General features: G+C 73.0%; 109 protein-coding genes and 1 tRNA gene (2 of these 110 cut by a window edge). 41 read left to right on the top strand and 69 right to left on the bottom strand.

What is annotated here, in order from left to right:
- The 4 genes from ACFYM6_RS03515 to ACFYM6_RS03500 form a co-directional block, all read right to left on the bottom strand.
- On the bottom strand, positions 1–93 hold the start of the coding sequence (locus ACFYM6_RS03515; protein ID WP_387271803.1) for a ferredoxin. 156 nt of this gene lie to the left of the window's left edge; 93 of the gene's 249 nt are visible here — the first part of the coding sequence; its start codon is at positions 91–93; the stop codon falls past the left edge of the window.
- A gap of 31 nt (positions 94–124) precedes the next feature.
- Positions 125–1,159 carry a cytochrome P450 gene (locus ACFYM6_RS03510; protein ID WP_387271801.1) on the bottom strand — a complete coding sequence of 345 codons (1,035 nt, stop codon included), beginning with the start codon at positions 1,157–1,159 and terminating at the stop codon, positions 125–127.
- 150 nt (positions 1,160–1,309) lie between these two features.
- Complete coding sequence (locus tag ACFYM6_RS03505; RefSeq protein WP_387271799.1) at positions 1,310–1,492, bottom strand: antitoxin; 183 nt, start codon at positions 1,490–1,492, stop codon at positions 1,310–1,312.
- Positions 1,493–1,564: 72 nt separating this feature from the next.
- Positions 1,565–2,224, bottom strand: coding sequence for a dienelactone hydrolase family protein (locus ACFYM6_RS03500; protein ID WP_387271797.1), 660 nt, complete (start codon positions 2,222–2,224; stop codon positions 1,565–1,567).
- Between the two features lie 217 nt (positions 2,225–2,441).
- Here ACFYM6_RS03500 and ACFYM6_RS03495 point away from each other — a divergent pair, with 217 nt between their 5' ends.
- The 3 genes from ACFYM6_RS03495 (at position 2,442) to ACFYM6_RS03485 (ending at position 3,430) form a co-directional block, all read left to right on the top strand.
- On the top strand, positions 2,442–2,834 hold the full coding sequence (locus tag ACFYM6_RS03495; RefSeq protein ID WP_387271795.1) for a MerR family transcriptional regulator: 393 nt from the start codon (positions 2,442–2,444) through the stop codon (positions 2,832–2,834).
- Positions 2,804–3,166, top strand: coding sequence for a thioredoxin (gene trxA / locus ACFYM6_RS03490; protein WP_387271793.1), 363 nt, complete (start codon positions 2,804–2,806; stop codon positions 3,164–3,166). The genes ACFYM6_RS03495 and trxA overlap by 31 nt, the downstream gene beginning before the upstream one ends.
- Positions 3,167–3,253: 87 nt before the next feature.
- Positions 3,254–3,430 (top strand): hypothetical protein, encoded by a 177-nt coding sequence (locus ACFYM6_RS03485; protein WP_357442208.1) that lies wholly within the window; start codon positions 3,254–3,256, stop codon positions 3,428–3,430.
- 98 nt (positions 3,431–3,528) lie between these two features.
- Here ACFYM6_RS03485 and ACFYM6_RS03480 read toward each other — a convergent pair whose 3' ends face one another.
- The 10 genes from ACFYM6_RS03480 to ACFYM6_RS03435 all read right to left on the bottom strand — a co-directional run bounded on the left by ACFYM6_RS03480 (position 3,529) and on the right by ACFYM6_RS03435 (position 16,372).
- Entirely contained in the window at positions 3,529–5,901 is a 2,373-nt protein-coding gene (locus tag ACFYM6_RS03480) for a glycoside hydrolase family 65 protein (RefSeq protein WP_387271791.1), read from the bottom strand.
- Complete coding sequence (locus tag ACFYM6_RS03475) at positions 5,898–6,647, bottom strand: HAD family hydrolase (protein ID WP_387271789.1); 750 nt, start codon at positions 6,645–6,647, stop codon at positions 5,898–5,900. Before ACFYM6_RS03475 ends, ACFYM6_RS03480 begins: the two co-directional genes overlap by 4 nt.
- Before the next feature lie 47 nt (positions 6,648–6,694).
- Positions 6,695–7,162 carry a DUF4442 domain-containing protein gene (locus tag ACFYM6_RS03470; protein ID WP_387271787.1) on the bottom strand — a complete coding sequence of 156 codons (468 nt, stop codon included), beginning with the start codon at positions 7,160–7,162 and terminating at the stop codon, positions 6,695–6,697.
- Between the two features lie 54 nt (positions 7,163–7,216).
- Positions 7,217–7,597: a VOC family protein gene (locus tag ACFYM6_RS03465; protein WP_387271785.1), complete on the bottom strand. Its 381-nt coding sequence runs from the start codon at positions 7,595–7,597 to the stop codon at positions 7,217–7,219.
- Between the two features lie 160 nt (positions 7,598–7,757).
- Positions 7,758–9,062 carry an ABC transporter ATP-binding protein gene (locus tag ACFYM6_RS03460; protein ID WP_387271783.1) on the bottom strand — a complete coding sequence of 435 codons (1,305 nt, stop codon included), beginning with the start codon at positions 9,060–9,062 and terminating at the stop codon, positions 7,758–7,760.
- 125 nt (positions 9,063–9,187) lie between these two features.
- On the bottom strand, positions 9,188–11,377 hold the full coding sequence (locus ACFYM6_RS03455) for a CDP-glycerol glycerophosphotransferase family protein (RefSeq protein ID WP_387271781.1): 2,190 nt from the start codon (positions 11,375–11,377) through the stop codon (positions 9,188–9,190).
- Between the two features lie 16 nt (positions 11,378–11,393).
- On the bottom strand, positions 11,394–13,346 hold the full coding sequence (locus ACFYM6_RS03450) for a DUF5941 domain-containing protein (protein ID WP_387271779.1): 1,953 nt from the start codon (positions 13,344–13,346) through the stop codon (positions 11,394–11,396).
- A complete protein-coding gene (locus ACFYM6_RS03445) occupies positions 13,343–14,086 on the bottom strand; it encodes an ABC transporter ATP-binding protein (protein ID WP_073839119.1) in 744 nt (247 codons plus the stop codon). Before ACFYM6_RS03445 ends, ACFYM6_RS03450 begins: the two co-directional genes overlap by 4 nt.
- Positions 14,087–14,109: 23 nt before the next feature.
- A complete protein-coding gene (locus ACFYM6_RS03440; protein WP_387271777.1) occupies positions 14,110–14,937 on the bottom strand; it encodes an ABC transporter permease in 828 nt (275 codons plus the stop codon).
- Between the two features lie 64 nt (positions 14,938–15,001).
- Positions 15,002–16,372, bottom strand: a complete 1,371-nt coding sequence (locus ACFYM6_RS03435; protein WP_387271775.1) for an L-serine ammonia-lyase — start codon at positions 16,370–16,372, stop codon at positions 15,002–15,004.
- Positions 16,373–17,020: 648 nt separating this feature from the next.
- Here ACFYM6_RS03435 and ACFYM6_RS03430 point away from each other — a divergent pair.
- On the top strand, positions 17,021–17,230 hold the full coding sequence (locus ACFYM6_RS03430) for a PspC domain-containing protein (RefSeq protein ID WP_073839116.1): 210 nt from the start codon (positions 17,021–17,023) through the stop codon (positions 17,228–17,230).
- Positions 17,231–17,469: 239 nt separating this feature from the next.
- Here the strand turns inward: ACFYM6_RS03430 and ACFYM6_RS03425 are convergent, their stop codons facing one another.
- The 7 genes from ACFYM6_RS03425 to pdxH all read right to left on the bottom strand — a co-directional run bounded on the left by ACFYM6_RS03425 (position 17,470) and on the right by pdxH (position 23,596).
- The gene (locus ACFYM6_RS03425; protein ID WP_387271773.1) at positions 17,470–18,234 is read right to left on the bottom strand and encodes a DUF4230 domain-containing protein; all 765 of its coding nucleotides are present in this window, start codon (positions 18,232–18,234) and stop codon (positions 17,470–17,472) included.
- Positions 18,235–18,333: 99 nt separating this feature from the next.
- On the bottom strand, positions 18,334–19,494 hold the full coding sequence (locus tag ACFYM6_RS03420; protein ID WP_387271873.1) for an acyl-CoA dehydrogenase family protein: 1,161 nt from the start codon (positions 19,492–19,494) through the stop codon (positions 18,334–18,336).
- 89 nt (positions 19,495–19,583) lie between these two features.
- Positions 19,584–19,889, bottom strand: a complete 306-nt coding sequence (locus tag ACFYM6_RS03415; protein WP_073839113.1) for a type II toxin-antitoxin system VapB family antitoxin — start codon at positions 19,887–19,889, stop codon at positions 19,584–19,586.
- A 175-nt stretch (positions 19,890–20,064) separates the two neighbouring features.
- Positions 20,065–20,667, bottom strand: a complete 603-nt coding sequence (locus ACFYM6_RS03410; RefSeq protein ID WP_073839112.1) for a nitroreductase family protein — start codon at positions 20,665–20,667, stop codon at positions 20,065–20,067.
- Positions 20,668–20,669: 2 nt separating this feature from the next.
- Positions 20,670–21,599, bottom strand: a complete 930-nt coding sequence (locus ACFYM6_RS03405; RefSeq protein ID WP_387271771.1) for an aldose 1-epimerase family protein — start codon at positions 21,597–21,599, stop codon at positions 20,670–20,672.
- Positions 21,600–21,668: 69 nt separating this feature from the next.
- Positions 21,669–22,970, bottom strand: coding sequence for an MFS transporter (locus ACFYM6_RS03400; protein WP_387271769.1), 1,302 nt, complete (start codon positions 22,968–22,970; stop codon positions 21,669–21,671).
- Entirely contained in the window at positions 22,967–23,596 is a 630-nt protein-coding gene (pdxH, locus tag ACFYM6_RS03395) for a pyridoxamine 5'-phosphate oxidase (protein WP_357442308.1), read from the bottom strand. Before pdxH ends, ACFYM6_RS03400 begins: the two co-directional genes overlap by 4 nt.
- A gap of 270 nt (positions 23,597–23,866) precedes the next feature.
- Between pdxH and ACFYM6_RS03390 the strand changes: the two genes are divergently transcribed.
- The 4 genes from ACFYM6_RS03390 (at position 23,867) to ACFYM6_RS03375 (ending at position 28,670) form a co-directional block, all read left to right on the top strand.
- On the top strand, positions 23,867–24,973 hold the full coding sequence (locus ACFYM6_RS03390; RefSeq protein ID WP_387271767.1) for a citrate synthase 2: 1,107 nt from the start codon (positions 23,867–23,869) through the stop codon (positions 24,971–24,973).
- 252 nt (positions 24,974–25,225) lie between these two features.
- Complete coding sequence (gene serC, locus ACFYM6_RS03385; protein WP_387271765.1) at positions 25,226–26,353, top strand: phosphoserine transaminase; 1,128 nt, start codon at positions 25,226–25,228, stop codon at positions 26,351–26,353.
- A gap of 189 nt (positions 26,354–26,542) precedes the next feature.
- Positions 26,543–27,625, top strand: a complete 1,083-nt coding sequence (gene sepH / locus ACFYM6_RS03380; RefSeq protein ID WP_387271763.1) for a septation protein SepH — start codon at positions 26,543–26,545, stop codon at positions 27,623–27,625.
- A gap of 58 nt (positions 27,626–27,683) precedes the next feature.
- Positions 27,684–28,670: an aldo/keto reductase gene (locus ACFYM6_RS03375; protein ID WP_387271762.1), complete on the top strand. Its 987-nt coding sequence runs from the start codon at positions 27,684–27,686 to the stop codon at positions 28,668–28,670.
- Between the two features lie 51 nt (positions 28,671–28,721).
- Here the strand turns inward: ACFYM6_RS03375 and thpR are convergent, their stop codons facing one another.
- The 4 genes from thpR to ACFYM6_RS03355 form a co-directional block, all read right to left on the bottom strand.
- On the bottom strand, positions 28,722–29,300 hold the full coding sequence (gene thpR / locus ACFYM6_RS03370) for an RNA 2',3'-cyclic phosphodiesterase (RefSeq protein WP_387271760.1): 579 nt from the start codon (positions 29,298–29,300) through the stop codon (positions 28,722–28,724).
- Between the two features lie 5 nt (positions 29,301–29,305).
- The gene (locus ACFYM6_RS03365; protein ID WP_073839104.1) at positions 29,306–29,815 is read right to left on the bottom strand and encodes a hypothetical protein; all 510 of its coding nucleotides are present in this window, start codon (positions 29,813–29,815) and stop codon (positions 29,306–29,308) included.
- A 119-nt stretch (positions 29,816–29,934) separates the two neighbouring features.
- A complete protein-coding gene (locus tag ACFYM6_RS03360; RefSeq protein WP_387271759.1) occupies positions 29,935–31,221 on the bottom strand; it encodes an MFS transporter in 1,287 nt (428 codons plus the stop codon).
- Between the two features lie 72 nt (positions 31,222–31,293).
- Positions 31,294–31,743, bottom strand: a complete 450-nt coding sequence (locus ACFYM6_RS03355; protein WP_387271757.1) for a MarR family winged helix-turn-helix transcriptional regulator — start codon at positions 31,741–31,743, stop codon at positions 31,294–31,296.
- 185 nt (positions 31,744–31,928) lie between these two features.
- On the opposite strand from ACFYM6_RS03355, the gene ACFYM6_RS03350 reads away from it, so the two are divergent.
- On the top strand, positions 31,929–32,189 hold the full coding sequence (locus ACFYM6_RS03350) for a DUF2530 domain-containing protein (protein WP_387271755.1): 261 nt from the start codon (positions 31,929–31,931) through the stop codon (positions 32,187–32,189).
- A 24-nt stretch (positions 32,190–32,213) separates the two neighbouring features.
- Here the strand turns inward: ACFYM6_RS03350 and ACFYM6_RS03345 are convergent, their stop codons facing one another.
- Entirely contained in the window at positions 32,214–33,053 is an 840-nt protein-coding gene (locus ACFYM6_RS03345) for a DUF3027 domain-containing protein (RefSeq protein ID WP_387271753.1), read from the bottom strand.
- An 86-nt stretch (positions 33,054–33,139) separates the two neighbouring features.
- Here ACFYM6_RS03345 and ACFYM6_RS03340 point away from each other — a divergent pair, with 86 nt between their 5' ends.
- Positions 33,140–34,750, top strand: a complete 1,611-nt coding sequence (locus tag ACFYM6_RS03340; RefSeq protein ID WP_387271751.1) for an MFS transporter — start codon at positions 33,140–33,142, stop codon at positions 34,748–34,750.
- A gap of 76 nt (positions 34,751–34,826) precedes the next feature.
- Positions 34,827–35,477, top strand: coding sequence for a futalosine hydrolase (locus ACFYM6_RS03335; RefSeq protein ID WP_387271749.1), 651 nt, complete (start codon positions 34,827–34,829; stop codon positions 35,475–35,477).
- On the opposite strand, the gene ACFYM6_RS03330 is transcribed toward ACFYM6_RS03335, so the two are convergent.
- Entirely contained in the window at positions 35,449–36,342 is an 894-nt protein-coding gene (locus ACFYM6_RS03330; protein WP_387271747.1) for a GNAT family N-acetyltransferase, read from the bottom strand. The two genes, ACFYM6_RS03335 and ACFYM6_RS03330, sit on opposite strands and share 29 nt — an antisense overlap.
- A 438-nt stretch (positions 36,343–36,780) precedes the next feature.
- Here ACFYM6_RS03330 and ACFYM6_RS03325 point away from each other — a divergent pair, with 438 nt between their 5' ends.
- Complete coding sequence (locus ACFYM6_RS03325; RefSeq protein WP_387271745.1) at positions 36,781–37,611, top strand: 1,4-dihydroxy-6-naphthoate synthase; 831 nt, start codon at positions 36,781–36,783, stop codon at positions 37,609–37,611.
- On the opposite strand, the gene ACFYM6_RS03320 is transcribed toward ACFYM6_RS03325, so the two are convergent.
- Together ACFYM6_RS03320 and ACFYM6_RS03315 are read right to left on the bottom strand one after the other, a co-directional pair.
- A complete protein-coding gene (locus tag ACFYM6_RS03320) occupies positions 37,572–37,958 on the bottom strand; it encodes a cold-shock protein (RefSeq protein ID WP_073826071.1) in 387 nt (128 codons plus the stop codon). The two genes, ACFYM6_RS03325 and ACFYM6_RS03320, sit on opposite strands and share 40 nt — an antisense overlap.
- A gap of 28 nt (positions 37,959–37,986) precedes the next feature.
- Positions 37,987–38,610: an HAD family hydrolase gene (locus tag ACFYM6_RS03315; RefSeq protein WP_387271743.1), complete on the bottom strand. Its 624-nt coding sequence runs from the start codon at positions 38,608–38,610 to the stop codon at positions 37,987–37,989.
- Between the two features lie 82 nt (positions 38,611–38,692).
- On the opposite strand from ACFYM6_RS03315, the gene ACFYM6_RS03310 reads away from it, so the two are divergent.
- The gene (locus ACFYM6_RS03310; protein WP_387271741.1) at positions 38,693–41,167 is read left to right on the top strand and encodes a helicase-associated domain-containing protein; all 2,475 of its coding nucleotides are present in this window, start codon (positions 38,693–38,695) and stop codon (positions 41,165–41,167) included.
- Between the two features lie 27 nt (positions 41,168–41,194).
- Here the strand turns inward: ACFYM6_RS03310 and ACFYM6_RS03305 are convergent, their stop codons facing one another.
- The gene (locus tag ACFYM6_RS03305) at positions 41,195–41,431 is read right to left on the bottom strand and encodes a hypothetical protein (RefSeq protein ID WP_387271739.1); all 237 of its coding nucleotides are present in this window, start codon (positions 41,429–41,431) and stop codon (positions 41,195–41,197) included.
- A 122-nt stretch (positions 41,432–41,553) separates the two neighbouring features.
- The gene (locus tag ACFYM6_RS03300; protein ID WP_387271737.1) at positions 41,554–42,417 is read right to left on the bottom strand and encodes a L,D-transpeptidase family protein; all 864 of its coding nucleotides are present in this window, start codon (positions 42,415–42,417) and stop codon (positions 41,554–41,556) included.
- A 173-nt stretch (positions 42,418–42,590) separates the two neighbouring features.
- Between ACFYM6_RS03300 and ACFYM6_RS03295 the strand changes: the two genes are divergently transcribed.
- A complete protein-coding gene (locus ACFYM6_RS03295; protein ID WP_387271735.1) occupies positions 42,591–44,270 on the top strand; it encodes a DNA repair helicase XPB in 1,680 nt (559 codons plus the stop codon).
- Positions 44,271–44,500: 230 nt separating this feature from the next.
- On the opposite strand, the gene ACFYM6_RS03290 is transcribed toward ACFYM6_RS03295, so the two are convergent.
- The gene (locus ACFYM6_RS03290) at positions 44,501–44,686 is read right to left on the bottom strand and encodes a hypothetical protein (RefSeq protein WP_387271733.1); all 186 of its coding nucleotides are present in this window, start codon (positions 44,684–44,686) and stop codon (positions 44,501–44,503) included.
- A 230-nt stretch (positions 44,687–44,916) separates the two neighbouring features.
- Here ACFYM6_RS03290 and ACFYM6_RS03285 point away from each other — a divergent pair, with 230 nt between their 5' ends.
- Positions 44,917–46,230 carry a lysyl oxidase family protein gene (locus ACFYM6_RS03285; protein WP_387271731.1) on the top strand — a complete coding sequence of 438 codons (1,314 nt, stop codon included), beginning with the start codon at positions 44,917–44,919 and terminating at the stop codon, positions 46,228–46,230.
- A 119-nt stretch (positions 46,231–46,349) separates the two neighbouring features.
- On the opposite strand, the gene ACFYM6_RS03280 is transcribed toward ACFYM6_RS03285, so the two are convergent.
- Complete coding sequence (locus ACFYM6_RS03280) at positions 46,350–47,225, bottom strand: GNAT family N-acetyltransferase (protein WP_387271729.1); 876 nt, start codon at positions 47,223–47,225, stop codon at positions 46,350–46,352.
- Positions 47,226–47,476: 251 nt separating this feature from the next.
- Between ACFYM6_RS03280 and ACFYM6_RS03275 the strand changes: the two genes are divergently transcribed.
- Both ACFYM6_RS03275 and ACFYM6_RS03270 read left to right on the top strand, forming a co-directional pair.
- On the top strand, positions 47,477–47,704 hold the full coding sequence (locus ACFYM6_RS03275; RefSeq protein ID WP_387271727.1) for a hypothetical protein: 228 nt from the start codon (positions 47,477–47,479) through the stop codon (positions 47,702–47,704).
- Positions 47,705–47,761: 57 nt separating this feature from the next.
- Positions 47,762–48,913 carry a sigma factor-like helix-turn-helix DNA-binding protein gene (locus ACFYM6_RS03270; RefSeq protein WP_387271725.1) on the top strand — a complete coding sequence of 384 codons (1,152 nt, stop codon included), beginning with the start codon at positions 47,762–47,764 and terminating at the stop codon, positions 48,911–48,913.
- Here ACFYM6_RS03270 and ACFYM6_RS03265 read toward each other — a convergent pair whose 3' ends face one another.
- The 4 genes from ACFYM6_RS03265 to ACFYM6_RS03250 all read right to left on the bottom strand — a co-directional run bounded on the left by ACFYM6_RS03265 (position 48,914) and on the right by ACFYM6_RS03250 (position 51,944).
- Positions 48,914–49,684: a TIGR03089 family protein gene (locus ACFYM6_RS03265; protein WP_387271723.1), complete on the bottom strand. Its 771-nt coding sequence runs from the start codon at positions 49,682–49,684 to the stop codon at positions 48,914–48,916. It abuts the gene before it with no gap.
- Positions 49,685–49,805: 121 nt separating this feature from the next.
- Complete coding sequence (locus ACFYM6_RS03260) at positions 49,806–50,699, bottom strand: hypothetical protein (protein WP_387271722.1); 894 nt, start codon at positions 50,697–50,699, stop codon at positions 49,806–49,808.
- A gap of 6 nt (positions 50,700–50,705) precedes the next feature.
- Positions 50,706–51,224: a SigE family RNA polymerase sigma factor gene (locus tag ACFYM6_RS03255; protein WP_387271720.1), complete on the bottom strand. Its 519-nt coding sequence runs from the start codon at positions 51,222–51,224 to the stop codon at positions 50,706–50,708.
- Positions 51,225–51,371: 147 nt separating this feature from the next.
- Positions 51,372–51,944, bottom strand: coding sequence for a TetR/AcrR family transcriptional regulator (locus ACFYM6_RS03250; RefSeq protein WP_387271718.1), 573 nt, complete (start codon positions 51,942–51,944; stop codon positions 51,372–51,374).
- An 88-nt stretch (positions 51,945–52,032) separates the two neighbouring features.
- On the opposite strand from ACFYM6_RS03250, the gene ACFYM6_RS03245 reads away from it, so the two are divergent.
- The gene (locus ACFYM6_RS03245; protein WP_387271716.1) at positions 52,033–52,404 is read left to right on the top strand and encodes a DUF4267 domain-containing protein; all 372 of its coding nucleotides are present in this window, start codon (positions 52,033–52,035) and stop codon (positions 52,402–52,404) included.
- Positions 52,405–52,434: 30 nt separating this feature from the next.
- On the opposite strand, the gene ligD (ACFYM6_RS03240) is transcribed toward ACFYM6_RS03245, so the two are convergent.
- Positions 52,435–53,349, bottom strand: a complete 915-nt coding sequence (gene ligD, locus ACFYM6_RS03240; protein ID WP_387271714.1) for a non-homologous end-joining DNA ligase — start codon at positions 53,347–53,349, stop codon at positions 52,435–52,437.
- The gene (gene ligD, locus ACFYM6_RS03235) at positions 53,339–54,280 is read right to left on the bottom strand and encodes a non-homologous end-joining DNA ligase (protein WP_387271712.1); all 942 of its coding nucleotides are present in this window, start codon (positions 54,278–54,280) and stop codon (positions 53,339–53,341) included. Before ligD (ACFYM6_RS03235) ends, ligD (ACFYM6_RS03240) begins: the two co-directional genes overlap by 11 nt.
- An 85-nt stretch (positions 54,281–54,365) precedes the next feature.
- On the opposite strand from ligD (ACFYM6_RS03235), the gene ACFYM6_RS03230 reads away from it, so the two are divergent.
- Positions 54,366–55,400 carry a Ku protein gene (locus ACFYM6_RS03230; RefSeq protein WP_073839084.1) on the top strand — a complete coding sequence of 345 codons (1,035 nt, stop codon included), beginning with the start codon at positions 54,366–54,368 and terminating at the stop codon, positions 55,398–55,400.
- A 51-nt stretch (positions 55,401–55,451) separates the two neighbouring features.
- Here ACFYM6_RS03230 and ACFYM6_RS03225 read toward each other — a convergent pair whose 3' ends face one another.
- Positions 55,452–56,417, bottom strand: a complete 966-nt coding sequence (locus ACFYM6_RS03225) for a zinc metalloprotease (protein WP_387271710.1) — start codon at positions 56,415–56,417, stop codon at positions 55,452–55,454.
- A gap of 227 nt (positions 56,418–56,644) precedes the next feature.
- Positions 56,645–57,037: a PPOX class F420-dependent oxidoreductase gene (locus tag ACFYM6_RS03220; RefSeq protein ID WP_387271708.1), complete on the bottom strand. Its 393-nt coding sequence runs from the start codon at positions 57,035–57,037 to the stop codon at positions 56,645–56,647.
- 239 nt (positions 57,038–57,276) lie between these two features.
- Between ACFYM6_RS03220 and ACFYM6_RS03215 the strand changes: the two genes are divergently transcribed.
- The 5 genes from ACFYM6_RS03215 (at position 57,277) to ACFYM6_RS03195 (ending at position 61,681) form a co-directional block, all read left to right on the top strand.
- On the top strand, positions 57,277–57,939 hold the full coding sequence (locus tag ACFYM6_RS03215; protein WP_387271706.1) for an FKBP-type peptidyl-prolyl cis-trans isomerase: 663 nt from the start codon (positions 57,277–57,279) through the stop codon (positions 57,937–57,939).
- 139 nt (positions 57,940–58,078) lie between these two features.
- Positions 58,079–58,936, top strand: coding sequence for a hypothetical protein (locus tag ACFYM6_RS03210; RefSeq protein ID WP_387271871.1), 858 nt, complete (start codon positions 58,079–58,081; stop codon positions 58,934–58,936).
- A 31-nt stretch (positions 58,937–58,967) separates the two neighbouring features.
- Positions 58,968–59,621: an HAD family hydrolase gene (locus ACFYM6_RS03205; RefSeq protein ID WP_387271704.1), complete on the top strand. Its 654-nt coding sequence runs from the start codon at positions 58,968–58,970 to the stop codon at positions 59,619–59,621.
- 93 nt (positions 59,622–59,714) lie between these two features.
- Positions 59,715–60,464, top strand: a complete 750-nt coding sequence (locus ACFYM6_RS03200; protein ID WP_387271702.1) for a MerR family transcriptional regulator — start codon at positions 59,715–59,717, stop codon at positions 60,462–60,464.
- A gap of 203 nt (positions 60,465–60,667) precedes the next feature.
- Positions 60,668–61,681 (top strand): NADPH:quinone reductase, encoded by a 1,014-nt coding sequence (locus tag ACFYM6_RS03195; protein ID WP_387271700.1) that lies wholly within the window; start codon positions 60,668–60,670, stop codon positions 61,679–61,681.
- Positions 61,682–61,865: 184 nt separating this feature from the next.
- On the opposite strand, the gene ACFYM6_RS03190 is transcribed toward ACFYM6_RS03195, so the two are convergent.
- On the bottom strand, positions 61,866–63,515 hold the full coding sequence (locus ACFYM6_RS03190) for a fatty acid--CoA ligase (protein WP_387271698.1): 1,650 nt from the start codon (positions 63,513–63,515) through the stop codon (positions 61,866–61,868).
- A gap of 83 nt (positions 63,516–63,598) precedes the next feature.
- Between ACFYM6_RS03190 and ACFYM6_RS03185 the strand changes: the two genes are divergently transcribed.
- Positions 63,599–64,090: an NUDIX domain-containing protein gene (locus ACFYM6_RS03185; protein ID WP_073839077.1), complete on the top strand. Its 492-nt coding sequence runs from the start codon at positions 63,599–63,601 to the stop codon at positions 64,088–64,090.
- A gap of 90 nt (positions 64,091–64,180) precedes the next feature.
- Here the strand turns inward: ACFYM6_RS03185 and ACFYM6_RS03180 are convergent, their stop codons facing one another.
- Together ACFYM6_RS03180 and ACFYM6_RS03175 are read right to left on the bottom strand one after the other, a co-directional pair.
- The gene (locus tag ACFYM6_RS03180) at positions 64,181–65,857 is read right to left on the bottom strand and encodes an MDR family MFS transporter (protein ID WP_387271696.1); all 1,677 of its coding nucleotides are present in this window, start codon (positions 65,855–65,857) and stop codon (positions 64,181–64,183) included.
- Between the two features lie 117 nt (positions 65,858–65,974).
- Positions 65,975–66,511: a type 1 glutamine amidotransferase domain-containing protein gene (locus tag ACFYM6_RS03175; protein ID WP_387271694.1), complete on the bottom strand. Its 537-nt coding sequence runs from the start codon at positions 66,509–66,511 to the stop codon at positions 65,975–65,977.
- Positions 66,512–66,643: 132 nt separating this feature from the next.
- Here ACFYM6_RS03175 and rfaE2 point away from each other — a divergent pair, with 132 nt between their 5' ends.
- Together rfaE2 and ACFYM6_RS03165 are read left to right on the top strand one after the other, a co-directional pair.
- Positions 66,644–68,500, top strand: coding sequence for a D-glycero-beta-D-manno-heptose 1-phosphate adenylyltransferase (gene rfaE2, locus ACFYM6_RS03170; protein WP_387271692.1), 1,857 nt, complete (start codon positions 66,644–66,646; stop codon positions 68,498–68,500).
- Positions 68,497–69,381 carry a glycosyltransferase family 2 protein gene (locus tag ACFYM6_RS03165; protein WP_387271690.1) on the top strand — a complete coding sequence of 295 codons (885 nt, stop codon included), beginning with the start codon at positions 68,497–68,499 and terminating at the stop codon, positions 69,379–69,381. The genes rfaE2 and ACFYM6_RS03165 overlap by 4 nt, the downstream gene beginning before the upstream one ends.
- A 58-nt stretch (positions 69,382–69,439) precedes the next feature.
- On the opposite strand, the gene ACFYM6_RS03160 is transcribed toward ACFYM6_RS03165, so the two are convergent.
- The 3 genes from ACFYM6_RS03160 to ACFYM6_RS03150 are packed head-to-tail and all read right to left on the bottom strand — an operon-like array spanning position 69,440 to position 71,593.
- Complete coding sequence (locus ACFYM6_RS03160) at positions 69,440–70,546, bottom strand: glycosyltransferase family 9 protein (protein WP_387271688.1); 1,107 nt, start codon at positions 70,544–70,546, stop codon at positions 69,440–69,442.
- Between the two features lie 7 nt (positions 70,547–70,553).
- The gene (locus tag ACFYM6_RS03155) at positions 70,554–71,093 is read right to left on the bottom strand and encodes an Hsp20/alpha crystallin family protein (RefSeq protein WP_387271686.1); all 540 of its coding nucleotides are present in this window, start codon (positions 71,091–71,093) and stop codon (positions 70,554–70,556) included.
- On the bottom strand, positions 71,090–71,593 hold the full coding sequence (locus ACFYM6_RS03150) for a DUF2231 domain-containing protein (RefSeq protein WP_387271684.1): 504 nt from the start codon (positions 71,591–71,593) through the stop codon (positions 71,090–71,092). Before ACFYM6_RS03150 ends, ACFYM6_RS03155 begins: the two co-directional genes overlap by 4 nt.
- Positions 71,594–71,755: 162 nt before the next feature.
- Between ACFYM6_RS03150 and ACFYM6_RS03145 the strand changes: the two genes are divergently transcribed.
- From ACFYM6_RS03145 to ACFYM6_RS03135, 3 genes are all read left to right on the top strand, one after another.
- Positions 71,756–72,373: a pyridoxamine 5'-phosphate oxidase family protein gene (locus ACFYM6_RS03145; protein ID WP_387271682.1), complete on the top strand. Its 618-nt coding sequence runs from the start codon at positions 71,756–71,758 to the stop codon at positions 72,371–72,373.
- 133 nt (positions 72,374–72,506) lie between these two features.
- Entirely contained in the window at positions 72,507–73,181 is a 675-nt protein-coding gene (locus ACFYM6_RS03140) for a hypothetical protein (RefSeq protein WP_387271681.1), read from the top strand.
- Between the two features lie 88 nt (positions 73,182–73,269).
- Positions 73,270–73,806, top strand: a complete 537-nt coding sequence (locus tag ACFYM6_RS03135) for an SRPBCC family protein (protein WP_387271679.1) — start codon at positions 73,270–73,272, stop codon at positions 73,804–73,806.
- Between the two features lie 122 nt (positions 73,807–73,928).
- Here ACFYM6_RS03135 and ACFYM6_RS03130 read toward each other — a convergent pair.
- A tRNA-Thr gene (locus ACFYM6_RS03130) sits at positions 73,929–74,005 on the bottom strand.
- 134 nt (positions 74,006–74,139) lie between these two features.
- Here ACFYM6_RS03130 and ACFYM6_RS03125 point away from each other — a divergent pair.
- The gene (locus ACFYM6_RS03125; protein ID WP_387271677.1) at positions 74,140–75,876 is read left to right on the top strand and encodes a metallophosphoesterase family protein; all 1,737 of its coding nucleotides are present in this window, start codon (positions 74,140–74,142) and stop codon (positions 75,874–75,876) included.
- Positions 75,877–75,974: 98 nt separating this feature from the next.
- Here ACFYM6_RS03125 and ACFYM6_RS03120 read toward each other — a convergent pair whose 3' ends face one another.
- The 6 genes from ACFYM6_RS03120 to tmk form a co-directional block, all read right to left on the bottom strand.
- Positions 75,975–76,814, bottom strand: coding sequence for a stage 0 sporulation family protein (locus ACFYM6_RS03120; RefSeq protein ID WP_387271675.1), 840 nt, complete (start codon positions 76,812–76,814; stop codon positions 75,975–75,977).
- A 383-nt stretch (positions 76,815–77,197) separates the two neighbouring features.
- Positions 77,198–77,866, bottom strand: coding sequence for a hypothetical protein (locus tag ACFYM6_RS03115; protein ID WP_387271673.1), 669 nt, complete (start codon positions 77,864–77,866; stop codon positions 77,198–77,200).
- Positions 77,866–78,171: a hypothetical protein gene (locus ACFYM6_RS03110; protein ID WP_387271671.1), complete on the bottom strand. Its 306-nt coding sequence runs from the start codon at positions 78,169–78,171 to the stop codon at positions 77,866–77,868. Before ACFYM6_RS03110 ends, ACFYM6_RS03115 begins: the two co-directional genes overlap by 1 nt.
- Before the next feature lies 1 nt (position 78,172).
- Positions 78,173–78,502, bottom strand: a complete 330-nt coding sequence (locus ACFYM6_RS03105; protein ID WP_357442142.1) for a YbaB/EbfC family nucleoid-associated protein — start codon at positions 78,500–78,502, stop codon at positions 78,173–78,175.
- A gap of 122 nt (positions 78,503–78,624) precedes the next feature.
- The gene (locus ACFYM6_RS03100; protein ID WP_387271669.1) at positions 78,625–79,962 is read right to left on the bottom strand and encodes a DNA polymerase III subunit delta'; all 1,338 of its coding nucleotides are present in this window, start codon (positions 79,960–79,962) and stop codon (positions 78,625–78,627) included.
- Positions 79,962–82,112 carry a dTMP kinase gene (gene tmk, locus ACFYM6_RS03095; RefSeq protein WP_387271667.1) on the bottom strand — a complete coding sequence of 717 codons (2,151 nt, stop codon included), beginning with the start codon at positions 82,110–82,112 and terminating at the stop codon, positions 79,962–79,964. Before tmk ends, ACFYM6_RS03100 begins: the two co-directional genes overlap by 1 nt.
- Before the next feature lie 217 nt (positions 82,113–82,329).
- Here tmk and ACFYM6_RS03090 point away from each other — a divergent pair, with 217 nt between their 5' ends.
- Positions 82,330–83,538, top strand: a complete 1,209-nt coding sequence (locus ACFYM6_RS03090; protein WP_387271665.1) for an amino acid deaminase/aldolase — start codon at positions 82,330–82,332, stop codon at positions 83,536–83,538.
- Positions 83,539–83,798: 260 nt separating this feature from the next.
- Here ACFYM6_RS03090 and ACFYM6_RS03085 read toward each other — a convergent pair whose 3' ends face one another.
- Positions 83,799–84,374 (bottom strand): TetR family transcriptional regulator, encoded by a 576-nt coding sequence (locus ACFYM6_RS03085; protein WP_387271869.1) that lies wholly within the window; start codon positions 84,372–84,374, stop codon positions 83,799–83,801.
- A 225-nt stretch (positions 84,375–84,599) separates the two neighbouring features.
- Between ACFYM6_RS03085 and ACFYM6_RS03080 the strand changes: the two genes are divergently transcribed.
- Positions 84,600–85,910, top strand: a complete 1,311-nt coding sequence (locus tag ACFYM6_RS03080; RefSeq protein WP_387271663.1) for a D-arabinono-1,4-lactone oxidase — start codon at positions 84,600–84,602, stop codon at positions 85,908–85,910.
- Positions 85,911–86,041: 131 nt separating this feature from the next.
- Positions 86,042–87,043, top strand: coding sequence for a DUF559 domain-containing protein (locus ACFYM6_RS03075; RefSeq protein WP_387271661.1), 1,002 nt, complete (start codon positions 86,042–86,044; stop codon positions 87,041–87,043).
- 75 nt (positions 87,044–87,118) lie between these two features.
- Here ACFYM6_RS03075 and topA read toward each other — a convergent pair whose 3' ends face one another.
- The 6 genes from topA to ACFYM6_RS03045 all read right to left on the bottom strand — a co-directional run bounded on the left by topA (position 87,119) and on the right by ACFYM6_RS03045 (position 95,029).
- Positions 87,119–89,941 (bottom strand): type I DNA topoisomerase, encoded by a 2,823-nt coding sequence (gene topA / locus ACFYM6_RS03070; RefSeq protein WP_387271659.1) that lies wholly within the window; start codon positions 89,939–89,941, stop codon positions 87,119–87,121.
- A gap of 325 nt (positions 89,942–90,266) precedes the next feature.
- Positions 90,267–90,878 (bottom strand): hypothetical protein, encoded by a 612-nt coding sequence (locus tag ACFYM6_RS03065; RefSeq protein ID WP_387271657.1) that lies wholly within the window; start codon positions 90,876–90,878, stop codon positions 90,267–90,269.
- Positions 90,869–91,408 (bottom strand): hypothetical protein, encoded by a 540-nt coding sequence (locus tag ACFYM6_RS03060; protein ID WP_387271655.1) that lies wholly within the window; start codon positions 91,406–91,408, stop codon positions 90,869–90,871. The genes ACFYM6_RS03065 and ACFYM6_RS03060 overlap by 10 nt, the downstream gene beginning before the upstream one ends.
- A 124-nt stretch (positions 91,409–91,532) precedes the next feature.
- On the bottom strand, positions 91,533–93,917 hold the full coding sequence (locus ACFYM6_RS03055; protein ID WP_387271653.1) for a sodium-translocating pyrophosphatase: 2,385 nt from the start codon (positions 93,915–93,917) through the stop codon (positions 91,533–91,535).
- 318 nt (positions 93,918–94,235) lie between these two features.
- On the bottom strand, positions 94,236–94,676 hold the full coding sequence (locus tag ACFYM6_RS03050; RefSeq protein WP_387271651.1) for an ATP-binding protein: 441 nt from the start codon (positions 94,674–94,676) through the stop codon (positions 94,236–94,238).
- Positions 94,673–95,029, bottom strand: a complete 357-nt coding sequence (locus tag ACFYM6_RS03045; RefSeq protein ID WP_387271649.1) for an STAS domain-containing protein — start codon at positions 95,027–95,029, stop codon at positions 94,673–94,675. The genes ACFYM6_RS03050 and ACFYM6_RS03045 overlap by 4 nt, the downstream gene beginning before the upstream one ends.
- A gap of 129 nt (positions 95,030–95,158) precedes the next feature.
- Between ACFYM6_RS03045 and ACFYM6_RS03040 the strand changes: the two genes are divergently transcribed.
- Positions 95,159–97,714 carry a DEAD/DEAH box helicase gene (locus tag ACFYM6_RS03040; protein ID WP_387271647.1) on the top strand — a complete coding sequence of 852 codons (2,556 nt, stop codon included), beginning with the start codon at positions 95,159–95,161 and terminating at the stop codon, positions 97,712–97,714.
- Positions 97,715–97,842: 128 nt separating this feature from the next.
- Entirely contained in the window at positions 97,843–98,421 is a 579-nt protein-coding gene (locus tag ACFYM6_RS03035) for a hypothetical protein (RefSeq protein ID WP_357442133.1), read from the top strand.
- Positions 98,422–98,592: 171 nt separating this feature from the next.
- Here the strand turns inward: ACFYM6_RS03035 and ACFYM6_RS03030 are convergent, their stop codons facing one another.
- From ACFYM6_RS03030 to ssd, 7 genes are all read right to left on the bottom strand, one after another.
- Positions 98,593–98,994, bottom strand: a complete 402-nt coding sequence (locus ACFYM6_RS03030; protein WP_387271867.1) for an Rv3654c family TadE-like protein — start codon at positions 98,992–98,994, stop codon at positions 98,593–98,595.
- Between the two features lie 125 nt (positions 98,995–99,119).
- Positions 99,120–99,494 (bottom strand): TadE family type IV pilus minor pilin, encoded by a 375-nt coding sequence (locus ACFYM6_RS03025; protein WP_387271865.1) that lies wholly within the window; start codon positions 99,492–99,494, stop codon positions 99,120–99,122.
- 134 nt (positions 99,495–99,628) lie between these two features.
- A complete protein-coding gene (locus tag ACFYM6_RS03020; protein WP_076470820.1) occupies positions 99,629–99,796 on the bottom strand; it encodes a DUF4244 domain-containing protein in 168 nt (55 codons plus the stop codon).
- Between the two features lie 22 nt (positions 99,797–99,818).
- Positions 99,819–100,553, bottom strand: a complete 735-nt coding sequence (locus tag ACFYM6_RS03015) for a type II secretion system F family protein (protein ID WP_387271644.1) — start codon at positions 100,551–100,553, stop codon at positions 99,819–99,821.
- Entirely contained in the window at positions 100,553–101,557 is a 1,005-nt protein-coding gene (locus ACFYM6_RS03010) for a hypothetical protein (RefSeq protein WP_387271642.1), read from the bottom strand. Before ACFYM6_RS03010 ends, ACFYM6_RS03015 begins: the two co-directional genes overlap by 1 nt.
- On the bottom strand, positions 101,554–102,765 hold the full coding sequence (locus ACFYM6_RS03005) for a TadA family conjugal transfer-associated ATPase (protein ID WP_387271640.1): 1,212 nt from the start codon (positions 102,763–102,765) through the stop codon (positions 101,554–101,556). Before ACFYM6_RS03005 ends, ACFYM6_RS03010 begins: the two co-directional genes overlap by 4 nt.
- A complete protein-coding gene (ssd, locus tag ACFYM6_RS03000) occupies positions 102,762–103,865 on the bottom strand; it encodes a septum site-determining protein Ssd (RefSeq protein WP_387271638.1) in 1,104 nt (367 codons plus the stop codon). Before ssd ends, ACFYM6_RS03005 begins: the two co-directional genes overlap by 4 nt.
- 675 nt (positions 103,866–104,540) lie before the next feature.
- Here ssd and ACFYM6_RS02995 point away from each other — a divergent pair.
- Positions 104,541–105,347 carry an HAD family hydrolase gene (locus tag ACFYM6_RS02995; protein ID WP_387271636.1) on the top strand — a complete coding sequence of 269 codons (807 nt, stop codon included), beginning with the start codon at positions 104,541–104,543 and terminating at the stop codon, positions 105,345–105,347.
- A 152-nt stretch (positions 105,348–105,499) separates the two neighbouring features.
- Here the strand turns inward: ACFYM6_RS02995 and ACFYM6_RS02990 are convergent, their stop codons facing one another.
- A complete protein-coding gene (locus ACFYM6_RS02990) occupies positions 105,500–106,246 on the bottom strand; it encodes an oxidoreductase (RefSeq protein WP_387271634.1) in 747 nt (248 codons plus the stop codon).
- A gap of 345 nt (positions 106,247–106,591) precedes the next feature.
- Between ACFYM6_RS02990 and acs the strand changes: the two genes are divergently transcribed.
- The 4 genes from acs to ACFYM6_RS02970 form a co-directional block, all read left to right on the top strand.
- Positions 106,592–108,580, top strand: coding sequence for an acetate--CoA ligase (gene acs / locus ACFYM6_RS02985; RefSeq protein WP_387271632.1), 1,989 nt, complete (start codon positions 106,592–106,594; stop codon positions 108,578–108,580).
- 474 nt (positions 108,581–109,054) lie between these two features.
- Positions 109,055–109,816 carry a hypothetical protein gene (locus ACFYM6_RS02980; RefSeq protein WP_387271630.1) on the top strand — a complete coding sequence of 254 codons (762 nt, stop codon included), beginning with the start codon at positions 109,055–109,057 and terminating at the stop codon, positions 109,814–109,816.
- Between the two features lie 160 nt (positions 109,817–109,976).
- Positions 109,977–111,371, top strand: a complete 1,395-nt coding sequence (locus tag ACFYM6_RS02975) for a vanadium-dependent haloperoxidase (RefSeq protein WP_387271628.1) — start codon at positions 109,977–109,979, stop codon at positions 111,369–111,371.
- Positions 111,372–111,823: 452 nt separating this feature from the next.
- Positions 111,824–111,945, top strand: the 5' portion of a protein-coding gene (locus ACFYM6_RS02970; protein ID WP_387271626.1) for an immune inhibitor A domain-containing protein. Its footprint extends 2,185 nt past the window's final position; 122 of the gene's 2,307 nt are visible here — the first part of the coding sequence; it begins with the start codon at positions 111,824–111,826; the stop codon falls past the right edge of the window.

Raw genomic sequence — 111,945 nt, 5'->3', positions numbered from 1 at the left:
AGCCACTCCCGCGCAGATCCCCGACCCGATGCACCGGCTGGGATCCACGTGCAGTCGCCACTCCGCCTCCGACACGGACTCCACCTCGCTCACGGTCCCTCCCCCTTCGCCGTCGTCGCTCCGCTCACCAGCCCACCGGCATCGCCACCAGGCCACGCACCAACAGGCCGCTCTTCCAGGTCAGCTCCTCCTCGGGTACGGCCAGCCGGAGCCCCGGCGCCCGGTCGAGCAGGGTCTCCAGGACCACCCGCAGCTCCATCCGGGCCAGCTGGGCGCCGAGGCAGTGGTGCACGCCGTGCCCGAAGCCGAGGTGCGGGTTGACCTCCCGGGCCAGGTCGAGCCGGTCGGCGTCGGGGAAGACGGTCCCGTCCCGGTTGGCCGACGGGATGGAGACCACGACCGGCTCACCCGCCCGCACCAGCACCCCGCCGAGTTCGACGTCCTCGGTGGCGTACCGGGCGAAGGCGGCGGTCGCGCCGAGCGGGATGAACCGCATCAGCTCCTCGACGGCCGTCGCCACCAGCTCCGGCCGCCCACGCAGCGTGTCCCACGCGCCGGGGGTGGTCAGCAGGACGTACATCATGTTGGGGATCTGGGTGACGGTGGTCTCGTGCCCGGCGGCGAGCAGCCCCGCGGCGAGCATCACCATCTCCTCCTCGCTGAGCCGGTCCGCGTGCTCGTCGCGGGCCCGCACCATGGCGCTGAGCAGGTCGTCCGCCGGCTCGACCCGCCGCCGCGCGACCAGCCCCGCCATGTACGCGAGCAGGCTGTCGAGGTAGTGCTGGACGAGGCCCGGCTCCAGCGAGGTGGTGGAGACGATCGCCTCGGACCAGGTGTGGAACTTGTCCTGATCGGACACCGGCACGCCGAGCAGGTCGCAGATGACCCGGATCGGCAGCGGGGTGGCCAGGTACGCGACCAGGTCGGCCGGCTGCCCGGCGGCGAGCATGCCGTCGACCAGTTCCTCCGCCACCGCCCGGGTACGGGGGCGCAGCTCGTCCACCCGGCGCGCGGTGAACGCCTTGGCCACCAACCGGCGCACCCGGGTGTGGTCCGGCGGGTCCATCGACAGGATGCCGGTCTGCTGCTGGTGCGGGGTGTTGCGGGGCTCGTCGCGGCCGGTGGCCGCCGCCCGGCTGAACCGAGGGTCGCCGAGCACGGTACGTACGTCGACGTGCCGGGTGGCCAGCCAGGCCGCCCGACTGCGGATGGTAGCGAGATTGGTCGATGAAGGCCAGCGGGTCTTCCCACCGGCCCGGACACGCCGCTCCCCGGCCATCCCCTGGACGGCCCGGGAGCGAGGACGCGGTCAGCGGTTGCGGTCGCCCTGGTTGATGCGCCGCTCCGCCGCCTGCTCGCCCTGCTGGACCTGCTTGTCGTACCGGTCGCCGGTGCGCTGGTCCGCCTCCTGGCCGGCCTTCTGGACAGCCTCGTCGGCTTGCTTCGGATGCTTCTTGGCCTCGTCCTGGGCCTTGTCCATGAAGTCACGCACGTCCGAATCTCCTCTCCTCCGTCCATGCCTTCCCGGCGACCGGAGGCACAAACTGGTGCCCGCGGCCGCCCGTCAGGCGGGGTGCGGGGTGCGGAGGTGAGTGGTGAACCAGGTACCGGCCTGGTCGGCCACCTGTTCCAGGGTGCCGGGCTCCTCGAACAGGTGGGTGGCGCCGGGGATGATGCGGAGTTCGGCCACCTCCCCCAGCTGGGCCTGCGCCTGCTCGTTGAGCACGATGACCTGCTCGTCCAGACCGCCGATCAGCAGCAGGGTCGGGGCGCGCACCGCCGACAGGGAGCCGCCGGCCAGATCGGGCCGACCGCCGCGGGAGACCACGGCGCCCACCTGCTCGGGGCGCGCCGCCGCGGCGACCAGGGCGGCGGCCGCCCCGGTGCTGGCGCCGAAGAGCCCGATCGGCAGCCGGCCCAGCGTCGGCTCGGCGCCCATCCAGTCGACGATGGCGGCCAGCCGCCCGGCGAGCAGCCCGATGTCGAAGCGCAGCTCGGCAGTCCGCGCGTCCAGTACGTCCTCGTCGGGGGTGAGCAGGTCGACCAGTACGGTGGCGAGCGACCGGTCGTTGAGCGTGTGCGCCACGGCCGTGTTGCGCGGGCTGTGCCGCGAGCTGCCGCTACCGTGCGCGAAGAGCACCACGCCGACCGCGCCGGACGGCACGATCACGTCCGCCGGCAGCCCGCCCTCGACCATCGGGATCGTCACCTCGCGCGTCTCCATGCCCCACCTCCGCCACCCGCATACCCCCACCCGCCCCGCCCTCACCTCCCACCCTGCCGCGCCCACCCACCCGCCACCCACCGCGACGATCATGAGGTTGGCCGCCGAGAAAGCGCTCCCCGACACCTCATGATCACGCGGGTGGGGGGGTGGCGGTGTTGCCTTGACGTCGGCGGCAAGGTTTAGCGTGGCGAACAGGGCGGGCGAGGGAGGTCGGATGCGCATCGGTGAGCTGGCGGAACGCGCCGGTACGAGCACCCGGACCCTGCGGTACTACGAGACCCGGGGGCTGGTGCGGCCACGCCGCTCCGCCAACGGCTACCGGATCTACGACGAGGCGGAGCTGCGCGTCGTCCACGAGATCCGGACGCTGCTGGCGGTGGGCTTCGGCCTGGACGACATCCGACCCTTCGTGGCCTGCCTGCGAGCCGGCAACAGCTCCGGTGACGTCTGCCCGGATTCGGTGGCCGTGCTGCGGCGCAAGCTCGCCGAGGTGGACGACTATCTCGACCGGCTCGGCGCGGTCCGCCGACAGCTGCACGACCAGCTCGCCCACGCGATCGCCCAGCGGGAGGAAACATGCCTCAGGACACGGCCCACGGCCGACTGACCACGGTCACCGACGAGACGTTCGCGGCCACGGTGCTGGCCGGCGACCGGCCGGTGGTGGTCGACTTCTGGGCCGAGTGGTGCCCACCGTGCCGGACGGTCTCCCGGCACCTCGCCGAGCTGGCCGAGGAGTTCGGCGACGCGCTGCGCTTCGTCACGCTCAACTCGGACGAGAACCCGGAGACCACGCGCGCGTACCAGGTGATGTCGATGCCCACCATGCTGGTCTTCCGGGACGGGCAGGTGGTCGGCTCGATCGTCGGTGCCCGGCCCAAGAACCACCTGCGGCTGAGCTTCGGCCGGCACGTGGCGGGCTGGCAGCCGCCGGCCTGAGCCGCCGTTTGCCGCCGGGCCGATCGGGAAGGCGCGGAGTGACCACGGACCGGCGCAGCCGCGCCCCGACCGATCGCGAGGATCGTCATGGCACAGCAGGACAGGTCCCGGCAGCAGGCCGCCGAACAGAAACGCCGCGAACAGGACGCCCAGCGCACCCGGGAGTGGGCGGACGAGGCGGCGCAGGCGCGTACCGCCGACGACCCGCGGGCGATGTCGCCCCGGGACGCCGCCGGCCGGCCGTCCAACGGCCGCCAGTTCTGACGTACCCGAGTTCGACTGCTCCAGGTCGCGGTGCGGCTGACGCCGGGCCGCGACCTGGAGCAGGGTTCCGGCCCCCGCAATGCGGGGGCCGAGACGTCTCAGGCGAAGTGTTCCGGCAGGTGCAGCAGGGGCGCCCGGCCCGGCGGCTGCTCCGGCGGCGGACCGGACGGGTGGGCCGGCGGCACCGGCACGGTGACCGGCTGTTCGCCGGTGACCTGGATCGTCTCGCCGTGGTGGCGCAGCTCCAGCACGGTGTCCGGGCCGGCGTGCCGCAGCGAGTACGTCGTCTGGTGCGGCCGGACGTCCACCCGCAACCGGATCGACCGCCACTGCATCGAGAACTCCAGGCGACTGAGCCGGCTGGACAGCCGGGGCGAGAACGAGAGCGTCCCGTCGTGGTCGCGCAGCCCGCCGAAGCCCGCCACCAGGGCGATCCAGGCCCCGGCCAGCGAGGCCATGTGCACCCCGTCGCGGGTGTTCTCGTTGAGGTCGTGCAGATCCATCAACGCGGCCTCGCGCAGGTAGCGGTGGGCCAGCTCCGGGTGGCCCACCTCGGCCGCCATCACCGCCTGGGTGCAGGCGCTCAGTGAGGAGTCCCGGACCGTCCGCCGCTCGTAGTAGAGGAAGTTGCGCACCTTCTCCTCGCCGGTGAACGCGTCACCCCGCCAGTGCATGGCGAGCACGAGATCCGCCTGCTTGATGACCTGCTTGCGGTAGAGGTCGAAGTACGGGTAGTGCAGCAGCAGCGGGTACTTCTCCGGCGGGGTGTGCTCGAAGTCCCACTCCTGCAACCGGGTGAAGCCCTCCACCTGCTTGTGCACCTGGAGTTCGTCGTCGTACGGCAGCTGCATGGCGTTCGCGGCGTCCCGCCAGGCGGCCGCCTCCTCGTCGGTGACCCCGAGGTCGAACGCCTGGTCCCGGTGGCGCATCGCGCAGTCGGCGGCGGTGAGCAGGTTCCGCTGCGCCATCAGGTTGGTGTAGATGTTGTCGTTCTTGACGGCGGTGTACTCGTCGGGGCCGGTCACCCCGTCGATGTGGAACCGCCCGTACCGGTCGTGGTGGCCCAGCGAGCGCCACAATCGGGCGGTCTCCACCAGCAACTCCAGCCCGATCTCCCGTTCCGTGCCTTCGTCGCCGGTGGCGAGCACGTAGCGGCGCAGCGCGTCGGCGACGTCCGCGGCGATGTGAAACGCGGCCGTCCCGGCTGGCCAGTACGCCGACGACTCCGGTCCCTCGATGGTCCGCCAGGGGAACGCCGCCCCCTTGAGGTTCAAGGTGCGGGCCCGCTCGTGGGCCTGCGGCAGCGTCGAGTGGCGCCAGTAGAGCGCGTCCCGCACCGCGTTCGGCTGGGTGTACGTGAGCACCGGCAGCACGAACATCTCGGTGTCCCAGAACGCGTGCCCGTCGTACCCGGGGCCGGTGAGTCCCTTCGCGGAGATCGGCCGGCGTTCGGCCCGGGCACCGGCCTGGAGCACGTGGAAGAGCCCGAAGCGGACCGCCTGCTGCACCTCCGGGTCGCCCTCCACCCGCACGTCGGCGGCGTCCCAGAATTCGTCCAGGTATTCCCGCTGCGCCCGGCGCATCCCGTCCCAGCGGTCCAGCCGGGCGGCCGCCAGGGCCGCCCCGACCTGGTCGCGCAGCGCGGGCAACGACCGCTTGCTGGACCAGCCGTACGTCAGGTACTTGACCACCCGCAGCGTCTCGCCCGGTCTGAGCACACAGCCGATGGTGGTGCGGACCCAGTCCTCGTACCCCTCGGACTCGATCGTGGTGCGCTCCGGGCCGCTCACGTCGTGCGCCATCTGGGCGGCCACCCGCAGTCCACTGACCTTGGTGCGGTGGATCAGCAGGCCGCCGTCGTCGGTGGTCAGCTCCTCCTCGGCCTGCAACGGCGACTCCAGCACGGCGGCCACCCGCGGGTCGCGGCTCTGCGGCGGCAGGGTCTCGTTGGCCACCAGCTCGGACTGGAGGATCAGCCGCATCGGCTCCCCGACCGCCTCGACCTCGTAGTTGATCGCGGCGACCGAGCGCTGGGTGAACGACACCAGCCGGGTGCTGCGGACCTTGACCTCCCGCCCGGCCGGCGACCGCCAGTGCACCTCGCGGTGCAGGGTGCCGGCCCGCAGGTCGAGGATCCGCTCGTGGGAGAGGAGCTCGCCGTAGCGAACGTCGAGCGGTTCGTCGTCGACGAGCAGCCGGATCAGCTTGCCGTTGGTGACGTTGACGATGGTCTGACCGGACTCGGGAAAGCCGAAACCGGCCTCCGCGTACGGCAGCGGCCGCAGCTCGTAGAAGGAGTTGAGGTAGGTGCCGGGCAGTCCGTGCGGCTCGCCCTCGTCCAGGTTGCCGCGCAGCCCCACATGCCCGTTGGACAGGGCGAAGACCGACTCGGACTGGGCCAGCACGTCCATGTCGAGCCGCACCTCGCGGACGTGCCACGGCTCGACCGGATATGCGCGCTCCCGGATCATCGGGCCGGCTCCGTCATCAGCTCGGCCAGGTCGGTCACCACGACGTCGGCGCCGTGGGCGCGCAGTTCGTCGGCCTGGCCGACCCGGTCGACGCCGACCACGTATCCGAAGTCGCCGGCCCGGCCGGCGGCCACGCCGGCCAGCGCGTCCTCGAACACGGCCGCGTTCGCCGGTGGCACGCCGAGCAGTTCCGCCCCGGCCAGGAACGTGTCGGGGTACGGCTTGCCGCGCAGCCCCCGCTGGCGGGCGACCAACCCGTCCACCCGCGCCTCCAGCAGCCGGTCCAGCCCGGCCGCCGCCACCACCGCCTGGCAGTTGGCGCTGGCCGAGACGACCGCCCGGCGGAGCCCGGCCCGGGCCGCCGCCTCCAGGTAGCGCACCGAGCCCTCGTACACCTCGACCCCGTCGGTGCGCAGCCGCTTGAGCAGGATGACGTTCTTGCGGTTGCCCACCCCGTTGACCGTGTCCGCCTCCGGCGGGTCGTCCGGCGTGCCCTCGGGCAGGCTGATCCCGCGGGAGGCCAGGAAGGATCGCACCCCGTCGGCCCGCGGTTTGCCGTCGACGTACCGGTTGTAGTCCGGCCCGGGGTCGAAGGGGCGGAACGGCTCGCCGGTGGCCGCGGAGCGTTGCCGCAGGAACGCGTCGAAGGTCTCCGCCCAGGCTGCGTTGTGCACCTTGGCGGTCTGCGTGAGCACACCGTCCAGGTCGAAGAGACAGGCGGTCACGTTGGCGGGTAAGCCCAGCACGGTACGAATCTATCCACCGAACCGGCCAGGCAAACCCGATTCGGGCGTCAGCGGTTCGGGCGGAGCGTCCAGGTCACGGTCAGCACCGAGGTGGTGGTGCCGTCCTCGGTGCCGATCTCCACCTCGACCGGGAACTCCGGCCGCTGTCCCGCGTCCAGCTCGGCGAGCACCTCCGCCGGGGTGCGTCCCAGCCGCGCGGTGGCCAGCACCGGACCCAGGGCGACCTTTTGGTACGCGATGGTCGCCGTCACGGCCAGCGGCACCGCCCGGTCGAGCACCTGCCCGAACGCGGCGAGCACCACCGCGCCGGAGGCGGTCTCCCCGAGGGTGAACATGGCCCCGGCGTGCGGGCCGCCGACGTGGTTGTGGTGCTCCGGGAGGTCGGGGAGCCGGACGACCGCGCGTACCCCGCCGTCCGCCTCCGGCGCCACCTCGACGAATTCGATACCGAGCGTGCGGGCGAACGGCACGGCCTCCAGCAGACCGGCCGCCAGCTGGCGAGAGTCGATGGACATGCCCGCACGCTACTCGTCGGTAACTTCGCCGGCAAGAGCGGCCGAGCCCCCGGTCTATGCGGTGGGATGCCGCTCAGCCCCGCTGCGCAGCACACAGAACTCGTTCCCCTCGGGGGCGGCCAGCACGACCCAGCCGCTGCCGTCCGGCTCACGTCGATCGGCGACGACGGTGGCACCGAGCCCACGGACCCGCTCGACCTCCCGGTCGCGCAGGACGTCCGGTTGCAGGCAGATGTGTACGCGGTTCTTCACGGTCTTCGGCTCCGGCACCCGCTGGAAATAGAGCCTCGTGCCATCGGGGGGCTCGATGACGAGTTCCTCGTCGTCGGGCGCGAACTGCGGGTCGACGGGGCAGTCAAAGACCTTGGCCCAGAACTGCGCCAGCTCGTACGGGTCGGCACAGTCGAACGCGATGTTGCGGATGGCAATCCCCATCCCGACACCTTCCTGCGGCGCGGAGAAGCGGTCAACTCAATACGCCCCGGCCCGCACCGCTCCTCGGCTTGATCGACTCCACTTCGGCGACGTCGCGGTGTCTCCGCCCACGGTTAACCCCACCTCGGCGACCTCGCGGCCCAAACCTGGGGAGCTGGCGTCAGCGCCAGCCGACGTCGATGCGGTCGCCGCGCTCGTCGAAGAAGTGCAGCGCGTCCATCCGCACCTGGACCGCCAGCGGATGCCCGGCCGACACCGCCGGGTACGGGGCCAGCCGGACCGCCAGTTCCGCCGGGCGGCGGTGGTGCCGGCCGGGGTCGGTGAGCACGCTGGTCCGGTTCACGCCGCTCGGCGGCGCGGAGATCGGGGCGTCGCCGGCCCGTCCGGTGAGGCGCTGCATCACCTGGCCGAAGCGGCGCGGGCCCCGCTGGCCCGGCTCGCCGGTCTCCACCGGGGTGCCCATCTCGTCCACCACGATCGCGGTGGCACCGATGTCGAGGAAGGCGAGCGACTCGTGGCCGTGGTGTTCCAGGTAGCGGATCCGGCCCTGGAGCACGTGGCCTGCGCTGCCGGGGGCGACCGGGGTGAGCCCCTCGGCCCGCATCCCGACCACGATCCGCTCGCCGTGGTAGTGCGCCACCGCCCGGGAGCGGATGTCGTCCCAGGGCAGGTAGAGCGACTGGTCGCCCAGGCTCAACGCCACGTACCGGTCGAGGTGGACGTAGACCGACGCCTCCAACAGGTTCATCCGGGGACTGCCGAGGAACGCGGCCACGTAGAGGGTGGCCGGCCGGCCGTACACCTGGGTGGGGGTGCCCACGTCCTGGAGCACGCCCTTGCGCATGATGGCGACCCGGTCGGCCATGGTCAGCGCCTCGGCCTGGTCGTGCGTGACGTAGATGGTGGTGACGCCCAGCTCGCGGGTCAGCCCGGAGATCTCGGCGCGCAGCTCGGCCCGCAGGCCGCTGTCCAGGTTGGAGAGTGGCTCGTCCATCAGGAACAGCCCGGGGCGGCGGACGATCGCCCGGCCCATCGCCACCCGCTGCCGCTGGCCGCCGGAGAGCTGGCTGGGCTTGCGGCCGAGCACGTCCGCGATGCCGAGCGCGCTCGCCACGTCCTGGATCCGCTCCCCACGTGGGGCCTGGTCGACGCCGGCCAGCCGCAGCGGGAAGCCGATGTTGTCGCCGACGGTCATGTGCGGGTAGAGCGCGAAGTCCTGGAAGACCATGGCGATCTTCCGGTCCCGGGGCGGCAGGTCGTTGGCGACCTCGCCGTCGAGCATCACCGCGCCCGAGGTCGGGTCCTCCAGGCCGGCCACCATCCGCAGGACGGTGGACTTGCCGCAGCCGGAGGGGCCGAGCAGCACCATGAACTCGCCGTCATTGACGTCCAGATTGATGGTGTCGACCGCGACTGTCCCGTCCTGGAACACCTTGGTGACATCCTTGAGCGCGACGGTGGTCACCGTCTCCTCCCCAGCTCGTCGGACGAACCCGGGAATGACTGTGACCAAAATCATCGAATCCGCCCATCGGGTAAACGTGTGATGTTCGGCTCGTGACCGTCCTATTAAGGCGTTCGGAAGCGGTTTCAGGCCGGCTCGTCGAGGAAGACCCGGCGGACCACCCGCTCGGCGGCGTGGCCGTCGTCCAGCGCGCAGAACCGGGCCCGGAACCGCTGCCGGGCCTGCTCGGCCTCCGCGCCGCGCACCGCGCCGGAGCGGAACACGTCGAGCAGGGCCGGGAAGTCGAGGGCCACCGCGCCCGGCGGCTCGACGAGCACGTCGAGGTAGACCCCCCGGGCCACCCGGTACGCGTCCCAGTCGGGGGCGTAGACGACGATCGGCCGGTCCAGCACGGCGTAGTCGAACATCGCCGAGGAGTAGTCGGTGACCAGCACGTCCGCGGCGAGGTACAGGTCCTCGACCCGGTCGTGGTCGCTCACGTCCAGCACCCCGTCGGCGAACCGGCCACGCGGACGCCGGTCCCGGTCGTGGAAGTAGTGGCTGCGCATCAGCAACCGGCCGGACGGGCCGAGCACGGCGCGCATCCGGTCCGGGTCGAACGGCGGCCGCCAGCCGGGCAGGTGCTCCCGGTGCGTCGGCGCGTAGAGCACCACGAACTCGTCGGGGCCGATGCCCAGCCCGGCCCGGGCCCGGCGGCACTCCGCCGGGGTGGCCGTGGCCAGCCGGTCGTTGCGGGGGTAGCCGACCTCCAGGGTGGTGTACCCGGCCGGGTAGGCCCGCTCCCACATCTGCGTCGAGAAGCTGTTCGAGCTGACGCTGTAGTCCCAGCGGTCCACCCGGCGCAGCAGGTCGGCGAAGTCCATCTCCATCGCGCCCATCGGGTACCGCTGCTGGTCCAGCCCCATCACCTTGACCGGGGTGCCGTGGTGCGTCTGCAGGTGCACCGAGCCCGGTCGCTTCCGGACGAAGTCCGGGAAGTTCACGTTGTTGACCAGCCAGCGGGCCCGGGCCAGCACCCGGTAGTAGGCCCGGGTGCCGGCGACCACGTACTCCACCCCGGGCGGGAGGGTGTCTACCCGGTCCCGCCGGACGATCCACACGCCGCGTACCTGGGGGGCGAGGCGGCGCGCGGCGGCGTAGATGGCGGCCGGGTTGCAGGCGTACCCCCGGTACCAGTACGCGGCGTAGACGGCGAGGCTCGGGTCGAGCGGCCGGCGTAACTCGACCCGGTAGTACTCGCCCAACGCGGCGTCCCGAGCCCGGCCGGCGGTCCGCCGCGCCACCGGCAGCACCCGCCGCCGGGCCCGGCGCGCCGAGCGCCGCGCGGTCTCCTCGGCCTGGTGGGCACCGCGCAGCGCGCTGAACGTACGCCATCGCCCGGCCGCCACCAGTCGGTGCTTGAGCCCTTCCACGCCGGGTGGCACCGGGTAGCCGCCGGGCGGCCGGAGGCGCACGTAATCGTCGTGGATCTGGGTGAAGAAGGCGGGCCGCAGCTCGGGGGCGATCCGCGCGCCGTTGCCCAGCACGGTCAGGTAGTGCCAGATCATCCGCTCGAAGACCGCGGGGCGCAGCGGTTCCGTCTCCGGCCCCCACCGGTCCATCAGCCGGAACACCCGATGCCACTGGGCGAACACCTCGAAGTGCCGATCGCCCCGGGTACGGGTGATCGCCCCGGTCCGGCGCTGCCGGTAGTTGAGGCAGACCCGGTCCAGCACGCCGATCCGCTCGGCCGCCATCAGCACCGGGTAGCTGAACGAGACGTCCTCATACCAGCCGGGCGCGAAGCGCAGCCCCCGCTCGACCAGGAGCTCCCGCCGGACCAGCTTGTTCCAGGCGGTGTGCAGCAGGCCCAGCGTCTCCGGCCGGTCGCGCAGCCGGAACGACGCCTCGCCGGGCGGCTCGGGGAACACCTCGCGCATCGCGCTGCGGGTGCCGAGGTTGTTCCAGTGCGCCCGGACGTGGTCGACGATCAGCACGTCCGGGCGGGTGGCCAGCAGCCGGTCGGCCACGTGCGGCAGGCAGCCGGGGACCAGCCAGTCGTCGCCGTCGACGAACCAGACGTACGTGCCGGTGGCCCGGTCCAGCCCGGCGTTGCGGGCCGGACCGAGCCCGGCGTTCTCGGCGAGCCGGACCGGCCGGACCCGGGGATCGCGCTCCGCGTACTCGGCCAGGATCTCGCCGGTGTGGTCCGGCGAGGCGTCGTCGACCCCGATCACCTCGAGGTCGTCGTACGGCTGGTCGAGGATCGAGTCGAGACACTCCCGCAGGTAGCCCTGCACCCGGAAGGCCGGTACGACGAAGCTGAGCAGAGTCATCCCGGCCGGCCCTCCGTCAGCCCGGCGAGCGGTCACCCCCACCCACCGGGACCGGCGTGCGTCGGGCGCGGGCCGGCAGGACCACCCAGGCGAGGACCACGCTCGCGACAAAAACCACGAGAAGGTACGCACCGAGTGTAACCAGACCGATACTCGCGTATCCGACGAACGCCGCCACCGCCAGCAGCGCCGACCGCCCCTCCCAGCCGAGCGTGGCGGGGTGCAGCGGCGGCGCCACCTGCCGCTTCTCCAGCCGGGCGGTCAGGTCGTAGTGGTGCAGGGTGAGCACGAAGACGTACCCGAAGATCAGCCAGGCGGGCGCGCCCCCGGCCACGCCGGCGGCGATCGCGAACAGGTATTCCCCGGCCCGCAGCGCGGCCGGGACCAGCCAGTCCAGCGGCCCGTCGTGCGCCGCCCGGGCACCGAACCCGGCGACCAGCAGCACCAGCAGCCCGACCGGCACCGCCCAACCCGGCAGCCGGTGGCCGGCGTGGACGGTCGACAGCGCCCAGAGCAGCAGCACCGCCGCGCCGAGCGCGCCGAGCACCGCCACCACCAGCGGACCGCGCACCACCGGCAGCGTCCGGGCCAGCGGCCCGTCGTCGCGGTGCAGGGTGCGGTCGACCGTCGCCATCACCGGCACCCGCATCCAGCGGGCCCGCAGGGTCCGCAGCGCCCCGGTGTACGCGAACGCCAGCGCCCCCCAGGCCAGCACCGCGCAGAGCGCGACCAGCGGGCCGAAGATCGCGGCGGTCACCGCCATCAGCGCCCACCGCTCGCCGATCGGGAAGACCACCGTCCGCTTCAGCCAGTACGACACCGAGCCGGTGTCCGCCTGCACCTTCGTCGAGGCGGCGTTCAGCTTGCCGCCGATGCCGCCGGCCTCCCCGGCCGCCGGGCGGGGCCGCCGGGCCGCCTCGTCGTGCAGCACGCCGTACCAGGTGTCGGTCATGTGCCGCACGGTCTGCAGGGTCATCGCGGCGATGGCCAGCGCCCAGCCGTAGCGGAAGCCGGCGTGGGTGGCGCCGTAGCCGAGGCCGGCGTAGACCACGTACTCCTTCGCCCGGTCGGCCATGGTGTCCAGCCAGCCGCCCCAGGCACTGAACTGCCGGGTGTAGCGGGCCAACTGGCCGTCCACGCAGTCGAGCACGAAGCCCAGGTAGAGCAGGACCGCCCCGGCGACCAGCGCGGGCCGCCCGCCGACGCCGAAGAGCACCGCGGCGGCCACCGCGAAGGCCACCGAGATCATGGTCACCGCGGTCGGGCTGAGCCGCAGCCGGGCCGCAGCCTTCGTCACGTACGGGGACCAGGTGCTGACGAAGAACGTGGTGAAGAAGTCGTCCCGCTCCTTCACCGACAGCCGCAGCTCGGCCCGGTCCTCGTCGACCGCCTGCACGGCCGCCTCGGCCGCGCCCAGCTCGGCGGCGGTGCCGACCCGGTGCGCCACGAGCAGGCGTACCCGGTGGACGAAGATCAGCGGGCCGCACGCCGCGAGTTCGGCGAAGAGCCGGTCCACCGCGGACGCCGGTCCGCCCTCGGCGCCGGCGACCGCCTGCGCGGCGGCGGCGAGGGCCGGCAGGTCGTTCGGGCCGACCCGCAGCGCACCGCCGAACACGCCGGTCGCGTCCGCCAGGTCGCCGGCCGCCACCACCTGGCCGCGCTCCTCCCGGACCGTCGCCTGCCCGTCCCCGGGCGGGTCGGTGAGCACCAGCGCCACCGCGGGGCCCACCGGGCTGGTCGCCAGATGCCGGAGCACGGCCGTGTGCGCCACCAGGTCGGCCCCGCTGACCAGCACCGGGCCGCTGGCGCCGGCCACCAGCGAGGCCAACTCGAGCAGGTCGGCGGCCACCCGCACGTCGCTCGCCCCGGCCCGCCGCCACTGCCCGGCCAGCCGGTCGACGAGGCGCTCCCCGGCCTCGGTGGTCAGGCCCGCCGCCGGGTCGGCGGCGAGCACGATCGCGAGGGTCACCGCTGCGCCGCGCTGGCGTACGCGTGCAGCGCCTCGTCGATGGTCCCGTCGACGGTCAGCCGCCCCGCGTCGAGGTAGAGCCCCCGACGGCAGAACCGGGTGAGGTCCTTTTCGTTGTGTGACACCAGCACCAGCGTGCGCCCTTCCGCGAGAAGTCGCTCGATGGTCGCATAGCACTTCGCGCGGAACTCCGCGTCCCCGACCGCGGTCACCTCGTCCACCAACAGGATGGGGTGGGGCAGGTGGGCGATGACCGCGAAGCCCAGCCGCACCTTCATCCCCGACGAGTAGTGCCGGACCGAGGTGTCGATGGACCGCTCGACCTGCTCCCCAGCGAACGACACGATCTCGTCGAAGTGCCGCCGCAGGTAGCCGGTCGACAGCCCGTGCAGCCCGCCCACCAGGTACAGGTTCTCCCGGCCGGTCAGGTCATTGGAGAAGCCCGCGGACAGCTCCAGCAGCGGGGCCACCTCGCCGCGTACCCGGATCCGGCCCTCGTCCGGGATCAGCACCCCGGCGATCAGCCGCAGCAGGGTGCTCTTGCCGGTGCCGTTGCGACCGACCACGCCGACCGTCTCGCCCGGCTGGATCCGGAACGACACGTCGCGCAGCGGCCAGAACTGGCCGGCGTCCGAGTTCCGCCCGCCCCGGTGGATCAGCAGCTCCCGCAGCCGCAGCTGGCGGCGCCGGTTCCGGACGAACCGGATGCCCAGCCCCGCCGCCTCGATGATGGCCGTCATGTCGCCTCGATGCGGGCCGTCATTCAGAGTTCCTTGAGTACGGCCGGTTCCAGCCGGCGGAACGACCACCAGCCGACCGCCAGCACCAGCACGCTGCCCACCACGGTGATGGTGAGCAGCCGGGCGTCGGGGAACTGGTCCGGATACCAGATCGCGTGGTGCAACTGGAAGATGCCGACCAGCGGGTTCAACTCGTAGAGGAGCTTGACCCAGGCCGGCATGCCCGAGCCGCGGACCAGGCCGAGCGGGTAGATGATCGGGGTGGCGTAGAAGAGCACCCGGATGATCAGCCGCATGAAGCGCTCGATGTCGCGCATCAGCACGTTGAGCGCCGACAGCAGCAACGCGATCCCCGCCAGCAGCACGAACTGCACCGACACGGCCAGCGGCAGGGCGAGCAGCGTCCACCCGACGTGGATCTTCCCGTGCATCGCGTAGACCGCCGCGATGCCGGCCAGGATGGGCAGGCCGGCGGCGTACTCGGCGAACCGGCCGGTGACCCGGCCGATCGGGAAGACCTGCCGGGGCACGTTCATCGTGGTGATCAGCCGAGCCTGTCCGGTCAGCGCGTTCGTCGCCTCGGCGAGCGCCGAGCTGGCCCACATCCAGGCGAAGATGCCGGTGACCAGGAAGAGCGGGTACGACCCGGCCGCGTCGCCCAGGTGCCCCCGGGTGGCGCCGGAATAGAGCACGCCGAAGACGAACCAGTAGATCAGGCCCATGCCGAGCGGCTCGATGAGCGACCAGAAGTAGCCCAGCACGGACTGCTGGTACTTCACCGCGAGGTCCCGCTTGACCAGGATGCGCAGCGAGTTGCGGGCCGACCAGAGCGCGGCGACGCCTGTCGTCACCGTCCCATCCTCACCCTGACCGGCGTCCGCCCGCAGGGCTACCGGTCGGGTCACCCCTTCGGGTTCAGCACTCGATCACGTTGACCGCGAGGCCGCCTCGCGCCGTCTCCTTGTACTTGACCTTCATGTCCGCGCCCGTCTCCCGCATGGTCTTGATGACCTTGTCCAGCGAGACGGCGTGCACCCCGTCACCGCGCAGCGCCAGCCGGGCGGCCGTGATCGCCTTGATGCTGGCCACCGCGTTCCGCTCGATGCACGGGATCTGCACCAGGCCGCCGACCGGGTCGCAGGTGAGCCCGAGGTTGTGCTCCATACCGATCTCGGCCGCGTTCTCCACCTGGGCGGGAGTGCCGCCCAGCGCCTCGGCCAGCCCGGCCGCGGCCATCGAGCAGGCCGAGCCGACCTCGCCCTGGCAGCCGACCTCGGCCCCGGAGATCGACGCGTTCTCCTTGAACAGCACCCCGATCGCGCCGGCGGCGAGCAGGAAGCGGACCACGCCGTCCTCGGAGGCGCCCGGCACGAACCGGGTGTAGTAGTGCAGCACGGCCGGGATGATCCCGGCGGCGCCGTTGGTCGGGGCGGTCACCACCCGCCCGCCGGCCGCGTTCTCCTCGTTCACCGCGAGCGCGAACAGGGTGACCCAGTCCATCGCGCGCAGCGGATCGGTGGCGTCGGCCTCCGCCTCCAGGCTCCGGCGCAGCTCGGCCGCCCGGCGGCGGACCTTCAGCCCGCCCGGCAGGACGCCGTCCCGCTCGCAGCCGCGGGTGACGCAGTCCCGCATCACCCGCCAAATCTCCAGCAACCCGGCCCGGACGTCCGCCTCGCTGCGCCAGGACAGCTCGTTGGCGAGCATCACCTCGCTGATCGACAGGCCGTTGCCGGTGGTGACCGCCAGCAGCTCCGCGCCGGTCAGGAACGGGTACCGGACGCGGGTGCTGTCCGGCTTGATCCGGTCCGCCCCGGCGGCGGCCTCGTCGACCACGAACCCGCCGCCGACGGAGTAGTAAGTCCGTGCCCTGATCACCGCGTCGGCCGCGTCGTACGCCACGAAGGTCATCCCGTTCGGGTGGTACGGCAGCGAGCGGCGGCGGTGCAGCACCAGGTCCCGGTCCGGGTCGAAGTCGATCTCGTGGGTGCCGAGCAGGCTGAGCCGGCGCTCGGCCCGGATCCGCTCGACCCGCGGCCCGACCGAGTCCGTGTCGACCGTCTCCGGCGCCTCGCCCTCCAGCCCGAGCAGCACCGCGCGGTCGCTGCCGTGGCCGTGTCCGGTGGCGCCCAGCGAGCCGAAGAGCTCGGCCTGCACCCGGGCGGTGTCGGTGAGCAGCCCGTCCGCCTTGAGCCCGGCCACGAACGTGCGGGCGGCGCGCATCGGCCCCACGGTGTGCGAGCTGGACGGCCCGATGCCGACGCTGAAGAGGTCGAAAACACTGATCATGGCTGCACTTTCCTCGCCGTCGTACCCGAGTGCGGGTCCGGCCCGGTGGTGCCGGCCCCGGTCCGGGGACGGCGGGCGGCACCCGGGGTGTGGGCGCCCGACCGGCGAGCCTACCCGCCCAGGTCAGCCCCGCCCGCGACCCCGTACACCGCCACCCTGCACCCCGGCCCGTCTCCCCCACGTCACCGCGCCCTCGCGCCGCGCGCCTCGCGGCCTCGCGCCTCGCGCCTCGCGCCTCGCGCCTCGCGGCCCCGCGCCCCGCGCCCCGCACCCCGCACCCCGCGCCCCGCGCCCCGCGCCCCGCGCCCCGCGCCGAGATCGTGCTCGATCCAGGAAGTAGTGCCTCGGCGCGACCGGGATGGCACTCGATCCAGGATCGAGCACGCTCTTCAGCGATCCGCGCCCGGTGTGCGGTGCCGCGCCGCCAGCGAGCGCAGGCAGCGGCCGCCCGGCGAAGCACGCTCGGCCAGACGTGAGTGGCGGACCCGCCAGCGAGGTCGTTGCCCGGCGTGGGTCGGCGGGACCCGGCGGGGTAAGCACCTACGGGTGCCCAGGCCACCGATCCTCCTCGGGGCCGAGGGCGCGGCTCCCACCCGTTCCTAGCGTGGAATCAGCGCGGCGGATCCGCCGCAGAGTGGGAGTACGACGATGAGTCGCAAACTGGTCCGGCCCCGCCAGGGGCGCATGCTCGCCGGTGTCTGCGCCGGCCTGGCGCAGCGGTTCGGCATGTCGGCCGGGTTGGTCCGGCTGCTGTTCCTGCTGTCCCTGCTGCTGCCCGGCACCCAGGTGATCATCTACCTGATCCTCTGGATCCTGATGCCCAACGAGGACCGCTACCTAGCCCCCACCCGCCACTGACACCCCACCCCGCCACCGCCCGCCCGGGCGGCGGCCCGGCCAGCAACATCGGGGAAGTTGCTGGCTCCGCCACGCCTGAGGCAGCAACTTCCCCGATGTTGCCGCCGCTGCGGGCACGCCTGGGCGGGCGGACAGCGCGGCGCGCGTGTCGGGGCGGGCGGACAGCGCGGTGCGGGTCGGGGGTAGGGGACAGCGCGGTGCCCGCCCCGAACTCGGGGCGGGCGCCGACGTCGGGAGGGTCAGGGGGCGGTGTAGGTGACCGTGATCTTCTGGTAGCCGAGGGAGCGGAGCAGGCCCTCCAGCATCTTGCGGGTGTTCTCCTCGGCCCGGGCGGTGAGCCCGCTGTCCCGGGCGGCAGCGGTGATCCGATCCTCGGCCAACTGGTAGACCTGCTGCTGCCGGTTGGGGTTGCCGGCCACCAGGTCGTTGAGCCGGTTGATCAGGCCACGCTGCTCGGCGAAGACGTAGCTCTTCTCCAGGTCGAGGTTGGTCTCCCCGAGCTGCGGCGCGGGCAGCTTGATCTCCACGGACTTCTTGTCGGCGGACTCCACGATCGCCCCCTCGGCGATCTTCGAGAAGTCGACGTACGCCTCGACCCGGCCCGCCCCGACGAACAGGGTCCGCTCGTTGAGCAGGAAGTCCGGCACGTTCCTCCGGTCGTTCTGCAGGTCGACCACGACCTGGAAGTCGCCCTCGGCGGCGACGTACCGGCTGAGATCCCGGATCGACTTGAGCAGCGGCGGCTGGCTGCGGTCGGTCTGCTCCTTGGCGAACGGGTTGCGGAACTCCGGCAGGATCCCGGTGGCCTGCACGCCGAGCAGCACCACCACGGCCAGCGCGGCCGCGCCGAGCACCCAGAGCAGGCCACGGACCGGGCCACCCGCCGACGGCGGGACGCCCGGCGCGGGATCGGGTGTGACATCCGACCGGGCCCGGAGATCGTCACTGGTCGGGTAGCCGGGGAACTCCCTGGTGGGCTCGTTGATGTCACCGTCGCGGGCCATCGCCCTCACCGTCCTCGTCAGACACAGCGCCTGAGAACGACGGTAAGGCCCCGGTACGACACCCGCCCGCCGAGCGGCGGCGCAATCGGAAACCGCAGGTCAGGCGAACGCGGAGAGCCCGGTCAGGCGCTGCCCAATGACCAGTTGGTGGATCTCCGAGGTGCCCTCGTAGGTCAGCACGCTCTCCAGGTTGTTGGCGTGCCGCATGACCGGGTACTCGCCGGAGATCCCGTTGGCGCCGAGGATGGTCCGGCACTGCCGGGCGATCGCCAGCGCCTCCCGCACGTTGTTCAGCTTGCCGACGCTGACCTGCTCGGGGCGGAGCTTCCCGGCGTCGGCGAGCCGGCCCAGGTGCAGCGCCAGCAGCAGGCCCTTGTTCCACTCGACGGCCATGTCGGCGAGCTTGGCCTGGGTGAGCTGGAAACCGGCCAGCGGCCGGCCGAACTGGGTCCGGGTGGTCGCGTACGACAGGGCGGTTTCCAGGCAGTCGCGGGCCGCGCCGAGCGCCCCCCAGACGATGCCGTGCCGGGCCTCGGTGAGGCAGCTCAGCGGCGCCTTCAGCCCGATCGCCTCGGGCAGCCGGGCGTCCGCCGGGAGCCGGACGTCGTCGAGGACGACCTCCCCGGTCAGCGAAGCGCGCAGCGACATCTTGTGCCGGATCTCGCGCGCCGTCACCCCGGGCGTGTCCATCGGTACGGCGAAGCCGCGCACCCCGTCGTCGGTGCGCGCCCAGATCACCCCGACGTCGGCGATCGGCGCGTTGGTGATCCACATCTTGGTGCCGTTGAGGATCCAGTCGTCGCCGTCCCGGCGGGCCCGGGTGGCCATCGAGGCCGGGTCGGAGCCGTGGTCCGGCTCGGTCAGCCCGAAGCAGCCGATCGCCTCGCCGGCCGCCATGGCCGGCAGCCAGCGCTGCTTCTGCTCCTCGCTGCCGTAGCGCCAGATCGCGTACATGGCCAGCGAACCCTGCACCGAGACCAGCGAGCGGACCCCGGAGTCGCCGGCCTCCAGCTCCAGGCAGGCCAGCCCGTACGCGACGGCCGACGCGCCGGCGCAGCCGTACCCGGTCAGGTGCATGCCGAGCAGGCCGAGCTTGCCGAACTCCCGGGCCAGCTCACGCGCCGGCACCTGGCCGTCCTCGTACCAGCCGGCGGCGTGCGGGCGTACCCGGTCGTCCACGAGCTGGCGCACGACGGCGCGGATCTGCCGCTCCTCCTCGCTCAGCGAGGCGTCGACGTCGAGCAGGTCCAGCACGGTCATGCCGGCCTGACCTGCCCGGAACTGAGCTTGATGATTCGCTCGCTCGCGCTCGCTCATGGCCGCCACCTTAACGAAGACTCAGGAAACCGTCACTCGGGCTGACCGCTGAGCACCAGCACCCGGGCGTGGATCTGGTTGCGCTGCTGGAGCGCCGCGCGCAGCGCCCGGTGCAGGCCGTCCTCCAGGTAGAGGCCGCCGTTCCACTGCACCACATGCGGGAAGAGGTCGCCGTAGAAGGTGGAGTCCTCGGCGAGGAGCTTGTCCAGCGCCAACTCCCGCTTGGTGGTGATGAGCTGGTCCAGCCGCAGCGGGCGCGGCGGGATCTCCGCCCACTGTTTGAGCGTGAGGTTGTGCTCCGGGTAGGGACGCCCGTCCCGGACCGCTCTGAAGATCACGGCACGCTCCCCTCCCCCAAGGCCGGATCCACCCCGACGCCCCGCCGATCGCGGCGGGCGCTCCGGGGCAGCTGATGACGTCCGTGCCAGCCTAGCGGCACCCGCCACACCGCGTTTTACTCCCTCATGTCGGTTTCTCCCCGGCCGACACCCCGCGTCGGGCCGGGGAACCGGCTCAACTCCAGCGGCCGCGCCGGACCACCTCGTCCACCGGCCGCCGTCCCCGGCGCAGCGACGGTGACCGGTGGTCGGGCGCCTGGTAACCGATCGTGACCGCGCCGATCGGCTGGTAGTCGTCCGGCACCTTGAACGCCTCCCGGTACGCCCCGATCCGCTGCGGCGGGATGCCGAAGAAGCACCCGCCCAGGCCCTCGTCCACGGCGGTCAGCAGCATCAGCAACGCGGCGAAGCCGGTGTCCACGTACCAGTAGGGCACCGGCCAGCGGTCCTCGGCGCGATCCGCCCACCCCTTGTCCGGCTCGGCGTAGCGATCCAGGTAGGCGGAACGGTTGGCGTGCGGCACCACGATCAGCGGGGCCCGACGCATCCCGGCCAGCCAGCGTTCCCGGCCGCCACCGCCCGGGGTGGCCGCCGCCCAGAACCGCTCCCGGTCCGCCGGCTCCTCCAGCACCAGGAAGCCCCAGCCCTGGGCGAAGCCCGCCGAGGGCGCCCGGATCGCGTGCGCCAGCAGCCGGTCCACCACCTCCGGCGGGACCGGCCGGTCCGGGTCGTAGTTGCGGACCATCCGGCGGCGCCGGACGACGTCGGCGAACTCCATGCTCAGGCCTCGGGCCGGACGCCCCAGGCACCCCGCCAGATCTGGCCGGGAGCCAGCACGATCAGGTCCCGCCCGGAGCGGAACGCGTCCGGCGGGCAGGTCATCGGCTCGATGGCGACCGAGCGGCGGCGCCGCTCCCCGCTGAGCGTGTCGCCGGTGAAGACCTGCCACCAGCCGAACTCGCGGTCCGCCCAGACGTGCAGCCGGGCCGAGCCGTCCGGCGTGGCGAGGGTCACCGCCGAGCCGCCGTCGGCGTCCCGCTCGACGTCGCCGAAGGCCACGTCGAGCACCGCGTCGCCGATCGGGCGGGGCGCGGTGAAGTCGTACTCACTGCCGGCCACCCCGGTCGCCCCGATCGGGAGCAGTCGGCCGTCCACCAGCACCCGGATCCGCCCCGGCACCCGCAGCGACGACTCCGCCACGCCGGTCTTCGGCAGCCGCAGGTAGGGGTGCACCGAGAAGCCGAACGGCGCCGGCTCGCCGGCCAGGTTCATCACCTCGTGCTCGGCCCGCAGCCCGCCCGCCCCGACCCGCCACCGGGTACGCAGTCGCAGCGGCCACGGGTAGCCGGGCCTCGCCGGCAGTTCGTACCCGATCGTGACGCTGTCCGCCGCCTGCTCGATCAGGTGCCAGGACGCCCAGTTGACCAGCCCGTGGAGGGCGTTGTTGCGGGACGGCTCACTCAGGTCGAGCTGCAGCGACCGGTCGGCGAAGGTGTACGCGCCGTCCCGGATCCGGTTCGGCCACGGGGCCAGCACCTGGCCGGCACCGCCGGGGCAGAGCTCGTCCGCCCCGTACCCGTCGAGGTAGTCCGCCCCGTCGTGCCGGTACGCGCGCAGCCCGCCACCCACCTCGACGACGACCGCCTCGTGGCCGTCGGCGGCGATGGTCCACTGTGCCCCCGAGGGCGACCGGTTCACGGCGTTCTCCATGCCGGCGACCTTAGCCCGTCGGCCCCAACCCGCGCCGGACTCAGCCCGCCAGCCGGCACGGGAGGCGGCTCACTTCCGCTCGGCCTCCGCCCTGCTGGCGGCCTGGTAGCGGAGCAGGGCCGGGAAGGCCACCACCAGCAGCACGGCGAGGACGGCCGAGACGAGGCCGCCGCCCACCCAGGCGACGCCGGCGCCGAAGCCGGCGGCCATCGTGCCGGCCCGCAGGTCGCCCAGGCGTGGACCACCGGCGACCACCACGGTGTTCACGCCCTGGAGCCGGCCGCGCATCCGGTCCGGCGCGTAGATCAGCAGCATCGACTGCCGCAGCACCGAGCTGACCAGGTCGGCGGCCCCGGCCAGGCCGAGCAGCAGCACCACCAGCCAGAGCTGGCGGGCCAGCCCGGCCAGGGCGATCGCGATGCCCCAGCCCACCACGGCCAGCACCAGCGCCAGCCCCTGCCGCCGCAGCCGGCCGATCCAGCCGGAGGTCAGCCCGCCCACCATCGCGCCGATGGCGATGGCGCTGTAGAGCCAGCCGACGGCTCCGGCACCGCCGAGCCGCTCCTGCGCCACCTCGGGGAAGAGCGCCCGCGGCATGGCCAGGACCATCGCGATCAGGTCGATGGCGAACGACAGCAGCAGCACCGGCGTGGTGGCCAGGTAGCGGAACCCGTCCACGATGCTGGCCAGTCCCGCCTTCCGCGGCGTGCCGTCACCGTCCGGGTCGGGCTCGGGCGGCATCGCCGGCAGGCGCAGGGTGGCCCAGAGCGAGACGGTGAACAGCAGCGCGTCCACCGCGTACGCGATCGGCAGCCCGACGTCGATCCGCCAGGTGGCGAAGATCAGGCCGGCGGTGAGCGGCCCGAAGACCGAGGTCGCGGTGAACGTGGTGAAGTTCAGCGTGCTGGCCGCCGGCACCAGCTCGGCCGGCACCAGCCGCGGCAGGATCGCGCTGCGGGCCGGTGAGGTGATCGCGAAGGCGATCGACTGCACCGCGACCAGGGCGAGCAGCAGCGTCGGGCTGCCCACCCGGAACACCGACTGGAGCAGCAGGCCCAGGGTCGACGCCCAGAGCAGCCCGCCGGCGGCGAGCAGCACCTGGCGCCGGTCCCGGGCGTCGGCGACCGCTCCTCCCCACAGCCCGAAGACCAGCAGCGGCAGGAACCCGGCCACGCCGAGCAGCCCGACCCAGAACGAGCCACCGGTCAGGGCGAACATCTCGACCGGTACGGCGACCGCGGTGAACTGGAAGCCGAACATCGCCACGCCGTTGCCGAGCCAGACCCGCCGGTACGCGGGCACGCTCAGCGGACGCAGGTCGATCGCCCAGCGGCGCGATCCGCGCGGCCGGGCCTCCTTCACTCCGGTCACGGCGCCAGCCGCTCGGTGATCCAGTCGCCGCCCTCGGTGCGGCGGAACCGCAGCCGGTCGTGCAGCCGGCTGACCCGGCCGTGCCAGAACTCCACCGTCTCCGGCCGGACCCGCAGCCCGCCCCAGTGCGGCGGGGCGGGGATCGGGTCCACGTCGGCGAACCGCTCCGCCGCCGCCCGGTACGCCGCGTCCAGCGCGGCCCGCTCGGGGACGACCTGGGACTGGCTGCTGGCCCAGGCGCCGAGCTGGGAGCCGCGCGGCCGGCTGGCGAAGTAGGCCTCGGTCTCGGCCCGGTCCACCCGCGCCACCCGCCCGGTGACCACCACCTGGCGTTGCATCGGGAACCAGGGGAAGACCAGGCTGGCCCATGGGTTGGCGGCCGCCTCGGCGGCCTTGCGCGACCCGTAGTTGGTGTAGAAGACGAAGCCGTCCGGGTCGTACCCCTTGAGCAGGACGGTGCGGGCGCTCGGGCGGCCCTCGGCGTCGGCGGTGGCGACCACCATCGCGTTCGGTTCGGGCAGCGGGTACGCCACCGCGTCGGCGAACCACCGGCCGAACTGGGTGTGCCAGTCCGGGGCCAGGTCCGATTCGGAAAGGCCCAGGTCGGCGGCGTACTCGTTACGCATGCCCGCCGGGGCCGGTGTGTCGCCCGTCACTCCGTCTCCCCCTCGTCGGGGCGACCGCGTCCCCCGACGCTGGCCAGACCCCACCGCCCAGTCTGGCCCAGACCGTGGGCTTGTCCACCCGCGGGGATGAGGCGTGCAGCACAGTCGCCGCGGGTCGCGCACTTGGTTACCGAGCAGGCAAGATGGCACGAACACATCCCTGAGGGTCGCCTAAGGAGCGGGGCCGGATCAGCCCGCGCGGGCGCACCGAGCCGGAAGCCAGGAGACGACATGTCCGACTTCAAACCGGGCCTGGAAGGCGTCGTAGCCTTCGAGACCGAGATCGCCGAACCGGACCGCGAGGGTGGCTCGCTGCGCTATCGCGGCGTGGACATCGAGGATCTGATCGGCCAGGTCTCCTTCGGCAACGTCTGGGCGCTGCTGGTCGACGGGCGCTTCGGCCCGGGCCTGCCGCCGGCCGAGCCGTTCCCGGTGCCGGTGCACTCCGGCGACATCCGCGTCGACGTGCAGTCCGCGGTCGCCATGCTCGCCCCGTACTGGGGCCTCGACCAGCTGCTCGACATCTCCGACGAGCAGGCCCGCGAGGATTTGGCCCGGGTGTCGGTCACCGCGCTCTCCTTCGTCGCCCAGTCCGCCCGCGGCCTCGGCCTGCCCGCCGTGCCGCAGAAGGAGATCGACAAGGCGGAGACGATCGTCGAGCGCTTCATGAAGCGCTGGCGGGGTGAGCCCGACCCGCGGCACGTCAAGGCCGTCGACGCCTACTTCATCTCGGCCGCCGAGCACGGCCTGAACGCCTCCACCTTCACCGCCCGGATCGTCGCCTCCACCGGTGCCGACGCCGCCGCCTGCATCTCCTCCGGCATCGGCGCGCTCTCCGGTCCGCTGCACGGCGGCGCGCCGTCGCGGGTGCTCAGCATGCTGGAGTCGGTCGAGCGCAGCGGCGACGCCGAGGGGTACGTCAAGGGCGTCCTCGACCGGGGCGAGCGGCTGATGGGCTTCGGCCACCGGGTCTACCGGGCCGAGGACCCGCGCGCCCGGGTGCTCCGGCGCACCGCCAAGGAGCTGGGCGCACCCCGCTTCGAGATCGCCGAGGCGCTGGAGAAGGCCGCGCTGGCCGAGCTGCAGGCCCGCCGCCCGGACCGGGTGCTCGCCACCAACGTCGAGTTCTGGTCGGCCGTGGTGCTGGACTTCGCCGAGGTGCCGGCGCACATGTTCACCTCGATGTTCACCTGTGCCCGGATGGGCGGTTGGTCCGCGCACATCCTGGAGCAGAAGAAGCTCCAGCGGCTGGTCCGCCCCTCGGCCCGGTACGTCGGCCACGGCCCGCGCAAGCCGCAGGAGGTCGAGGGCTGGGACGCCATCCCGCACGGCGTCTGATCCCGCGTACCCCCTCGAAGGGCCTCGTCCGGCGCGGACGGGGCCCTTCGCGCATCGCTGTGGCGCATCCCTCACCGCGGGGTGTGGGACCAGCCGCCGGGCGGGCCGGCCCGGGTGGGAGGATGAAGGCCGGCAGTGCCGCCGGACCGGGCTCGGATCCCGGCTCCCCCGCGCGCCCACGCGCGGCCGACGTCGGTCCGCGCCCGCTGAAGGGCCTCTCCTCGCAGCCCACGCGGAAGGATCGAGACAACCGTGGCTGACGCACCGACCATCCGGATTCCCGACGACATCAAGCCAGCCGACGGGCGGTTCGGCTGCGGGCCGTCCAAGGTCCGTCCGGCGGCGGTCTCCGCCCTCGCCGACGTCGCCACCAGCTACCTGGGCACCTCCCACCGGCAGAAGACCGTGCGGGACCAGGTGGCCCGGCTGCGCCAGGGCATCGCCGAGTTCTTCTCCCTGCCCGAGGGCTACGAGGTGGTCATCGGCAACGGCGGCACCACCGCCTTCTGGGAGGTCGCCACCTTCGGCCTGGTCCGCGGCCGGGCCCAGTTCGCCAGCTTCGGCGAGTTCGGGGCCAAGTTCGCCAAGTCGGTCAAGGACGCCCCGTTCCTGGGCGAGCCGACGATCCGCAAGTCCGAGCCGGGCAGCGCGCCGACCCTGGTCGCCGAGGCCGGCGTGGACGTCTACGCCACCCCGCACAACGAGACCTCGACCGGCGTGGCCGTGCCGATCAGCCGGGTGCCGGGCGTCGACGAGGGCGCGCTGCTGCTGGTCGACGCCACCTCCGGCGCCGGCGGCCTGGAGGTCAACGTCGGCGAGACCGATGTCTACTACTTCGCCCCGCAGAAGTGCTTCGGCTCCGACGGCGGCCTCTGGCTGGCCCTGATGTCGCCGGCCGCGCTCGCCCGGGCCACCGAGATCAAGGAGTCGGGTCGCTACATCCCGGCCTTCCTCGACCTGGTCACCGCGATCGACAACTCGCGGCTGGAGCAGACGTACAACACCCCGGCGCTGGCCACCATCTTCCTGGCCGCCGAGCAGACCGACTGGATGAACGCCCAGGGCGGCCTGGCCTGGGCGGCCAAGCGCACCGCCGAGAGCGCCGGCATCGTGTACGGCTGGGCCGAGCGGTCCGAGTTCGCCACGCCGTTCGTGGCCGACCCGGCGCTACGTTCCAACGTGGTCGCCACGATCGACTTCGCCGACGGGGTGGACGCCTCGGCGATCGCGAAGGTGCTGCGCGCCAACGGCATCGTCGACACCGAGCCGTACCGGAAGCTGGGCCGCAACCAGCTCCGGATCGCGCTGTTCCCGGCCGTCGAGCCGGCCGACGTGGAGGCGCTCACCGCGTGCGTCGACCACGTGGTCGAGCGACTCTGATCACCTCGTGACGCTGGGTGGCCGTCGACGCCCCGACGGCCACCCACCGTGATCATCGCCGCAGGTCAGTCGCGACATGCCGGGGTGTCGCATCCCCCACCTTCGGGTAGATGCGCGTACGGTGGTGCGAGACGCCCGGGTGGCCGGCTCGTGGCGTGACGGCCAGCGAAGCGGGACGGAGGCAAGCCCATGCGCCCAGTACGCTTCGTCGCCCTCTCCGAGGACGGCCAGGCTCTGGTGCTCGCCGACGAGGTCGGGCGCCTGCTCGCCCTGCCGATCGACGAGCGCGTCGCCTCGGTGCTGCACGCCGATCCCGGCGCGGCGCCCCTCGCGGTCGTGGCGACCGCCGCCGACCCGACGCCGTCGCTCTCGCCGCGGGACATCCAGGCCCGGATCCGCTCCGGCGAGTCCGCCGAGGACGTCGCCCGGATCGCCGGCGTCCCGGTCGACCGCGTCCTGCGCTACGCCGGCCCGGTGCTCCAGGAGCGGGCCATGCTCGCCCAGCACGCCCGGCGGACCAGGCTCAAGGGCGCGGAGAAGCCGACCCCGCTGGCCGAGGTGGTCAACGGCCGGCTGGGCCAGCACGGGATCGACACCGAGAAGATCTCCTGGGACGCGTACCGGCGGGACGACGGCACCTGGCGGATCATTGCCACCTGGCCGTCGGGCAAGGCCACCGCGCAGGCGGTCTGGGATCTCGACAAGACCCGGCAGCACGTCACCCCGCACGACGACATGGCGCAATACCTCTGCGCCGAGCGGCCCACGCCGATCCTCGGCCAGGAGCCGGCACCGGAGCGGGGCGGCCACGCGCTGCCCGGCCCGTCACGCGGCGAGCCGAGCCGGGGCGGGCACGGCCTGCCGGCGCCCGCCGAGCACGCCCGTCCGGGGCGGGACCCGATCCGCGCCGGCCGGGACGCCCTGCTCGCCTCGCTGGACCGGCCGCTCGGCGGTGCGTCCGGGCGGGGTCTCGACACCCGGTCCCCGGCCGCCCTGGCCGGGCCGGAGGCACCCCGCCAGCGGCCGGTCTCCGGTGGCGCCGCGGCGCTGCTCGGGGGCGGCCCGGGTTCGGCCTTCGACGACGACTCGGACGCGCCGAAGGAGGTCCCGGCCGTACCGTCGCTGGCCGTGCTCCGGCCGCGGCGCACCGGCCCGGCAGCGGCGGCCGGCGGAGGCGAGTCGGCGGAGGCCGGCGGCAAGCCGCGCAAGCGGCTGCCGAGCTGGGACGACGTCCTCTTCGGCAGCGGCCCGGCGGCCCGCGAGTCATCCTGATCCACCCGGTCCACCCTGGCGAGAGGCACTCGAAGTGCCCGCGTGCCAGGGTGGACCCATGGAGTACACGAACCTGGGACGCACCGGTCTCTCGGTAAGCCGGCTCTGCCTCGGCACCATGAACTTCGGTCCGCAGACCGACGAGCCGGACAGCTTCGCCATCATGGACCGGGCTCTGGAACACGGAATCAACTTCTTCGACACCGCGAACGTCTACGGCTGGAAGCTCGGCGAGGGCGTCACCGAGCAGATCATCGGCCGCTGGTTCGCCCAGGGCGGCGGGCGCCGCGACAAGGTCGTCCTGGCCACCAAGGTGTACGGAAAGATGGGCGACTGGCCCAACGAGCAGGGCCTCAGCGCCCGGCACATCATCCGGGCCTGTGAGGAGTCGCTGCGCCGGCTGCAGACCGACACCATCGACCTGTACCAGATGCACCACATCTCCCGGACCACGCCGTGGGAGGAGATCTGGCAGGCCATGGAGACCCTGGTCGCCCAGGGCAAGGTGATCTATGTCGGGTCGTCCAACTTCGCCGGATGGCACATCGCCCGGGCGCAGGCGGCGGCGGGCCGGCGCAACTTCCTCGGCCTCGTCTCCGAGCAGTGCATCTACAACCTGCTCACCCGCCACGTCGAGCTGGAGGTGATCCCGGCCGCGCAGGAGTACGGGCTGGGCATCATCCCCTGGTCGCCACTGCACGGCGGGCTGCTCTCCGGGGTCATCCGGAAGATGGCCGAGGGCGGGGCGGCGCGCGGCACCACCGGCCGGTCGGCCGACGCGCTCGCCGCGCACCGGTCCACCATCGAGGCGTACGAGAAGCTCTGTGCCGACCTCGGCCACGACCCGGCCGACGTGGCGCTGGCCTGGCTGCTCTCCCGGCCCGGGGTGACCGCCCCGATCGTCGGTCCGCGCACGCTGGACCAGCTCGACCGGACCCTCGGCGCGTTGGACGTGGACCTCGACGAGGCCACCCTGCAGCGGTTGGACGAGCTCTTCCCGCCGCTCGGCAACGGCGGCCCCGGCCCGGAAGCCTGGGCCTGGTGACCCGTCCCGGGCCGGCCGGACGCGTTCCGGCCGGCCCGGGTGCGTGCCCAGTCAGATCGGCCAGGCGGCCAGGCGGTCGTAGGTGGGGCGGGGACCGGGATGGCTGCGGACCAGCACCAGCTCCTCCGCCGGCCATTCCGGGCCGAGGTAGTCGTGCAGGGCCTCCCGGTCGGCCAGGATGTCGGCGCGGTCGATCCGGTCCCCGGGCCGGGCGATCGTCAGGTGGGCCCGGAACGGTTTCTCGTCGTGCGGCAGCTCGGCGCGGCGCAGCCCGAACCGGATCAGCCGGGCCAGCACGGCCAGCCCCTCGACGTCGCCCCGGACGTCCACCCAGAGCACGGTGAACCGACCGCGCCCGAAGCTGCCCCCACCGCCCAGGCGAAGCCGGGGTGAGTTGTCCCGGCCGTCCCGGAACGTCTCGGTGGCCAGCCCGAGCGCGCTCTCCACGTCGACCAGCCGGTCGTCCGGCGCGTCGCCGAGGAAGGCCAGGGTGAGGTGGGCGTTGGCCGGGTCGGCCAGTCGGACGTTGGTGCCGGCGGCGGTGGCGGCACCGACCCGCAGCCGGGCCACCTGGGCGGTGAGGTCGTCGATCGCCGTCCGGGGCGGGTAGACCGCGACGAAGAGCCGCACCGGCGTCAGCGGTGCCGCTGATGGTGCCCGGGGCGGGCCGCGGGCAGGGTGAGCCCGGCCGCGTGCACCAGCCCTTCCACCCGGACCCGTTCGATCTCCCGGTCGACGCCCTCCAGGTCGGCCAGATGCTCGGTGATGTCGAGTGCCCGGCAGGCGGCGCGCAGCCGCTCGTCGTACGCGTCGATGACCGCGCCGTGCCACACCACGGAGCGGTCGGCGGCGGCGAGCCGGTGGCCGCCGAGCCGGCGCAGGTCGACGGCGAGCTGTTCCAGCGGGCGGCGGTCCCCCCGGTCGAACTCGGTGAGGTCGATGTCGCGGGTGAGCGAGTCCGCCTCGATGGCCCGGTCCAGCCGGGCGATGGTCCGGCGTTCGCGGCGCTGCTCCCGCCACTCGGCCCAGCCGCAGGCCACCCGGTCGATGATCTCGTCGGCGCAGAAGAGCAGCGCGAAGGCGGCGGGCAGGCAGCAGACGGCGAGGATCGCCAGCATCAACAGCAGTCCCCGCCCCACTCCCACATATCGACGCTAAGCCGCCTCGTGGCGGCCCGCTACCCGTTTGGCGAGATCGGGTCGGAATGCGTAAACGGAAGGACCGGTCCCCGGGGCGGAAACCGGTCCTTCCGGTGGTCACCGGGTCACTCGGTGCCGGGCGAGACCACGTAGAAGCGGGGCATCGGCAGCACCCGCAGCCGCAGCCGGGCGCCGGAGCGGCGCAGTTGCCAGGTGAGCGCGAGGAGCGCGGCGGCCAGCGAGATCAACCCGCCGATCCAGATGCTCGCCCCGGCGCCGAAGGTCTCGGCCACCCAGCCGATGATCGGCGCGCCGACCGGGTTGGTGCCGAGAAAGACCAGCACCCACAGCGCCATCACCCGGCCCCGGAAGGCGGCGTCGACGCTGAGCTGGACCCGCTGGTTCGCGGCCTGAGCGAAGAAGACCATGAAGAACCCGGTCGGCAGCAGCAGCGCCACGACCAGCCAGTACGCCCCCGCGAGCCCGACCAGGGTGCCGAAGGTGGCGCAGCCGACCGCCGCGCCGAGCACCAGCCAGACCGAGGGGCGGCTGCGCCGCCCGGTGCCGGCCAGCGCGCCGGTCAGCGCACCGACCGCGAGCGCGGTGCTGAACAGGCCGAACGAGGCGGCGCCGGTGTTGAACACGGTCTTGGCCAGCGCGGCGAGGGTGAGCTGGAAGTTGAACAGGCTCATCCCGATCACCGACATCAGCGCCATCGGCAGCAGGATGTCGGGCCGGCGCGCGACGTACCGCAGGCCGTCCACCACCCGGGCCTGGTCGCGCTGGCCGGCCGGCAGCAGGTCCTTGCGGTGCAGCTCGGAGGTACGCATCCGGACCACGTTGACCAGCGGGGCGATCGAGCTGAGCGCGCTGAAGAGGAACACCGGTCCGACGTCGAAGGCGGCGATGGCCAGGCCGGCCACTGCCGGGCCGATGATCCGGGCCGAGTTGAAGGTGGCCGCGTTGAGCGAGAGCGCGTTCGGCAGCAGCGGTACGCCGACCAGTTCGGAGACGAACGCCTGCCGGACCGGGGTTTCCACCGCGTTGGCGACGCCGAGCAGGGCGGCGAACGCGAAGACGTGCCACAACTGCACCAGGCCGGTGATCACCAGCAGGCTCATCACCAGCGCCAGCGCGGTCCAGAAGGCGTTGGCGATGAAGAGCAGCAGCCGCTTGTCGTAGCGGTCGGCGAGGCGGCCGGAGAGCAGGGTCAGCAGCAGGACGGGGGTGAACTGCAACGCGGTGACCACGCCGAGCGCGGTGGCCGAGTTGTCGCTGAGCTCGAGGACGAGCCAGTCCTGGGCAATGAACATCATCCAGACGCCGATCAACTTGATCAGCTGTCCGGTGGCGAAGAGTCGGTAGTTGCGGACTCGTAGGGACTGGAACATCGTGCTCAGCCTGGCCTGCACGCTAAGTGCGCCTCCTCGCGTCGGGTACGCCTCATCCACGGCGGACGGGGCGGACCGCACGACGCGGTCGGCTCAGGCGCGAGCGATCTCCTGGAGGATGTCGGCGGCCCGCCGCAGCGTGTCGCGTTCCTCCTCGGTGAGTTCGGCCAGCCGGTCGGCCAGCCACTCGTTGCGGGCCCGCTCGAACTGCTCGAGCACGGCCCGTCCCCCCTCGGTCGCCGCGAGGATGACCTGCCGGCCGTCGGTCGGGTGGGGGGTGCGCTGCACGAGGCCGCGCTCCTCCAGCTTCGCGACGATCTTGGTCATCGTCGGCGGCTGCACCCGCTCGACGTCGGACAACTCCCGGGGCGTCAGGGCACCCGCCAGGTTGAGGCTGGTGAGCGCCGAGAGCTGGCTGCCCGTCAGGTCGCCGACCGGGCGGGCCTGCCGGACCCGCCGGTTGAGTCGGGTGATCGCATCACGCAGCTGAGGGGCCAGCTGCGCCGGTGGCACGCGTTTCGCCGTCACCGTCCGCTCCGTCACACTAGTTAGCTTAACTAATGAGCCTGGCTAACGACATGCGATATGACCAGGCTCACCAGAAGATCGACTTCCCCGCGTCACAACACCACGGACCCGATCGGCCCACGCGGGAAGTACAGGATGAACAACAACGCCGAGGCGTACAACAGGGGGTGGATGTCCGCGGCCTCGCGTACGCTGTGCCGGTGCCTCAGGAGCAACCGCCGCGGCCCGAACCGCTCGACCCGCCGATGGTGCCGTTCGCCGTCGCCGGGCTGATCGTCTGGGCGGTGGTCGGGCTGGTGCTGCTGATCTTCTTCCGCGGTTGGCTCACCGAGCACGGGCACCAGAACTGGCTCTGGACCTGCCTGGCCGGCTTCCTGTGGGGCTTTCCCGGTCTCGCCGTGATGATGCGGCACGACGCCAACCGGCGCCGCCGCCGAGAGGCCGCCGCCCGCGGGGACTGACCCGGGCGGCGGGCAGGACAGCCGTCAGGGGTGCCCGTACGGCTCCGCCGGCTCGGCCGCCTCCACCGAGCCGGGAGCCCGGCTGACCGACACCGCCTCGACCGCGCTGTCGTCGTAGACCGTGGGCAGCTCGTCGACCGGCGTCTCGGCCGTCTCGGCCAGCGTCTCCGAGTGCGCCCCGCAGCCGTGGTCGGCGCTCACCACCCGGCCGTCGTCCGGCGCGTAGAAGTTGCCGCAGGCGCCGAAGGACTGCCGCAACGCGCCGGCGATGGGGAGGTAGAAGCCGCAGGTGCCGCAGCGGGCGGCGGCCGGCGCGGCCACCGAGATCGCGGCGTTCGGGCCGTGGTCGCCGTCGTACCAGCGCTGGGCGGCGTCCGAGCGGCCCTCCCGGGACAGCACCCGGGGCCGGCCCAGACCCAGCTCCCACGCGGTCTCCTCGACCGCCGGATCGTCGGAGAGCAGGTAGCCCGGGGCGAGGCGCTCGTCGTCCGCCGGGGTGGGCAGCAGGTCGCCCGGGCCCAGGTCGCCCGGCTTGAGCCGCTCCTGCCAGGGCACCCAGCCCGGGGCGAGCAGCGCGTCGGGGCCGGGCAGCAGGACCGTCTCGCAGATCGTGACGTGCCGGCTGCGCGGCACCCGGGTCACCGTGACGGCCCAGCGCCAGCCGCGATATCCGGCCAGCCGGCAGTCAAAGTAGTGGGTGACGAGCCGGTCGCCTTCGGCGACGGCCTGGAGGTGCTCGCCGACGTCGGCGGGGTCCACCTCGGTGATGGCGGCGCGGGCCACCTCGACGGCGGCGGCGCAGACCTGGTCGAGCCGGGGAGCGCGGGCGGAGGCGGGCCTGGTCACCCGCCTATTGTTCCCCATGCCCACGGTCGACTGCCAGGCACTCCCCGGAGTCGTTCTCCACAGGTGGTGCGGCGCGGGCCGATCAGATGGGCCAGGATGGAGACATGCCGCTGTCCTCCCGCTCCGGCCGGTCCCTCCTCGGGCGGACCGTCGGCACCGGCATCCGTGCCACCCGCCTGCTGCTCCGCGGCTCGCTGCACGGCGGACGGTGGATGACCCGGCGGGCCGGCTCGGCCCGGGCGCGCAGCGCCGGCAACGAGATGGGCATGGTCCGCCTCTTCGACCTGCACGCCCTCTCCTGCGCGGGGGACACGCTGATCGCCATCGGCCTGGCCGGGACGATCTTCTTCGACGTGCCGCTCGGCGAGGCGCGGAACAAGGTCGCCCTCTACCTGCTGGTGACCATGGTGCCGTTCGCCATGCTCGCCCCGGTGGTCGGGCCGCTGCTGGACCACTTCCGACACGGCCGCCGGTACGCCCTGGCGACCACCATGCTCGGCCGGGCCTTCCTCGCCTGGCTACTCTCCGACTACCTCGGCAGTTTCGGGCTCTACCCGGCGGCGTTCGGCGTGCTCGCCCTCTCCCGGGCCTACGGGGTGGCCCGCTCGGCGGCCGTACCCCGGCTGCTGCCCGAGGGGCTGGGGCTGTCCCAGGTGGGCGCCCGGGCGAGCGTCTACGGGACGGTGGCGGGCGGCCTGGTCGCCCCGCTCGGGCTGGCCACGTTCTGGTTCGGGGCGCAGTGGCCGCTCCGGGTGGCCTCGCTGATCTTCCTGGTCGGCATGGTGATCGCGTTGCGCCTGCCGCCGCGGGCGGACTCGGAGCCGCCGGAGCGGGTGCCGCAGCCGTTCCGGGCACTGCGCCGCCGGGACGGAGAGCGACCACTGGGTCGGGGCCGCCCGGCCGGCCGCCTGGTGATCGCCACCCTGATCGGCGCCGCCGCACTGCGCGGGGTGTACGGCTTCCTGCTGCTCTTCCTGGCGTTCGCCATCAAGGCCGGCGACCTGACCACCAACTTCTTCGGCCGGGACCTGGGCGCCCAGGGTGCGCTGGGCCTGGTCGGCGGCGCGCTGGCGGTGGGCACCTTCCTGGCCACTGCGGTCGGCACCCGGCTGCGCATCCACCGGCCGGCCGCGATCCAGTCCAGCGGCACGATCGTCGTGGCCGGGGTGGCGGTGCTGGCCGCGCTGAAGTTCTCGCTGCCGCTGGTGGCGCTGCTCTGCCTGGTCGCCTCGCTGATGAGCGGGATCGCCAAGCTCGCGGTCGACGCGTCGATCCAGGAGCGGATCCCGGAGCGGCTGCGGGCCAGCTCCTTCGCCCACTCGGAGACCGCGCTCATGCTCGCCTTCGTGGCCGGCGGCGGGCTCGGGCTGGTCCCCTTCACCGGCCGGGTCGGGGTCGCGGTGGCCGCCGGCGTGGCGGCGCTGGTGGCCGCGCGCGGCGTGCTGGTGGCCAGCCGGCTGCGTAACGAACGCCTGGTCGGCCGGCCGCTCGGGGACGAGGAGCTGGCCGCCGAGCCGGCCGAGCCGGCGGAGGGGGTGGCCGACTCCGCGCCCACCTCGCCGGCCCCCGCCCACGCCGCCACGCCCGCCCCGGCCGACGACGACGGGCTCGCGCCGCCCGGGTTCCACATCTACCGCCCGTCCTCCTCCCCGGTCGGCGGGCCGGGCGGGGCCGAGGAGGAGAACCGACAGGGTCCGCGAGGGCCGGTAGCGTGAGCGAACGGAGCGAGCGAACCATTCGGCTCAGCAGCGTGGCGCCTCGCGCCGCCGCCGTGCGGAGCGAGGCGGCGGCGTGAGCGGGCTGCTGGTGGTGACCGCCGTACCCGCCGAGGCGGAGGCGATCCGCGCCGGGCTGGCCGACCCGACGGTCACGGTCACCCCGGTCGGGGTGGGCCCGGCCGTCGCCGGGGCCGCCACCGCCCGGCTGCTGGCGCTCGCCGAGGCGGCCGGGCGGCCGTACCGGGCGGTGGTCAGCGCGGGCATCGCCGGCGGATTCGTCGACCGGGTGGAGATCGGCGGCGCCGTGCTGGCGACCCGCAGCGTCGCGGCCGACCTGGGCGCCGAGTCACCGGAGGGCTTCCTCCCGATCGAGGAGCTGGGCATGTCGGCGGAGCTGCTCGGCGTCGGGAGTGGCATACCCGCCGACCCGGAGCTGCTGGGTGCTCTGCGTACGGCCCTGCCGCAGGCCGCCGTCGGCGTGGTGCTCACGGTCAGCACGGTGACCGGCACGGCCGCCAGCACGGCCGCCCTCGCCGCCCGGCACCCCGACGCGGTGGCCGAGGCCATGGAGGGGTACGGCGTCGCCGTCGCCGCCGCCCAGGCCGGCCTGCCCTTCGCCGAGCTGCGCACGGTCTCCAACCCGATCGGGCCCCGGGACCGAGGCTCGTGGCGGATGCGGGAGGCGTTCGCCGCCCTCACCGCGGCGGCGGCCGCCCTGCGTTGACCGGCCGCTCCAGCCGCAACGCGGCCGGCCGGCTCGCCTCCAGCTCAAACCCGCACCCGAGCAGGAAGCTGATGCCGGGCTCCTGGGTCAGCGCCCGCACCACCCCGATGCCGGCCCTCGGCAACTCCCCGACGAGCGCCTCCAACAGCCGACGGCCGATCCCGAGCCGACGGTGCCGGGCGGCGACGAGCAGCCCGTCCAGGATGATCTCCCGTTCCCCCGGGCGTTCCTCGCCGCCCCAGTAGAGATGCGGGCTCTGCTCGTGCGCCCGAAGCTCCCCGACCAGGTCACCGCCGGGCAACTCGGCGACGAACCGCCAGGAGGTGGTCGTCAGGGTCCCGGTCACCCGCCGGACCGTCACCGATCCGCGCACCCATTCCGCCTCGCGCCGCCGATCCCGGTACTCCCGGTTCATCTCGTACGTCGCCGGTGGCAGCGGCAGCGGCCACTTCTCCGGCGGCAGGTTGTACCACTCCGCCCACCATGCCCCGGGCCACTCCTTCGGCTCGCGGACCTCCCACACGTCGAGGTGGGCCGGATACCGGCGCCCGGCCTGGTCGCGCAGCTCATCGTGCGGCACCGGCGCTGGCGGCTGGCGTGGTTCGGCGGGTCCGGCGTCCGTGGAGTCGCCGGATGTCGGGTCGTGGCAGGAGAACCGGACTTCACCCCCGGCGGCACTGATCAACCGCTCCACCGTCCGGTACCGGGGGTCGATGGCCCGGCCGGACTCGATCCGCGCGACCGTGGCCTGAGGCACGCGTGCCCGAGCGGCCAGTTCGCGCTGGCTCAGGTCGGCCTGCCGCCGCAGCCGGCGTAGCAGATCGCCCAGGTCTATGCCCGGCTCGGTCGAAGAATGCGACTCCACCACACCCGAAATGTGCCCCAGCCTCACGCGCCCTTTCAACAGCGCACACCCGCCTGTGGATAACCCTGTGGACATCCGCTTCTTGACGTGGCGAGGTGTGGATAGCGAAGCGCTTTGGAGCTGAGTCGCTGGTGATATCACGGGCGCGCCACCCAGCCGGAGCCGGAAGCGCGCGCCGCCCAGCCGGAGCCGGAAGCGCGCGCCGCCCAGCCGGAGCCGGAAGCGCGCGCCGCCCAGCCATAGCTGAAGAGGGGGCGACGACCACCCGTGAATCGTCTGCGATGTCAGCTCCAAAGCGAGCAGCGAGTCTTGTCTCCGCCGGCGCGAGGCACCGCCCGGTTCCGGTCAGGCCACGTCGAAGGACGGCACACCGCTGCGGCGTCACGGTGGCGGGACCGGGGTGGCGGGTGGTCCGCGGCGCGGAGTTACGGTGGGGGCGTGACGCTCTCCCTGGCGATCTCCCCGTGCCCCAACGACACCTTCGTCTTCGACGCCCTGGTGCACGGCCGGGTGCCGGGCGCGCCGCCCGTCGAGGTGACCTACGCCGACGTGGACGTGACCAACACGGCCGCCGAACGCGGGGCGTTCGACCTGGTGAAGGTGAGCTACGCGGCGCTGCCCTGGCTGCTCGACGACTACCACCTGCTGCCCTGCGGCGGCGCGCTGGGCCGGGGCTGCGGCCCGCTGGTGCTCACCCGCGGCGACCGGACCGACCTCACCGGCGCGACGGTCGCGGTGCCGGGCGAGCGGACCACGGCGTACCTGCTGTTCCGGCTCTGGTCGGCGGAACGGCCGCCGGCGCGGATCGAGGTGGTGCCGTTCCACGAGATCATGCCGGGCGTCGCCGCCGGCCGGTACGACGCCGGCCTGGTGATCCACGAGGCCCGGTTCACGTACCCCCGGCACGGGCTGACCGCCCTGGTCGACCTCGGCGAGTGGTGGGAGGGCGACAGCGGCCTGCCGATCCCGCTCGGCGCGATCCTGGCCCGCAAGGGCGCGGTCGACCCGGCCGAGGCCGCCGCCTGGATCCGCGAGTCGGTCCGCCAGGCCTGGGCCGACCCGGAGGCCAGCCGGGAGTACGTCCTCTCCCACGCGCAGGAGATGGAGCCCGACGTGGTGGACCGACACATCGCCCTCTACGTCAACGAGTTCACCGCCGACCTGGGTGAGGCCGGCTTCGCCGCCGTCGAGGCGCTGCTGGGTCGGGCCGCCGACGCCGGGCTCGTCCCTCAGACCTCCAGCTCGCGCGCCACCGCGTGGACCAGCTGAGCGATCTTCTGCGCGGCCTTCCGGTCCGGGAAACGACCCCGGCGCAGGTCCGGCTGGACCTTCGCCTCCAGCACCTTGATCATGTCTTCGACCAGGCCGTGCAGCTCCTCGGCCGGCCGGCGGCGCAGCTCCGCCACGGACGGCGGCGCCTCCAGCAGCTTCACGCCCATGGCCTGCGCGCCCCGGCGGCTGTCGACCACGCTGAAATCGACCCGCTGGCCACCCTTGAGGTCGGCGACGCCGGCCGGTAGCGCGCCCTTGGGCAGGAACACGTCGCCACCCTCGTCACTGGTGACAAAGCCGTATCCCTTGGCCGCGTCATACCACTTCACTCGACCCGTCGGCACCTGACAACCCCTGCTTCGCTCGAGACAACTACCCCTTCAAGGCTAGCCGGATGATCCGGTCCAGCGCCGCCGGGAATCCGGTGAGATCATCCAGCACCACGTGGGCACCCGCGTCCCCCAGTTCGTCCCCCGAGCAGGGCCCGGTTGTCACTCCCACGCCCGGGATTCCCGCGGCCTGCGCGGCTGCCATGTCGGCGACGTGATCCCCGACGTAGAGAGTCGCACCGTGCTCCCGCAGCGCGGTCGCCTTCTGCTCGGCGAAGAGGTCCCCGGCCAGCTCGTCGACGGCCAGCCCGAGGTGATCCAGGTGCAGCTTCGCCAGCCGGCCGATCTTCGAGGTCACCACCATCACCCGGCCCCCGCGCGCGTGCACCGCGTCGATCGCGGCCTCCGCGCCGGGCATCGGCAGCGTCGGCGTGATCGCGTACGCCGGGTAGAGCTCGCGATAGGCCACCACCGCCTCCTCCACCCGCTCCGGCGGGAACCAGTGGGCGATTTCGGTACGCAGCGGCGGGCCGAGCCGGGACACCGCCAGGTCCGCGTCAACGGGCACGCCGGTCAGCGCGGTCAACGCCAGGTAGGCGGCGGCGATGCCGGGGCGCGAGTCGACCAGGGTCATGTCGAGGTCGAAGCCGACCATCAGTGGAGGCATGCCGCGAACCTACCCGGCCGCCGAGCCGAGCCGGACGTCCGAGGGGCGGGAGGCCCCCCGGCCGGGCTAGCGTGGAACGACGATGACCACCTCACTCGCCGACCAGCTGCGGACGCTCTCCGACGAGTCCCTGGCCGCCCTCCTCCGGCTGCGGCCGGACCTCGTCGTACCGGTGCCGGCCGACGTCTCCGCCCTCGCCATCCGCGCCCAGTCGCGGGTATCCGTGGCCCGGGCCCTCGACGGGCTGGACCAGTTCACCCTCCTGATCCTGGACGCCGCCCGGCTCACCCGGCACCCCGAGAAGGGCGGCACCAGCACCGAGGAGATCCTGGCGCTGGCCACCGCCGGCCCGCACCCGCCCGCCCCGACCGCCGTCCGGAGCGCGGTGGACCGGCTCCGCGCGCTCTTCCTGCTGTACGGCCCCGAGCACGACCTGCACGTGGTCGGCGGCGTCGACGAGGTGTCGCCGTACCCGGCGGGGCTGGGCCGACCGGCGTCGGAGCTGGACCCGCGGGCGGCGGCCGTGTGCACCGATCCGGCGAAGCTGCGGCGGACGCTGCTGGCCGCGCCGCCCTCGGCCCGGGCGATCCTGGACCGGCTGGCCGCCGGCCCGCCGGTCGGCACCGTGCCCCCGGGCGCGCTGGCGGCCCCCGCCACCGGCACCGAGGACGTGCTCCCGCCGGACCTGGTCAACGGCGGCGCGCCGACCGGCTCCCCGATCCGCTGGCTGGTCGAGCACCGGCTGCTGGTTCGGATGTCCGGCGGCAAGGGCGGCGCCGGCACGGTCGAGCTGCCCCGCGAGGTGGGGCTGCTGCTGCGCCGGGACAGCGGCCCGCTCGGCCCGCTACGGACCAGCCCACCGGTGGTGGCCAGCCCGCCGCGGGAGGCGAAGGCCGTGGACTCCGCCGGGGCCGGGCAGACCATGGAGGTGGTACGCCAGACCGAGGCGCTGCTGGAGAGCCTGGCCGCCGAGCCGGCCCCGGTGCTGCGCTCCGGCGGCGTCGGCGTGCGTGACCTGCGCCGGCTGGCCCGCGGGCTCGGGCTGGACGACCAGACTACGGCCCTGCTCTTCGAGGTGGCGTACGCGGCCGGGCTGGTCGGTGAGCTGGACCTGACCGGTGCCGCCACCACCCGGTACGGCGGCGACCAGCAGATCCTGCCGACCGGCGGGTACGAGGTGTGGCGGGCCGGCTCCCTGGCCCAGCGCTGGGAGCAGCTGGCCCGGGCCTGGCTGACCATGACCCGCCAGGTGGGCCTGGTCGGCCAGCGGGACGACCGGGACCGGCCGATCTCGGTGCTCTCCGCCGAGGCGGAGCGGGCCGGCGCGCCGGCCGCCCGGCACGCGGTGCTCGCCACCCTGGCCGACCTGGCCCCGGCGACCGCCCCGACCCCGGACGAGGTGCTGGAGCTTCTGGACTGGCGGGCGCCCCGGCGGGCCCGGGGCCGGGAGGCCGCGCACCGGGAGGTGCTGGCCGAGGCGGCCCAGCTCGGGGTGACCGGGCTCGGCGCGCTCACCTCGTACGGGCGGCTGTTGCTGGCCGACGTGACCGAGGCCGACGAACGGGCGGACGACCCGCTCGGGCTGCTCTCCGAGGCCGAGTCGGGCGAGCCGTCCACCGCCGTACGCTCGCTGGACGCACTGCTCCCCGCCCCGGTCGACCACTTCCTCGTGCAGGCCGACCTGACCGTGGTGGTGCCCGGCCCGCCCGACCCGGCGCTCGCCGGCGAACTGGACGCCGTGGCCGAGCACGAGTCGGCCGGCGGCGCGAGCGTGCACCGGGTCACCACGGCCAGTGTCCGGCGGGCCCTGGACGCCGGCTACTCCGCCGACGACCTGCACGCGCTCTTCCGCCGCCGGTCGCGCACCCCGGTGCCGCAGGGCCTGAGCTACCTGGTGGACGACGTCGCGCGCAAGCACGGCGGGCTGCGGGTCGGCTCGGCCGGTGGGTACGTGCGCAGCGACGACGAGGCACTGCTCACCGAGGTGCTGTCCGACAAGCGGCTGGAGGCGCTGGCGTTCCGCCGGCTGGCTCCGACGGTGCTCGCCACCCCGTACCAGGTGGGGCGGATGCTGACCGCGCTGCGCGACGCCGGGTACGCGCCGGTGCCGGAGGACGCCAGCGGCGCGACGGTGCTCGCCCGGCCGAAGACCCGTCGGGCGCCGGCCCGGATGCCGGCCGCCACCCACAGCCTGGACCCGCTGGCGGCGCCCCGGCTGCCCATGCCCCGACTGCTCGGGGTGGTGGAGCAGATCCGGCGGGGCGAGGCGGCGGCGCGGGCGGCCCGGCGGGCGCCGGCGGTGGTCCGGGGCGGCGCGGCGCGTACGGGTCCGGCGCCGGCGCACAGCCACAGCGACGCGCTGGCCGTGCTCCAGCAGGCGGTACGCGACAAGGCGCTGGTCTGGGTCGGTTACGTCGACGCGCACGGGGCGACCGCGTCCCGCCTGGTCCGGCCGGTGTCGATCGGCGCGGGCTACCTGCGCGCCGAGGACGAGCGCACGGAGATGCTGCACACGTTCGCCCTGCACCGGATCACCGCGGCGGTGCGGGAGGACTGAGCGGGCCGGGGCTCGGCCCGAGCCCGCTCAACGCCCGTTGCGGCGGATCGTGCCGATCACCGACACCGTGAGCAGCAGGCCGAACGCCGCGCCGGCCGACTCGCCGACCGAGTCGACGAAGCCCTGGCGCTGCACCAGCAGACCGAAGAAGAACCAGCCGACCACGCCGACGGCGGCGGCCGCATACCCGACCAGGGCCGCCGGGGAGACTTCGTCCCCCGTCGCCCGGTCGTCCTCGGGGAGCACCTCGTGATCGACCGTCATCGTCAGCCCCTCCCGCCCCGCCGGACCCGATTTCCAGGGTGGCACCGGAATCGGCCGCCGAACAGGGGAGAAAACCCTCATTCCACCCAGGGAGGGTCAGGGGTACGGGCGGCCGGGCCTGCTCAGGTGCCGGAACGGTGACCGAAGACGACCACCCGGGTGCCGATTGAGCCCAGCTCCCAGAGCCGCACCGCGTCCTGGTGCAGCAGGTTCACGCAGCCGTGCGAACCGATCGACCCGTTGTGCAGGTACGTGGTGGTCTCGTGGAAGCCGATGCCACCGTTGAACTGCTGCCAGTACGGCAGCCACACCTCGTACGGGTTGGACCACTCCTTCAGGTTCCGCCCGCCCACCCGGTAGGTGCCGGTCGGGGTGGCGTACCCGCTCATGCCGGTGCGGGTGACCGTCGGACCCATCACCACCTTGCCGCCCCGCATCGCCCAGACCGTCTGCCGGGTCAGGTCAACGCAGAAGGTGAGGCCGGAGCCGGCCCGGCAACGGTGTACGTCGGTGGTGGCCAGGCGGCGCGCCACGTCGTAGGTGGTGGCGCCGGCGCGACCGGCGGCGGGGCTGATCCCGTACCGGCGCTGGAACTTCTTGATCGCGGCGCAGTCGGCGGCCGACTGCTGCCCGTCCACGGTCACCGTCCCGAACCCACCCAGCTTGGCCAGGTACGTCTCCACCTCCCGCTGGCGCTCGCCCTGCGGGCAGACCGGCTTCGGCGTGGCGCTCGGTTTCGGCTTCGTCGACCGGCTGGGCTTCGGCGTGGCCGTCCGGCTCGGCGACACCGACGGGGACGGCGACGGCTGGCCAGGTGTCGGTGCGTGCGCGCTCGCCCCCGATGCCTTCTCCGTCACGGCGACGGGTGCCGGAGCCGCGGCCCCGGATCCGTCGTCGCCCTGCGGATCGAGCGCGCACGCACCGACGCCGACCAGCACGACCGCCGCCAGGCTGACGACCCGGGCAGCGAACCGGACACGCTTCATGGGCCCTCCCCCTGGCAAGGCGTTCCCTTCCTAGACGTACGAGACGGATGTCCCGTTGCCTTCTCGGCGTGACTTTTTTCGGACACCTCCGGGCGTGCAACACTGGATGGTCCGCCTTCGGCAGGTCAGCGTCGTGCGGGCGAGGAGATCCCGGCAAGCGAAAGGACGCTGGCGTGAGCGGTGGACCACTGATCGTGCAGTCGGACAAGACCCTGCTGCTGGAGATCGACCACCCAGACGCGCAGGCGTGCCGGATGGCCATCGCGCCCTTCGCCGAGCTGGAGCGCTCTCCCGAGCACGTGCACACCTACCGGCTCACCCCGCTGGGCCTGTGGAACGCCCGGGCCGCCGGCCACGACGCCGAGGGCGTGGTGGACGCCCTGATCAAATACAGCCGCTACCCCGTGCCACACGCGCTGCTGGTCGACGTGGCCGAGACGATGGACCGGTACGGCCGGCTCCAACTCGTCAACGACCCGGTGCACGGCCTGGTGCTGCGCGCGCTGGACCGGGTGGTGCTGATCGAGGTCGCCAAGAGCAAGAAGCTGGCCGGGATGCTCGGTGCGAAGCTCGACGACGACACCATCGCGGTGCACCCGTCCGAGCGGGGCCGGCTCAAGCAGGCGCTGCTCAAGCTCGGCTGGCCGGCCGAGGACCTGGCCGGTTACGTCGACGGCGAGGCGCACCCGATCGAGCTGGCCGAGGCCGGCAAGGACGGCGGGAAGCCGTGGACGTTGCGGTCGTACCAGCGGGAGGCCGTGGAGGCGTTCTGGGCCGGCGGGTCCGGCGTGGTGGTGCTCCCCTGCGGCGCCGGCAAGACGCTGGTCGGGGCGGCGGCGATGGCCGAGGCGCAGGCGACCACGCTGATCCTGGTCACCAACACGGTCGCCGGCCGGCAGTGGAAGCGGGAGTTGATCGCCCGGACCTCGCTCACCGAGGACGAGATCGGCGAGTACTCGGGCGAGCGCAAGGAGATCCGCCCGGTCACCATCGCCACCTACCAGGTGCTCACCTCGCGCCGCAAGGGCGCCTTCACACACCTGGACCTGTTCGGCGCCCGCGACTGGGGTCTGGTCATCTACGACGAGGTGCACCTACTGCCCGCGCCGATCTTCCGGTTCACCGCGGACCTTCAGGCCCGCCGCCGGCTCGGCCTGACGGCGACGCTGGTCCGCGAGGACGGCCGCGAGGGCGACGTGTTCAGCCTGATCGGACCCAAGCGGTACGACGCGCCGTGGAAGGACATCGAGGCGCAGGGCTGGATCGCCCCGGCCGAGTGCACCGAGGTACGGGTCACCCTGACCGACGCGGAGCGGATGGCGTACGCGACGGCGGAGGCCGAGGAGCGCTACCGGATGGCCGCGACCGCCCGGACCAAGCTGCCGGTCGTTCGCGCGCTGGTCGACCGGCACCCGGACGAGCAGGTCCTGGTCATCGGCGGGTACATCGACCAGCTGCACCAGCTCGGCGAATACCTGGACGCGCCGATCGTGCAGGGCTCGACCACCAACAAGGAGCGGGAGCGGCTGTTCGACGCCTTCCGCTCGGGTGAGGTGCGCACGCTCGTCATCTCGAAGGTCGGCAACTTCTCCATCGACCTGCCCGAGGCGGCGGTGGCGATCCAGGTGTCCGGCACGTTCGGCTCCCGGCAGGAGGAGGCGCAGCGCCTCGGCCGGGTGCTGCGACCGAAGGCCGACGGCCGGCAGGCGCACTTCTACACCGTGGTCTCCCGGGACACCATCGACACCGAGTACGCCGCCCACCGCCAGCGCTTCCTCGCCGAGCAGGGGTACGCGTACACCATCGTGGACGCCGACGACGTCCTCGGCCCGTCGCTGCCCTCCTTCGACTGACCCGTTCTCGCTCGCCTCGGGCCCACCGTGCCGGGAGCGAGGGTGCCTCGTGCCCGCTATGGAGTTGATGTCGTAAACGACTCACCCGCCTGCGCTTCCCCTGCTCGGCGACGAACACGTCCTTGCCGGCGCGGCACCCCCGGAACCGGTCATTTCGCTCGGGCAGGCCGGGAGGCGGCGCAGGCCGACGCCGACGAATGGCCGCTGTCACGCCGGGTACGCGGGCTGGGTCAGCGAAGGATCAGGCCGGTAGCCGCCCGCGCCAGTGCCACGATCGGCCCATTGTTCGGCGCGGAATCGCCATGGCCGATCCGACGTACGCGGGAAGAGAGGTGCGCGATGAGGGACCGAATCTTCAAAGGGTTGAAGCGGAAGGCAAATTCGATCATGGTGCGCCGGCGGCGCAGGGACTCCATAATCACCAAGCGGGGCCGCTCCAGAAGGCCCGGCAGGCTCTTTCAGTGAGGGCGCCTCCCGCCCGGCACCAGGTCGATTGAGGACCCGACATCCTCGAGCCGAAGCCGAAGGTGGACTGAGGCGCTGACCGCCCGCCCGATGCCGGATGGCATCACGGGCTGATGCCAGAGCATATGCGCTCCGTATAGCGTGGCGTTTCACAGCCACCTATATTGAGGAGGATGCGCGTATGCGTACCTCGGTATCAGGGCGTCTTTCCGCGGGCCGCACCCGGCACGCCGGAGCGCTGCTCGCGGCCGGTCTGCTGGTCCTCGGCACCGCGCTGCCGCAGGCCGCGCAGGCCGCCAGTCCCAGCGAGGTGAAACTGAGGTCGGACGGTCCGGCCTCGTACTGGGCCGGCACGGTCCGCAGCGACGGGCCCGGCACCCGGCAGATCCCCGAGTGCCGGACGGTCCACTGCGACAAGCTGCGACTCACGCTCGCCCTACCGCCCGGCACCTGGACCCGCCCCGGCGGGGTGCAGGTGGCGATCCGGTGGGACGGCGCCACCGAAGGTGGCCTCGGCCTCTTCGTCTACCGGGGCCAGACGCTGGTGGCGAAGTCCACCGCCGGCGTCGGCACCGCCCAGTCGGTCATCATCCCGGCCGCCCGCAACGGCTCCTACGACGTGTACGTCTCGTACGGGGTCACCTTCGGCGCGGTGGACCCGGACCCGGTCATCGCCTACCAGGGTCTGGCCGAGGTCGAGTACCGGCCGACGGTCCAGCCGGTACGCGACCTGCTGCCCGACCTCAAGTCGCTGCCGCAGGAGAACGTCACGTACGACAACCCGGGCACCATCTTCGGGGATACCGCCGAGCCGGGGCAGTCGTGTTTCGACAGCGAGCGCAGCGAGCAGGGCGCCCGCCAGTGCCTCCGGTTCGACCAGGTGCTGCAGAACGCCGGGACCGGCCCGGTGGAGCTGCACTACTCCCGCCAGTCGAGCGTCTTGCAGGACGAGGATGTGTGGCAGCGGGTCTACCGGTCCGACTCGACCTGGCAGGACCTGTCGGCCGGGCAGGTGGAGTTCCACCCGATCCACGGGCACTACCACTTCAAGGGGTTCGCGCAGTCCGAACTGTGGCTGGCCGATGGTGCGGGCAGGGTCATCGGCAGCGCGCCGGCGGCTGTCGCGGACAAGGTCAGCTTCTGCATCGCCGACACCGACCTGGTCGGCTGGGGCACCAAGGGGGACGCGTCGCTGTCGTACCCGGCACCCGCCTGCCTGGACCCGAAGTCGACCAGCGGCGGCCGGGACTACTTCGACATGGGCATGTCGCCGGGCTGGGCGGACCGCTACAACTGGTACCTCCCGGACCAGATGATCGACACGTACGGGCTGGCGGACGGGACGTACGTCCTGTTCACGACGGTGGACCCGGACGGCAAGCTCAGCGAGTCCGACGAGACGAACAACTGCTCGTCGGTGATCGTGGAGCTGTCCGGGCTGGCGACCAGCCAGCCGCAGGCGCAGTTGCGCGGCGTCGGCCCAGCCTGCCCCTGATGACACCGCCTTTGCGGGCCTGACCCACACACCACATCGCCGATGTGGCGGCATCCAGCCCGCCTCGATACCGCCACATCGCCGATGCGGAGCCGATCATGACGCGGCCTCGGCGGCGGTCACGGGTGGCGGCGCAGGTAGCGGGCGCGGCGGCCGACGTCGCGGAATCCGAGCCGCCGGTACAGGGCCGCGGCCGGGTTGTTGTCGTTGACGCAGAGCCACGCTTCCCGGCCACCGTCCCCGGCCAGCGACCGCAGCGCGGTCGCCACCAGGTACGCCCCGACCCGTCGCTGCCGCCAGCCGGGCACGACGCCCACCTGGTCGATCCAGTTGTCGATGACGTTGAGGAAGCCGACGGCGGTACCGTCGGGACCGCGCGCGATGAGCGACAGGTCCGGTCGGTACTCGTCGTCGTCCCGCAGGTCGCCCAGCCAGTCCTCGACGGTGGGTGCGCCGAAGCCGGGTCGGTCGGCGAAGGACGCCCGGTAGGTCTCGAAGAGTTCGGGGCCGATATCCCAGGTCACCGGCTCGGTGGTCACGCCGTCGGGGCGCGCGACCGCCGGCAGGGCGGTGAGGTCGTGCCGCAGCACCCACTCGGTGAAGGTCAGCTCGAAGCCGCGCGCCGTGAAGAGAGCGTCCCCGCCCGGGCTCCAGGACTCGGTGATCAGCAGCAGGTCCGCGTCGCCGGCCTGCTCGTCCGCCCAGCTCAGCAGCCGGCCGCCGAGGCCCCGCCCCCGCCAGGCCGGATGCACCAGGCCGGTGCTGGTGGCCGGCTGCCCGCCGGTGCCGACGCCGACGGCCGCGATCAGGCCGCCGTCGTGCCAGCCGCCGAGGGTACGGGTCTGGAGCAGCCGCGCCCGCAGCAGCGGAGGGCGGGCGAACAGCGGCAGCCCACCGTCAACGGCCAGGCAAGCCTCGGCCAGTTCCGTCAGCGCGTCGAGGTGTTCCTCGCCGAACTCATTCCAGGTCAGCGCGTCCCCGCCCAGTTCCGCCATGATCCTCTGCCCCTTCGTTTGTCGCCGACCGCACGACGCCCGGTGGGCAAGTAGGCATCCCGGCCCGCGCCACTGTCAACGAGTTTCCGTCGGGCCGGCGCGCTGCCCCGCACGGCGACCGGGACAGGTGGCCAGACCGGTCAGGAATCGAGAAGCCCAGGTCACCGAGCCGCAGTTAGCGTGACCCGCCATGGATGTCCCGCCCCGGCAGGTGCCGGGGGCGGGGTTGCTCGTCTTCCGAGGAGGTCCCGTTGAACTGGAACAAGTGGGTCCGGCAGATCCACCGCTGGCTGGCCATCGTCTTCACGGTGACGGTCATCGTCACCTTCGTCGCACTGGCGCAGGAGGAGCCCATCGTCTGGGTGTCCTACGTGCCGCTGCTCCCGCTCTTCCTGCTCCTGTTCACCGGCCTGTACCTGTTCGTGCTGCCCTATGCCGCCAAATGGCGTACCGCTCGGCGCACCAGGGCCGAAAGGTAGTGCGCAGAGCACCCGGGTGACCTCCTCGGCGGCGATGCGGCTGTCGAGCCTCGTCCGGTGCGAGTAACTCTGTCCGGGCAGATGTCGGCCGGGGGTAAGTGGCCCGACGGGCTCAAGCGTGTACGGGACGTGGGACACGAGCAGGCACAGTTCGCAGAGTTCTATCGGGTCCACCGGGCCGCCTGTGTGCGGGCGGTGGTGGCCGGCACGGGCAATCGCGAGGGCGCTGAGGACCTGGTGGCGGAGGCGTTCACCAGGGCCTGGATGTCCTGGCGGAAAGTCAGCCGGCACCCGGCCCCCCAGGCGTGGGTGGTGCGCACCGCCCTGAACGTGAGGGTGTCGGCCTGGCGGCGCCGCCGCCGCGAGGTTGCCCTGGCCGACGGGCACGACGTGGCGGTCGGCCCGGATGCCGGGGGCGTGGATGCGGCGCTGATGGCGGCGCTGCGGCGGCTGCCCGCCCGCCAGCGCGAGGTGATCGCGCTCCGGGCGTTCCTGGACCTGGACACCGAGACCACCGCTCAGGTGCTCGGCATCGCCGCGGGAACTGTCACCGCTCACCTGTCCGGGCCGTCGCGACGCTGCGCCGCCAGTTCGTACCGCCGAGACTCAGGAGATCAAGCAGTGAGAGACCAAGACGTTCTGCGTGCCGTGGCGGACGGCCTGTCCGGCTTGGACATGGACAGGCCGGCCGAGGACATCATCGCCACGGGCACCTCGCGGCGCCGACGGCGGCTGGCCGCAGTGACCGCGGCCGGGGTGCTCGCCGGGCTGGCCGTGGCCGTGCCGGCGCTCACCGGCTCGGGACCCGCCGCGCCGCCGTCCGCCGCGCCGCCGTCCGCGGAGCGGCCGGCCAGCATCGCTCCGACGCAACTGGTCGCCTTCTCCGTGGTCAGCAAGCCCAACGGGACGGTGACTCTCACCCTGTCGAAGAAGCAGTTCGCAGACCCGGACGCGGTTCGAAAGGCGCTGTCCGAAGCCGGCGTGCCGGCGGAAGTCAGGGTCGGTTCAATCTGCCACTCCGTGCCCTCGCCCGGGCTTAATGATCGGATCTTCCCCTCGCAGAGCGAGGCGGATGCGAACACTGTCCTGACGATCAACCCGTCGGCCATTCCGAAAGGCGCGGTGGTGGCCATCTCGTACCACGACTCGTCGACGAACGGCCCGGTGGTGATCGGCGTGGCCTGGAAGAACCGGATGACCTGCAAGTGATCAGAGCTTCGTGGAGAGCACCCGGGTGACCTGCTCGGCCTTAATCCGGGCAGCCAGCTTCGACCGATCGAGGTTGGCGCAGAGCACCACGGATGCGCCGGCGGCGAGCGGGGCGAGCAGCCACTTCACCGGCTGCTCGTGCTCGGCGGCGTCGACCAGCAGCCGGTCACCGGCCCGCAGGTCGAGCTGTTCGGCGATCGCCGACGCCAACTGCCGCCACTCCCCGTAGCTGGTGCCGTCGGGGCTGGCCGGGTCCCCCGGGCGGACGGCGGTGTAGTCGGGTGGGGTGTCGGTGTGCCGGAGCACCTCGGTGGACCAGTCGAGCCAGCCGACGGGCACGTCGGCCAGCGGCCCGGCTTCGGTGCCGACGAGATAGCGGTGCACCCCGTCGGGCATGTCCTCCAGCCAGTCGTCGAGGCGTTCCGGGGTCACGAACACCGCGTCGTACGGCTGGTCGCCGCCTGGTTCGAGTACCGGCAAACCGGCGGTGGCTCGCGGCCGGAACGACACCGTCATCCCGACCGACCAGGCGCCGATCAGCACGGCGGCGGCACGCCAGTGGGGCGGCAGCAGCACCGCGACCCGGCTGCCGGGGCCCAGCCCGCAGCCGTCCCGCAGCAGGCTCGCGCTCCGCGCCGCCCAGCCGCCGAGCTGCGGCGCGGTCAGCTCGACCCGCTCCCCGGTCGCGTCGTCCAGGTAGGTGAGCAACCCCCGGTCGTCCGGGTGCGCCGCTGCGCCCGGGACAGTCATGGAGGTGCTGCGGGCAGCCATCGGGCACTCCTTCGATCCGGTTCGCCCCACCTTAGCCACCGGCGGCCTACCGCAAGGCCCAGAGCTGCCCGCGACCGTGGGGCCGCGGGCAGCTCGTCGTTGGCGGGGAGACCAGTGCGGACTACCTCTTGACCATGACGACGTCGGTCGGGCGTTCCACCTTCACCGGGACGCCGTAGTCGAAGAGTTCGAGCGTCGAGGTGAATGTGCCCTTGTCGAGCCGGCCCTTCATCGTCGACTGCCAGGTGCCGGACAGTGCCACCTTCGCGATCCGGCCGTCGGCGTCGAGCGTGACGTCACCGGACGTGGTGGTTGATCCCATTTCCTGCTTGTGCTCGATGGCGTACTCGAAGTGCAGCGTGCCGTCCGGGTTCTCGGTGATGGTCCCGTTCGCGGCCTTCAGCGCCCTGATCAGGCTCGCCGGGTCGGGTGCCGTGTTGCCCAGGACACCGTTCCCGTCGCTGTAGAGGGACAGCCGGTCGTACTTGCCGGGGTACTGGCCGTAGCGGCCGTACGTCTCGCCCGGGCCCTTGTCAGCCGGCAGCTTGCCCTGCGGCCGTTCCGCGCCTTCGTACCGGGTGCCGTTGATCAAAAGCTCGACCATGATCGAATCGTCCTTCGGCACCCGCACGTAGCCGGTGGTGGTCTTCGGGTCGAACGCGCCCTCGTACGTCAGTCCTTCCGGTCCCGAGTTGGTCAGCCGAATCCGGTAGCTGATGTTCTGGCTGGCGGTGGCGGCCGAGACCAGCTTCATCGCCGGCGAGGCCGGCTCCGGCTGGGACCCCCGCTCGGCGGTGACGCCCGGACGGCCCGAGGTCGGCGTGGTCGCCACAGTCGCCACTGTGGCGACGCCCAACGCCAGCAGCGCGCAGGTCGCACCCACCATCGCGGTGGTCCGGCGCCGACGTGCCCGTCGGCCGCGCTCGAGCAGCGCCCCCACCGGGGGTACGGAGTCCGGCTCGCCGTCGACGATGTCGTGCAGCCGATGGGCGAGTTGGTCATGGCGTGTGGTCATGGCTGGTCACCTACTTACCGTGTGGGAGGGTTCATCGAGGAGATGGCGGAGCTTGTCCAGGGCCCGAGCGTTCTGGCTCTTGACGGTGCCTACCGAGCAGCGCAGCATCTGAGCGACCTCGCGCTCGGTCAGGTCCTCGTAGTGCCGGAGCACCACGACCGCGCGCTGCTTCGCCGGTAGCGACATCAGCGCCGCGCGCAGGACGACGGAGTCGGGACCGACGTCGCCGCCGGGGGCGGCCCGGTCCGGGACGTTCGCGACCAGGCTCTCCCGGCGGCGCCGCCGCCAGCCGGACGTGTGGTTGTTGACCAGGGCGCGGCGCAGGTAGGCGTGCGGGTCGTCGAGCCGGGACAGCCGCCGCCACCGCTCGTACACCTTGACCAGGCTGTCCTGGAGCAGTTCCTCGGCCCGCCCCCGGTCGCCGGCTAGCAGCAGGGCCAGCCGGATATGTCGCTGCCAGGCCATCTCGACGAATGCGACGTACGACCGGTCCACCGCGGACAGTCGTTGTGTTTGGTCAGTCACGCACCTATCACGTGGCGGTGCCGCAGAAGGTTGTCTGGAATCGCGGACATCTGGCGGAGCTCCCGGCCTACGAACGCCCGGCAGCTCCGGGTCGCCGTCCACTGGCCGCCCGCACGCCGGCCCGACCGCTCCGACCGGCGGGACGGTTCAGCGGGTGAACCGGTCCACCAGGATCGCCAGCCGCCGCTCGTGGTCCGCGCGCCGGAGCCGGCCGTTGCGCATGAGCGTGACGAGGCCGTGCAGCCCGCTCCAGAAGGTCTCGGTGAACGCCTCGAGGTCGTCGCCGCCGGCGACCGGCCGCAGGGTCTCGGCCAGCTCGGCGAAGGCCCGGGCCAGCTCGACCGGCGCGTCCTTACTGGCGAAGGGCAGGTCGACGGGAAGGTTGAATATCGCGTCGTAGAGCGCGGGCCGGCGCTCGGCGAACGCGACGTACGCCCTGGCCATGTCGGCCACCGCCTGCCGTGGGTCGGTCGCGGCTGCCCGGGCGGCGGCGAGTTCGGCGGCCAGATCACCGCAGCCTTCCACGGCGACCGCCGCCATGATGGCGTCCTTGCCCTTGAAGTGGCTGTAGAGGACGGGCTGGCTGTACTCGATCTCGGCGGCGAGCCGGCGGGTGGTGACGGCGTCCCAGCCCTCCGACTCGGCCAGCTCCCGGGCTGCGGCGACGATCGCCCGTTCCCGTTCCGCCCGCTCCCGCTCCCGGCGGGCCTGAATCGACATGCTCGCCAGTCTAGCACCGCTAGCCAATCTGCCACCGCTCTGCTAGCTTCGCTCCCAGACCTAGCAGCGCTAGAATTCGGAGTCGAACATGCTCAGCCCCGTCGCCTACGGGCTCGCCGTCGTCCTCAGCCTCTTCTGCGTCTTCATCGGTGCCCGGTTCCTTCTGGCACCCCGCGCCTCGGCCGCCGGCTACGGCGTGCCGGCCGCGCCGGACGGCGACCCCGCGTATCTCACGATCAAGGGCCTACGCGACCTCACCTACGGCCTGCTCGGCCTCGCCCTGATCGCCTTCACCAGCGCCGACGCGGTCGCCTGGTTCATGCTGATCGTCGCGCTCAACCCGTTGGGGGACACCCTGATCGTGCTACGGCACGGCGGCGCGAAGGCGGTCGCCTTCGGCATCCACTTCGCCACCGCCGTGGTCGTCCTCCTCGACGCCGCCCTGCTGTTCGCCCTGTAGGCAACCGCTGACCGGAACTGCCCGGGCCGCTCAGCGCCCGGGCAGTTCGGGGCCGCCGTCGAGGAGCGGGGCCAGCAGGTCGCCCTGCTTCTCCACCCGCTTGAGCACCTCGCCCGCCGTGTAGGGCTTGGTCGACGGGCGCTTGCCCGCCGCGCCCGCCTCGACCTCGTCCCAGGTCAGCGGGGTCGACACCGCCGGCACCGCCTGGGCGCGCAGCGAGTACGGCGCCACCGTCGTCTTGGCCGCGTTGTTCTGGCTCCAGTCGATGAAGACCTTGCCGGGACGAAGGTTCTTGGCCATCTTCGACACGATCTGCTTCGGGTGCGCCCGCTCCAGCTCCTGGGCGATCCGCCTGGCGTAACCCGAGACGAAATCGGAATCCTGCGTACCGGCGATCGGGCAGCAGAGCTGCATGCCCTTCTTGCCGGACGTCTTCGGGTACGCCTCGATGCCGTCGTCGGCGAGCCGGTCGCGCATCAGCAGCGCCACCTGGCAGCACTGCTTCAGCGCGGCCGGGGCGCCCGGGTCCAGGTCGACCACCATCATGTCCGGGTGCTCACCGATCTTCCACTGCGGCGTGTGCAGCTCCAGGGCGGCGAGGTTGGCCAGCCAGACCAGCACGGGCAGCTCGTCGCAGACCACGTAGTCGATGGTCTCCCGCCCCTTGCTCGACCCGGGGGCGGGCAGCGTCTCGGTGCGTACCCAGCCGGGGGTGGCGGCCGGTGCGTTCTTCTCGAAGAACGAGCCGCCCTCGACCCCGTTCGGGTAGCGGATCCGGGTCAGCGCCCGGTCACGCAGGTGCGGCAGCAGCACCGGGGCGATCCGGGTGTAGTAGTCGATCACCTCGCCCTTGGTAAAGCCGGCCTTCGGGTAGAGGATCTTGTCCAGGTTGGACAGCTCCAGCGCGCGTCCCTCGACGTCCACCTTCAACCGGTCAGCTGGCATCGTCGACCTCCTCGGGTGGCTTGTCCGGCCGCAGCCGCAATATCCGGGGGAAGCGCAGCCGCCCGTCGGGGGTGCGCTGGCCGTACTTGACCTCGACCACCACCCGCGGAGTTACCCAGATCGCGCCGCGGGCATCCTCGCGCGGCACGTCCCCGGCGAACGGTGACGCGGCGCTGCGCAGCGGTTCCAGCTCGCGCAGCAGGTCCCGCTCGAGGGCCGCGCCGATCCCCCCGCCGACCCGGCCCCGGAAGGTGAGCCGCCCGTCCGGCCGGGGCACCCCGACCAGCAGCCCGCCGATCTTGCGCGCGCCGGGCCGCCAGCCGCCGACCACGAAGTCGCCGGTCACCTCCAGCTTGACCTTCACCCAGTCGGGCGAGCGAACCCCTGGCCGGTAGACCGCGTCGACCCGCTTGGCCATCACTCCTTCGAGCCCGTGCTCGCCGGCCGCCGCGAAGGTGGCCGGGCCGTCGGCGAAGGCGGGCGGCACCGCCCACCGGGCCGCGCCGAGCCCGAGCGACTCCAGCGCCGCGCGCCGCTCCCGGTAGGGGCGGCCGGTCAGGTCGTCGCCGCGCAGCCGCAGCACGTCGAAGATCATGTACGTGACGGGCATGCTGGCCGCCAGCCGCGCCGCCTTGGTCGGGTTCCGCACGTGCATCCGCTCGGCCAACGCGGTGAACGACGGCTGCCCGAGCTCGTTGAAGAGGACCACCTCGCCGTCCAGCAGCGCGTCATCGACCTGCTCTTTCAGCATGATCAATTCGGGGTACGCCGTGGTGATCTCCACGCCGGAACGCGCGTACAGGTGCTGATCGCCGTAGGAGATGTCGGCGAGTGCGCGGACGCCGTCCCACTTGAACTCGTACGCCCAGCCGGCACCGGCCGGGAGATGCCCGGTCATCGCGAGCATCGGCTTCAACGGCGCGCCGGGCACCTGATCACTGTAGTTGCGCACGGAAGGGCGTGCGTGCCGTTCGATCGTTTGCGATTCTGGTCAGAACCAGGGAGAGGAGCGCCGGATGCGGGCCATCTGGAAAGGAGCGGTGTCGTTCGGCCTAGTGTCGATCGGAGTGCGGGTCTACTCGGCCACCGAGGAGAAGGACATCCGCTTCCACCAGGTGCACCGGGACGACGGCGGCCGGATCCGCTACAAGCGCACCTGCCAGGTCTGCGGCGAGGAGGTCACCTACGACGACATCGCCAAGGGGTACGACATCGGCGGCGGCGAGATGGTCATCCTCACCGACGAGGACTTCGCCGACCTGCCGCTGACCACCTCACACGCGATCGACGTGCTGGAGTTCGTCCCCGCCGAGCAGGTCGACCCGATCCTCTACAACAAGGCGTACTTCCTGGAGCCGGAGGGCTCGGCCACCAAGCCGTACGTGCTGCTGCGCGACGCGCTGACCGACTCGGAGCGGGTGGCGATCGTCAAGGTCGCCCTGCGCCAGCGGGAGCAGCTCGCCACCCTCCGGGTACGCGAGGGCGTCCTGCTGCTCAACACGATGCTCTGGCCGGACGAGGTGCGTACCCCCGACTTCGGGTTCCTGGACGAGGACCTGAAGGTCCGTCCCCCGGAGCTGGCCATGGCCAGCTCGCTGATCGACTCGATGGCCGGCGACTTCGAGCCGGACGCCTTCACCGACGACTACCGGGCGGCGTTGCAGGAGGTGATCGACGCCAAGATCGAGGGCCGTGAGGTGGTCCAGCCGGAGGAGGAAGAGGCCGCGCCGGCCGCCGCGGTGGACCTGATGGCCGCCCTGAAGGCGTCGGTCGAGCGGGCCCGGGCGGCCCGGGGCGAGGCGCCCGCCGGCGGCGCTGGCGAGCCGACCCCGATCACCTCGGCCCGGTCGGCGCAGCAGGCGGCCAAGGCGGCGAAGACCGCGAAGGCGCCGGCGAAGAAGGCGGCCGCGAAGAAGGCCCCGGCGAAGAAGGCGGCCGCCGCCAAGAAGGCCGAGCCGGCGAAGAAGGCGGCGGCCAAGAAGACCGCGGAGAAGAAGGCGGCGCCGGCCAAGAAGGCCGCCAAGAAGGCCGCCCCCCGCAAGACCGCCTGACGGCGAAGGGGTTGACGAGCGCGGCCCGTCAACCCCGACACCAAGTCCTGCTTACTGCTTGCCGCCGCCGGCTCGGAACGCCACCCAGGCGTCGCTCATCCGGTCCGCCTGGCCCGCCGTGAACATGTTCATGCAGGAGTCCTGCGTGTAGTCCATGAAGTTGTGGATCGGGTCCAGCCCCGGTGCGGTGCAGGTGTCCGCGCCCACCGGGCAGTTGAACTGCGGCGCCGCCTCGCGCGGGGTGTCCGCGACGTAGTCGCCGGAGGCGGAGCACCCGTGCGCGAAGGTGTGCTCCAGCATCAGCCAGTGCCCGACCTCGTGCGTCAGCGTGTCACCCAGGGCGTACTTGCCGGCCGTTCCGCCCGGCATCGACTCGTCGAGCATCACCACGCCGTCGATGTAGTCCCGGCCGTTGTTGTAGCCCTTCGGGAAGTACGCCCAGCCGAGGAGGCCGCCGCCGATGTTGGCCGCATACACGTTCAAGGTGCGGGCGTCGCCGGTGTACAGCGCCTTCTTCATGTCGCGCTCGTTCTTGCCCGGCACGACCGTGTACCAGTTGCTGTTCACCGTCCACGTCGTGTCGACGAGCGAGAACCGGAACGGCGTGTCGGAGGCGTCGGGCGCCGTGAGGCCCGCGTACGAGTCGTTGAGCACCTTCATCTGCGCCGCGATCAGGGTGTTCCACCGGTCCGTCTCGGCCGCGATGAGCGGGTGGTCGGAGATCATGTGGAAGACCGTGGGCACGGTGACGCTGCCATTGGGCAGGCGCGGCGAATCCTTGATCACGCCGTAGGCGTTCGCCTCGTTCTTCGAGTACAGCTCCGGTTCCTGGGCGGTGGCGCCCTCCTTCACCCGCGCCGCGCTGTGCCCCTCGGCACCCGGCTCACACGCCGCTACCCCAGGGGAGGCGGTCGCGGGCGCTGCCGTGGCCACCGCCCCGGAGGCGCCTCCGGCCGCCAGGAACGTCGCCGCGGTAGCGGTCAGGACCGCCAGCTGGAAAGTTGATCTTCTGCGCATCGTTGCACCCTTCACGCCTGTGGGATGGAGGCAGAGCGGAATGGACAGGGGCCGCCGCCACGAGATCAGTGACGTCGTCGTCCCGTATGAGAACACGCCGATGCGGTGAACAACAGACCCAAGTGCGCACTCAGCTGGTCTCCTGGCCGAACCACAGGGTGGCCGTCGCGGTGTTGGTAGAGGACCCCTGCTCTACCGGAGGCGTTGATGAGGGGCCCTCCGTGGGCTCAGCCGCGGCCGAGCTTCTCGGTGGGGGTGACCCGGACGATCACCCGCTCCTCGCCGGGCTGGCGGAACGGGTACGTGTCCTGCCCGAGATACTTCTTCGCCAACCGGTCGATGTGCTCGTCGGCACCCTCGGTGATCAACTCGGCGGTGCCCTTCACCCAGAGCGTGCGGAAGTCGTCCGCCTTGTCCACCACGGAGACCGCGACCGACGGGTTGCGCTCGATGTTGCGGTACTTCTTCCGGCCGACGGCCGTGTTGAACACGATGTGCTCGCCGTCGGTGTCCACCCAGACCGGGGTGACGTGCGGGGTGCCGTCGGGCTCGATGGTCGCCACGTGCGCGAGCTGCGGCTCGGCGAGCAGGGCAAGGTCTACTTCGGTGAGGATCGCCATGGTCGTGAACGTACTCCGGTGAGTCCGGTGTCGCTGTCGTTCGCCGTCGCCACGCCCGTTGACGGCCCACCGCCCTGTCGCGTCGTTCGTCACCGACATCACGCTGGTGCCCGTGGAAGGCCGAGCTGTCGGAATCGGAGCCGGCCGTAGGAGCACCGCGGGCGTCCGGGCGGGTACCGTGTGCGCTGGTCTCGACAGCGGCCGGCGGGCCGCACCACCCACCCAGCAGGGGAGTCGACGTGAGCGAGCGTGTGCAGAACCGGTCGGCGGGCCAGGGCCCGGGCACCAAGGCGGAGCGGCGACTGGCCGCCCAGCTGGCGGCGAAGAAGGCCGCCGAGGCGCGGCGCCGCCGGCAGTCGATGCTGGGCGCCTTTGTCGGTGTCCTCGCGGTCGCCGCGCTGATCGGCGGCATCGTCTGGCTGAACAACGGGGACGACGACACGAAGAGCACCGCCGCCGCCCCGTCGGCCAGCGCCGACGCCCCGGTCGAGCCCACCGCCGCCGCCGCACCGCAGCTTCCCGCCGACGCCGACCCGGCGCTGAAGACCAAGCCGACGGTCGGCGCGGGCAAGGGCGAGCTGAAGAAGCTCAACGTCACCACCCTGATCAAGGGCAACGGCCCGGCGGTGAAGGCCGGCCAGCAGATCACCACCAACTACGTCGGGGTGTTCTACAAGGACGGTAAGGAGTTCGACTCCTCCTGGGGCCGGGGCGAGCCGGCCACCTTCGGGATCGGCGTCGGCCAGGTCATTCCGGGCTGGGACCAGGGCCTGGTCGGCGTGCCGGTGGGCAGCCGGGTGCAGCTCGACATCCCGGGTGAGCTGGCGTACGGCAACGACGCGTCGGGTGGTCGCCCCGCAGGCCCGCTGCGCTTCGTCGTTGACGTGATCGCCGCGCAGTAGGTCACAGCAGGCTTCCTTCCCGTCACCCAGCGGCAGTAGGTTCATGGTCACCGTGGGCGGTCCACCCGTCCGCGGCGACCTGCCCACCGACGCGGAGGTGCACGTGGCGGCGCTGGACGACCCGGGGCTGGCCCGGCTGATGTGGACCCATTTCGAGCCGGTCCACGCGGTGACCTACTTCCACCCCCGGGCCCGCGCCGCGTACGAGGCGGTCGGGCTGCGCGGCTACTGGCGGGGCTACTTCGCCGGCCGGGCCGCCCCGCTCGGGGCGGTGGACGCGCCGGTGGTGGTTGCCGCCTTCTTCAGCTTCGCGCCGCCGATGGTGGCCCGGGCGCTCCCCTCGGTGTGGCGCCTGGCCACCCCGCAGGAGGCGCTGCGCGCCCGGCTCACCGGTGCCGTGCAGGCGCTGGCCGAGTTCACCTACGAGCTGACCGAGTCGCACCTCGTCGAGGCGGCGGAGCTGCTGGAGGAGGCGGCCGGGCGGGTCGAGACGGCGGGCCGGGTGCTGGGCGCGGTCAACGCCGCGCTGCCCCGGGGGGAATACCCGCTGGCCCGGCTCTGGCAGGCCGCCACGACGCTGCGCGAGCACCGGGGCGACGGGCACGTGGCGGCGCTGGTCACCACCGGGCTGGATCCGGTCGAGGTGGTGGCCTGGCGGTGCCGGCTCGACCAGTCCCGCGAGTTCCACCAGATGGCCCGGGGCTGGACCGACGAGGAGTGGGCCGCCGCCGAGGAGCGCCTGGTGGAGAAGGGCTGGCTGACCGCCGACCGGGCGCCGACCGAGCACGGCACCGCGACGTTCCGGGCGGTCGAGGAGGCCACCGACCGGGCCGCGCTCGGCCCGTGGCGGACGCTGGGCGCGGAGCGTACGGCGCGGCTGCGCGAGTTGCTCGAACCGATCGCGAGCCGGTGCCACACGATCATTCCCCGGCAGAGCCCGATCGGCCTGCCCGCCCCGCGCACCCCCACCGGGGACGCGACCGCCCCGGCCCGCTGACCGGCCCGCCGGGGTCCGGCAGGATGGGCTCATGGTGGACGCGGTGCTCTTCGACCTGGACGGCGTGATCGTGGACTCCGAGCCGGTCTGGGAGGAGGTCCGGCGGGCGTACGTGGCCGCGCACGGCGGCGCCTGGCAGCCGGACACCCAGCGCCGGCTGATGGGGATGAGCACCGGCGAGTGGGCCGCCTATCTGAGCGGTGAGCTGGGCGTGGACCGCACCGCCGAGCAGGTCGCCACCGAGGTGGTGGCGGAGATGACCCGGCGGTACGCGGCACACGTACCGCTGATCGACGACGCCGACGCGGTGGTGCGCCGGCTGGCCGCGCGCTGGCCGCTGGGGCTGGCCAGTTCCTCTCCCACCCGACTGATCGCGGCGGCGCTGGCCGCCACGGGCCTGGCCGACGCCTTCCGGGCGGCCCTGTCGACCGAGGAGACCGCCCGGGGCAAGCCGGCGCCGGACGTCTGGCTGGGCGTGGCGGCGCGGCTCGGCGTGGATCCCGCCCGGTGCGTGGCGATCGAGGACTCCTCGAACGGGGTCCGGTCCGCGGCCGCCGCCGGGATGCGGGTGGTGGCGGTGCCGCACGGGTCGTACCCGCTGGACCCGGACGCCGAGGCGTTGGCGGCGGTGCTGCTGCCCTCGATCGACGCGCTCACCCCAGCGGTGGTCGAGCGGCTCGGCTGAAGCCCGCGGGACGACTTGCTCCTGACGCGACGTCAGGTCCTAGCGTCGGATTCCGGTCGCCGCAGGGTGCGGCGCTGCGAGAGGGAGTGGGACGTGGCGTCCACCTGGCGGATCGGCGAGCTGTGCCGGCGCACCGGGCTCACCGTCCGGACCCTGCACCACTGGGACCATGTGGGGCTGTTGCGGCCGTCCGCGCGGACGTCCGCCGGCCACCGGCTCTACGCCGAGGGGGACGTGGACCGGCTGTACCGGATCGTCGCGCTGCGTGAGCTGGGCCTGCCGCTGGAGACCATCGGCGTGCTGCTGGACGGGGGCGGATCGGGTGGCCCGGAGCTGGCCGAGCTGCTCGACGAGCACCTGGCGCACGTGGAACGGCAGCTCGCCGCGCTGGGCGGCCTGCGCGACCGGCTGGCCGCGCTGGTGCCCACCGTACGCGCCGCCGGGGGTGCCACGCCCGTGGACCTGCTCGCCCTGATCGAGGAGGTGACCAGGGTGGACGAGACGATCCGGAACTACTTCACCGAGGAGCAACTGTCCGCGTTGGCGCAGCGGCGGGAGCAGCTCGGCGAGGCGGCGATCCGCCGCGTGGCGGAGGAGTGGCCGCGGCTGATCGCCCAGGTCCAGGCGGAGCTGGACGCCGGGACCGACCCCGCGCAGCCGCGGGTGCGGGCGCTGGCCACGCGCTGGATGGAGCTGCTGGAGGCGTTCCACGGCGGGGACCCGGGGCTGCGGGACTCGCTCTACCGGATGCAGGCGGAGAACAGCACGGAGATCGCCCAGGAGCACGGCGGCCCGACGCCGGAGCTGATCGACTACGTGAAGCGGTCGGTGGCCGCGGGCTGAGGTGCCGGTGGGCCGGTCGAACCGCGGCCGGCCCACCCGTCCCGCGTGACCGCGCCTGGTGCCGGCATGTCCCGCATCACACCCCTCCTACCGCCGACCACCGCGTTGTACGTTTTCCCCGGCGCGTCCGATCGGAATGATCAGGGTGCGTCCGGGTAGCGCAGCCGGTGGCGCACGTGTCGGCGGTGAGGGGACGGACGGCGATGAAGGCGATCGTGTACGAAGGCAACGGCGACGTCTCGGTGCTCCAGGTGGCCGAGCGCCCGATCCCGGAGCCGGGCCCCGGCGAGGTGCTGGTGCGGATGGCCGTGTCCGGGGTGAACCCGACGGACTGGAAGGCCCGCCGGCAGTGGCCGCTCCCGGCCGGCTGGCAGATCCCCGGGCAGGACGGTGCCGGGGTGATCGAGGCGGTCGGCCAGGGTGTCGACCAGATCCTGATCGGTGACCGGGTGTGGCTCTGGGAGGCCGCCTGGCAGCGGCCCTGGGGCACCGCCACCGAATACACGCTGGTCCCGGTCCGGCACGCGGTACGCCTCGGTTCCGCCTCCTTCGACCTCGGCGCCTGCCTCGGCATCCCGTTCCTGACCGCGCACCGGTGCCTCACCGCCGGCGAGTTCATGCCGGACAAGCTGCACGCGGGCGCGCTCAGCGACCATGTGGTGCTGGTGCAGGGCGGGGCGGGCGCGGTGGGCAACGCGGCCATCCAGCTCGCCCGCTGGGCCGACGCCTGCGTGATCACCACGGTGAGCACCCCGGAGAAGGCGCAGCTCGCGGCGGCGGCCGGGGCCGACTTCGTGATCAACTACCGCGAGCAGGACGTGGCCGAGGAGGTCCGCAAGATCGCGCCCGACGGGGTGCACACCATCGTCGAGGTCGCCGCGGCCGTCAACGCGGCGGCGGACGTGCAGATCCTGCGGACCGGGGGCGCGGTCTGCGTCTACGCGGACGACGGCGGGTCCGAGGTGACGCTGCCGATCCGGCCGCTGATGGTGCCGAACGCCCGCTGGCAGTTCGTGCTGATCTACACGGCGCCGAAGGCGGCCAAGGCGCAGGCGGTGACCGACGTGACGGCGGCGGTGGCGCAGGGGGCGATCCGGGTGGGCGAGGAGGCCGGGCTGCCGTTGCACCACTACCCGATGTCGGCGGCCCAGGCGGCGCACAAGGCGGTGGAGGACGGCGCGGTCGGCAAGGTGCTGATCGCCACGGCCGAGGCGTAATAAACGCGAAACGGATTTCTCTGACATCGGGACAGAGGCGAACAAGTTTCGCGAGAATGGACGTGCGGGTCGCCCCGCATGGACGGGCGGCCCCGGCGCGGTGCGAACGCCGGGGCCGCCCTCTGGGGAGAGATGTCCTTACGAGGAAGTCTCTACCCGTCCAGCGACGCTACGCCGCAAAGTGTTACGGCGCGGCCAGTTCGCGCACCTCGAGCCCGCCCTCCGCGTACCGGGAACGCACCACCTTCTTGTCGAACTTGCCGACGCTGGTCTTCGGGACCGCGTCGATGAACGCCCAGCGCTCCGGCAACTGCCAGCGGGCCACCGACTTCGCCAGGAAGTCCCGCAACTCCTCGGCGGTGACCGAGGCGCCCTCCCGGACCACCACGGTGGCCAGCGGCCGCTCGTCCCACCGCTCGTCCGGTACGCCCACCACGCACGCCTCCAGCACCGCCGGGTGCCCCATCAGGGCGTTCTCCAGCTCGACCGAGGAGATCCACTCGCCCCCCGACTTGATCACGTCCTTGGCCCGGTCGGTGAGGGTGATGTAGCCGTCCGGCGATAGCATGCCGACGTCCCCGGTCCGCAGCCAGCCGTCCCGGAACTTCTCCGCGTCCTGCGTCTCGTCCCCGACGTACCGGGCGGTCACCCACGGCCCCCGGACCTCCAGCTCACCCACGGAGGTCCCGTCGGCGGGCAGCGGCTCGCCCAGCGGGCCGACGATCCGCGCGGCGACCCCGGCCGGCACCCGGCCCTGGGTGTAGCGGTAGCGCCAGGCCGTCTCGCCGGTCGCGCCGGCCGGCGGCCGGGAGACCGAGCCCAGCGGCGACATCTCGGTCATCCCCCAGGCGTGGATGACCTCGATGCCGTGCCGGTCGTGGAAGGCGTGCATCAGCGCCGGCGGGCAGGCCGAGCCGCCCACGATCACCTCCTTGAGCGAGGAGGTGTCCACGTCGTGACTGTCCAGGTAGGTCAGCAGGTCGGTCCAGATGGTCGGCACCGCGCCGGCCAGGGTGGGGCGCTCGGCGGCGATCATTGCGGCGATCGGTTCGGCCTGGAGGAACCGGTCCGGCATGATCAGCGACGCGCCGGAGAGAAACGCCGCGTACGGCAGACCCCAGGACATCGCGTGGAACATCGGCACGATGGCCAGCTCCCGGTCCGTCGGGCCGAGCCCGAAGCCCTCCGGCATGCAGATCTGCAGCGAGTGCAGGTAGATGGAGCGGTGCGAGTAGGCGACCCCCTTGGGATTGCCGGTGGTCCCGGAGGTGTAACAGAGCGCGGCCGCGTCCCGCTCGTCCACCTCGGGCCAGTCGTAGCTGTCCGGCCGGTCGGCCAGCAGGGCGTCCCAGTGGTGTACGGCGATCCGGTCGCCGGCCGCCGCCACCAGCGGTGCCGGGTCCCCGCCGCCGACCACCACCACGTGCCGCACCGTGGTCAGCTGCCCGATCACCCGGGCGAGCAGCGGGATCAGCGTCGAGTCGACCAGCACCACCCGGTCCTCGGCGTGGTTGGCGATGTAGGCGACCTGGTCCGGGAAGAGCCGGAGGTTGAGGGTGTGCAGCACCGCACCCATGCTCGGCACCGCGAAGTACGCCACCAGGTGCTCGTTGTTGTTCCACATGAACGTGGCGACCCGCTCGTCGCCGGTCACCCCGCACTCGTCGCGCAGCGCGTGGGCCAGCCGGGCGGCGGTCCGCCCGACCTCGGCGTACGTCATCCGACGGGGCTCGGCGCCGGTCCAGGTGACTACCTCCGCCGTGCCGTGCACGGTGGAGCCGTGTTCGAGGATCCGGGCGACCTGAAGGGGGGCATCCATCATCGTGCTACGCATGGGTAGCAAACTAGTGTCGCCGGTCACACCACGGAAGCCCCGGATTGGCCGAGCCGGCAGCGGAAACTGCGTAGATTGTCCGGGTGAGCATCTCCTGGGCCGACTCGTACGTGGGGCAGCTGCGCGCCCTGGCCGGTGACCGCACCCTGATGTTCGTCGGGGCCCGCGCCGTGGTCCGGGACAACGCCGCCCGGGTGCTGCTGATCCAGCGCTCTGACAACGGCCAGTGGGCGTTGCCGGCCGGCGCCATGGAGCTGGGCGAGTCGATCGCCGACTGCGCGGTCCGGGAGGTCCGCGAGGAGACCGGGCTGCGCGCCCTGCGGGTCAGCGCCTTCGCCCTCTACACCGGCCCCGACCGCACCCACACCAACATGTACGGCCACACGTACCAGGTCTTCACCACCGCGTTCCGCGTGGACGAGTGGGACGGCGAGCTGGCGCGGGTGACCGACGAGACCGACGACGCCGGCTTCTTCCACCCGGAGGAGCTGCCCACCCCGCTCTCCGCCAGCGTCATCGAGACCCTCGCCGACCTGGACGTCTTCGAACAAACCAACCGCCTGATCCTCAAGTAACCCCCGCCCGCCCTTCAGGCGTTGATCAAGGAGTTTGCGTCGGGCCGAAGCGGGTAGCCGACGCTAACTCCTTGATCAACAGGGCGGCGGTCAGAGCATCGTCTGGGACTTGGCCTCCATTTCGGCGGCGGCTTCGTCCTTCGACTCCTTGGTCAGCGGCTTGCCGCCGGGGGCGGCGGCCTTGCCGCCGAGCGGATCCGCGCCGCCGGTGGCGCCCTGCGGGCCGGTGCCGCGCAGCTGGTGGTTCGGCAGGGCCAGGGTGACCAGCACCGCGATGATGGCGATCAGTCCGGCGGTCAGGAAGACCAGGTGCAGCGAATCGACGAACGCGGCCTGGATCGCGGCCCGGACCGGTGCGGGCAGGGCGAGGATGGTCCCCGGTTCGTTGATCGAGATGTGGGCACCGCCCCGGGCCGCCACGATGGCCCGTTCAGCGGGCGGCAGCTGCGCGATGGCGGGCGGCAGCCGGTCGGCGAGCTGGTGGGTGAGCTGCGACGAGAGCACCGCGCCGAGGATGGCGACCCCGAACGAGCCGCCCAGGGAGCGGAAGAAGGTCGCCGAGGAGGTGCCGGCGCCCAGGTCCCGCGGATGCACCGCGTTCTGCACGGCCAGGATCAGCGACTGCATGCACAGGCCCAGCCCGACGCCGATCACCACCATGTAGCCGAAGGCCGCCCAGAGCGAGCTGTTCACCTGGAGCCGGGTGAACAGCAGCATGCCGGCGAGCAGCACCGCGCTGCCGGCCACCGGGAACCACTTGTAGCGGCCGATCCGGCTCATCGCCCGGCCGGTGAGCACCGAGGTGACGATGATGCCGGCCATCATCGGCAGCATCAGCAGACCGCTGCGGGTCGGCGAGGCGCCCTTGACGATCTGGAGGTAGAGCGGGATGAAGATGATCGACCCGAACATCACCAGACCGAGCACGAAGCCCGCCGCATTGGCCAGCGTGAACGTTCGGGTACGGAACAGCCGCAGCGGCAGGATCGGCTCGCGTACCCGGGCCTCCTGGAGCACGAAGAGGGTGCCCAGCACCGCGCCGGCCGCGAACAGCCCGATGATCACGCCGGAGCCCCAGGCGTACTGACTGCCGCCCCAGCTCAGCGCCAGCAGCAGGCTGCTCACCCCGGCGACCAGCAACGCCGCCCCGAGCCAGTCGATGGCGTGCTCCCGCCGCTCGAACGGAATCAGCCGCATCACGTGGTAGCAGACCACGATGGCCAGGATCGCCAGCGGCACGTTGATGTAGAAGATCCAGCGCCAGTTGGTCTCCGCGAAGTAGCCGCCGACCAGCGGCCCGGCCACCGAGGAGATGCCGAAGACCGCGCCGAACAGGCCCTGGTAGCGGCCACGTTCCCGAGGGGAGACCACGTCCGAGATGATGGTGAACGCCAGCGTCATCAGGCCGCCGGCGCCCAACCCCTGCACGCCCCGGGTGACGATCAACTGGGTCATGTTCTGGGACAGCCCGGCCAGCAGCGAGCCGAGCAGGAACGTGCCGATCGAGAAGAGGAAGACCGGGCGTCTGCCGTTAAGGTCGGCCATCTTCCCGTACAGCGGGGTGGAGGCGGTGGAGGCGAGCAGGTAGGCGGTGACCACCCACGAGTAGTGGTTGATCCCGCCCAACTGGCCGACGATGGTCGGCAGCGCCGTACCGACGATGGTCTGGTCGAGTGCCGCCAGCAGCATGCCGGTCATCAGACCGAACATCAGCAGGCGGACCTGGCGGGCGTGCAGCACGGGACGACCGTTGGCCTGGGCAGTCATCCCGCGTTCTTTCCCACGTCCCGCAGAACATGCCCCCGAGACGGGCCGATCATGAGGTTGGCGCCGATGTCGATCTCCGCAACCGCCGCCAACCTCATATTCCACGAGGGCGGACGGTCAGGCGAACGCCTCGACGATCTTGGCGCAGAAGGCCGGGAGGTCGTCCGGCTTGCGGCTGCTGACCAGGCCGTGGTCGGTGACGACCGCCTCGTCGACCCAGGCCGCGCCGGCGTTGGTGAGGTCGGTGCGCAGGCTCGGCCACGAGGTGATCCGGCGGCCACCCACCACGTCCGCCTCGACCAGCGTCCACGGGCCGTGGCAGATCACCCCGACCGGCTTGCCGGCGCTGAAGAACGACCTCACGAACCGGACCGCGTCCGGGTCGGTCCGCAGGAAGTCCGGGTTGGCCACGCCGCCGGGCAGCACCAGCGCGTCGTACGCCCCGGCGTCCGCCTCCTTCGTCGTCACGTCCACCGCGTACGTCCGGCTCTGGTCCAGATGGTTGAACGACTGGATCGAGCCGGGCCGCACCGAGACGAGTTCGACCCGCGCGCCGGCCTGCTCCACCGCCTCGCGGGGCTTCGTGTACTCGACCTCCTCCACGCCGTCGGCGGCCAGGAACGCGATCCGCTTGCCCTGCAGTGTCGCTGCCATGGTGGTTTCTCCTCTCCAGGGGTCCTCTCAATCCGTGCCCGGGCTCAAGCGGGCGAAACCGGACGCCCGGCGTGGCCCCCGGACCGCGCGAGGGCAGGTTTGACGGGACCGGCTCGGGGGACCCGAGGGAACATGGCAGGAGCAGCAGCCGAAGAGCGCCGGCTCGCCACCGTCGTGGAGAGCTGGCAGGGGCGTCCCGTGCTGATCGTCGGGGACGCCATGCTGGACGAGTGGCGGTTCGCGGAGTCCGAACGGCTCTGCCGGGAAGCCCCCGCCCCGGTCCTCACCCTGCGCCGCCGTACGTCCGCCGCGGGTGGCGCGGCGAACACGGCGGTCAACGTCGCCGCCCTCGGCGGCCGGGCCGTGCTGGTGTCGCCGGTCGGCGCCGACGCGGCCGGCGACGAACTGCACGACTGCCTCGACCGCGCGGGCGTCTGGGACCGTACGGTCAACCAGACCGGACGGCCGACGCCGGTGAAGCGGCGGATGCTCGCCGGCAACCAGATCCTGCTCCGCGAGGACTCCGGTGAGCCGGACGACGCGCTCGACGACGACGGGGTGGCCCGGCTGCTCACCGCGCTGCACTGCGCCACGGAGGAGCTGAAGGCCGTCGCCGCCGGCCGGCCGCTCACCCTGGTCGTCTGCGACTACGGCCTGGGCGCGCTGCCCCGGGCGGTCCGCGCCTGGCTGGTCGCCAACCGGGACCGCTACGCCACCGTGGCCCTCGACGCGCACGACCTCGCCGACTGGCGCGGCCTCAACCCGACCGTGGTGACCCCGAGCTTCGCCGAGGCCACCCGGCTGCTGGCCCGGGCCGCGGTCGGCTTCGGCGGCGGCAGCCGTACTTCCGCGCGCGGCGCCACCGCCGGTGACCTGCACCTGGACCACCCGGCCGACCCGGTCGACGGCCCGTCCGAGCTGGTCGTCGGCGCGGCACCGGGCGGGGCGGGCGAGCGGACCGTCGGCACCCCGCACCCCACCTCCGGCGCGCCGTCGGTCGGCCACCCCGGCGCGGCCGGCCCCGGACCGACCGGGGAGCCGACCCCGGGCGAGGAGCGCGTCGCGCTCACCGGGGACGGGCTCAGCGTGACCGGCACGGGCGTCACCGTGAACGCAGCGGCCGGCGAGGGCGTGGACCGGGCGATGCTGGCCGAGTCGCGCCTGGCCGAACTGCGCGCGCACACCGGCGCGGACGTGGTCGCGGTGACCCTGGACACCGAGGGTGCGGTGGTCGGCGGGGCCGACGGCGAGCCCCGGCGCAGCCACAGCACCCCGGTCCCGGCCAGCCACGCCGTCGGTGCGGGAGACGCGTACCTGGCGGCGATGACCCTGGCGCTGGCGGCGGGGGCGAGCCTGCCCACCGCCGCCCAGCTCGCCCAGCTCGCCGCCACCATCACCGTCTCCGATACCGGCACCTGCGTGTGCCGGCGGGAGGACCTGCTCGACGCGCTGGGCAGCGGGCCGGAGCAGACCGGCCATCCGAGTCTGGTCGGCACCGAGGAGCTGACCGCGATCGTCGAGGAGCACCGCCGGGCCGGACGCTCGATCGTCTTCACCAACGGCTGCTTCGACGTGCTGCACCCGGGGCACGTCCGCTACCTGACCCAGGCCCGGGCGCTCGGCGACCTGCTGGTCGTGGCGGTGAACTCGGACGAGAGCGTACGGCGGCTCAAGGGGCCGGACCGACCGGTCAACCCGGTCGAGGACCGGACCGCCCTGCTGGCCGCGCTGGAGTGCGTCGACCACGTGGTGGTCTTCGAGGAGGACTCCCCGGCGGCGCTGATCGAGGCGGTCCGCCCGGACGTCTACGTCAAGGGCGGCGACTACCCGCCCGAGATGGTCCCGGAGGCTCCGCTGGTGCGCCGGCTGGGCGGGCAGGTGCGCACCCTCGGATACGTGCCGGACCGTTCCACCTCGGCGATCATCGACCGGATCCGGGCCCAGTCGGTCACGCCCACCGTCGGCCGAAGCACGGGCAGGCCGGCGTGAACCGACCGCTCGACCCCGGCACGCCGGACGGTTTCCGCCGGCCGCGGCAGCTGGACGTGCTGATCCCCACCCGCAACCGGCCGGCCGAGCTGGCGGTCACCCTCTCCGGGCTGGCCGCCCAGGAGGGCGTACCCGACTTCGGGGTGGTGGTGAGCGACCAGTCCGACAACGGCCCGGCGTACGCGCACCCGGCGGCGGCCACCCTGGTCCGGGCGCTGCGCCACCGGGGCCACCCGGTGCTGCTGACCCGGCGGCTGCCCCGACGCGGGCTGGCGGAACACCGGGCGTACCTGCTGCGCCAGTCGACGGCCCGGTACGTGCTCTGCCTCGACGACGACGTCTGGCTGGAGCCGGGCACCCTCGCCCGGCTGCTCACCGCGATCAGCGAGCTGGGCTGCGGGTTCGTCGGCAACGCGGTGCACGGCCTCTCCTACGCCGACGACGTGCGCCCCGAGACCCACGCGCACTACGAGGAGTGGCCCGGCCGGCCGGTCCCCGAGCGGGTCCGCCCGGGCACGCCGGAGTGGGATCGGGCGGCCATCCATCCGGCGGCGAACCTGCTGCACGTGACCGAGAAGCTGCGGCTGCCGGCGGGGGCCTGGCGCGCGTACAAGGTCTCCTGGATCGGCGGCTGCGTGCTCTACGACCGGGCGAAGCTGATCGACTCCGGCGGCTTCGAGTTCTGGCGCCGGCTGCACGAGAAGCACCAGGGCGAGGACGTCGCCGCCCAGCTCGCGGTGCTGGAGCGACACGGCGGTGCCGGGGTGCTGCCCAGCGGGGCCTTCCACCTGGAGTCGCCGACCACCGTCACCGAGCGGGACGTGGAGGCGTGGGAGGTCGTCCTCATCGACCAGCCCTCGGACAGCCCGCAGCCGGCCTGACCGCTCGCCCGCCCCGGCCCGCCGCTCGCCCGTCGGCGGGGCCGGCGTGCCGCGCCGGTCAGTCCGCCAGCAGTTCGCGGGCCGCCTCGACCACCTCGACGGCCGGCACGTCGGCGACGAACGAGTCCCGGTGCGGGCAGTCGCCGTCGCCCGGGCGGTGCGGGTAGATCCCCGGGGTGCAGTCGACGCCGCAGACCGGGCAGTGCGTGGTCCAGGAGGCGATCGGGCGGTGCCGGGCCCGTAGCGGCGTGGCGCCGTTGATCAGGTTGCCGATCCAGTAGACGCCCACGGTGGGCGCGCCGACCGCGGCGGCCAGGTGCAACGGCCCGGTGTCGTTGGACACCACCAGCGCGCAGCCGGCGTAGCAGGCGGCCAGCCCGCCCAGGCTGAGCGTGCCGACCTGCGGGCGGACCGGGACGCCGGCCGCCACGACCACCGCGTCCACCGTCTCCCGCTCGGCGGGAGTGCCGGTGACCAGCACCTCGTACCCGTCGCCGACCAGCGCGCGGGCGACCTCGCCGAAGCGGTCCGCGGGCCAGCGCCGCCGGGTGTCGGTCGCCCCCGGGTGCAGCGCCACCCGGGGCCGCTCCGGCACGCCGAGCACCTGCCGGGCCTCGGCCCGGTCGGCGTCGGTGACCGCCAGCGTCGGGGTGATCGTGGTGGCAGACGCCCCGACCAGGGCCACCACCTCCAGGTAGCGGATCACCTCGTGCTGGTAGTAGACGTACCGGATCCAGCGGTCCAGCGGCGGCGCACCCTCGGCGCGCAGCCCGGCGGTGACCCGGGCGCCCAGCCCGGCGACCAGCGGGTTGGAGTTGGCCCCGCCGCCGTGCAGCTGCACCGCCAGGTCGAACCGCTCCGCGCGGGCCGCCGCCAGGAAGTCCGCCAGCTCCGCCGGCGGCTCGTCCGGCCCGGCGTCGCGGATGCCGGGCGCGGGCGGCACCACCAGCACCCGGTCCACCGGGCCGGGGCGGTCGCGCCAGAGCACCGCGTGCCAGGGCGCGCCGAGCAGCACGAGCTCCGCCCCGGGGTACGCGGCCCGCAGCGCCTCCAGCGCCGGCAGGACGAAGATGAAGTCACCGAGCGCGTTCGCCCGCAGCACGGCGATCCGCTCGACGTCGGGTACGCGCTCGCCGACCGGGCCGAGCACCGACGGGGTGGTCACACGACCCCTACGGCCGGTCGATCTCGTCGACCGTGGTGTCCGGGTGGTGCAGTTCCCGGTCGGCGGCCGGGTCGGCCAGGGTCCGCGTACCCACGGTGGCGGGGCGGAGGCCGGTGCGGCCGACGGTGATGGTGCGCGGCGTGGGCCGGGCCGCCCGGGGCAGCCGCACCCGGAGCAGGCCGTGGTCCATCACCGCGTCGATCCGGTCGGGATCCACCCGGGACGGCAGGTCCACCCGGTACTCGAAGCCGCGCGTCTCGAACCCGCCCTGGATGCCGTGGTCGGCGTTGACCTCCGCCTCCGAGCGGGCCCGTACGCACAGCTCCCGGTCGTCCAGCTCGACCGCCACCTCCTCCGGTGCCACGCCCGGCAGCCGGACGACGACCTCCCAGCCGTCGGTCGTCTCGCCCAGCTCCACCTCCGGCGGACCGGCCCGGCCACCGACCAGGCGGCGCAACTCGGCGCGCAGCGACTGGAGCTCGCCCATCGGGTCCCAGCCCTGCTGGCGGCCGCGCCAGAACCCACGTCCACCGGACTGTTCGGTCATCGCATGTCTCCGATCCGCTCGGGTGTCGAGGGGCGCAGCGAGCTCGGCGCGTTCAGGTCGGCCTCCGGGTCGACGCCCACGCCCAGCCGGTCCACCAGCTCGCCGCCGAGCCAGGCGCTGATCCCGAGGAGCGCCACGGCGACCACCTCGATGGCCAGCAGGGCACCCCCGGCGGCCCGGTACTCGGCGTTCAGCCGGACCACCCAGACCGCGGCGAAGAGCAGGATCACCGCGATGTTGGCGCCCGCGTGGGCGAGGCCGACCCGCTTGGCGCGGGTGCCGGTGGGCAGGGCCAACAGGTCGAAGGAGCCGGCCACCGCGGCCAGCACGCCGCCGATCAGGCCGACCAGGATGTTCCAGTACGCGGCCTCACCGAAGAAGCTCGGCCCGCCCACGGTGTCGACCACGTCGAAGATCAGCGCGGTGACCAGGAGCGCCACCGGGAACATCACCAGCATCGGGTGCACGGGGTGACCGAGCACCTTCAGTCGGCTCTCCATCGGGCCTCCATCGGTCGCATCCGGGCGGCTGCGGGTCAAGCCGTACCCGGCCGGCCCGGGGGCAAACCTCGCGTTCGACGCGCACGCCTAGGCTGACCATGGCGGAAACCGGCCGGTCGCGGGCCGAAACGCCATCGACGTCAACGGACGGGGGAGGAATACGTGACCGTAGAGATCACCTCACCGGAGGAACTGCGCGAGCTGCTGGGTACGCCGAACCAGCGGGCGCTGGCCAAGGAGCGCACCGTGCTGCACGCGCGGGACCGGGAGTGGCTGGCCGCCTCGCCGTTCTGCCTGGTCGCCACGGCCGACGCGGACGGCAGCTGCGACGTCTCCCCCAAGGGCGACCCGCCGGGCTTCACACTGGTGCTGGACGAGGCGACCATCGCCATCCCCGAGCGGCCCGGCAACCGGCGCGCCGACGGCTACCGCAACATCCTGGCCAACCCGCACGTCGGGCTGATCTACCTGGTCCCCGGCCGCACCGACACGCTGCGGATCAACGGGCGGGCCCGGCTGGTCCGGGACGCGCCGTACTTCGCCGACATGGTGGTCAAGGGACACCGCCCGGTGCTGGCGGTCGAGGTGGCGATCGAGCAGATCTTCTACCACTGCGCGAAGGCGTTCCTCCGCTCCCAGCTGTGGCAGCCGGAGACGTGGCAGCCCGACGTCCTGCCGTCCCGGGCCCGGCTGGTCAAGGAAGTGGAGGCCCCGGCCGAGAGCCTCGTCGACCTCGAACGCCACTACGGACCGCACTACGTGCAGACCATCTACTCCTGATCCCGCCTCTCACCCCGGGGTACCGGTGGCTCACGTTTGGGCGGGCGGCTGGGGGTACTGATCCAGGGACGGCCCACCGCGTCAACGCGGCGCCGGAACCCCTGGAACCCGGGTCGAGAGAGGATGAGGTGCGATGCCCACGAAGAACAGCTCGGGGCGCGGCAGCGGCTCGACCGCGACCACGAACCCGCCGGGCAACCAGACCCCGAACACCCCCGACGTCAATGAGAGCGAGATCGGCCGGCTGACCGTGGAACAGCTCCGCGACCGGCTCCGCCGACGCGGCGTCACCGGCACCGCCGAGCTGCGCAAGGGCGACCTGGTCAAGGCGCTGGTGCGCAGCATGCGTGACGGCGCGAAGAAGAGCACGTCGGCGCGGGCCGGCGGCTCCACGGCGCGCGCCGGCTCCGCAGCGGACAAGAAGACCTCGCCGGGCGGCGTCCGCACCGGTTCACAGAGTTCGAAATCGCTGCGGTACGCCCAGGAGATCACCTCTGTGGACGACGAGCCGGAGCGGCCCGGCCGCAGCCTGGTCACCACCGACCACGACGTGATCCGGCGCTGGGCGGAGGCGCGCAAGGGCGTCCCGGTCACCGTCGACGGCACCGAGCACGACGGGCACCCGGGGGTGCTGCGGTTCGACTTCCCGGCCAACGGCCGCGACGAGCGGCTGCGCGAGATCAGCTGGGCGGAGTGGCTCCGCGCGTTCGACGAGCGGCGGCTGAACTTCATCTACCAGGAGGAGCGCTCCGACAGGACGCAGAGCAACTTCTTCCGGCTGGAGAACCCGGACCGCGAGGACGGCTGAGCCGGCGGGCGTGGCACCCGTCTCGATTCAGCGCCTCCCCAGTGGGTACGGATCTGAGTACGGACGTCAGAACGACGAGGAGGAATCCATGACCACCAAGGTCGAGAAGTCCATCGAAGTCGACGTGCCGGTCAGCACCGCGTACAACCAGTGGACGCAGTTCGAGGAGTTTCCCCGCTTCATGGGCGGCGTGCACGAGGTGCGGCAGCTCGACGACCAGCGGATGCACTGGATCGCCGAGATCGCCGGCGTGAAGCGCGAGTGGGACGCCAAGGTCCTCGAGCAGGTGCCGGACCGGAAGGTGGCCTGGGCGGCCACCAGCGGCGCCACCAACGCCGGCGCGGTTTACTTCCAGCCGATCGGCACCGGCCGCACCCAGGTTCGGCTCTGCATGGAGTACGCGCCGGAGGGGCTGGTCGAGCAGTCCGGCGACAAGCTGCGCATCGTGGAGAAGCGGGCCGAGGCCGACCTGGAGAAGTTCAAGTCGTACATCGAGAGCCGAGGCACCGCGACGGGCGCCTGGCGCGGCACCATCGACGAGGGCCGCACGCTCGGCACGCCCGGCGTGGAATACGCCGCGTCCTCACTGGGTGACGACGGCAGGCCCCGCGCCTCCGAACGCTGACCATTCACCTTCTTGCCGGAGCGAGCCCCGCGGTCGGGCACGTTTGGCTGCTCGGCCTCGTGACGGCGAGTAAAGGGCCCAGGTCATGATCGGCGATCAAGCCGGTGACCTGGGCCCTTCTATGGAGCCGCCTGACGGAATCGAACCGTCGACCTACGCATTACGAGTGCGTCGCTCTAGCCGACTGAGCTAAGGCGGCAACGATCGTCAAGTGTACGGCACACCCCGGCCCGGAGCCGAACGGGATCCCCACTCTCGCCGAACCGGACATCGAGGAGAAGTTCGGTCGTTCGCCGGACAGCGCTCGCACGCGGGCGGGACTACCCTGCGGCGGTGAGCGATGATCAGGTACCGCCGCAGCCGCCGCTCCCCGAAGCTCATCCCGGCGAGCGGGCGACCCGCCGGCCGCGCAGCCTCAACCCGCTGGAGCTGGGGTTCACCCCACGCAAACCGGTCCCGTGGCTGGCGCCGCTGCTGCTGATCAGCACCGGCCTGCGTACCCTGCTGGCGATGCTGTTCGGGGCGTACCTGGACAAGCGTGAGCTGCAGAACGCGTTCGGCGACGGCACGTTCCGGCAGGTCGGGCCGGACGGCGGGCTCTGGCTGGACTATGTGGCCGACCTGGGTGACGGCTTCGACGCGACGTATTCGGTGGCGTACCTGCTCGCCCAGCCGGAGCTGGAGGTCGACGGGCACCGGCTGCCCCGGGCGCAGACCCTGGTGATGGGGGGCGACCAGGTCTACCCGTCGGCGGCCTACGAGGCGTACGAGGACCGGTGCAAGGGGCCGTATCAGGCCGCCCTGCCGCTGGCGCCGCCCGAGCGGCCGACGCTCTTCGCGGTCCCCGGAAACCACGACTGGTACGACGGCCTGACCGCCTTCCTGCGGCTGTTCGTCCGGTCCCGGGACCGGCACTTCGCCGGCTGGGGCACCGGTCAGTCCCGCTCGTACTTCGCCGTGGAGCTACCCGCCGACTGGTGGCTGCTCGGCATCGACGACCAGTCCGGGTCCTACCTGGACGACCCGCAGCTCACCTACTTCGACGAGGTCGCCCGGAAGCTCACCCCGCGGTCGAAGGTGATCCTGGCGGTCCCGGCGCCCACTTGGGTCAAGGCCGCGGACCATCCCACGGCGTACGACTCGATCGACTACTTCATCCGTACGATCATCGCCCCCACCGGGGCGCAGGTGCGGCTGCTGATCTCCGGCGACCTGCACCACTACGCCCGCTACACCGGCCCGGAGCGGCAGCTCATCACCTGCGGGTCCGGTGGCGCCTACCTCTACCCCACGCACATGCTCCCGGAGCGGCTTGACGTGCCGCCGCGGGACACGCTGTCCCGTCGCGCCAGCCGCACCCGCGAGTACGACCTGGCGGCCCGCTACCCGGAGAAGGCCCGCTCCCGGCGCTACGGCTGGGGCATCTTCGCCCGCCTGCCGTTCCGCAACCCGGGCTTCGCGACCCTGCTCGGTACGCTGCACACCCTGCTCATGCTGGCGATGGCCGGGGTGACGGCGAACCAGGTGGGCACGACCGAGCAGCGGCTGCTCAGTGTCCCGCTGGTGATCATGCTGGTGGTGACCATGCTCAGCGCGGCGTTCTTCGCGAAGCCGCCGAGCGCCGGCGGGAAACGGCACGCCCGGCACTGGATCCTCGGCGTGAGCCACGGGCTCGCCCACATCGCGCTGGCCGCCGGCGGCACCTGGCTCTGGCTGAAGCTGCCCTTCTACGACTGGCCGTGGCCGCTGCCGGCGGTCGCCGCGGCCGTCCTGTACGGGCCGGTGATCGGGCTGGTCGCCAGTCAGTTGGTGGCGCTCTACCTGCTGGTGGCCGGGTCGTTCGGGGTGAACGTCAACGAACTCTTCGCCGGCCAGGGCATCGAGGACTCGAAGGCGTTCCTCCGGTTCCGGATCGACCCGGACGGCACGCTGACCATCTACCCGATCGCCGTGGACAAGGTCTGCCACGCCTGGCGGCTGAACCCGGACCAGTCCCCCACTGCCTCCTGGCTGACCCCCCAGGCCCCGCTGACCCCCCGCCTAGCCGAACCCCCCATCGTCCTCCGCTGACCGCCCACCCCCAAGCAGTGTTGATCATGAGGTTAGCGGCGCCAAAAGAGATCGACTTCGCCGCTAACCTCATGATCAACACGGGCCAGACGGCGCGGTCAGGGGGTGTAGTGCTGGTCGTGGGCTTGGCGGGGGGCACAGACGGAGGCGCGGCTGCACGAGCAGCGGGAGCCGTCGGCGTCCAGGCGAACGGTGACCGAGTCCCGCGGGACGCTGTGGCCGACCACCTTGCCGTCCCCCTCCGGCGTGGAGACCCGGGTGCCGATCACCGGGGCGGACTCCTGAAACCGCTGGTAGAGCGGATGCTCGTACTTGAGGCAGCACATCAGCCGGCCGCACGCGCCGGAGATCCGCAGCGGGTTGAGCGGGAGATCCTGGTCCTTCGCCATCCGGATGGTCACCGGCTCGAAGTCGGTGAGGAAGGTGGCGCAGCACAGATCCCGGCCGCAGGAGCCGATCCCGCCCTGGACGCGCGCCGAGTCGCGGGCGGAGAGCTGCCGCAGCTCGACCCGGCAGTGCAGCGTCGCCCCCAGGTCGCGCACCAGGGAACGGAAGTCGACCCGGTGCGGCGCGGTGAAGTAGACGGTGGTCCGGTCGCTGCCGGTGTCCGGCGTACCGGGCACGTGGTCGACGGCCACCACCTTCATCGGCAGCCCGTGCTCCCGGATGAGCCGCTTGGCGGCCACCTTGGCGTCCGCCTTGCGCCGGCGCAGCAGCTCGTCGCGGCGCAGGTCCTCGTCCTGGGCCAGCCCGGCCAGCTTGGGCGCACCGGCGGTGTCCTCGTCGACCCACTGCGCGGCCCAGACGCACTCGGCCACCTCGGGCCCCTCGTCGGTGGGCACCAGCACCTTGTCGCCCACCTGCGGGCGCAGCTCGCCGGGGTCAAGGTAGTAGAGGCGCCCGTACCGGTTGAAACTGACCGCGCAGAGCATGCCCATGGCCACCACCCTACGACGCCGTGCGGTTTGCCGGCCGCCCAGCCGTCGCCGTCCGGTCACCCGGCGCAGCGATCCATTGTCGGCTCGACCGAGCCGGTGCCAACCCGCCGTGTGGTTGATCCTCGCCCGGACGGCTGAAAGATGAGGCCACTGGAGGACAAACGGCGACCGACCGCGTTGAGTGAAGACAGACCTGCGGGGGGTGCAGGGGAAGCCACGGCGTCGCCGCCGGAGCCCGGCCACGGCCGGTACGGCGCGCGGCGCCGTGGGCTTGCGCCGGAGGCTCATGCCGGCACTCCGCTCCGCCGAACGGTCCAAGCCCGGCCGCGTCGGTCAGTGCGCACCATCGCCGCAGCCTCTGCTGATTCGCTCGCTTCGCTCGCTCAGTGGCCGATCCGGGTGGCGCCGCCGTAGCGGGGCACCCCGGACACCCGCTCCCGCCAGGTCGTCTCGGCCAGGCTCGGCGCCCACTGGCGCAGCAGCGTCTCCGCGCCGTCGTACGCCACCCCGAGCACACCCAGCACCCGGACCGCGATCTCCGCCGCCGCCAGTGCCCCGGTCGGCCCGCCGTCCGCACCCGGCCGCCCGGCGGCGTGCACGGTGACCGCCTCGGTGGAGCGCAGCACGTCGGCCAGGGCCCGGGCCAGGGCGAGCCGGCTCCCCTCCACCCAGTCGGCCAGCGCGTCGGCGTATCCGGCGGTCGACTCCAGCCGCCCGACCAGGCTCTCTGGCCCCTCGTCGAGGTGGCGGAGCAGGGCACCGCGGGCCTCGTCGTACGCTGCGGCGGCCGGCCCGGACCAGGCGACCGGGTCGGCGAGCAGGGCGGAGGCGTCGTCGTATCCCCGGACGAGCCGGCGCACGGCGTGACCGGCGTCGGCCAACGGCGCCGGATGCAGCTCAAGGAACTCGCGCACGGCCGCTCCGGGGAGCACCTGCATGCGGCGCAGCAGCGGCCAGAGCCGGTGCCCCTCGGGTGCGCCGCCGGCGAGCAGCGTGTCGACCCGGGCCAGCAGATCGAGGCCCGGCTCGGCGAGACGGTCCAGGGCGTCCATCACGCCTCCCGGCGGAGCCGGCGCCCGGCGGACTCGTCGGTGGCCGCGTACCGGTCGGCAGCGCTGCGCAGCGCGGCCGCGGCGGCGGACAGCCGGGTCGCGGCGGCGGCCGCCTCGCGGGCCCGGTCGCCGGTGGCGCCGGTCCACTGCCGGTGCAGGGCCCGACCGATCTCGCCGGGCCGGCCCTCGGCGTGCGCGCCGAAGGCGGGGTGCGGCGGGTCGGTCGCGGTCACGGTGCGGGCCAGGGTGGCGAGGGTGGCGCTGGCCTCCTCCAGGCGGGCGGCCAGGGCGTGCAGGGTGTCCATGTCAGGCTCCCGCCAGCGGCCGGTACGCCGCGAAGGTCTCGTTGTGCAGCTTCTCCCGGGCCCACTGGGCGGCGTCGGCGGCGGCGGTGACCGCGGCCTGCACCGAACCGGCGACGTCCCGGGGGTTGCGCTGGTGCAGCGGGCCGAGGAAGCGCACGCCGGTGATCCGCCCACCGGCGGTCACCACCACCTCGACCAGCCCGTCGGGCGAGCGGACGGTGACCTCGACCGTCGACACCGCCTGGTCGAACTCGGCCTGGAGGGTCTCGATGCGCCGGTAGCGGCGGACCGCTTCCTCGATCCAGGCCTCGTCGATCTCGCCCCGTGGCATCGGTGGACTCCTCCCGGCTGGCCCCTCACTGAGCGTGCCGCCACCGTCACCGCGGCACACCGGACCGTACCGCACGTCAATCGCGCCTGTCGATGCCCTGTGGACAGCGCCGGAAAGCTCGCCTACCCCTTCCAGAGGGCGAGCATCATCGCCTCCACCGCGATCCGCGGCTTGACGTTCGCCTCGATCGCCGCCCGGCACTCCAGCACGGCCTCCAGCCGGCGCAGCGCCCCCTCGGCGTCCCACTTCTGCGCGCCGGCCTCGGCCAGCGCGGCGGTGTCGGTGTGCACCGGGGCGACCGGTGCCCGCAGCGCCACGGCGAGCGCGTCGCGATAGAAGCCGGCCAGGTCCACCAGAGCCCGGTCGAGCGCGTCGCGCTGGGCCCGGGTGGCCCGCGACTTCTGCCGCTTCTCCAGGTCCTTGAGCTGGCCGGCGGCACCCCGCATGGCCCCCGCCGCGCCCCGGCCGGTGCCGCCCGCGCCGAGCGCGGTCTGCAGCGCGGCCCGTTCCGCCTCGTCGATCTCGGCGACCGCCGCCGCGGCCTCCGCCTCGGCCGCCTCGATCAGCGCGGACGCGGCGTCGAACGCCGCACCCACCCCGGTCAGCCGGCGCGGCACGGCGAGCACCGCGTCGCGGCGCTGCCGGGCCTCCGGGTCGCGGGCCAGCCGCCGGGCCCGGCCCACGTGCCCCTGCGCGGCCGCCGCCGCCCACTCGGCCACGTCGGGCGCGATGCCGTCCCGGCGTACGAGGACCTCGGCCACCGCGCCGGCCAGCGGCTGGCGCAGCGGTACGACCCGGCACCGGGACCGGATGGTCACGGAGATGTCGTCCGGGTGGGTGGACGGGGCGCAGAGCAGGAACACGGTCCGTGGCGGCGGCTCCTCGACCGCCTTGAGCAGCGCGTTGCCGGCCGCCTCGGTGAGCCGGTCGGCATCCTCGATGATGACGATCTGCCACCGCCCGCCGGACGGCGTGCTGGCCGCCCGGAGCACCAGGGCGCGCATCTCGCCGACGCCGATGGACAGCCCCTCGGGCACCACCAGCCGGACGTCGGCATGGGTGCCGGCCAGCGTGGTGTGGCAGCCGGGACACTCGCCGCAGCCGGTGCCGTGCACGCACTGCAACGCGGCCGCGAAGGCGCGCGCGGCCACCGAGCGGCCCGAGCCGGGCGGGCCGGTGAAGATCCAGGCGTGGGTCATCCCCGCGCCGGGGTCGCCGCCGGCTGCCTCGCCCGGTCCGCCCGGCGGACCGGCGCCGGGGATCGGTTCGGCGTCGAACTCCTCGGCGAGCGCGTCGAGTTTGTCGTAGGAGTCGCCCGGCCCGGCGCCGGTCGCCGGCCCGGCCGGGCGGGCCGCCGGCACGGCGGCGGCCCGCAGCAGGGCGGCGGCCGAGGCGGCGGCGTGGCGCAGCGTCGCCACGGCCTCGTCCTGCCCGACCAGGTCGGCGAAGACGTCCGCCATCAGGTGGGGCGCTTCATGGTCACCAGCTCCGCGCCGGATAACTCGGGCTGGACCGTGGTGTCCGGGCCCTGTGCCGGGCGGGGGTGCACGATGCGGGCCGGATCGCCCAGGACCTCCTCCACCCGCCGGGCGACCGCCTCGGCGATCTCCTCGACCGGCCGGGCGGCGTCGAGCACCAGGTAACGCTTGGGGTCGGCGGCGGCCAGGTCGAGGAACGCGTACCGGACCCGCTCGTGGAACGCGATCGACTCGGCCTCCAGCCGGTCGGCGCCCTGGTTACGGGTACCGACCCGGGACAGGCCGGTGTGCGGTTCGACGTCGAGCAGCACCACCAGGTCGGGCTTGAGCCCGCCGGTGGCCCACGAGGAGAGCCAGGAGACCTCCTGCGCCGGCAGCGTACGACCGGCGCCCTGGTAGGCGAGGGACGAGTCGACGTACCGGTCGCTGATCACCACGGCGCCCCTGGCCAGCGCCGGCCGGACCACGGTGGCGACGTGGTGCGCGCGGTCGGCGGCGTAGAGCAGCGCCTCGGCGCGCGGCGACGGGGCCTCGGCGCCGGCGGTCTCCAGCACCAGCGAGCGGATCCGCTCGCCGACGGCGGTCGCCCCCGGCTCCCGGGTGACCACGACGTCCCGCCCCTGGCCGCGCAGCCGTTCGGCGAGCGCGGCGAGCTGGGTGGACTTGCCGGCGCCCTCGCCACCCTCGAAGACCACGAAGAGACCGCTGGAGACGAAGGGCTCGGCGGGCATCAGCGGGCGGCCCCGGATCGAGCCCCACAGGTCGGCCAGGACCGGTACGCCCTTCTTGTCGTCCATCTGGCCGAACGCGCTGATCCCGGCGAAGATGCCGGCGGCACCCGCGACGAGCAGCAGCAGGCGGGTCGAGGAGACCGAGATGCCCAGGTCGGCGATGGTCAGCTGGCGCGAGCCGCCGACGCCGACCAGGAGGCTGCTCAGCGCGATGGCCAGGATCAGCACCAGCCGGGTGCCGATCTGCACCACCGCGAAGACCCGGCCGCGCAGCTCGTCGGCGACCTCGCCGCCGAGCAGGGTGGTGCCGGCCAGGAAGGCCATGCCGGCACCCGCACCGACCAGGATCGCGCCGAGGATCGCCATGGACAGGTGAATGGCGAAGGCGAGCACCAGCACGGACGCGCTGGCCAGCACGATGCTCATGCCGAACCAGCGGCGCCGGGACATGTCCCGGACGATCATCGGGCCGGCCCCGATGCCGATCGCCAGACCGATGAAGATCGCGCCGAAGAGCAGGTAGAACGCGGCGTCACCGGCGCCCAGCGAGGCGGCGAAGAACTTGGCCGTGCCGACCACGATGCCGCCGCCGGCGAACGCGCCGAAGATGCCGAGCACCAGGCCACGGACCAGCGGGGTCTGCCGGATGAACGTCCAGCCCTCGGCGAACTGCCGCGCCATGCTCTGCTCGGTGGGCTCGCGCTCGCCGGTGCGGGTCCGGCTGATCTCTCTGATCCCGAAGGCGACGACCAGCGCGGTGGCGAGCCGGGAGAACGAGTTGACCCAGAGCGCAAGCTGCGCCGGCTCGGCCCAGTTCGGCAGCCCGCCCCCGACCAGCCCGCGCACGCTGCGGTCGAGCACCGCGGCGACGATGGCGGCGCCGATCGGGGTGATGCCGTACGTGGTGATCAGGGTGAGCTGGTTGGCGGTCTCCAGCCGGGCGCGCGGGATCAGGTTGGGGACCGCGGCCTCCTTGGCCGGGATCCACATCAGGGTGATCGTCTCGATCAGGAAGGTGGCGATCGCCGCCCAGGTGACCACCAGGGCGCCGCTGGCGCCGGTCAGCGCGTAGAGCGGGATCGAGGCGAAGAGCACGAAACGCAGGACGTCGCAGATGACCATGGTCCAGCGCCGGTCGAACCGGTCGGCGAAGACCCCGGCCACCGGGCCGAGCAGCAGGGCGGGCAGCAGCCGGATCGCGATCAGCGTGCCGAACGCCGCGCCCTTGGCGGTGTCGCCGGAGACCTGAGCGGCGGCGAAGACCGAGGTGGCGAGCAGGCCGAGCCAGTCGCCGAAGGAGGCGACGCCGAGCACGACCCAGAGCCGGCGGAACGGCCGGATGCGCAGCACCGAGCGGATGGCGGCCGCTGCGGACAGGTCAGCCTGCGCGGGCGACGACACGCCGGGCGACTCGCCGTTCTTCTGGCTTTTGATGGCCGTACCTCCACGTGCCGGCCCAGAGTTGGGCATCCCCGGTGCAACACTCTAGTCGCGGCGAGAAGCGCCCCCTCCGCGACATTCGCCTGCTCGCCGAGCCTAGGCCGCCGGGGCCACCGCCCGCAGCCCGGACATACGCGAGGGTATTTCGCATTGACTCCCAGACAGTTAGCGTGCAGCCGTGGCCACCGACAGTGACAGACTTCGCGATCGCCTCGACGGGGCGACCGCCCACCTCGACCCGCCGTACGCGGTCGTCGACCTCGCCGCCTTCGACGCGAACGCGGACGCGCTCGCCCGCCGGGCCGCCGGCAAGCCGGTCCGGGTGGCCAGCAAGTCGGTCCGCGCCCGCGAACTGCTCAGCCGGGTGCTGGGGCGCCCCGGCTGGCGCGGCGTGATGGCGTTCACCCTGCCCGAGGCGCTCTGGCTGGCCCGCGCCGGGGTCAGCGACGATGTGCTGGTGGCGTACCCGACCGCCGACCGGGGCGCGCTGGCCGAGTTGGCCGCCGACCCGGCGCTCGCCGACGCGGTGACGCTGATGGTCGACGACGCCGGTCAGCTCGATCTGGTCGACGAGGTGTGCCCGCCCGGCCGCCGGCCACCGGTGCGGGTCTGCCTCGACCTGGACGCCTCCTGGCGACCGCTCGGCGGGCGGGTGCACGTCGGCGTCCGGCGGTCCCCGGTGCACAGCGCCCGGGCAGCCGGCGCGCTCGCCCGCGCCGTCGCCGGCCGGCCCGGCTTCCGGCTGGTCGGCCTGATGTCGTACGAGGCGCAGATCGCCGGCCTCGGCGACGCCCCGCCCGGACAGGCGGTGCTGGGTACCGCGATCCGGGTCGCCCAACGCGGGTCGTACCGGGAACTGCTGGCCCGCCGGGCGGCGGCGGTCGCCGCGGTACGCGAGCACGCCGACCTCGAGTTCGTCAACGGCGGCGGCACCGGCAGCGTGGCCGCCACCAGCGCCGACCCCGCGGTCACCGAGGTCACTGCGGGATCCGGCCTGTACGGGCCGACGCTCTTCGACGCGTACCGGGCCTGGCGCCCCACCCCGGCGGCGTTCTTCGCCTGCGCGGTGGTCCGCCGGCCGGCGCCCGGGGTGGCCACCGTGCTCGGTGGCGGCTGGATCGGCTCGGGCCCGGCCGCCGACAGCCGGCTCCCCCGGCCGTGGTTGCCGGCCGGGCTGCGGCTGCTCGGCGCCGAAGGCGCGGGTGAGGTGCAGACTCCGGTGGCGGGCACGGCCGCGACGGCCCTGCGGGTCGGTGACCGGGTCTGGTTCCGCCATGCCAAGGCCGGCGAGCTGTGCGAGCACGTCAACGAACTGCATCTCGTCGACGGCGACAGCGTGGTCGCCACCGTGCCCACCTACCGGGGCGAAGGCCGGGCGTTCCTCTAGTCACGAGACGTGGCCTGGTGAGGCAGGACCTGGGCCCTCGGTCGGGTGACGGCGGGCCCCGGCGCACCTCGGGCGCCCGCCGTACCTCGTGCCGCCCGGTCGCACCCCAGGCGTCTTTCGCGTCCTGCCGCCCGGTCGCACCCGGGGGGTCTTTCCTGTCCTGCCACCCGGTCGCACCCGGACGTCTTTCCCGTCCTGCCACCCGGTCGCACCCGGGCGACTTTCCGGTCGTGCCGCCGGCCGGGGCCGGCGGCGTCCGCTCAGCTCTGCTGAGCGGCCTCGGTCCTGGCGTCGACCTGCCGGTGCAGGTACTCCCGGATCAGCGCCTTCGCCTCGGAAAGCACCCGCTCGTCGCCCTCGGGCTTGCGCCGGAACGCCAGCTTGATCAGGGCGTCCGCGCCCTCGACCGCGATCTCCAGATGGAACCGGAGGTCGGGCACGTCGGCCAGACCGAAACGCTCGGCGAGCACGCGGGCGAGCTGATCGGCGATCACCCCGTTGTTGTCCCGCTGCTCATCGAGCAGGTGCAGGTCGACCACGTCGCCGAAGTGCAGGGTACGGAACCCCGGGATGGTGCGGTGCATCGTGATGTACTCGTCGATCGCCGCGTCGACGCCGTCCCACCAGTGGGTCAGGTCGTCGGAGGCGAACCGCTCGTCGAGCCGCTGGAGATAGGACTCCATCGTGCGCAGGGTCAACGCCTGCACGATCGCCCGCTTGTCCGGAAAGAACTGGTAGACCGACCCGATCGCCACCTCGGCGCGCTCGGCGAGGAGAGTCGTGGTCAACCCCTCGTACCCCACCTCGTCGACGAGCTCGGCACAGGCGTCCAGCATCCGCTGGACCCGCGCGACACTTCGACCCTGCACCGGCACCCGGCGCAGCGGCCCGGTCGTGGCGGCTGGTGTGGACACTCGGCGCCACCCCCCTTCGACGGAAGAACATATCTACAAGTCACGAGACCGTGACTACCGGTACAACGAGCGTGTCGCGTTTGCGGTATTTACCAGGCACAACGTTCCTGATATGAAGTCAGTTCATATTCATGTCGAGTAGCGTCCATGGCCGGTACGCCACCAGCCGCCTGGTCCAACTGGGCCGGCAACCAACGCAGCACCGCCACCCTGGTGGCGCGTCCCCGGACCGTCGACGAGGTCGCCGCGGCGATCCACGCCGCCGCCGACGCCGGCCGGACGATCCGGACGGTGGGCAGCGGGCACTCGTTCACCGGGACGGCCCTCACCGACGGGCACCGGCTCGAACTGACCGAACTGGACACCGGCGTCACCGTCGACACCACCCGCCGACTGGTCACCGTACCGGCCGGGATGACTCTGCACACGCTCAACGACCTACTCGCCACCCACGGACTGGCGCTGCCCAATCTCGGCGACATCGACGCGCAGACCTTGGCCGGGGCGCTCGCCACCGGCACCCACGGCACCGGCGCGAAACTCGGCTGCCTGTCCACCTTCGTCACCGGGCTGACCCTGGTCACCGGCACCGGGGAGGTGCTGCGCTGCTCCGCCGACGAGCACCGCGACGTCTTCGCCGCCGCCCGGGTCGGGCTCGGCGCGGTCGGCATGCTGGTCGAGGTCACCCTGCGCTGCGTCGACGCCTTCGTGCTCCGCGCGCACGAGCGGCCGGCGGCGCTGGCCGCGGTGCTGGCCGACCTGCCCGGGCTCGTCGAACAGCACGACCACGTCGAGTTCTACTGGTTCCCGTACACCGCACGGGTGCAGGTCAAGACCAACGACCGGGTGCCCGCCGACGACCGGCCGCTGCCCCGCTGGCGGGGCTGGCTGGACGACGATTTCCTGGCCAACAGCGTCTTCGCCGGGGCCTGCCGGCTGGGCCGCGCCGTGCCGGCGCTGGCCCCCGGGATCAGCGCCGTCTCCGCCCGGGCGCTCACCGAACGCACCTACACCGGTCGCTCCGACCGGGTCTTCTGCACGCCACGCCGGGTCCGCTTCCTGGAGATGGAGTACGCCCTGCCCCGCGCCGTCCTGCCGGCCGCGCTGGACGCCCTGCGGCGCATCGTGGACAACCTGCCGTTCAAGGTGCTCTTCCCGGTCGAGGTGCGGTTCACCGCCGCCGACGACATCTGGCTCTCCCACGGATTCGGGCGGGACTCGGCATACCTCGCCATCCACCAGTACGTGGGCATGCCCTTCGAGCCCTACTTCCGGGCGTTCGAGGAGGTGGCCACGGAACTGGGCGGACGGCCGCACTGGGGCAAGCTGCACTACCGGGACGCGGCGTCGCTCGCGCCCGCGTACCCGCGGTTCGCCGACTTCCTGGCCGTCCGCGACCGCCTCGACCCCGACCGCCGCTTCGCCAACCCCTACCTGAACCAGGTCCTCGGCGACTGAGCCGCACCCCTGCCACAGATCTTGGTACGAATCAGCCCCGTCAGGGGCGACACCTGACCAAGATCTGTTCGCTGTCCACAGGGGGTGGTGGGCGGGTGAGTGGTGATGAGGATGGGAGGGTGTGAGGGAAGGTGGGCGGGACGGGGGGCGGGACGGGGGGGCGGGAAAGTGGGCGGGATGGGCGGGGGGTACGGGCCGGTCTTTGGCGGGCGCTACCGACCGACGACGCCGACGAGCTGACCTGGCTGCTGTTCCATCAGGAAGACGTCCTCAGCCTTGAACAGGCGCGGCGATTCCTGTCTCCCAAGGCGATCCGACACCGGGTGGCCACTCGACGTTGGCGCCAGGTGCATCGAGGGATCTACGTGACCCACAGCGGTCCGCTCGGCCCTGCCCAACTCCGGTGGATCGCGGTGCTCGCGGCCGGCCCGGCGGCGGTGCTCGGCGGGCTCACCGCAGCCCAGGCCTGGGGGCTGCGTCGCTACGAGACTCGGGTCGTCCACCTCCTGCTACCCGCCCGGCACCAGGCAAGATCGCTTCCGTCGGGCGTACGCGTCCACCGGACGACGCTGCTGCCAGAGCAGGACGTGCTGTCGGTCGGCCAGCCGCGACGGACGATGCCAGCGCGGTCTTTGGTCGATGCGGCGCAATGGGCTCCGAGCGATGCGGAGGCACGCGCGGTGATCGCTGCCGGCTTCCAGCAACGACTCGTCGGCGGGGACGACGTGCACCGGGTCCTGGACCGAATGCCGCGCGCCCGGCGGCGCAAACTGATCAAAGTGACGGCGTCGGACGCGGCGGGCGGCGCCCACTCCCTCGCTGAGTTGGACTTCCTCAGCCTGGTCCGTACGGCTGGGCTACCCGAACCGTCCCGGCAGGTGGTCCGCCATGACGCCGCCGGACGCCGACGCTATCTGGACGTCTGGTTCGAGCAGTGGCGGGTCCACGTCGAAATCGACGGTGGGCAGCATCTCGATCCCCGAACCGCGTGGAACGACATGCAGCGCCAGAATGATCTCTGGACCACAGGCGACCGGGTGCTCCGATTTCCCGCCTGGGCCGTGCGCAACGAACCGGAGCGGGTAATCACCCAGCTGCGCGCCGCCCTCCGCTACGCAGGCTGGCCCGGTTAACCACCCTGATCAGATCTTGGTACGTACCCGCCCCGCCAAGGGCCGCCACGTACCAAGATCTCTTCAGATCAATAATCACTCCGTGGAGGTGGATGCCTTCCGGGGGGCGGCCTTCTTCGCCGGGGCCTTCTTGGCCGCGGTGGCCTTGGCGGTCGTCGTCTTCTTCGCGGCGGTGGACTTGGCGGCGGCGGTCTTCTTCGCCGCCGCCTTCTTGGCCGAGGCCGCCTTCTTCGCCGCCGCCTTCTTCGGCGCCGGACCCTTCGCCCGCTTCTCGGCGAGCATCTCGGAGGCTTCCTCCAGGGTCAGCGCCTCCGGGGTCTGCCCGCGCCGCAGCGACGCGTTGGTCTCCCCGTCGGTGACGTACGGCCCGAACCGCCCATCCTTGATCACCAGCGGCTTCTCGGTGAGCGGGTCGGCGCCCATCTCCCGCAGCGGCGGCGCGGCGGCCCGGCGCTGGCGGGTCTTCGGGGTGGCCAGCAGCGCGAGCGCCTCGTCCAGCGTGACGGTGAACATCTTCTCTTCCGAGTCCAACGAGCGGAACTCGTCACCACGCTTGACGTACGGGCCGTAGCGGCCGTTGTTGGCGAACACCTCGACCCCGTCCGGGGCCACCCCCACGAGCCGGGGCAGGCTGAGCAGCTTCAGCGCCTCGTCGAAGGTGAGCGTCTCCGGCGACTGCGACCGCAGCAGCGAGGACTTCCGCTCGCCGCTGGCCACGTACGGGCCGAACCGGCCGGACTTCAGCACGATCGGCTCGCCGGTGGCCGGGTCGTCGCCGAGCTTTCGCTCGCCCGCGCCACCGAGGAACAGCTCGTGCACCTTCTCCGGGGTCAGCTCGTCCGGCGCCAGCCCCTCGGGGATCGGCGCCCGGTCGCCCTGGGCGCCGCCCTCCTCGCCCTCACCGGTGGGTGCGGGCTGCTCGCCCGGCAGGGCCCGCTGGAGGTACGGCCCGTACCGGCCGACCCGGACGACGACCTCGCGCCCCTCCTCGTCGGTGAAGAGTGTGATCGAGTTGACGCTGCGTGCGTCGATCTCGCTGAGGTTCTCCGTCACCAGCTTCTTGAGGCCACCGGCGTGGGCGATGTCCCGGTCACCGGCGCCGTTGGCGCTGCCGAAGTAGAACGCGGTGAGAAAGTCGACCGCGGCGTGGTCGCCGCCGGCGATCTCGTCCAGCTCGTTCTCCATGCTGGCGGTGAAGTCGTAGTCGATCAGGCGCGGGTAGTGCCGCTCCATCAGCCCGATCACCGCGAACGCCAGGAACGACGGGATCATCGCTTGGCCGCGCTTGACGACGTACCCGCGGTCCTGGATGGTCTGCATGATCGACGCGTACGTCGACGGGCGGCCGATGCCCAGCTCCTCCAGCGCCTTGACCAGCGACGCCTCGGTGTAGCGGGCGGGCGGCTGGGTGTGGTGGCCCTGCGCGGCCAGCTCCTCGGCGGTCAGCGGCTGGTCCTTGACCAGGGTGGGCAGCCGCCGCTCGGCGTCCTCGGCCTCGGCGTTCTCGTCGTCGCTCGACTCCACGTAGGCGCGCAGGAAACCGGGGTCGGTGATGGTCTTGCCGGTCGCCCCGAAGTCGGCCTCCTCCTGCGCGGCGGAGACCGCGCGGATCCGCACCGAGACGCTGGAGCCGACCGCGTCGGTCATCTGCGAGGCGATGGTGCGCCGCCAGATCAGCTCGTAGAGCTTGAACTCCTCGGCGGACAGCTCCTTGGCCACCTCACCCGGGGTGCGGAAGTTGTCCCCCGCCGGGCGGATCGCCTCGTGCGCCTCCTGCGCGTTCTTCACCTTGCCGGTGTAGCGGCGCGGCTCCGGCGGCACGCTGCGCTCGCCGTACAGCTCGACGATCTGCCGGCGGGCCGCCGCGACGGCGGTCTCCGACAGGTTCACCGAGTCGGTACGCATATAGGTGATGTAGCCGTTCTCGTACAGCCGCTGCGCGGTGCGCATTGTCTGCTGGGACGAGAGCCGCAGCTTGCGGGCCGCCTCCTGCTGCAGCGTGGAGGTGATGAACGGCGCGTACGGGCGGCGCCGGTAGGGCTTCTCCTCGACCCGGGTGACGGTGAACGGCCGCCCCTCCAGCCGGGCCGCCAGGCCCCGGGCACCGCCCTCGTCGAGGTGCACCACGCCCGCGCCGGCCCGGACCCGGCCGGTGGTCGGCTCGAAGTCCTTGCCGGTGGCGATCCGGTCGCCGTTCAGCGCGATCAGGGTGGCGTTGAACGCCCGTGGCCCCTCGCCGGGGTTCGCCACCGCGAGAGTGGCCAGGATGTCCCAGTATTCCGCGGTGCGGAAGGCCATCCGCTGCCGCTCCCGCTCGACCACGATCCGGGTCGCCACGGACTGCACCCGGCCCGCCGAGAGCTTCGGCATGACCTTCTTCCACAGCACCGGGGAGACCTCGTAGCCGTACAGCCGGTCCAGGATGCGCCGGGCCTCCTGCGCGTCGACCAGGTCGCGGTCGATCTCCCGCGGGTTGGCCACCGCGGCCTGGATGGCCGGCTTGGTGATCTCGTGGAAGACCATCCGCTTGACCGGCACCTTGGGCTTGAGCGTCTCCACCAGGTGCCAGGCGATCGCCTCGCCCTCGCGGTCCTCGTCCGTCGCCAGGAAGATCTCGTCGACCTCCTTGGCCAGCTTGGTCAGCTTGCTGATCTGCTGCTTGCGGTCCGGCGAGACCACATAGAGCGCGTGGAACCCGTTGTCGACGTCCACGCCGAGCCGCGCCCACGGCTCGCCCTTGTACTTGGCCGGCACGTCGGCGGCGTTGCGGGGCAGGTCCCGGACGTGGCCGAAGCTGGCCTCCACGACGTACCCCGGGCCGAGGTAGCCCGAGATCGTCTTGGCCTTCGCCGGTGACTCGACGATGACCAGACGGGTGGTTCCAGCGTTGCTCGGCACGTCTCTCTCCGACCTCACTCCTGCTCTATGCCCGTTTCGGGCCGCATTGCACGCCCGGACGACCGGTGGTCCGGATGTCCAACGTAACGCGCCGTCCGCGGTCCGGGTTTCGTGGGCCGCAAACACTCAGTTCGGGCGACCCACCGGCCGGTTCGCGCGGCGGCACCCGCCGAACGGCGCCACCGTACACCGTGGGTAGGGCGTCGAGTGGGTCACTGTGACGATCACGCACCCACGGCGGAGGAGGCACCCTCCGTTTTCCGGTGCGAACGACCGCGCGGAGGTGTCCGGGATCGGACAGCCGGCGGGGTTGCGCGCCACCGGTTCAGCCGCCGGCGCCCGGCCATCCGGCCGCCGGCGCCGCCGGTGGGCGGTCACCCACCAGCTCGGCCAGCCGGGCCATCCGCCGCCGGCCGGCGATCCGGTACGCGGGTCCGCCGTCGGCCGGCTCCACGAACGCCGCCGGCAGCCCCACCGCGGCCAGCGCGGCGCGTACCCGGGGCCAGCACTCCTCGTCGGCCGGGCCCAGGCCGAGCTGGCAGCCGGCCGGGTCGACCGCCCCGGCGGCGGCGAGCCAGAGCCGCAGCCGGCGCCCGTTGAGGTGGAAGCCGGCCGGGACCTGCTTCGTCGTGCCGCGCAGCCAGGCCGTCGCGAGCGGGGCCAGCGTGGTCGCGTACGCGGTGCGCACCAGGTGCCGCCCGTCCTCGGTCGGCTCCCAGCTCGCCGGCACGCCCCGCGCCGCCAGCTCGGCCACCAGCGCGTGCACCCGCCACGCGGCGTCCACCACCACCGAGATCCGGGCGGTGCCGCCCATCCGCACCACCTCTCCCGGTCCGGCGAGCAGACCGGCCAGGTCCGCCAGGGCCGGGTCCGCCGCCTCGGTGGAGAACAGCGAGGGCTGGCGGACCGGGTCGGGGGAAGGGTGCGTCAGCGACACTCCGGGACCTCGTCGAAGGCCTCTTTGAGCTCGGACGAGTTGAGCTTGCTGGTGTCCAGCGCGCTCGCGTCGTACTCCTTGTTGAGCGTGTCCACCGCGGCCCGCACCCCGTCGTAGAAGGGCCCGGCCTGCGCGGTGTCCAGCCCGTCGATGGTGCCCCGGGCCCGGCCGTACGCGTCCCGCATCTTGCTCAGCGAGGCGCGGAACCCGGCGGAGATCTCCTCGCCGTGGTCGGTCTCCGGCACGCCGGCCTGCTCGACCTTGCGTCGGGCGGTCTCGCTGGCCTGCTCGGCCCCGGCGAAGAGGCGGACCAGGTTCTCCTTGGCCTGCGCCGGGGTGGTCTGCGCGGTCATCTGCTGCTGGGTGCTGCTGGTCAGCTTGTTGATCTCCGCGCGCCACGGGGTGAGCGCCTGGCAGACCGACGCGGCCCAGGCCCGGGGGCTGGGACCGCCGCACCCGGCGACGACGAGGCTGAGCGTGGCCAGGACCACCGTGAGCTTTCCGGCGGTTGCCGCCCCGCGGGTACGCATGCGAAGCAGCGTACGGCCTCCCGGGGGAAGTGCCACCGGTCAGGTTTCCGGCCCGGGACCTCCGAACGGGCCGGTTCCCGGCCGGCGCGAGGCCGACCGGGAACCGGCACCAGTTCGTACCCGCTCAGGCGCGGACCGGCTCCGCCCGCTCCTCCGGGCTGCCCGCGGCGTCGCCGTCGCGGTCGGAGTCGCCCATGGCGACGCCCTTGCGCTTGCTGAACACCACGGCCGCCACGATGACCAGCGCGGCCACCACGGCGATCGTGATCCGCAGGCCGGTGTTCTTGTCCTCGCCCACGCTCCAGGCCACCACGGCCGGCGCGATCAGCAGCGAGACCAGGTTCATCACCTTGAGCAGCGGGTTGATCGCCGGACCGGCGGTGTCCTTGAACGGGTCGCCGACGGTGTCGCCGATGACGGTGGCGGCGTGCGACTCGGAGCCCTTGCCGCCGTAGGCGCCGTCCTCCACCAGCTTCTTGCCGTTGTCCCAAGCGCCGCCGGAGTTGGCCAGGAAGACCGCCATCAGGGTGCCCGCCCCGATGGCACCGGCCAGATACGACGCCAGCGCGCCGGGACCGAGGCCGAAGCCGACCGCGATCGGCGCCATGATCGCCAGCAGGCCGGGGGTCATCAGCTCGCGCTGCGCATCCCGGGTGCAGATGTCGACGACCTTGCCGTACTCGGGGCGCTGGGTGCGGTCCATGATCCCGGGCAGCTCGCGGAACTGCCGGCGTACCTCCATCACCACGGCGCCGGCCGAGCGGGAGACCGCGTTGATGGCCAGGCCGGAGAAGAGGAAGACCACCGCCGCGCCGACGATCAGGCCGACCAGGTTGCGCGGGTTGGCCACGTTCAGCAGGTTGGTGATGGCGGCCTCGACGTTCTCCACCTTCGCGTCGCCGAACGCGGTCTTCAGCGTGTCGGTGTACGAGCCGAACAGCGCGGTCGCGGCCAGGACCGCGGTGGCGATGGCGATGCCCTTGGTGATCGCCTTGGTGGTGTTGCCGACCGCGTCCAGCTCGGTCAGCGTCCGCGCGCCGTGCTCGTCGATGTCGCCGGACATCTCGGCCACGCCCTGGGCGTTGTCGGAGATCGGGCCGAAGGTGTCCATGGCGACGATCACGCCGACGGTGGTGAGCAGGCCGGTGCCGGCCAGCGCGACGGCGAACAGCGACAGCGTGATGGAGCTGCCGCCGAGCAGGAACGCGCCGAACACGCCGGCGCTGATCAGCAGCGCCGAGTAGACCGCCGACTCCAGGCCGACGCTGATGCCGGCGAGGATGACGGTGGCCGCGCCGGTCTGCGAGCTCTTGCCGATGTCCTGCACCGGACGCCGGTTGGTCTCGGTGAAGTAGCCGGTGAGCGCCTGGATCGCGGCGGCCAGCACGATGCCGATCACCACCGCGCCGATGGCCAGCCCGCGGGGGCCGAACGGCGGCTCGCCGTCGGTGACGTTGAGCGTCGCCCGCCAGTTCTCGCCGAGCAGGTCCGCCCAGGTCGGCTTCAGGTAGCCGAACACGGCGATCGCCACCAGCACCGCGGAGACCAGGGCGGACAGGTAGAAGGCCCGGTTGATCGCGGTCAGCCCGTTGCGGTCGGAGGCGCGCAGCCGGGTGATGAAGACGCCGACGATCGCCACCAGCACGCCGATGGTCGAGATGATCAGCGGCAGGACCAGACCCTCGTTGCCGAACGCGGCCCGGCCCAGGATCAGCGCGGCGACCAGGGTGACGGCGTACGACTCGAACAGGTCGGCGGCCATCCCGGCGCAGTCGCCCACGTTGTCGCCCACGTTGTCGGCGATGGTCGCGGCGTTGCGCGGGTCGTCCTCGGGGATGCCCTGCTCGACCTTGCCGACCAGGTCGGCGCCGACGTCGGCGGCCTTGGTGAAGATGCCGCCACCGACCCGCATGAACATGGCGAGCAGCGCGGCACCGAAGCCGAAGCCCTCCAGCACGGTCGGGGCGTCGCCCTTGTAGAGCAGGACGACCAGCGCCGCACCGAACAGGCCGAGGCCCACGGTGAGGAAGCCGACCACGCCGCCGGTGCGGAAGGCGATCTTCATGGCGCTCTCGCGCCCGCCTTCGCGCTCCCGCGCGGCCGCGGCGACCCGCAGGTTGGCCCGGGTGGCCAGCCACATGCCGGCGCCGCCGATGAACGCGCTGAACAGGGCGCCCACCACGAAGAACGCCGACCGGCCGATCTTCACCAGGGTCTGGTTGCCGTCGGTGTCGTGCACCGGCAGCAGGAACAGCAGCACGACGGCGATCACCACGAAGATCGCCAGGGTGCGGAACTGCCGCAGCAGGTACGCGGACGCGCCCTCCTGCACCGCCCCGGAGATCTCCTGCATGTTGGTGGTTCCCGTACCGGCTGCCAGCACCGCCCTGGTCAGGGCGGCCGCGAAGACGAGCGCCACCAGCGCGATGACCGCGGCGATGACGACGTACGTCACGTTGGCTCCGGTAAGGGACAGTGCGCCGCCGTCGGCGGCCAAGGTCCCGGACATCTATGTCCTCCTGTACCGAACAACTCGCGCCGATCCGTGGAGACGCACGGACCGACGCCTGGATGCGGACTCGCAAGCGCGCGCCAACCCACCCCGGCGGACCAGCGATGAACACCCATTCCCGCTGGCTGCGGGACGGATCACTTGCTGACAACCCGGGTACTGTAGCCCTCCGACGTGTTGCGGCTCACACCGAGGGGGCACCCTTTCGCGATGATCTTCGTCGCTGTGCTATGCGAAGAAATCTGATATATGGGGCGGCCAGCACGACGAGGCCGCGTTCCCTGGGCGGGAACGCGGCCTGCGGTGGTGGGAACGTCAGGAGCGGCCGACCGGCCAGACCATCCGGACCTCGGTGCCGACGCCCTCCTCGACCGGGCGTACCTGCAGGTCCTCCACGAAGCCGGCGAGCAGGGCGAAGCCGACGCCGGTGGTCAGCGCGTCCTCGCTGAGCGACTCCTTGGCCAGCTCGTCCGGGGGCAGCGCGGCGAGACCGATGCCCGCCTCGATCGGGGCCCGGTCCACCACCCGGACCGAGTACGCCCCGTTGTCGGACATCTCCACCAGCACCAGATCGGCCAGCCCGTACTGCCGGTGCAGGGCCACCGCCCGGGTGCACGCCTCGCCGATCGCCAGGCGCACCTCGTCGAGCAGGTCCTCCCGTACGCCGGCCCGGCGGGCCACCGCGACGCCGACCAGGCGGGCGGTGCGCACGTGCACCGGGGCGGGCGAGAAGGAGAGCTTGACGGTCGCCATCATGCGCCGGCGCCGGTCGGATCGGCGCTGACCGCCGCGTCGACCGTGGGATGCAGCGGGAAGACCTGGTCCAGCGCGGTGATCCGGAAGATCTTGAGCAGCGGCTCCTTGTCGCAGACCAGGGCGAAGGAGCCGCCCGCCGAGCGGAGCCGCTTCAGGGCGCCCACCAGCACGCCGAGCCCGGTCGAGTCGAGGAAGTCCACCCGGCCCAGGTCCACCACGACCCGGCGGGCCCCGCCGTCGATCAGTTCGAGGAGCCGTTCCCGCAGGCGAGGCGCCGTGTAGACGTCCACCTCACCGCCGACCTCGAGCACCGTGTGCTCCCCCACGGCGCGAGTCGCCAGCGACAGCTCCATCGGTCCCTCCTCGGTAAGCTCTCCACGGCATCTAACCATCCCCGCCTGAACGCCCCGGTGAGTCACCGGCCGAGGCTCAACCCCCTTACCCAGGCCCCCCGCGTTTCATTTCCCGATCGTGTTCCGAAGGTGCAGGCCGTGACCTACGACAGCTTCAGCTCGGCGCGTCTACCGCCGCGCCACGACCAGAAGCCGTCGGCAGCCACCGTGCCCGCGAGCAGCGGGCCCGGGCGACCGCCCGCCGAGCTGCTGCACCGGCTGCGCGCCCGGCACTCCGCCGACCCGGTCACCCACGTCGAGCGGGTGCCGGCCCGGGTCGGGGAGCCGGCGCCGTGGCCGACGTGGGCCCCCGAGGAGCTGCGGGCGGCGTTCGCCCGGCGCGGCGTCACCGCCCCGTGGCGGCATCAGGCCGAGGCCGCCGAGCTGGCGTACGCCGGGACGCACGTGGTGGTGGCCACCGGCACGGCGTCCGGCAAGTCGCTGGCGTACCAGCTTCCGGCGCTGGGCACGCTGCTCGCCGACCCCCGTGCCACCGTGCTCTACCTGGCTCCGACCAAGGCACTCGCCGCCGACCAGTTGCGCGCCGTCGCCGGCCTCGAGCTGGAGGGGGTACGCCCCGCCTGCTACGACGGGGACACCCCGCGCGCCGAACGGGAGTGGATCCGGCGGCACTCCCGGTTCGTGCTGACCAACCCGGACATGCTGCACCACGGCATCCTGCCCGGGCACGCGAACTGGTCCGGGTTCCTGCGCCGGCTCGCGTACGTGGTGGTCGACGAGTGCCACACCTACCGGGGCGTGTTCGGCTCGCACGTGGCGCACGTGCTACGCCGGCTGCGTCGGCAGTGTGCCCGCTTCGGTAACACTCCCGTGTTCGTGCTGGCCTCGGCGACGTCGGGCGACCCGGCGACGACCGCCGGGCGGCTCACCGGGCTGCCGGTCGCGGCCGTCACCGAGGACACCTCGCCGCGCGGCGGGGTGACCTTCGCGCTGTGGGAGCCGCCGCTGCTCCCCTCGGATACGTCCTCCGATGTCGCCGACCTCGCCCCGGTCCGCCGCTCCGCGCTGCGGGAGACCGCCGACCTGCTCGCCGACAGCATCGTCGAGGGGGTCCGCACCCTCGCCTTCGTCCGGTCCCGGCGCGGTGCCGAGGTGGTCGCCGCCAACGCCCGACGCGCGCTGGACGAGGCGGTGCCCGGGCTCGGCGACCGGGTGGCCGCCTACCGGGCCGGTTACCTGCGCGAGGAACGGCGCGAGCTGGAACGCGCCCTGCTGCACGGCGACCTGCTCGGGCTCGCCTCCACCAACGCCCTCGAACTCGGCGTCGACCTGGTCGGCCTGGACGCGGTGCTGATCTGCGGCTGGCCGGGCACCCGGGCGTCACTCTGGCAGCAGGCCGGCCGGGCCGGACGCTCCGGCGACGAGGCACTCGCGGTGCTGGTGGCCCGGGACGACCCGCTCGACACCTACCTGGTGCACCATCCCGAGGCGCTGTTCGGGCGGCCCGTCGAGGCGACCGTGCTCGACCCGGCCAACCCGTACGTGCTCGCCCCGCAGCTCGCCTGCGCCGCCTTCGAGGCCCCGCTCACCCCGGCCGACCTGGAACTCTTCGGGGAGGGCGCGAAGGAGGCGGTCGAGGACCTGGTGGCCGCTGGGGCGCTGCGGCAGCGGCCGACCGGCTGGTACTGGCGGCACCGGGAGCGGCCCGAGGTGGACCTGCGCGGCGAGAACGGGGCACCGGTCTGCGTGGTGGAGGAGTCCACCGGGCGGCTGCTCGGCACGGTCGACGGCGGCTCCTCACACTTCCTGCTCCATTCCGGGGCGGTCTACCTGCACCAGGGCGTCTCGTACGTGGTCGACGCGCTCGACCTGGCGGACGGGTGCGCGCTGGTGCACGCCGAGGAGCCGGACTGGTCCACCCACGCCCGGGACGTCACCTCGCTGTCCGTGGTGTCGGTCCGGTCGTACGTGGACGCCGGGCCGGTCGGGCTCTTCCTCGGCGAGGTCGACGTGACCAGCCAGGTGGTGTCGTACCAGCGGCGGCGGATCGCCACCGGCGAGGTGATCGACACCCGGCCGCTGGACCTGCCGGCCCGGGAACTGCGTACCGTCGCCGTCTGGTTCACCCTGTCCCCCGAGTCCCTGGCGGCGGCGGGGATCGAGGCCGCCGACGTTCCGGGCGCGCTGCACGCCGCCGAGCACGCCGCGATCGGCCTGCTGCCGCTCATGGCTACCTGCGACCGCTGGGACATCGGCGGCCTGTCCACCGCGGTCCACCCGGACACCGAGGCCCCCACCGTCTTCGTCTATGACGGCCACCCGGGCGGCGCGGGCTTCGCCGAGCGGGCGTACGGGACGGCGGCGGCCTGGCTGCGCGCCACCCGGGACGCGATCGCCGAGTGTGGCTGCGAGGCGGGGTGCCCGTCCTGCGTCCAGTCTCCGAAGTGCGGCAACGGCAACAACCCGCTCTCCAAGCCGGACGCCGTCAAGGTCCTCGACGTGGTGCTCGCCAACCTGGCGGCGGCCGCTGGATCCTCTGATGAGGTGGCGGCCGGTGCCTCACCTGCCGCGGCGGCTGAGTCGTGTGCCGAGGCGGTGTCGGAGGCGGCGGCCGGTGGGAGCCGGGGCGGCGTCGGGGTGGGCCTTCCTCGGCAGGACGAGCGGTCGGCGGCTGATCAGCGGTAACCCTCAGCCCTGGCCTCCTCGTGGCGGCCGACCGGCAGCCGGTCGGGCGCCAGCGGTGGAGACGCCGAGGGCGGACGCCGAGGGCCGAGCTGTGCGAGACTCCGGCGTTGCTTATTGAAGGAGATCACGTGCAGCTCGACCGCTTGCAGACCCAGCACCAGTTCATCGTCCGGCAGCGGATCCGGATGATGGTCAACCAGTACGAGGTCCACGCCATGGCGCCGGACGGCTCGGAAGGCGAGCTGCTCGCTTTCGCGCAGCAGAAGCGGCTCGCGTTCAAGGAGCAGGTGACCATCTACACCGACGACGCCAAGCAGCACCCCCTGCTCGGCTTCAAGGCCCGCCAGCGGCTCGACCTCGGCGCCACGTACGACGTGACGGACCACGCCGGCACCCCGATCGGCCTGTTCCGCAAGGACTTTGCCCAGTCGCTGCTGCGGTCCACCTGGCACGTCGAGCAGCCCGGCCTGCCGCCGATCACCGGGCAGGAGCGCAGCATGCCGGTGGCGCTGCTGCGCCGGTTCGTCGACTCGCTCTCCTGGCTGCCGTACCACTTCGACTTCGTCGCCGGCGGCCAGCCGGTGTTCTCGGTCGACAAGAAGTGGGGCCTGCGCGACCGGTACGTCGTCGACATCCAGCACCCGCAGATCGACCGGCGGCTGGTCATCGCCATGGCGGTCGGCCTGGACGCCCTGCAGTCCCGCTGACGCCGCCTCGCCGGCTGTCGGGCGACGTCGGGCTGGGCGGCCCGGGTGCTCCCGCACCGCCCAGCCCCGCCGCGGCTCGGGGATCAGCGCGGCCAGCAGGCTCACCTCCTCGGCCTCTGCCATCGCCTGGTCGGCGAAAGTTCATGGCACTTCCCTTCGCTCCGGATGCGGTCAGCCGCGGACCGGACCCGCTCGCGACGTCGCGGTGGCGGCGCGGGTGAGCCACGGCACCGGAGCCACCTCGACCTCCGTCGTGACGATCACGTCGAGGCCGTCCAGACGGCAGGCCACCAGCCGGCCCCCGTTGGCGCGGGCCAACTCGTCGGCCCGTGCGCACGCGACGCCGTCGCCGTCGAGCGCCCGCCCGGCACCCGCCAGGGCCCCGAAGTCGGCGGCGTTCCGCGCCTGGTGACGCGCCGTCCGGGCCGCGCCGAGCGCCGCGCCGAACAGTCCGACCAGCACGAACACCAGACCGACCGCAAGCAGGCAGACGGTCGCTCCGCCCCGGTCAGCCGACCCCCCGGCGGCGATGCCGTCCTGGTCGAGCCGGCCTGGTTCGACCCGGCCCAGCATGCCAACCGGCCGGTTGGATCCGCCGGTCGCGGGTAGCCGCCGCCGGCGGATCGCCTCGGCCCGCGTCACCCGCCCGGCCGCCCGCCCGCCGGCGCGGGCCGGGCGACGCCACGGCTGGCGGCTCCTCACGGCCGTGGGCCCGGCGTACCAGGCTCGACGGCGGCCACCGCGCTGCCCGACACGGTTATCCGGGGCAGCAGCCCGCCGAGCGTACGGACGGGTGCCCGGACGGTCGCGGTGACCTGATCGCCGGTCGCGGTGACCGAGATCTCGGCGCCGGCGGGGGCGTACCGGGTGCCGACTGCCGACCCGGACCCGCCTCGGGAGGCGGCGAGTGCCGCCTCCCGGGCCGCGTCCAGGCAACCGGCCCGGGTGGTCACCGCGTTGACCGCGGTGAGGCCGACGAACAGCAGCAGGACCAGCGCCGGCAGGCCGGCCGCCAACTCGGCGGTGAACGAGCCACGCTCCCCGGCACCCCACGGCTGCCCGGAGGCGGCGATGGCGGCCGTCGAGCCTCCGCCGCGCGAACGGCCGGCCCGGAGGCGGACGCCGGTCGCATACGGCTTCGCGGAGGCCCGACACGGGAAGCCCGAGCGCGGACCGCTCCGACGGCGGCCGGCCCACCGGCGCCCGGTCACTTCAGTGCCCGGTCGATGACGGCGGTGAGCGCGGACTGCACGTTGCCGGAGGTGAGCACCTTCAGCAGGATGCCGGCGAAGGCCACGGCGGCGAGGGTGCCGACGGCGTACTCGGCCGTGTTCATCCCGGCGTCTCCGCGCAGGCGGGCGAGGAGTTTGCGCATTCGTTCTCCCTTTCTCCTGGGTTCAGAGCACATCGCCGAGGACGGCGACGATCACCGGCACCAGACCGGCGAGAATGAAGGCGGGCAGGAAACAGAGCCCGAGCGGCAGGACGATGAGGACACCCGCCCGCCGGGCCGCCGCCTCCGCCGCGGTGGCGCGATCGGATCGCAGGTCGTCGGCGAGGCGGGTGAGCGCGCCGGCCAGCGCGGCACCGCTGTTGGACGAGCGGACCGCTGCGGCCACCAGGCGTTCCGCACCGGACACCGGGTGCAGGTGCGCCCACCCCTCCGCTGCCGTCCCGCCCAGCTCCAGCGTTCGGCCCACCCGGCCGAGCCGGTCGCCGAGGGGCCCGCCCAGCGCCTCGGCGACCGCCAGCACCGACCGGTCGACCGGCGCACCCGCCCGCAGCGCGGCCGCGAGCAGGTCGGCGGCGAGCGGCAGGTCGGCGGTCTCCCGGAGCCGCCGGTCACGGACGGCCCGCGGCTCGATCCGGCGCAGCAGCCGATCCGCGGCCAGGCCGGCCAGCGGCCCGACGAACAGGCCGGCCCAGCCTCCGAGCACGATCAGCACGGCCAGCCCGGCCAGCGCCGCGCCGAGCCGGATGCGGTCCGGCCACCAGGGCGGGCGGCGGCGCGCCGTCGCCCGCGGCACGAGCCGGCGGAGCCGTCGTACCGGACGGGCAACCGGTCCACCGGCCATCACCACGAGCAGAGCCGCTCCGGCCAGGCAGCCCGCGGCCACCACCTGCCGGGACATCAGCCGGCCCGCCCCGGCACCGTACCGAGCCGTTCGGCCCAGAGCAGCCCACCGATCTGCAACGCGACCGCCGCGACGGCGCTGCCCCCGCCGACCGTCGTGTTCAGGAGCACCGCTACCGGGTCGACGCCGATGGCGTAGCCCAGCCCGATGCCGCCGAGCGGCAGCGCGGCGAGCAGCCATGCGGTCGCCCGAGCGCCGGCCGCCTGCGCGGCGGCTGCGGCGAGGCCACGGTCGGCCGCCCGGGCGTCGGCCTCGACGCGTTCGAGCAGCTCGGCCAGGGGTGCTCCGGTACGGTCGGCCAGCCGCACGGCCGCCCGGGCCATCCGGGCGATTCGGCGCGGGCCACCGGCCAGGCCGGGTGAGTCGGGCAGGCCGGGCGTGGCCATCCCCGGGCCGGTGCCCTCGCCGAGCCCGGCCCCGACCGGCAGGCCGGCGCGCAGATCGGCCGCGAGGGCGCAGAGCTGGTCCAGGTCATGGCGATGGGCCCGGTCGGCCGCCTGGTGGGCGTGCCGACGCCGAACCGCCCGGGCCGCGAGCCCCCCGTAGGCGGCCAGCACCACCCCGGCCACCGGCCCGCCCAGCACGGCACCGGTCCCGCCACCCAGCACGACTGCCAGCAGCTGCACCTGGCCGGTCCCGGTCCGGACTCGCCGTACCCGACGGACGGCGGCAGCGAGGAACCGATCCGGTGAGCCTCCGGGAGCCAACTCGACGAGCGAGGCGATCGGGTGGGCCGGATCGTGCCGCCCCGGTGGCCGGGTTGGCAGCGGCCGGGTCACCGCGGCGGCTCGGCCGCGACGTCCGGCGAGCCGGGGCCCGCCGGCCGGCCCGCGCGAAGGGACACCCGAGGCTCGGTGCATGGGCGACATCCGGCCCGCCCCGGGAGGTCGTCCCGACCCGAGGACGGCGCGCCGCCGTGCCCGGCCGGCGCGTACCGGCCAGGCCACCGCCGTCGCGGCGACGACCAGGAGTACGGCAACCAGCCACACCTGGCCGGTCACGACGGGCCCGCCGAGCCCGGCCAGGAGGCGCAGAGGATCGGAGGTACGGTCACGCCCCTGTCCTTCAGCAGTGCGCCGAGCGGCCGGGCGGCGAGGCCGAGCCCGCGTCCGCGTAACCAGGCGGGAACCACGGTGACCAGGCGGTCCGGCCCCTCGGGGATCAGCAGGCTGACGGATTCCAGCACCCGCCCCTCGGCGGTGCGCCGCATGTGGAGGAGGACCTGGAGCGCCGCGGCGACCTGGGCGTGCAGGGCGGCCCGGGGCAGGCCACCGAGCAGCCCGAGCGCCTCCAACCGGGCCGGTACGTCCGTCGGGGCGTTGGCGTGCAGGGTCCCGGCACCGCCGTCGTGGCCGGTGTTCAACGCGGCGAGCAGGTCGACCACCTCCGAGCCCCGGCACTCACCGACCACCAGCCGATCCGGCCGCATCCGTAGCGCCTGCCGGACCAGGTCGCTCAGCCCGACCGCCCCGGCGCCTTCCACGTTGGACGTACGGGCCTGCAGGCCGATCACGTGCGGGTGCACGGGGCGCAGCTCGGCGGCGTCCTCGACGAGCACGATCCGTTCCGTACCGGGCACCAGCGCGAGCAGCGTGTTGAGCAGGGTGGTCTTGCCGGAACCGGTGCCGCCGGTGACCAGGTACGCCAGCCGGGCCGCCACGAGGGCGGCGAGCAGCGGAGCCACCGGCCGGGGCACGGTGCCCTGCCGGACCAGCTCGTCGAGGGTGAACGGTCGCTGCCGGAAGGTGCGCAGGGAGAGGTACGGGCCGTCGGTGGCCACCGGTGACAGCACGGCGTGCAGCCGCGTGCCGTCCGGCAGCCGGGCGTCCGCGCACGGCGAGGCGTCGTCGAGACGGCGTCCGGCGGCAGCGATGAGGCGCTGCGCCAGCCGGCGCACGTCGTCGACCGAGCCGAGCGGCACGGCAACCTGGTGCAGCCCCCGTCCTCGGTCGACCCACACCCGGGTGCCGTTCACCAGCACGTCGGTGACCTGCGGATCGGCCAGCAACGGGGCGAGCGGGCCGGCGCCGACCAGATCGTCGTGCACCCGGTCGGCGATCCTCAGCAGGGCGGTGTCGCCGAGCACGGCGCTGCCCGGCTCGGCGCGTACGGCCGAGACGACCGCGGCGGGAGTGACCCGAGTGGCCTCGGCGGCGAACCGCTGCCGGACGCGGACCGCGAGCTCCTCGGAATCGGCCGGCCCGGTCATGCCGCACCCGTCGCCGGCACGTCGGTCAGCTCGCCGAGGATTCGCTGGCACAGGGCGGCGAGCGGGCCCTTCCCGTCGGCGGCGGGCGCCTCGCCCCGTTCCAGCCCTCGGCAGAGCCCCGGTTCGGGCCGGAGCGTGCCGGCCAGCGGCAGACCGAGCGCCCTGGCCACCTCGGTGGCCTTGAGCCGGCCGGGCGCCGGACCGCGCACGACCACCGACAGGTCGGCGCAGTGCGGGGCGGCCACGGCGACCACCCGGGCCGCGGCGGCCGTGGCCCGCAGCTCGGCCGGTACGACCACCAGGGACCGGTCCGCCGCCTGCAACGCGACGACGGCCGCGTCGTCCAGGTGCCGGGGCAGGTCGAGAACCACGACGTCGCGGCCCCGGCGGGCGGCGTCGACAGTGGCGGCCATCGCCTCGGCCGGCAGGTGCAGCAGGTCGCCCCGGTCCCAGGAGAGCACCACCAGGTCACCCCGGCTGGGCAGGGCGCGGACGAGTGACGGCGGGTCGACCCGGCCGTCGGTGCCGGTGAACCCGGGCCAGCGCAGCCCTTCCAGCTGCTCCCAGCCGAGCACCAGGTCGAGGCCGCCGCCGAGCGGGTCGGCGTCCACCAGCAGGGTGCGCAACCGGGCCCGGGCGGCGGTGACGGCGAGACCGCCGGCCAGCACGCTGGCTCCCGCGCCGCCGCGTCCGCCGAGCACGGCCAGGACGCGCGCCCCGCCGGGGCCCGGCCGATCACCCGCGCACTCGGCGAACCGGTCGACCAGCCACGGTTCGGCAGCGGGCAGGGTCGCGACGTGCTCGGCGCCGATCAGCTCGGCGATCTCCGTACCCGGGTCGAGGTGGCCGGACCGGCCGACCAGCACCGTGCGGGCCCGGCGCGGCAGCCGGGCCCGCAGGCAGGCCTGTGCCTGGTCGGCGCCGACGAGCACCAGCGGGGCCGGTGCCCAGCGGGCCCGTGCGGCGGCCGGGTCGGCGGCCAGCTCGACCTCGGTGCCGCCCGCTGCGGCGAGCCGGAGCAACTCGTCGAGCAGCTCACCGTCGGCGGTGACCAGCAGGGGAAGGCGGCGGTACGCGGGAAGCGGGGTACGGGGCGGCATGGCGGCCTCCAGCGGTCGGACTCGGACGGGCCGGTCGGAAGCCTGCCGGGGCGGGACGGGCCATGATGCGCGTCGGCGATCCCCTGTGGACGGCGAGGGCAGCTGTGGACAGGCCACGCCGGGCGAGTCGATCTGCTATGAGCGCCGGGAGCAGGGCAACGCGGCCGCCGACGGCGCGGCGGTCAGCGAGGGTCTGAAAGGTGATCCCGGTGGTCACCCAGTTCGCCCGGCCGCCACCTGGCTGCACCGGCGGCCGAACGGGCTCCGCCCGACTCCCGGGCCGGCGGTCAACCAGGAAGCCGGCCACCGGACGAGGACGAGGACGGCCGGTGACCTACGGTGGAGCAGCGCTCCCAGAATGGGACGACCCCCGTCGGGGGGAGACGGGGGTCGTCGTGAGGTTCGGCTCCGGGGGGGTCGAGCCGAACCCGCTCAGCGGTCACGGGGGGTGCAACCGCCGAGGGCCTTCCAGACGATGAGACGTGAACTCTCATCGCGAGCACAAGCATGCCGCAGCGGACCGGTATACGTCGAGTGGTGTCCGCTCCACACACCGCTAATTCGCATTCGCAGAGTGTGACGGCCGTCACTCAGGGCAGCGCCCCGCGGGCCGCGCTCTCGCCGGCGACCCCGGGGCCACGCTGGCCGTCGCCCCTCGGGCTAGACTTTCGCGCCGTGGGCCGAAGCGCCGCTTTCTTCGATCTCGACAAGACCGTCATCGCCAAGTCGAGCGCACTGGCGTTCGGTCGGCCGTTCTACCGGGACGGGCTGATCACCCGGCGTGACGTGGTCAAGTCGGCGTACGCGCAGCTGATGTTCCGGCTGGGCGGCACCGACGAGCAGACCATGGCCCGGACCCGGGACTATCTCGCCACGCTCTGCAAGGGCTGGCAGGTGGAACAGGTCCGCCAGATCGTCGCGGAGACGCTGCACGAGCTGATCAACCCCTACGTGTACGCCGAGGCCGCCGCCCTCATCGAGGAGCACCAGGCCGCCGGGCGGGACGTGGTGCTGGTCTCCGCCTCCGGCGAGGAGATGGTCCGGCCGATCGGCGAGCTGCTCGGGGTCACCGACGTGATCGCCACCCGGATGACGGTCGAGGACGGCCGCTACAGCGGTGAGGTCGAGTTCTACGCGGCCGGCCCCAGCAAGGTCGACGCAGTCGGCGAGCTGGCCGTCGAGCGCGGCTACGACCTGGCCGACTCGTACGCCTACTCCGACTCGTACAGCGACCGGCCGCTGTTGGAGTGCGTGGGGCACCCGACCGCGGTGAACCCGGACCGGGCCCTGCGCAAGCTGGCGGTGGAGAACTCGTGGCCGGTGCTGGAGTTCCGGCACCCGGTCCCGCTGGGCCGGCGGCTGCGCGAGCGTCCCGCCGTGCCGGTCGCCGCGGCGGCCCTCGGCGTCGGCGTCGGGGTGGCCATCGGCATCGCCTGGTACGGCCGGCACCGTCGCACCCGTGCCACCACCCCCACCACCTGACTCCGCCTCCCCACCCCGCGCCCACCGGTTCGACCGCGCACTTTCGGGGAAAGTGCGGCCTCCCGGCGTCGGATAGCACCACTTTCGGCGAAAATGCGCGGATGCCGCACGCGCGGAGCGCACCGCGCGGAGCGCACCGCGCGGGGTGCGGGTCAGGAGGCGGCGAGGATTTCGTCGCCGATGAGGGCGATCTGGTCCGCGCCGACCTCGACTGCGGCCATGTAGTGGCGGAGCCAGGAGCGCAGCCCGTCCGGGGTGCCGGTGGCGAAGGCACCGGCCGCGCCGACGTACTCGGGTTCCCGCTCCCGGTGCCCGACGTCGACGGCGACCAGCCCACGCGGGTCGAAACCGGTGGAGATGAGCACCAGCCGGGCGGCGGCCCGGGCCACCACCCCGGACGGGCCGGCGAACGGGCGCAGGTTCAGCAGTTCGCCGTGGACCACGGCGGCCAGCACCAGCGGCGGTACCCGGGTGCCGCCGGCGACCAGCCCGGCCAGCCCGTCGAGGCGCGCCGCGACCACCGGGTCGGACACCGGCCGACCCAGCTCGGACTCGGCCACGACGTCCCGGGCGGCGAGGACGTGCAACCTCGCGAGGGCCTGCCGGGGAGCTTTCGGCCAGAGTTCGCTCAGCCCGGGCAGGGCCCCGGCCACCCGCAGCGCCCCCTGCAGCACCGGGTCGGTGACCGTGCCGGCGCGTACCTCCTCACGGTCCTGCACCCGGCCCTCCAGTGCGGCGCTGGCCACGGCGGAGCGGAGGCTGACCTCGGCGGCGACCTGACCACCGTGGCGGCGCAGCGCGCGGTGCCGGTGCGCCTGGTCGACCCGGTCGCGGGCCTGCTCGACGGCGGGCGCGATGTCGGCGAGCGCGAGCAGCGGGGCGAGCGGATCGGTGGTCACCCCGCCACGCTATCCACCCCGCCACCCTGGCTGGGCACCCGCCCGCCCGGATGGCCATCCGGCCGCCGTGATCGACACCGGTTGCGGTGACCCGCGCGCTCAGCTACCCGGGACACGCCCACATGCCGCATCCCGCGACCGCCATGCCGAGCCCCGCTGGCCCAAGGCCCGCCCCCCGCCGCCCCGGGCCAGCGCCGCACGAGACGGGCGGGACCGAGCGCGCCACCCGGCGCGCGCCGCGGGCCGCTGGGCGCGCGGGGCCGGACCAGGCTGTCGCGGGGCGGCCACCGCGCGACTAACCTCAGCGGCGTACGAGACGCAGGTCACGCGATGAAGGAGCACCGCATGAGCGAGGCACTGGCCAACTTGCTGAACGAGACGCGGCAGTTCCCGCCGCCGGCCGAACTCGCCGCGAACGCCAACGTCAAGGCCGACGCGTACGCCGAGGCCGAGGGCGACCGGCTCGGGTTCTGGGAGCGCCAGGCCGGCCGGTTGACCTGGGCGAAGCAGTGGGACCAGGTGCTCGACTGGTCAAACGCGCCGTTCGCGAAGTGGTTCGTGGGCGGCCAGCTCAACGTGGCGTACAACTGCCTGGACCGGCACGTCGAGGCCGGCCGGGGCGACAAGGTGGCGATCCACTGGGAGGGCGAGCCGGGTGACACCCGCACCCTCACCTACGCCGACCTGCACCAGCTGACCTGCCAGGCGGCCAACGCGCTGACCGACCTGGGGGTCACCGCCGGCGATCGGGTGGCGATCTACCTGCCGATGATCCCGGAGGCGGCGGCCGCCATGCTGGCCTGCGCCCGGATCGGCGCCACGCACAGCGTGGTCTTCGGCGGCTTCTCCGCGGACGCGCTGACCAACCGGATCCAGGACGCCAGCGCCAAGGTCGTGATCACCGCCGACGGCGGCTACCGACGGGGCAAGCCGTCGGCGCTGAAGCCGACCGTTGACGAGGCGGTGGCGAAGTGCCCGTCGGTGGAGCACGTGCTGGTGGTCCGCCGCACCGGCGAGGACGTCGCCTGGTCGGAGAAGGACCACTGGTGGCACGAGACGGTGGAGACCGCCGCGCCGGAGCACGTCGCGCAGCCGTTCGACGCCGAGCACCCGCTCTTCATCCTCTACACCAGCGGCACCACCGCCCGGCCGAAGGGCATCCTGCACACCACCGGCGGCTACCTGACCCAGACGTCGTACACCACGCACGCGGTGTTCGACGTCAAGCCGGAGACCGACGTCTACTGGTGCACCGCCGACATCGGCTGGGTGACGGGCCACTCCTACATCGTCTACGGCCCGCTCTCCAACGGCGCCACCCAGGTGATGTACGAGGGCACCCCGGACACCCCGCACAAGGGCCGGTTCTGGGAGATCGTCGACAAGTACAAGGTCACCATCCTGTACACGGCGCCGACCCTGATCCGCACCATGATGAAGTGGGGCGAGGACATCCCGGCCGGCTACGACCTGTCCTCGCTGCGGCTGCTCGGCAGCGTCGGCGAGCCGATCAACCCGGAGGCGTGGATCTGGTACCGCCAGCACGTCGGCCGGGGTCAACTGCCGGTCGTCGACACCTGGTGGCAGACCGAGACCGGCTCGATCATGATCTCGCCGCTGCCGGGCGTCACCGAGGCCAAGCCGGGCTCGGCGATGACCGCGCTGCCCGGCATCGTCGCCGACGTGGTAGACGACCAGGGCCAGTCGGTGCCGAACGGCGGCGGTGGCTACCTGGTGCTCACGGAGCCGTGGCCGTCGATGCTGCGCACCATCTGGGGCGACGACAACCGGTTCATCGAGACTTACTGGTCGCGGTTCGGGGCCGGCGCCAATGCCGGCGACGAGTGGGTCTACTTCGCCGGTGACGGGGCGAAGAAGGACAACGACGGGCACATCTGGCTGCTCGGCCGGGTCGACGACGTGATGCTGGTGTCCGGGCACAACATCTCCACCACCGAGGTGGAGTCTGCGCTGGTCAGCCACCCGTCGGTGGCCGAGGCGGCGGTGGTCGGCGCGACCGACCCGACCACCGGCCAGGCGATCGTCGCGTTCGCCATCCCGCGGGGCACCGCGGAGACCTCGGGCGAGGCCGGCGAGCAGCTCATCGCCGAGCTGCGCAACCACGTGGCGAAGACGCTCGGCCCGATCGCCAAGCCGCGGCAGATCATGCTGGTGCCCGAGCTGCCGAAGACCCGCTCCGGCAAGATCATGCGCCGGCTGCTGCGCGACGTCGCGGAGCACCGCTCGCTCGGCGACGTGACCACGCTGCAGGACTCCTCGGTGATGGAGCTGATCGCCTCGGGCATGGGTGGCGGCAAGTCCGACGAGGACTGACCGCGGGAAGCATCCTGGGTGGGTGGTGTCCTCCTCGCTGGGGGGCGCCACCCACCTGCCGTCTGGCGGCCCGGCCCGCTCGGTCGACAGGCGAGGGAGAACCGACCGGATCATCGACGACGGCAGCGAGCGGCATCGTGGCGGAGGTGACCCCATTGGCGCGCCACTTTCTCCATTGACTCGCGCCGATGTGCCGGGGAGTATCTGCAGGCAAGCAGCACCGAGAGTGCGCAGTACCTCGCTCTCGGAAGCGCGGACTGCTGCTGCACTGCAAAACGGGGGCACAAAATGTTTGCAGGTCTGCCGTCCGATGACGCATGTCTACTTCACAAACATCTGATTCCGGCGGGCAGCCGCCAGCCCGCGGTCGCCGCTGATCCGCATCCCGACTCGCCGGCGCTGGCCGACCTCATCCGCTGCGCACTGGTCTGGGAGGCGCCAGGTCGGCCGGGACGCCTTCGTGGCGTACCGGCGATGACGGCACCGAGCCGCCTGCTGGCCGCCCGGTGCCTCGACCTGGCCGACATGCTTCGGGCCGAAGGCTACGACGGGCTGGTACGCCTGGAGCGGACGCACCGGCGGCCCCGCACGGACGTGAACGGATCGTCCGGAGTCGAGTTGCTGTCCGGCGCGGAGACCCGCGTCCGCGTCCGGGAACTGCTGGACGCCGCCACCCGCAGATGCTTGCGGCTGTGGGCCGACGGCTCGCCCGACGCCCCGGAGTGGTTCGCGGCGCTGCCACCGTTCGGCCGCCCGGGCCCCCTCATCCGCTACCGGACGATCTGCACCCCGGAGTCCCTGAACAGGGTTGGGCCACCGGCCACACCCGGGCCGGCGGGTGAACCCGGCAGCCACTGGCGAGTGCTGCCAGCCCTGCCGTTGCAGCTGGCCATCGTCGACGACACAGCCGTCGCCTCAGTGGACACCTGGGGCGGCCCAGCCCTGTTCCTCCAGACACCGCCGCTGGTCAACGCGCTCGTCCAGTACTTCGACCTACTCTGGAAACGCGCCGCCTCGCTGAATGCCGACAGTTCGTTCGGACCCGGCCGGCCGTCCCCAGCGCAGCTGCAGGTGATCCGAATGGCCGCAGCCGGGCTGAAGGACGAGGCGATCGCCCACGCCCTCGGACGGAGCTCCCGATGGGTCCGCCGGCAGATGGAGCTGCTGGAGGAATTGACGGGGGCGACGAACCGGCTCACTCTCGGCATCGCCGCCGCCCAACGAAAGTGGATCTGACCGGCCGCTCGCACGGCCAGCCACAGGGACGAGCCTGCCCTTTGACGAGGCGCAGCGGTCGCCCGTTCCGCTTTGCCCTTCCATCGATCAACTTCGACTGCCAGAGTGCTGCCACCAGCTCCCTGGGCGAAACCATCTCGAGTACTGAGGAAGGGTCTGAATGAGTAGAGGCGTGCGCCGATCACTTGGCGTCGTACTGGCCAGCCTGCTGGCCGCTATCGGTTCATTGGTCACGACAGCAACGCCGGCGGCGGCCAATGGAGCCACCACGGCCACCATCCACTACTGGAACGACACGTTGCTGGAGGCGTTCCGCCGCCAAGGCGGAGGGCCTGGCCCGCTCGCCCGGGCCGCCGCCATGATGCACACCGGGATCTTCGACATCTTCACCGGTGCGCGTTGGGTCGACCAGAACGGCAGAGGGAGCGGTTACCGGGGATACACCGTCGGCCCCTCCGACACCGAATGTCTCTCCTCGCTCGGCATATCCATCAACGAAGACCTCGCTGCCGGGTTCGCGGCCCGCGACCTCCTCATCGACGCCCTACCGGCGCAGCGCACGTACGTCGAAGGGAGGTTCACCGCACGGTACGGCACGCCGAGCCCGTTCGATGTCGACGCCGCCGCAGCCCGTTGCGTCGTAGATCGGATGAGGAGCCTGCGCGGGAACGACGGCGCGAACGCCACGCCCAGCTACGTGAAGGACAACACCCCGGGGGCCTGGCGGGAAACCGAGAACTTCTGCGCAGCACCGGTGACGCCCCACTGGGGCAGCGTTCTCCCGTTCGTCACCGGCACCAGCCAGTTCCGACCGGCACCACCCGGCGGGCACACCACCTATGCCACGCTGCTGGCCAGCGAGTTGTACGCCAACCAGCTCAAAGAGGTGAAGGATCTGGGACGGGTGGATTCCACGATCCGCACCGACGACCAGACCCAGGCCGCGTGGTTCTGGGCGAACGATCTGGACCGCACCTACAAACCCCCGGGCCAACTGCTCGCGCACACCAGGATCGTGGCGGCGGCGAAGTTCACCGACGTGGCGACCGCTCCCATCAACACGGCCCGTCTCTTCGCCCGGGTGTCACTGGCCATGGCCGATGCGTCCATCGCCGCCTGGGACCGGAAGTATCGGACCTCGATCGACCTGTGGCGACCCGAAACCGCCATCCACCTCGCCGACACGGACAACAACCCCGCCACCGACCGGGAGGACACCTGGCAGCCGCTCTCCGCCAACGAGCAGGGGGTGCATTTCAGCCCGTGCTTCCCGGCCTGGATGTCCGGTCACGCCACCTTCGCCGGCGCCTGGGCCGGCGTCATGCGCACCGAGTTCGGCGACAGCGCCGGCACCTTCACTCTCACCACCGAGGACCCGCATGCGAGCGGCGTGGTCCGTAGTTTCAGCAGCTTCACCGCTGCTGCGACGGAGAACGCCTTCAGCCGGATCTACCTCGGGGTGCACTTCCGGTTCGACGGAACCGACGGGCTCGCCACCGGCCTCAGCATCGGCGAGCACGTAACCCAGAACACCTTCGCGTTCGTAAATGTATAGTTAGTCGGAACTTTCCGGCTAATCGGAGAGACCCCCACATCTCAGCGCCCGGTGCAGGGCGGCCGATTCCATGGCCGCCCTGCACCTGTGCGCCGGCAGTACCACGCTGGTCGGCTCTGCCGGCTTCATCCCTGCGTCACCTGGACGGCTCCAGCAAACTGCCCCGCAGCGACAACCCTGCCTGCTGTGACATTTTCGCGCCCACCTTCGCTCCCAACTCGGGGACCGCATAATCATCGTCACCGACGGTGATCACAGGCCGACCGGAAGCCGGGAAGGCAGCCACTCTTGCGTAGCCTTCGCCCCACTTTGCCGGAAAAACTTGCCCAGAAACTTCGCTGGTTGCCCGGTGACAAGCGACGAACTCCATGCAATTGTCAGTGGCGCATGGCATGACGGTGATGGCTTTGGCTGCCCCTGTCATGTAACAGATCCACAAAGGAGGAGGACCTTTGAGGAGACGAGTCACAGCAGGCCTGGCCTCGGCCGCGGCCGCGCTGCTGGCAGCCGGTGTCGTCACGGCGCCGGCGTCCGCCGCCCCGGCGGCGGAGCCCACCCCCGGCGCCGAGAAGGC

The organism is Micromonospora sp. NPDC006431 (genome assembly GCF_042870725.1).
In the GTDB taxonomy this organism is placed as follows: Bacteria; Actinomycetota; Actinomycetes; order Mycobacteriales; family Micromonosporaceae; genus Micromonospora.
Note: the sequence above shows the minus strand (reverse complement) of the source record. Positions and strands in the feature narration are given on the sequence as shown.

What these genes read in the sequence shown, in the direction of transcription:
- ACFYM6_RS03465 (WP_387271785.1), bottom strand. Translation starts at nt 7,597, where the DNA reads ATGGGGATTGCCATCCGCAACATCGCGTTCGACTGTGCCGACCCGTAC.
- ACFYM6_RS03410 (WP_073839112.1), bottom strand. Translation starts at nt 20,667, where the DNA reads ATGGAGTTCGCCGACGTCGTCCGGCGCCGCCGGATGGTCCGCAACTAC.
- ACFYM6_RS03205 (WP_387271704.1), top strand. Translation starts at nt 58,968, where the DNA reads ATGGTGGACGCGGTGCTCTTCGACCTGGACGGCGTGATCGTGGACTCC.
- ACFYM6_RS02980 (WP_387271630.1), top strand. Translation starts at nt 109,055, where the DNA reads ATGACGGCACCGAGCCGCCTGCTGGCCGCCCGGTGCCTCGACCTGGCC.
- ACFYM6_RS03230 (WP_073839084.1), top strand. Translation starts at nt 54,366, where the DNA reads ATGCGGGCCATCTGGAAAGGAGCGGTGTCGTTCGGCCTAGTGTCGATC.
- ACFYM6_RS03195 (WP_387271700.1), top strand. Translation starts at nt 60,668, where the DNA reads ATGAAGGCGATCGTGTACGAAGGCAACGGCGACGTCTCGGTGCTCCAG.
- ACFYM6_RS03150 (WP_387271684.1), bottom strand. Translation starts at nt 71,593, where the DNA reads ATGGAGAGCCGACTGAAGGTGCTCGGTCACCCCGTGCACCCGATGCTG.
- ACFYM6_RS03155 (WP_387271686.1), bottom strand. Translation starts at nt 71,093, where the DNA reads ATGACCGAACAGTCCGGTGGACGTGGGTTCTGGCGCGGCCGCCAGCAG.
- ACFYM6_RS03300 (WP_387271737.1), bottom strand. Translation starts at nt 42,417, where the DNA reads ATGAAGCGTGTCCGGTTCGCTGCCCGGGTCGTCAGCCTGGCGGCGGTC.
- pdxH (WP_357442308.1), bottom strand. Translation starts at nt 23,596, where the DNA reads ATGCGTAACGAGTACGCCGCCGACCTGGGCCTTTCCGAATCGGACCTG.
- ACFYM6_RS03175 (WP_387271694.1), bottom strand. Translation starts at nt 66,511, where the DNA reads ATGGCAGCGACACTGCAGGGCAAGCGGATCGCGTTCCTGGCCGCCGAC.
- ACFYM6_RS03110 (WP_387271671.1), bottom strand. Translation starts at nt 78,171, where the DNA reads ATGGACACCCTGCACGCCCTGGCCGCCCGCCTGGAGGAGGCCAGCGCC.
- ACFYM6_RS03100 (WP_387271669.1), bottom strand. Translation starts at nt 79,962, where the DNA reads ATGGCGGACGTCTTCGCCGACCTGGTCGGGCAGGACGAGGCCGTGGCG.
- acs (WP_387271632.1), top strand. Translation starts at nt 106,592, where the DNA reads ATGAGCGAGGCACTGGCCAACTTGCTGAACGAGACGCGGCAGTTCCCG.
- ACFYM6_RS03115 (WP_387271673.1), bottom strand. Translation starts at nt 77,866, where the DNA reads ATGGACGCCCTGGACCGTCTCGCCGAGCCGGGCCTCGATCTGCTGGCC.
- ACFYM6_RS03390 (WP_387271767.1), top strand. Translation starts at nt 23,867, where the DNA reads ATGTCCGACTTCAAACCGGGCCTGGAAGGCGTCGTAGCCTTCGAGACC.
- ACFYM6_RS03480 (WP_387271791.1), bottom strand. Translation starts at nt 5,901, where the DNA reads ATGATCCGGGAGCGCGCATATCCGGTCGAGCCGTGGCACGTCCGCGAG.
- ACFYM6_RS03005 (WP_387271640.1), bottom strand. Translation starts at nt 102,765, where the DNA reads ATGACCGGGCCGGCCGATTCCGAGGAGCTCGCGGTCCGCGTCCGGCAG.
- ACFYM6_RS03265 (WP_387271723.1), bottom strand. Translation starts at nt 49,684, where the DNA reads ATGGCTGCCCGCAGCACCTCCATGACTGTCCCGGGCGCAGCGGCGCAC.
- rfaE2 (WP_387271692.1), top strand. Translation starts at nt 66,644, where the DNA reads ATGGCAGGAGCAGCAGCCGAAGAGCGCCGGCTCGCCACCGTCGTGGAG.
- ACFYM6_RS03315 (WP_387271743.1), bottom strand. Translation starts at nt 38,610, where the DNA reads ATGCCTCCACTGATGGTCGGCTTCGACCTCGACATGACCCTGGTCGAC.
- ACFYM6_RS03135 (WP_387271679.1), top strand. Translation starts at nt 73,270, where the DNA reads ATGACCACCAAGGTCGAGAAGTCCATCGAAGTCGACGTGCCGGTCAGC.
- ACFYM6_RS03285 (WP_387271731.1), top strand. Translation starts at nt 44,917, where the DNA reads ATGCGTACCTCGGTATCAGGGCGTCTTTCCGCGGGCCGCACCCGGCAC.
- ACFYM6_RS03190 (WP_387271698.1), bottom strand. Translation starts at nt 63,515, where the DNA reads ATGCGTAGCACGATGATGGATGCCCCCCTTCAGGTCGCCCGGATCCTC.
- ACFYM6_RS03435 (WP_387271775.1), bottom strand. Translation starts at nt 16,372, where the DNA reads ATGATCAGTGTTTTCGACCTCTTCAGCGTCGGCATCGGGCCGTCCAGC.
- ligD (WP_387271714.1), bottom strand. Translation starts at nt 53,349, where the DNA reads ATGCCAGCTGACCGGTTGAAGGTGGACGTCGAGGGACGCGCGCTGGAG.
- ssd (WP_387271638.1), bottom strand. Translation starts at nt 103,865, where the DNA reads ATGCCGCCCCGTACCCCGCTTCCCGCGTACCGCCGCCTTCCCCTGCTG.
- ACFYM6_RS03030 (WP_387271867.1), bottom strand. Translation starts at nt 98,994, where the DNA reads ATGCTGGGCCGGGTCGAACCAGGCCGGCTCGACCAGGACGGCATCGCC.
- ACFYM6_RS03180 (WP_387271696.1), bottom strand. Translation starts at nt 65,857, where the DNA reads ATGACTGCCCAGGCCAACGGTCGTCCCGTGCTGCACGCCCGCCAGGTC.
- ACFYM6_RS03140 (WP_387271681.1), top strand. Translation starts at nt 72,507, where the DNA reads ATGCCCACGAAGAACAGCTCGGGGCGCGGCAGCGGCTCGACCGCGACC.
- ACFYM6_RS03430 (WP_073839116.1), top strand. Translation starts at nt 17,021, where the DNA reads ATGAGTCGCAAACTGGTCCGGCCCCGCCAGGGGCGCATGCTCGCCGGT.
- ACFYM6_RS03220 (WP_387271708.1), bottom strand. Translation starts at nt 57,037, where the DNA reads ATGGCGATCCTCACCGAAGTAGACCTTGCCCTGCTCGCCGAGCCGCAG.
- ACFYM6_RS03045 (WP_387271649.1), bottom strand. Translation starts at nt 95,029, where the DNA reads ATGGAGCTGTCGCTGGCGACTCGCGCCGTGGGGGAGCACACGGTGCTC.
- ACFYM6_RS03080 (WP_387271663.1), top strand. Translation starts at nt 84,600, where the DNA reads ATGGCCGGTACGCCACCAGCCGCCTGGTCCAACTGGGCCGGCAACCAA.
- ACFYM6_RS03345 (WP_387271753.1), bottom strand. Translation starts at nt 33,053, where the DNA reads ATGGGGAACAATAGGCGGGTGACCAGGCCCGCCTCCGCCCGCGCTCCC.
- ACFYM6_RS03250 (WP_387271718.1), bottom strand. Translation starts at nt 51,944, where the DNA reads ATGTCGATTCAGGCCCGCCGGGAGCGGGAGCGGGCGGAACGGGAACGG.
- trxA (WP_387271793.1), top strand. Translation starts at nt 2,804, where the DNA reads ATGCCTCAGGACACGGCCCACGGCCGACTGACCACGGTCACCGACGAG.
- ACFYM6_RS03375 (WP_387271762.1), top strand. Translation starts at nt 27,684, where the DNA reads ATGGAGTACACGAACCTGGGACGCACCGGTCTCTCGGTAAGCCGGCTC.
- ACFYM6_RS03060 (WP_387271655.1), bottom strand. Translation starts at nt 91,408, where the DNA reads ATGCGTACCCGCGGGGCGGCAACCGCCGGAAAGCTCACGGTGGTCCTG.
- ACFYM6_RS03425 (WP_387271773.1), bottom strand. Translation starts at nt 18,234, where the DNA reads ATGGCCCGCGACGGTGACATCAACGAGCCCACCAGGGAGTTCCCCGGC.
- ACFYM6_RS03455 (WP_387271781.1), bottom strand. Translation starts at nt 11,377, where the DNA reads ATGACTCTGCTCAGCTTCGTCGTACCGGCCTTCCGGGTGCAGGGCTAC.
- ACFYM6_RS03305 (WP_387271739.1), bottom strand. Translation starts at nt 41,431, where the DNA reads ATGACGGTCGATCACGAGGTGCTCCCCGAGGACGACCGGGCGACGGGG.
- ACFYM6_RS03225 (WP_387271710.1), bottom strand. Translation starts at nt 56,417, where the DNA reads ATGCGCAGAAGATCAACTTTCCAGCTGGCGGTCCTGACCGCTACCGCG.
- ACFYM6_RS02975 (WP_387271628.1), top strand. Translation starts at nt 109,977, where the DNA reads ATGAGTAGAGGCGTGCGCCGATCACTTGGCGTCGTACTGGCCAGCCTG.
- ACFYM6_RS03495 (WP_387271795.1), top strand. Translation starts at nt 2,442, where the DNA reads ATGCGCATCGGTGAGCTGGCGGAACGCGCCGGTACGAGCACCCGGACC.
- ACFYM6_RS03210 (WP_387271871.1), top strand. Translation starts at nt 58,079, where the DNA reads ATGTGGACCCATTTCGAGCCGGTCCACGCGGTGACCTACTTCCACCCC.
- ACFYM6_RS03055 (WP_387271653.1), bottom strand. Translation starts at nt 93,917, where the DNA reads ATGTCCGGGACCTTGGCCGCCGACGGCGGCGCACTGTCCCTTACCGGA.
- ACFYM6_RS03260 (WP_387271722.1), bottom strand. Translation starts at nt 50,699, where the DNA reads ATGACCACACGCCATGACCAACTCGCCCATCGGCTGCACGACATCGTC.
- ACFYM6_RS03290 (WP_387271733.1), bottom strand. Translation starts at nt 44,686, where the DNA reads ATGGAGTCCCTGCGCCGCCGGCGCACCATGATCGAATTTGCCTTCCGC.
- ACFYM6_RS03245 (WP_387271716.1), top strand. Translation starts at nt 52,033, where the DNA reads ATGCTCAGCCCCGTCGCCTACGGGCTCGCCGTCGTCCTCAGCCTCTTC.
- ACFYM6_RS03050 (WP_387271651.1), bottom strand. Translation starts at nt 94,676, where the DNA reads ATGATGGCGACCGTCAAGCTCTCCTTCTCGCCCGCCCCGGTGCACGTG.
- ACFYM6_RS03310 (WP_387271741.1), top strand. Translation starts at nt 38,693, where the DNA reads ATGACCACCTCACTCGCCGACCAGCTGCGGACGCTCTCCGACGAGTCC.
- ACFYM6_RS03105 (WP_357442142.1), bottom strand. Translation starts at nt 78,502, where the DNA reads ATGCCACGGGGCGAGATCGACGAGGCCTGGATCGAGGAAGCGGTCCGC.
- ACFYM6_RS03445 (WP_073839119.1), bottom strand. Translation starts at nt 14,086, where the DNA reads ATGACGGCCATCATCGAGGCGGCGGGGCTGGGCATCCGGTTCGTCCGG.
- ACFYM6_RS03485 (WP_357442208.1), top strand. Translation starts at nt 3,254, where the DNA reads ATGGCACAGCAGGACAGGTCCCGGCAGCAGGCCGCCGAACAGAAACGC.
- ACFYM6_RS03500 (WP_387271797.1), bottom strand. Translation starts at nt 2,224, where the DNA reads ATGGAGACGCGCGAGGTGACGATCCCGATGGTCGAGGGCGGGCTGCCG.
- ACFYM6_RS03405 (WP_387271771.1), bottom strand. Translation starts at nt 21,599, where the DNA reads ATGGAGAACGCCGTGAACCGGTCGCCCTCGGGGGCACAGTGGACCATC.
- ACFYM6_RS03470 (WP_387271787.1), bottom strand. Translation starts at nt 7,162, where the DNA reads ATGTCCATCGACTCTCGCCAGCTGGCGGCCGGTCTGCTGGAGGCCGTG.
- ACFYM6_RS03020 (WP_076470820.1), bottom strand. Translation starts at nt 99,796, where the DNA reads ATGCGCAAACTCCTCGCCCGCCTGCGCGGAGACGCCGGGATGAACACG.
- ACFYM6_RS03085 (WP_387271869.1), bottom strand. Translation starts at nt 84,374, where the DNA reads ATGCTGGACGCCTGTGCCGAGCTCGTCGACGAGGTGGGGTACGAGGGG.
- sepH (WP_387271763.1), top strand. Translation starts at nt 26,543, where the DNA reads ATGCGCCCAGTACGCTTCGTCGCCCTCTCCGAGGACGGCCAGGCTCTG.
- ACFYM6_RS03280 (WP_387271729.1), bottom strand. Translation starts at nt 47,225, where the DNA reads ATGGCGGAACTGGGCGGGGACGCGCTGACCTGGAATGAGTTCGGCGAG.
- ACFYM6_RS03340 (WP_387271751.1), top strand. Translation starts at nt 33,140, where the DNA reads ATGCCGCTGTCCTCCCGCTCCGGCCGGTCCCTCCTCGGGCGGACCGTC.
- ACFYM6_RS03015 (WP_387271644.1), bottom strand. Translation starts at nt 100,553, where the DNA reads ATGTCCCGGCAGGTGGTGGCCGCGGGCTGCCTGGCCGGAGCGGCTCTG.
- ACFYM6_RS03420 (WP_387271873.1), bottom strand. Translation starts at nt 19,494, where the DNA reads ATGACCGTGCTGGACCTGCTCGACGTCGACGCCTCGCTGAGCGAGGAG.
- ACFYM6_RS03120 (WP_387271675.1), bottom strand. Translation starts at nt 76,814, where the DNA reads ATGGGCATGCTCTGCGCGGTCAGTTTCAACCGGTACGGGCGCCTCTAC.